This is a genomic window from Roseomonas acroporae (assembly GCF_023223525.1).
In the GTDB taxonomy this organism is placed as follows: Bacteria; Pseudomonadota; Alphaproteobacteria; order Acetobacterales; family Acetobacteraceae; genus Roseomonas_E; species Roseomonas_E acroporae.
The window spans coordinates 57,308-172,650 of the sequence record NZ_JALPRX010000029.1 but is presented as its reverse complement, the minus strand read 5'-3'; the positions used below and the strand labels follow the sequence as shown (position 1 = coordinate 172,650).

Here is a 115,343-nt window from a genome sequence, read left to right as displayed (position 1 = left end):
CGTCGAGGGGGCGCGGGTGGATGTAGCGCCATTCGCGCCGCCGCTGCGCCGCCTCGAAGGCCGGGATGTCGCGCGCGTGGCGGGTGACGGCGAAGACCACGTAGGAGGTCATCAGCCGCACCATGCCGGGGTCGTTCAACCGGCTGATCGGCACCGCCGGCAGGTCGTCGCGCCCGAGCAGCGCGTCCGCCCCCGCGCCGAGGTTGACCACGAGGCGCAGCCCCGGGAAGCGCGCGAAGTAGCCCGGCGGCGGCTTCCAGGCCAGCACCGCCTGCACCTCGGCCGGGTCGCCGGGCCGCTCGTCGGTGCGCCAGTCGAGGTCGGGCAGGTGCCGGCGCAGCGCCGGCTCCCAGTCCGCGGGCGAATCGAGGCTGCTGTGGAAGGCGACGACCGGCATCAGCCTTCCCCCGCCGGCAGCCGCGCCATGGCCTGGACGGCCGGCCCGCAGCCTGGCACGCCGGGGCCGGACACGCCGCCCGGCACGCCCCGGCTGGTGCGGCCGCGGGGCCGGAAGGGCGCGCGGCGGTGGATGTCGCTCATCCGCCCCTCCTTGAACGGAGCCGGGAAGCTCCCGGCGCTGCAGGCACCCCCGGCGCCGCCGCGCGGGTCGAGGCCGCAGGGGTTCACGGCGGGTCCGTTCGGGAAGCAGGCGGTGCGGACGGTCATGCGGCGGTCCCTGGCGACGCCGCCACGGCGACGTCGCGGCGGGCATGGGTTCGGCCCGCCCTCGGGGGCGGCGGCCGCGCCCGTCCTTGCACGGATCGGGCCGGCGCGCCGTGTCGGGCGGCGGCCGGTCCCCGGCGACGAACGCCACGGGGCCGCGCGCGCCCCGCCATGCGCCTTGCCACCCGCAAGGCGGCGCGGGCGGCCGGACGGTCCCTTCCGGGCGTGCCCCGGCGCGGAGGGAACCCCGCGGCAGGACCCGCCGCCGGGCGCCCGGAGACGAGGCCCTTCAGCCGCCGAAGCGGATGCCCGAGATCGGCGCGATCACCTGGTTGTAGATCTCGCCGCAGCGGGCGCCGCAGCGCTGCACGAAATTCGGCAGCACGGTGCGCTGGAAGGTCTCGCGCACCAGGGCCCGGTCGGCATCGGAGGCACGCACCTCGACGATGGGGCGCGCGGCGAGCGGGTGCAGGTGGCAGCCGGCGGCCTGCCCGGTGGCGCAGTCGAGCCCGTCGCGCGTCGCGGCGGCGCCGAGTTCCCACTGCCTGTCGACGATCTCGCGGAAGCTGGCCTCCAGGAAGTCGCGCACCGGCGGGTCCAGCCGGTTCCACCAGGCGAGGTTCACCAGATAGCCGGTCAGCGCCCAGGAGAGCGGCAGGTCGGAGATGTGCGAGGTCACCTCCGGCCAGCGCGCCGCGGCGCCGCTGCCGGTGCCGGTGACGGCGCAGTCGGCGACGCCGCGCTCCAATGCGCTGTACACCTCGGGAAAGCCGAGGCTGACGGGCTGGCCGCCGATCGCCGTGACGAAGTCGGTCAGCGAGCTGCCGAAGGTGCGTATCCGCCGCCCGCGCAGGTCGGCCAGCGAGCGGAAGGGCGCGCGGCACCAGATCACCTGCGCCGGGAAGGGATAGATGCCGAGCACCCGCACGCCGAAGCGCTGCAGGTCCTGGTTGGCCTGGGGCAGGATCGCCTCGGCGATGCGCTTGGCCATCGGCATGTCCGGGCTGAGGCCGGCGAGGTCGATGCCGTCGAGGAAGGGCACGTCGCCCGAGATGGTGGAGAGCGTGCCGCCGCCGATATCCGCCTGGCCGGAGCGCACGAGGCGCACGATCTCGCTGCCGCCGAGGTTGCGCTCGGCATGGGTGGAAAGCTGCACGGCGATGCGGCCGCCGCTGCGCTGCGGCAGCAATTCGCGCAGGTAGGGCACGTCGACGCGGGCGAATTGCGGCTGCGTCGGCAGCGGCTGCGTCACCGCGACGATGTTGACGCGCGGCCCGGCGACGAGGCTCTGCGGCACCTGCGCCAGGGCCGGCAGCGTTGCCGCGGCGAGCATGGCCAGCCCGCCGATCACGTGTCGCAGCATCCGCTTCTCCTCCGCCGCCGTGCGGCCCGGCCCCGGATTCAGCGCCGGGGGTTCAGCCCTGGATGTCGATGACGATGTTGCCGAAGCCGTCCAGCGACGCGGTGCAGCCCGGCGGCACCAGGCAGGTCGCGTCGTACTCCTCGACGATGCAGGGGCCGGGGCGCGGCGTGACGAGGTCGGCGCGGGCCAGCACCGGCGTCTCCAGCCAGCCGTGCCGCGCGCCGAAATAGGCCGGGCGCGGCGGCTGCGCCGGCACCGGGTTGGCCGCCTGCAACCGCTCGGGCATGCGCGCCGACTCCGGCAGGCCACGGCCGACCAGTTGCAGCCCGACGATCTCCACCGGCTCCTCCGGCCCGGCGCGGTGGCCGTAGGTGCGCTCGTGCTCGGCGCCGAAGCCCTCGGCCAGCGCGGCCAGGGTGTCGGGCCCCACCGGCCCGTCCGGCAGCTTCACGGCGAGGTCGAAGGACTGCCCCTGGTAGCGCAGCCGCGCGGTGCGGCGTATCTCGCGCCGCCCGGGCGGGAAGCCGTCGGCGGCGAGCCTGGACGCGGCCTCCTCCTCCAGCGCCGCGACGCCCGCGGCGAGCTCCGCCACGGGCAGGCCCAGCAGCAGCCGGCGCCAGCTCCGCGTCAGGTGGTATTCCACATCCGAGCAGAGCAGCCCGACGGCCGAGAACACGCCGGCCGAGGGCGGCACGATCACCCGCTTCAGCCCGAGCGTCATCGCCATGCCGGCGGCGAAGAGCGGGCCGTTGCCGCCGAAGGCCACCAGCGCGAAGCGGCGCGGGTCGCGGCCGCGCTCGGAGGAGACCGCCTTGATGGCGCGGATCATGTTGGAGGCGGCGATCAGGTGCGCGCCATGCGCCGCCTGCTCGACGGAGAGGCCCAGCGGCGCCGCCACGCGCTCGGCGATGGCGCGGCGGGCGCGTTCCGCGTCGATGCGCAGCTGCCCGCCGACGAGGTGGGTCGGGTTCAGGTAGCCGAGCGCGAGGTTGGCGTCGGTGACGGTGGGCTGCTCGTTGCCGAGGCCGTAGCAGACCGGCCCCGGCCGCGCCCCGGCGCTCTCCGGCCCCACCTGCGGCGCGCCGGCCGGGTCGATCCAGACCAGCGAGCCGCCGCCCGCCCCCACCTCGGCGAGGTCGATCGCCGGCACCTTGAGCTGGTAGCCGGCGCCGGTCAGCAGCCGCGATCCCACCATGATGCCGCCGCCCACCGAGTACTCGGCGGCGCGGCTGACCTCGTAATCCTCGATCAGCCCGGCCTTGGCGGTGGTGCCGCCCATGTCGAAGGAGATGACGCGCGGCTCGCCGATGCGCGCCGCCAGCGCCGCGGCGCCAACCACGCCGGCGGCCGGGCCGCTCTCGATGACGTGCATGGGCAGGCGCGCCGCCTCCTCGGCCGTCATCAGCCCGCCATTCGACTGCATCAGCATCAGCGGCGCGCCCACCGAGATGCCCGAGAGACTGCCGATCAGCTTCGTCAGGTACGCGCCCACCAGCGGGCGGACATAGGCGTTGATGACCGTGGTGGAGGTGCGCTCGTACTCCTTGATCTCCGGCAGCACCTCGGCGCTGAGGCAGAGCACCTTGCCGGGGGCGCGGCGCGCGACGATCTCGCCGATCCGCCGCTCGTGCGCCGGGTTGGCGTAGGCATGGATCAGGCAGACCGCGATGGCCTCGACGCCCTCCGCCAGCAGCGCGTCCACCGCCGCCTCGACCTCGGCCTCGTCGAGCGGCACCTCGACCTCGCCACGGACGTTGACGCGCTCGGTCACCTCGTGGCGCAGGTAGCGCTCCACCAGCGGCGGCGGCTTCTGCCAGTGCAGGTCGTAGAGGCGCGGCATGCGCAGCGTGCGGATCTCCAGCACGTCGCGGAAGCCGCGCGTGGTGATCAGGCCGGTGCGCGCGCCCTTCGCCTCCAGGATGGCGTTGGAGGCGACCGTGGTCGCGTGCAGCACCTCGGCCACCGAGCGGCCGTCGAAGCCGCCCCCGTCCTTGGCGCTATCGTCGAACACGGCGAGCAGCCCCTCGACGATGGCGCGGCCGTAGTCGCCCACCGAGGAGGAGACCTTGCGCGTGCGCACCTCGCCGTTGCGCGAGACGAAGACGATGTCGGTGAAGGTGCCGCCGATGTCGACGCCGACGCGCCAGGCGGGGGAGGCTTCCAGCATGCCGCGCTACTCCGCCGCCCGGGCTGCTTCCGGGGCCGCCGCCGGCGCCGGGCCGCGGTTCACCGCGGGCGGCGGCGCGCCGCCGCGGGCCCGGGCGAGCTCGCGGCGCAGCGCCGCCGTCGCCGGCTCGTCCACCGCCCATCGCCCCGTGTCCACCACCACCCCGTAGTCGTCGCGCGCCGCCCCGGGCGAGACCAGCCCGTTGCGCACGTCGCGCAGCACCGCGGCGGGGTCGCGTTCCAGCGGGTCGCCCCAGCCGCCGCCGCCCGCCACCTCATGCCGGAACACGTCGCCGCGCCGGATCGTGATGCAGAACTTGGAGGGCAGCACCTCGGTCGCGCCGTCGCGCGTCAGCGTGTTCATGGAAGGCTTGCCGGGCAGGCCGCCATACAGGCCGAAGGGCCGGAAGGTCCGCCGGTCGGAGCGCACCTGAAGCACGCCCTCCGTCTCCAGGAAGCGGTACTCGCGGCAGAAGGGCGCGCCGCCCCGGTACCGGCCGGGGCCCATCGTGTCCGGGATGAAGCCGTAGGAGAGGATCTGGATCGGGTGCTCGGCCTCGGTCACCTCGATGGGCTGGGAGGACATGTTGGCGAACATGTGCGAGTTGCCGTCCAGCCCGTCCGCCCAGGGGCGGCCGCCCCAGGCGCAGCAGGTGAAGTCGACGTAGATGAAGGGCCGGCGCTCGGCGTCGTAGCCGCCGATCGAGACGCCGGTGTTGCCGCCGTCGCCCGCGGCGCCGACGCGGTCGGGCAGCATCATCGCCAGCACGCCGAACATCGCGTCCACCATGCGGAAGCCCGTCAGGCCGCGCGCGGCGCAGGCGGCGGGCAGCACGGCGTTGGCGATGGTGCCGGGCGGCGCCACCACCTCGATGGCGCGGAAGTAGCCCTCGTTGTTCGGGATGTTGGCGGGCAGGATCGAGCGTATGCCGCAGTAGGAGGCGGAGCGCGTGAAGGACAGGGTGTTGTTGATCGCGCCCTTCACCTGCCGCGAGCTGCCGGTCCAGTCCACCACCAGCCGGTCGCCGGTCTTGCGCAGCGTCACCTGCAGCGGGATCGGGCGGCCCGGCTCGACGCCGTCGTCGTCGATGTGGTCGAGGAAGCGCCACTCGCCGTCCGGCAGGTCGCGGATCGCCGCGCGCGTCAGCCGCTCCGCGTAGTCGAGCAGCTCCGCCATGTAGGCGACCACCTTGCCGGCGCCGTACTGGCCGACCAGGTCGCGGAAGGCGCGCTCGGCGATGGTGCAGGCGGCCATCTGCGCCCGCAGGTCGCCGAACACCTTCACCGGCACGCGCACGTTGCGCTCGACGAAGGTGAAGAAGGTCTCGTTGGGGCGACCGCGGTCGTAGATGCGCATCGGCGCGATGCGCAGCCCCTCCTGGTAGATCTCGGTGCTGTCGGAGGCGTTGGAGCCGGCGACGCGGCCGCCGACATCGGTGTGGTGGCAGATGGTGGCGGCGATCGCCAGCCGCTCGCCATCGACGAAGATCGGGCGGAACAGGAAGATGTCGGGCAGGTGCATGCCGCCCTCGAACGGGTCGTTGAGGGCGAACACGTCGCCCTCGTGCATGTCGTCGCCGAAGCGGCGCAGCACCGCCGCCAGCGCCGCGGGGATCGAGCCGAGATGGCTCGGCAGCGTCAGCCCCTGCGCCACCAGCCGCCCCTGCGCGTCGCAGAAGGCGGTGGAGTAGTCCATGTTGTCCTTGAGCACGGAGGAGTAGGTCGTGCGGTGGATGGTCAGCGCCATCTCGTCCGCCACCGAGAAGATGGCGTTCTTGAACAGCTCGAACTCGATCGGATCGTGCGTCTGCCCCGACATGCGGCCATCCGTCCTGCCAGGGCCCGGAGAGTGGCACAGCGGCGGCGCTTTGCCAGCCCGAATCAACGGCGCCTTGCCGTCGATTCCGATGTTCTGCCCGAAGACCGTGCAGGCCGACGCCTGCCGATCGGGCAATGCCGCGGGCGCAGGCGCAAAGAGCGGGCGCGGCGGCGCGCGGCGCATCGGGAGCGGACGCGGCGGCGCGGCCGATCGGGTGCATGATCCGCGCGGCGCGACGTCGATCGCGTCATCCTCGGGCGAGGCGTCGCCGGCGGTCGGGATGCGGCCCGCCTTCTCGCCGGCGGAGGCGCCCGGATGTGCCGGGAGCATGGAGAGGTGCGTCGCATGCGAACGCAAGGATGCCGGATGCACCGCCACCGCGACGTCGACGGAGGCGGCCGCCACATCGACGTCCCGCGCTCGGCCGGCAGGGATGCCGGGGCCGGCCGCGCAACGTCACCGTCGGCGTGAACTCCGCCCGTCCGCAGGCGGTGGCCGGGCCGAAGCGTGACGGCGGCGCCCCGCGACCGCGTCCATCCGCGCATGCGCCGGCAATGCCGCGGCGCCGGCCGCCATCCCCCTGTCCGGCGCGGTTCCCGCGGGCCGCGAAGGCGCTCCTGCCGGGCGGCAGATCCGCCGGCAGGCCGGTCCGGGCTGTCGATCCGTGCATCCCGGTGACACGCTCGGATTTTCGGTCGCCCGTCCGATTCCCCGCCTTGGATCGTGTCCGGAATACTCGTATCTGTGGAAGCGGCTCCAGGCTGGATCAATCATGGGTTTGGGAAACGGAAAAGTTTCAGTCCGCGCGGCACGTCGCATCCCTCGGGAGGAGCCTGTATCGACCGGAGCCCCGCAGGGCATGCCTGCTCGGCGGCCCTCGCGGCGCGGCGCCGGCTCGGCCGGACATGCCAGTGCATGCCGACCCTGTTCCTGACCGTGAACGGTCCGGAAGGACCTGCCGGCGCGCCCGCCGCCTTCGGAACGGACGGAGGCTGGATCGGGCGCGCCGCGGATGGCGCGCTCGTCCTCGTCGATCCCAGCCGCACCGTTTCGTCACGGCACGCACGGGTGGACTGGGACGGAACCGCCTTCGGGCTGACCGATCAGAGCCTGAACGGCACGCGGCTGAACGGCCGCCGGCTGGCGAGAGCGGAGCGCGGCGCGCTGCGCCCCGGGGACGAGATCGGGATCGGCGCCTTCCGGCTGCTGGTGGAGCCGATCGTCACGGAGCAGGCGCAGGCGCCGGCTGGCCCGACGGCGCGCCCCGACGCCCCGCTCCCCGATCCGCCCGCGGACGCCCCGCCGCACCGGCCGGCGCCGCCACCGCTCCCGGTCTTCGGCCTGCCACCGGCCGGGGCATCGGCACTTCCGACCTTCGGCGCGGCGCCGGCAGCCGATCCGAGTGACGGCGCGGCACCGACGGAACGCTTCACCCTGACCCTCGACGATCTGGTGGGGCCGCTGACCCCGCCGGCGACCGGGCCCGTCCCGCCGCCGGCGGACCTCCCTCCACCCGCCTCGGCCTTCCCGCCCGCATCCTCGCCATCCGCGTCCCTGCCTGCCCCACCGGCCGCCCCGCCGGCCGCCCCGCCGGCCGCCGCCATCCCGACGCCGGCACCGCGCCGGGACCCGTCCGAGGCGGGAAGGCTCCCCGCCATGGGCGCGCCGCCGCCCGACCCCTTGCCGCCCCCCTCGTCCCCCCACGGCACGAACGACGCGGCGACGGCGCTCGACGCCTTCTGGAGGGGCTTCGGCGTCTCCCCGCCGGCCCGGGCCGAGCCGGCCCTGATGGAATCGCTCGGCCAGGCCTTGCAGGAAGCCTGCCTCAGCGCCGGCGCGCTGCTGCGCGAGGTCGGGAGCGCGCTGCCGCCCCGCGCCGAGATCACCGACAACCCGCTCGCGAAGGGGCTGCGCGGCATCGGCGACTACCTGCGCACGCCGCAGCCGCAGCTCGCCGCGCTGCTGCACGCCGCCTTCGCCCTCGCCGCCGCGCGGGAGCGGCAGACCTGGACGGCGGCCGAGCAGGCGGCCAGCAACCTCACCCTTTCCCTCTCCGCCCGGGAGATCGAGAAGCGGCTCGCCGGGACGCTGCGCAGCCGGCTGCCGCTGCTCCGCCGCGCCGAGCTCTGGCACCAGTTCCAGGCGCTGGAGGCCGAGATACGCGAGGCGGCCGAGAGCCGCTTCCGCAAGGACCTGGCCGAGCGGCTGCGCGCCGAGCCGCGCCGGCTGACCTGGGACCCCGCCGCGGAACACGCCGCCGGCCCGGCCGGCCCCGGCCAGCTGCGCATCCCGGCGCGGTCGGCCCCGGCGGAGCCGCGGTCGACGGATCAGCACTGACGATGCGGCGCGACCGGGAGCCCCAGCGGGAGCCCCAGCGGGAGCCCCAGCGGGACTTTCACCGCGGGAGCCTGCCGCGGTACCCGCGCCGGGCCGCCGGAACGGGCATGGCCCTGATCGTGCTGCTCGGCGCCTGCGGCGCGGACCCGACCCGCACCAGCCTGCAGGTCAACGCCTCCCCCGGCGTGAACCCGAATTCGGAGGAGCAGCCCTCCCCCATCGTGGTGCGCGTCTACGAGCTGAAGTCGGTGGACACCTTCAACCAGCTCTCCTTCTTCGACCTCTACAACGAGGACGCGGCGAAGCTCGGCGCCGACCTGCTGAACCGGCGCGAGCTGGAGATGCAGCCCGGCAAGAGCCAGGCCTGGGAGCGCGACGCCGATCCCGCCGCCCGCTTCATCGGCGTCGTCGCCGCCTACCGCTCGCTCAACGGCATCACCTGGCGCGCCTCGGTGCCGCTCGAGGTGGAAGGCCGCAACCGCGTGCTGATCCAGCTCGACCCGCTCTCGCTCGCCGTCACCAAGCCCCGCCGCTCCCGCTTCCTCGGGATCTTCTAGCGATGTCGCTCTACGGCCGCCCGCTCTGGCTCGAGGGCCAGCTCATCCGCCCCCAGCACCTGCAGCAGCTCAACCGCTGGGTCGAGGCGCTGGTCGAGCAGCGCGTCGCCGCCGCCGGCGGCGATTCCTGGGGCGTGCGCAGCCTGCGGCTGGACGTGACCCAGCTCGCCCTCGGCCGCGTCGCCGTCGAGAGCCTGCACGCCGTCCTGCCGGACGGCACGCCGGTCCTCGCCCCCGACCGCGACCCGCTGCCGCCGCCACGGCTCGTCACGCCGGACGCGGCGGGCCGGCTGGTCAAGCTCGCCGTCCCGGCGCGCGCCAGCGACGAGCCGGAGCTCGATCCCGCCCATGGCCGCTACCGGCGGCACATGCAGCCCGTGCGCGACGTCACCGGGCAGGCGCCGACGGCGGAGCTGCCGGTCGCGCTGCCGCGGCTCGGCCTGCTGCTCGAGGGCGAGCCGGAGGACGACCGGATCACCATGCCGCTCGCCCGCGTCGCGCGCATCGAGGCGAGCGGGGCGGCGGTGCTGGATGCCGCCTACGTGCCGCCATCCCTGCGCCTCGGCGCCCACCCGGTCTTCGCCGCCTTCGCGCGCGAGGTGCAGGGCATGCTCGCCACGCGCGCCGATTCGCTCGCCGCGCGGGTCGATCCGTCGCGCGCCGGCGCCGACGTGATCGGCATGCTCGACCTCGCCCTGCTGCAGCTCCTCAACACCCACGAGCCGGTCTTCGCGCAGTTCGCGCGCCAGGAGGAGGCGCGGCCGGCCGCGCTGCACGCCGAGGCGCTGCGGCTGGCCGGGGCGCTCGCCACCTTCTCGCGCGTCGAGCGCCGCCCCGGCCCGCTGCCGGACTGGCGCCACGCCGATCCCTGGCCCCCGCTCGCCGGCCTGCTCGGCGCGATCCGCGCGGCGCTCAGCCAGCTCACGGTGGAGAGCGCCATCGCGCTCGAGCTGATCAGCCGCGGTCCGGGGATCTGGGTCTCGCCCATCGTGGATCGCAGCCTGCTGGGCAGCGCCAGCTACGTGCTCGCCGCGCGCGCCGAGATGGACCCGGAGCGGCTGCGCGCCGCCTTCCCGCCGCAGGCCAAGGTCGGCCCCGCCGAGGCCATCCGCAGCCTCGTCAACCTCCAGCTTCCCGGCATCCCGCTGCGGCCGATGCCGGTGGCGCCGCGCGAGATCCCGTTCCGCACCGGCACGGTGTACCTGGAGCTGGACCGCTCGGCGGAGATCTGGCGGCAGCTCCAGAACTCGCCCGCCTTCGCCTTCCATGTCGGCAGCGAATTCCCGGGGCTCGCGCTCGAATTCTGGGCGATCCGGCAGGGCGGCTGAGGGATGGCGCCGCCGGAACGCCGACTGCCGCTGTTCGACGGCCGCGCCGGCACCCCGGGCGACGACGCCACCCTCCCCGTGGAGGCGCGCCCCGCCCCTCCGCCGCCGCCCGGCGACAACGCCCCCCTGCCCGCCGCGCCCGCCGGCTACGGCCCGCTGGTGCGGGCCGCCTGGCCGCTGCTGGCGCTGCTGGCGCGGTTGCGGGAAGGGGCCGCCTCGGGCAACGCCGAGGCGCTGAAGGAGGCCTGCGTGCGCGCGCTGGGGCGCTTTCTCGAGGAGGCGGGCGCCGCGCGCCTGCGGCCCGAGACGAGCCAGGCCACCCATTACGCGCTCTGCGTCGCGCTGGACGAGGCGGTGCTGTCGACGCCCTGGGGCGACCGCAGCGAATGGGCCCAGTCCAGCCTGCTGGCGCGGCTGCACGGCGAGACCTGGGGCGGCGAGACCTTCTTCACCCTGGTGGACCGCGCCCTGGCCGACCCCGCCGGACAGGCGGACCTCGCCGAGCTGCTGCACCTGCTGCTCTCCTTCGGCTTCCAGGGCCGCTACCACCTGCGGCGCGACGGCACCGCCGAGGTGGAGGCGCTGCGCGACCGGCTCTTCGCCGTGGTCCGCCGCCGCGTCCCCGCCCCGCCCGCGCTGCCGGCGCCGCAGCCGCGCCGCGCCCGCCGTCGGCGCATGATCGGCTTCGTGCCGATCTGGGCGGTGCTCTCGGTCTGCCTGCTGGCGGCGCTGCTGCTCTTCGCCTGGCTCGAGCGCGGGCTGTACCGCGAGGCGGACCGCATCGTGCCGCAATTCGACTCCCTCGTCCCCGCCCCCGCCGCCGACGGGCCGCGCTGATGGCCCGCGACGCGACGACGAGGAGGTGGGCGCCATGCGACCCGTGCTGACGCTGCGCCACCTCGCCATCGCCATCGGCCTGGTGGCGCTCTGCGCGCTGATCTGGCTGGGCGGCCCGTCGCTGCGCCTCGACGGCGCGGCGCCCTTCGCGCCCGCGCCGGTGCGCCTCGGCCTGATCGCCGCCCTGCTCGGCGCGGTGCTCCTCGCCTGGTGGTGGCGACGCCGGCGCCGTCGGCTGCTGCTGGCGCGGTTGCAGCAGCAGCAGCCGGCGCCGGTCGGCGCGCCGGTCGCCATCCCCCTGCCGGACGAGACGGCCCTCAACATCGCCGCGGCGGTGGACTGGACCCGTGCCCGGGAAGGCCGGCGCGACCGCACCGGGGACCGGGCCTACGCGCTGCCCTGGGTGCTGCTGCTGGGCATGCCGGGCAGCGGCCGCTCCACCCTGGTCGCGGCCTCGGGCCTCGAGGTGTCGCCCCCGGTCACCGCGGCGGGCGGCCCGATCTGGTGGCTCGCCGAGGAGGCGGTGCTGATCGAGACGCCGGGCGGGCTGCTCACCGGCACCGTCGACGACCTCGTCTGGCGCCAGCTCCTCTCCGCCCTCGCCGCGGCGCGGCCGCGGCGGCCGCTCGACGCGGTGCTGCTGGCGGTGCCGGCGGAATCCCTGCTCGCCGCCGAGGAAGCCCTGCCGCTCGCCGTCGCGGCGCGCATCCGCCTGCAGGAGGCGATGCGCGCGCTGGGCGTCAGCCTGCCCGTGCACGTCGTGGTCACGCGCTGCGACCGCGTGCCCGGCTTCGTGGCCGTGCTGGGGCAGGAACCCGGCCCGTCCGAGGCTTCCGGCATCCCGTCCGCGCTGTCTCCCGGCTTCTCCCTCGGCCCCGCGCCGGGCGTGCCGCCGGGCGTGCCGCTGGGAGCGCCGCTGGGTGCCTCGGCGGAGCCCGGCCGGGACGCGCCCGGCTCGCTGCGCGAGGGGCTGGAGCGGCTGGTGGCGGCCATCGGCCACCGCCTGCCGCACGTCCTCGCCGCCGAGCGCCAGCCCACGCGCCGCGCCGAGCAGTCCGAGCTGCCGGCCCAGCTCGCGCGGCTGACGGAGGCGTCGCTGCGCATGGCGCAGGAGCTGCTCCGCGCCGGCATCGCCGACCGGCGCATGGAGCTGCGCGGCGTGTTCCTGACCGCCGCCGGCGGCGACGCCACGACGGTGGCCGACGCCTGGGCCACGGGCTTCGCGCGGCGCTTCGTCCTGGAGCCGCTGCCGCTGCCGCCGGCCCAGGCGGCGCGCAGCTTCGTGCCGGAACTGATGCGTGGCCTCCTGCTGGCCGAGGCCGGCGCGGGCGGACGCAACCGCCGGGCGGAGCGGCGGACCGCCCTGGTGCATCTCGGCGGCTACGGCGCCGGCCTCGCGGGGCTCGCCGCCGTCGCCCTGATCTGGCTGACCGCCTACGAGTCCGACATGGGGCGCATGCGCCGGCTCGACCTGGATGCGCGCCAGGTCGCGGCGCTGGCGCCCCCGCCCGGCGCGGCGCCGACGCTCGACGGGGCGATGCCGCTGCTGCTGGTGGCGCGCCAGGCCGCCGATGCCGACAGCCGGCTCACCCTCGGCGAGCGCTGGATCGGCATCAGCCTGCCACGCTCGGATTCCGTGGACGCCGCCGCCGACGCCGCCTACGCGCGCGCCCTGACCGGACGCTTCCTGCCGGCGCTGCGCGAGCGCCTGGCGCGGCAGATGCGGATCACCACCGACCTCAACCAGCTGCGCGACCTGCTGCGCCTCTATCTCGTCTCCGCCAGCCCCGACCACTGGGACGCGACGCTGTTCGGCAACTGGGCCGACCTCTCGCTGCAGCAGGCCTTCCCCTTCTCGCCCGACCTGCTGGCGCAGGGGCGGGCGCACCTCGCCAGCCTGCTGCCGCTGATGCCCGTGCCGGGCGGGCTCGACGACGGGGCGATCGCCGATGCGCGGGCGCGGCTGCGCACCCGCTCCGACCCGCAGCTCATGTATGCGCGGCTGCGCGCCGAGGCGGGGCGCAGCGCCGACGCGCCGCCGCTCGACGTGGTCAGCAGCCTCGGCATCGCCGGGGCGCAATTGCTGATGCTGCGCCAGCAGGCCGGGCTGCCGGTGATCGTGCCCGGCTTCTACACGCGGGCGGGCTTCTACAACGTGTTCCTGCGGCGCCTGTCGGCCGTGGTGCATGGCGAGGGCGAGGATTCCTTCGTCATGGGCACGCAGGCGCAGGGGCCGACCAGCGCCGACGAGGCCCAGCAGGTCGCCAACCTCTACGTGCGCGACTACGTGCGGCAGTGGCGCGCGGTGCTGGACCAGACCGCGCTGCGCGCCCTGCCCGACCTGCCGAGCCTCGTCGCCGGCTTCCAGACCCTCTCGGGGCCGGAATCGCCGCTGCTCGCCTTCATCGAGCTGGTCCGCAGCAACACCGACCTCGGCCTGCCCGGCAGCGATGCCGAGGGGCTCATCGCGCGCGCGGCCGGGGCGATGGCCGGCCCCGCCGCGGGCGCGGCGGTGCAGGGCGTGGCCCAGGGGGTGGCCCAGGGGGTGGCAGGCGACGCGATGCAGGCGGCGCTGCCGGCGGGCCTGCGCGAATGGCCCGGCATCGCGATCCGCCTGCCTTTCCTCCCGGTCATCGGGCTCGCCGCGAACGCGGGCGGCGCCACGGGCGGCACCGCGGGTTCGCCGACGCTGCGCGTGCAGGGGGCGCTGGTGACCGGCTACGGCTTCGTCTCGGGCATCGCGGCCGCCCCGAACCCGAACGCGGCGGCGCACCAGGCGGCGGCGACCACGATCAGCGGCCAGGGGCCGGATGCGCTGGTGGCGCTGCGCACCCAGGCGCCGACCCTGCCGAGGCCGCTCGACGGCATCTTCCGCGAGCTCTACGCCAATTCCTGGAACGTGCTGCTGCAGATGGCGCTGGAGCGCGTCGTCGCCACCTGGAACACCGACGTGGCGCCGGGCTGCGCCCAGGCCATCTCCCGCCGCTATCCCTTCGCGCAGGGCGACGGCAGCAGCTCCGACCGCGACGTGCTGCCGCGCGACTTCGGCGCCTTCTTCGGCCCCGGCGGCACGCTCGACAAGTGGCTGACCACCTACCTGCAACCCTTCCTGCAGACCGGCCCGGACGGGCAGCTCGCGCTCGCCAGCCGCGGCTCGCTGCGCCTCGAGATCGCGCGCGACGGGCTGGCGCAGATCAACCGCGCCCGCGCCTTCCGCGACCTGTTCTTCGACGCCTCCGGCAACCTCTCGGTGCGCATGACGGTGCTGCCGCGCTACCTCGACCCGCGGGCGCTCGGCGCGGTGCTGCTGCTCGACCAGACCCGCGCCGGCTACCGCCACGGCCCGCCGCAGCCGACCGAGTTCCGCTGGCCCGGCAACGACGACAGCGCCGCCTCGCTCCAGCTCAACCTGACCAACGGCACCTCGCCGCAGATCGCCGCCTCCGGCCCCTGGGCCCTGTTCCGGCTGCTCGACATGGCGGTCGACCGCGCCGCCGATGCCGGCGGGCTGGTGCTGGGCTTCAGGCTGAACGATGTCGGCGTGCGCTACCAGATACGCGCCTCCAGCGTCACCAACCCGCTCGTCAACCGCGACTGGACGAACTTCCGATGCGTGCCGCGGCTCTGACCCCGCCCGTCCCGGCCCCGCCCACCCTGGCGGCCCCGACGGAGCCGCCGACGGCCGCGCTGGACCCGGCGGCCGATGGCACGCCCGGGGACGTTGCGGCCAGGAAGGGCGCGGCCAGGAGAGGCGCGGCCGGGGAGGCGGCAACCGGGGAGGAGGCGGCCGGCGCCGGCCGGGAATGGGCGGCCGGCGATTCGCTGCCGGGCGGCCTGGTGCTGGAGCGCCGGCTCGGCCACGGCGCCACGGCCGAGGTCTGGGCGGCGCGCTCGCCGGAGGGTCCGGTGGCGGTGAAGGCGCTGCTGCCGGCCCTGGCGGGACGTCCCGGCATGGTGGCGGCACTGGCGCGCGAGGGGCGCAAGGGGCGGCAATTCGCCCATCCCGGTCTGGTGCGGGTGCTCGGCGGCGGCGCGCATGCGGGCCGCGCCTTCCTCGTGATGGAATGCCTGCACGGCCGCACCCTGGCCGAGGCGGCGCCCGACGGCCTCTCGCGCCGCGCGGTGGCGCGGCTGCTGCGCCGGCCGGCCGCGGCGCTGGCGCGGCTGCACGCGGCGGGGCTGGTGCATGGCGACGTGAAGCCCGGCAACCTGTTCCTGGAGGAAGGCGGCGGCGTGCGCCTGCTCGATCTCGGCGCGGCGCGGATGGCGGCGGACAGCGCGCTGGACGCCTCCGCCTGGGTGCCGCCACGCGGCCTGCCGCTGGCGACGCCGCGCTGGTCGGCGCCCGAACGGCTGCACGGCCTGCCGCCCGACCCGCGCGACGACGTGTACTCCCTCGCCCTGGTGGCCGCGGCGCTGCTGGCCGGCCCGCCGCCCGAGGCGCTGCGGCGCGCGCTGGGGCCGCGCGCGGAACGGCCGCGCTGCCCGGTCTCGCTGGTGCGCGCCCTGCTGCCCTTCGGGCTGCGCGGCCTGGCGCGGCCCGTGGCATGGCACGGGGCATGGCCCGAGGCACGGCCCGAGGCACGGCATGGTGAGCGGGGGGCGGGATGACGCGGCCCGACGATCCGCGCATCGCCGCCGCCACCGGCCCGCTGCCTGCCGGGGCGCCGGCTGCATCCGAATTCCGCTACGCGCCGGAATTCGAGGCGGTGCAGGAGCAGATACGCCGGGGCGAGAAGGACGGGCCCGGCGCGGTGGACTGGCCGCTGGTCGCGCGCCAGTCGGTCGAGCTGCTGGGAAGCCGCAGCAAGGACCTGCTGCTGGCCGCCTGGTTCGCCGTGGCGGCGGGGCAGACGGAAGGGCTGAAGGGCCTCGCCGCCGGGCTCGCCGTGCTGGAGGACCTCGTCTCGCTGCGCTGGGACGAGCTGTTCCCGCCGAAGGCGCGCGAGCGGGCGCGGGTGCAGGTGCTGGAATGGCTGGCGGCCCGCGCCGCCCGGCTGGTGCCGGAGACGGCGCCGGCGGACCAGGGGGCGGCGGCGCTGGCCGCCTTCGAGTCGGCGGCGGCGCTGGACGAGGCGCTGCGCGGGAAGCTGGAGAAGGAGCGCGCCAGCCTCGACGACCTGCTGCGCGCGCTGCGCCCGCTGGCCGATGCGGAACGGCGAGCCGGGGAGGAGCGGCGCAGGGAGGCGGAGCGTGCCGCGGCGGCGCCCCCGCCCGCCGCCGCGCCGGCTCCGCCCGCGCCGGCGCCGACACCGGCACCCGCGCCGACACCGCCGCCCGCGCCGCCGGCGAAGCCGGCTGTCGTGCCGCCCGCCATCGCGGTCCCCGCCGGCGGCAGCGCGGACCAGGTGTTCAACGCGGTGCGCGAGGGGGTGCGGACCGCCGCCATCGCGGTGGTGGAGGCCGACCCGACGGAATTCCGTGCCTTCGCCACGCTGCGGGCCGTCACCTGGCTCGCCATCACCGAGCCGCCGCCGGCGACCGGTGGCCGCACCGCCCTGATGCCGCCGCCCGAGACGCGGCTCAGCGAGTTCGCCGCCATGCGCAACGCCGGCAGCCTGCCGGAGCTGATCGTGGCGCTGGAGCGCTATCTCTCGGGCTCCGGCCAGTTCTGGCTGGACGGGCAGCGCCTGGTGCACCAGGCGCTGCTGGAGCTGGGCCCGCGCCACGCCGCCTCGGCGCGCGCGGTGGCGCAAGGGGTCGGGCTGCTGCTGCTGCGCCTGCCGAGCCTGCCCGACCTCGCCTTCCAGGACGGCATGCCCTTCGCCGATCCGGCCACCCGCGCCTGGATCGAGCGCGAGGCGACGCTGGGCGGCGGCGAGGCGGCGGTGGCGGGCGGGGAGGCGGCACCCTGGGCCGAGGGGCTGGCGGCGGCGCGTGCCCTGGTCGGCGAGGGCAAGGCCGAACAGGGACTTGCCGCCCTGGCGGCCGGTGCCGCCGGGGCGCCTTCCGGCCGCGCGCGCTTCCGCTGGAATTTAGCAATTGCGCGGTTTTGCCTGGAAAACGATCATGTCCCGGTCGCCCTGCCCATCCTCCGGGTCGCGGCGTCGCGCGCCTCTGCGCTGGAGGAGTGGGAACCCGACATCGCGGCCGAGGCGGCGCTGCTGCTGCACCGCTGCCTTTCCGCCCCTGCCAGATCGCTCGGACTGACCGAGGAGGCCCGCGCCACGGAAGCGGCGCAGGCGCTCACCACCCTCGCACGGCTCGATCCCGTCAACGCGGTGCGCGCCTCCCGCGCGGCCGGCTGAACCACCCGTCATCACCCAACGGTCATCCCAAGGAGAAACAACCCATGGCGAGTGAAGCGTCGGTCGCCCCGAAGGAGCGGGTGAACATCCGCTACAAGCCCGCGACGGGCGATGCGCGGGAGGATGTCGAGCTGCCGCACAAGCTGCTGATGCTGGCGGACTTCACCGGCCGCGCGGACGACACGCCGCTGGCCGAGCGGCGGCGGATCGACGTCAACAAGGACAATTTCTCCGACGTCCTCCGCAACCAGAACCTCGCCCTCGACCTGAAGGTGAAGGACCGGCTGTCGGACGAGCCGGACGCGGGCGAGATGGCGGTGAGCCTGCGCATCACCTCGCTCAAGGACTTCGAGCCGGAGCAGGTGGCGCGGCAGGTGCCGGCGATGCAGCAGCTGCTGGAGCTGCGGCAGGCGCTGATGGCGCTGAAGGGCCCGGTCGGCAACATGCCGGCCTTCCGCAAGGCGATCGAGCGCATCCTGGCCGACGAGGCCCTGCGCCAGAAGGTCACCGCCGAGATCAGTGCCGCGGGCGAGGCCGCCAAGGGAGAGACGGCGTGAGCGAGACCCAATCCGGCGCGACCCCGGGCGCGGCCCCGGCCGCCACCGTCACCGAAGAGGAATCCCTGCTCGACCAGGTGCTGGCCGAGACCAGGATGAAGCCCAGGGACGAGGGCTACGACGCCGCGAAGAAAGGCGTCGCCGCCTTCCTGGCCGAGATGGTCAAGCCGGCCAATGCCGGCGAGAAGATCAACTCGGCCGCCGTCGACCGCATGATCGCGGCGATCGACCAGACGCTCTCGGCGCAGCTCAACGAGGTACTGCACGACAAGGAGTTCCAGCGCCTCGAATCCACCTGGCGGTCGCTGAAATTCGTCATCGACAAGGCCGACTTCCGCCAGAACGTGAAGATCGAGATCCTGCAGGCGCAGAAGGACGAGGTGCTGCAGGACTTCGAGGACAGCCCCGAGATCGTGCAGTCGGGCCTCTACAAGCAGGTCTACATCGACGAGTTCGGCCAGTTCGGCGGCCAGCCCTTCGCCAGCGTCATCACCGGCTACAGCTTCGGGCCGGGGGCGCAGGACATCAAGCTGATGCAGAACCTCTCGGCCGTGGGCGCCATGGCGCACGCGCCGGTGATCGGCTCGGTCAGCCCCGAATTCCTCGGCGTCGACAGGTTCGAGAGCCTGCCCAACCTCAAGGACCTCAAGGCGATCTTCGAGGGCCCGAAATACGCCAAGTGGAACAGCTTCCGCGAGAGCGAGGACAGCCGCTACATGGGCCTCGCCCTGCCGCGTTTCCTGCTCCGCCTGCCCTACGGGCAGGAGACGGTGCCGGTGAAGGCCTTCAACTTCGAGGAGAAGACCGACGCCGACACCGACAACTACCTCTGGGGCAACGCCGCCTACGCCGTCGCCACGCGCCTCAACGACAGCTTCGCCAAGTACCGCTGGGCGGCCAACATCATCGGCCCCAACAGCGGCGGCGCGGTCGAGGACCTGCCGCTGCACCACTTCGAGGCGATGGGCCAGACCGAGACCAAGATCCCGACCGAGGTGCTGATCTCCGACCGGCGCGAGTACGAGCTGGCCGAGCAGGGCTTCATCGCGCTCACCATGCGCAAGGGCAGCGACAACGCCGCCTTCTTCTCCGCCAACTCCGTGCAGAAGCCGAAGTACTTCGGCAACACGACCGAGGCCAAGCAGGCGGAGCTGAACTACAAGCTCGGCACCCAGCTTCCCTACATGTACGTGGTCAACCGCTTCGCGCACTACATCAAGGTGCTCCAGCGCGAGAACATCGGCTCCTGGAAGACCGCGACCGAGCTGCAGGGCGAGCTGAACACCTGGATCCGGCAGTACGTCTCCGACCAGGAGAACCCGAGCCCCGAGGTTCGCTCGCGCCGGCCGCTGCGCAAGGCGCAGATCGACGTCTCGGACATCGAGGGCGAGCCCGGCTGGTACCGCGTCAACATGGCGCTCCAGCCGCACTTCAAGTACATGGGCGCCGACTTCACCCTCTCGCTGGTCGGCAAGCTCGACAAGTCCTGAGCCACGCGCCGCCGGCCGCCCCCGCCAGGGCGGGCGGCCGGCTTCTCAGGGAGGACGAGGCCAGCGTGGACGCAAGCGCCGACACGGAAACCGCCGCCGCCGCGCGGCTGATGCTGCTCGTCAGCGAGATGGCGTCGGCGCGCGACCGCGGCCGCGCCATGCAGCTCTGCGTCGAGGCGGCGCGGCACGTGGCCGGCGCCGAGCACTGCCGCCTCTACGCCTTCGACGGCACCAACACGCATCTCCTCCCCGTCGCCGCCCTGCCGCCGGCGAAGGTGTCGGAGGCGCCGATCCCGCTCTACCCGGGCGGCGCGCCGGACATGGCCGATCCGCGCACCTGGTGCGCCTTCAGCGGCAGCATCGCCGTGGTGCCGGACGCGCAGCATGCCGGCACCTGGGACTGCTCGCGCATCCAGGCGCGCGACCTGCTGGAATGCGGCCGCACGCACGGGCTGCTCGCCTGCCCGCTGCGCGGCAACGACGAGACCACGGTGGGCGTGCTGGAGGTTTCCGGCCTGCACGACGCCGCGGGGCGCGAGCTGGGCGCGGAGGCGATGCGCGGCCGCGCCACGCTGCTGCACGCCTTCTCCTACCAGGCCGCCGTGATCCTCGCCAACCGGGCCCTGCTCGCGCGCAACGAGGAATTGCGGGCGCGGCTCGACCGCCTGAACCGCGACCTGCGCGAGGAGAACGAGAGGCTCCGGCGGGAACGGCTTTCGGCCGCCGCCGCGCCGGGCGGCCTGATCACCGGCAGCGCCCACATGGACGCGGTGCTCGATCTGATCGGCAAGGTGGCCGACAGCGCCGTGCCGGTGCTGATCCAGGGCGAGACCGGCACCGGCAAGGAGGTGGTGGCGCGCCTGGTCCACGCCACCAGCAACCGCCGCGCCGCGCCCTTCGTCGCCCAGAACTGCGCCGCCCTGCCGGCCGAGCTGCTGGAGAGCGAGCTGTTCGGCCACCGGCGCGGCGCCTTCACCGGCGCGCATGCCGACAAGCCCGGCCTGTTCGAGCTGGCCGATGGCGGCACGCTGTTCCTCGACGAGATCGGCGACATGCCGATCGGCCTGCAGGCCAAGCTGCTGCGCGTGCTGCAGGACGGCGAGGTGCGCGCGGTGGGCGCCACGAAGCCGCGCAAGCTCGACGTGCGCATCGTGGCGGCGACCAATGCCGAGCTGCACGGCGCCATCGCCGAGGGCCGTTTCCGCGAGGACCTCTACTATCGCCTCTCCGTCTTCCCGCTGCTGCTGCCGCCGCTGCGCGAGCGCGAGGGCGACGTGTCGCTGCTCGCCGCCAGCTTCGCCGCCGACTTCGCCCAGCGCCACGGCAAGGACGTGCGCGGCATCGCGCCGGAGGCGGAGCGCTGCCTGACGCTGCACCGCTGGCCGGGCAACGTGCGCGAGCTGCGCAACGTGATGGAGCGCGCGGTGATCCTCTGCCCCGATGGCGGCGAGATCCTGCCCGACCACCTGCCGCCCGCGCTCGCCGCGCCGCGCGCCGCCGCCGCGCCGCCGCCCGCCGGCCAGGCCGACGCGGATGCCGGCGAGCTGCGCCAGCGCATGGCGCGCACCGAGGTGCAGCAGATCCAGCGGGCGCTGCGCGAGACCGGCGGCAACGTCACCCACGCGGCGCGGGCGCTCGGACTCTCGCGCCGGACGCTGCACGAGAAGCTGGCGCGGCACGGTCTGGATCGGCACGGGCTGGAGCGGGCGGCGCCGGAACGGCCGGGGATTGAAGGGCCGGGGGGCGAAAGGTTGGGAGGCGCGGCGCGAGGGCCGGCCCATCCAGCCCGCCCAGCGCCCGGATCCGGCTGACGTAGCTCTCCGTCTCCGGGATGGGCGGCACGCAGCGGCAGGCCAGCACCGGTGCCTGCCCGGCATTGTAGGCGGCCAGCGCCAGCGCCGGGTCGCCGAACTGGCGCAGCAGCAGGGCGAGGTGGTCCATGCCGCCGCGCAGGTTCTGCTCGGGATCGAACGGATCGGCCACGCCGTGGTGGCGGGCCGTGGCGGGCATGAGCTGCATCAGCCCCTGCGCCCCGGCGCGCGAGACGGCGTCGGGCCGCCAGGCGCTCTCCACCGCGATCACCGCCTTGACCAGGAAGGGGCTGAGGCCGCGCTCCAGCGCGAGCTGCTCGACCAGCGCGGCGTAGGGCGCCGGGTTGCCGGGGGCGGTCATGTCGCCGGGGCAGCCGGGCGGGCGCAGCCGCGCGGCACTGCCGAGACGCTGGCGGGTCTGCAGGAAGCGCAGCCACTGCGCCGCCCGGGGCGGGTCGTAGCCGGGCAGGTCCGGCTCCAGCAGCGTGGCGGCGAGGTGCAGCACGGCGGGCGCGTGGCCGCCGGCGGCGGCGCGGCAGATCAGGGTGGCGGCGCGCGCCGGATCGGCCGCGACGCCGAGGCCGAGTTCGTAGCGCAGGCCGAGCTCCAGCGCGGCGTCGGGGTTCCAGGGGGCACGGGTGTCGGCGCGGGCGTCGGGGGCGGTCTGGGCGCGGGCCGGTGCGGCGAGGCAGAGCAGCAGCAGGAGCGGCAGTGCCGCGCGGCGCCGGGACGATGCCGGCCACACCCGTCGGAACCGCATGGACTGGCCCCCTTCCCCGCCCGCCTTCAGGCGCTGAGGTCGATCAGCGGCGAGGAGATCGAGGCGTCCGGCGACGTGATCATGAACATGGCCTGCCCGGTCATGCCGAGATTCGTCGCCGTGAGGTCGGTCTGCGCGGGGCCCATGGTCAGCACGCTGGCACCGGCCGTCATGATCGCCGTCGCCGGCGTCAGGACCAGGCTGACCGTCGGATCGGCCAGCAGCTTGATGCCGGTGGCATCCATCTCGATGCGCGGGAAGGCGGCGGCCTGCGCGCCCATGCCCAGCTTCAGCGCCACCGCGCCGAGCACCAGCCCCGCCGCCTGCACCGTGCTCATCACGCCGAGCGCCGCGTAGTAGGCGTCGCGCATGCTGGCGAGCTTGTCCTTCACCGGGTTGGTGTCCACCGTGGCGTAGTTGCCGGGCTCGATCGGATCGACGCTGGTGAGCTGGAGGGCGAAGCCGGCCTCGATGCCGGCGGCCGCCGTCGCGAACACCGCGAGCACGCCCTGGATGATGCCGACCAGCGTGGCGTTGCCGCCGAGCACCGTCTCGGTGACCGGGCTGATGCCGAGCAGCACCGAGGTGCTGCCGACCACCGCGTTCACCCGGCTCATCTTGACGTCGCCCACCACGGACTGGACGTCCACCTTGCCGAGATTGGCCGCCACCGACATCACCGAGGCGGCGGCGCTGACCGTGGCGCCGGTGCTGGCCACCAGCCCCGCCCCCGCCGTCATGGCCTGGCTGTTGCCGAGGGTGATGGTGGTGGTCTGGGTGGCGTTCAGCGCCTCCGTGTCGCCGGCGTTGAAGGCGCTGGCATGGCCGAGCGTGTAGGAGACGTTGCGGGCGGTCTTGTCGCCGATGCTCTGGTCCTTGTCCTCGGGGAAGGTGTAGCTGGCGCTGCGGACGAGGCCCGCCTTGTGCACCATGTTGAAGGTCTGCTCGCCGAACACCACCGTGTCCATGTGGCCGGCGTTGATCACCAGCCCGTCCGGGCTGAGCATCAGGATGCCGGCGCGGTCGGCCGCCGCCGTGCCGCTCGGCCAGAAGGCGGGCTCGCTGACGCTGGTGGTGTCCTGGGTGCCGAGGCGCAGATAGGCGCGCTTCGTGGCGCTGCCGGCGGCGTAGGGCACCTCCACCGACAGCACGGCGGCCTTGTCGTCGATGACGGGCGGCGTCGGGTCGCTCATGGCGGCCTCTCCCGGCTCAGGGAACGGAATCGGCGATGGGCTGCGCCGGCGCGACGGCCGAGACCACGCCGGCCCAGGCGCACAGCGCCCTGGCCTCGATCGAGACCAGCGGCTGGCCGTCCGACAGCGCGTTGACCACCGGCGGCTCCCACGGCATCAGCACCGGCACGCAGGGCATCGGCGTCAGCACGCCCATGGCGGCGGCGGTGGCCGCGATCACCTCCGGGTTGGCGGGGGAGCTGCACAGGCCGAAGGGCGGCACGTTCTCGATCTCGATGTCGAGGATGGTCGCGACGGGCAGGCCGTTCACCGTCGGCACGCCGGGCAGCGGCAGCGCGATCATCGCCGAGGGCGTCAGGCCGAAGCTGCATTCCAGCGGGCAGCCGGTCGTCATCAGGTAGGCCATCGCACCCTCCTCTCAGAACTCGGGCCTCTCAGAATTCGGGCCCCTCAGAATCCGGGCCTCTCAGAATCCAGGCGCGCCGAGGCGCTTCAGCTCGTCCTGCGCATGCCTGACCAGCGCGTCGAACACCAGCTGCGGGTCGGTCGCGCTCTCCACCACCGCGCGCACCTCGTCCGGCAGCGCGACCTTCTCCAGCAGCTTGCGCGCCTCGCCGAGCGCGGCGGCGATCGCCGCCTCCGTCTCGGCGGCGTTGTCCGCGGGCTGCATGGCGCGCCAGCGCGCGGCGGCGGCGGCCGTGACCGCCTCGGTCGGCGCGGGCTCCTCCGACAGCCGCTCCATCGTCGCGACCACCAGCGCCACATCCGGCAGGTGCCGCGCGCGGGCCGGCGCGTTGCCGCGCCAGAGCAGCACGAGCTGGTCCTCGTCGGGCAGCGCCACCACCGTGTCGAGCGGCATCGCGATCTCCTCGGCCTCGCCCGTCTCGCGCACCAGCGCGACGCGCGGGCGCAGGCCGGGCAGCCAGGTGGCCAGGTCCGGCACGGTCGGATGCAGGTTGACCAGGCGCAGCCCCTCGTCGCCGCGCGGGTGGTTGCCGGCGCGCTGGCCGCGCGGCGCGGTGTTGTGGAAGCTCGGGTCGTAGTCCTTCGGCGGGAACGGCGCCTCGAACAGGGCCCAGCGATGGTCGCGCGTGCCGGCGCGCGCCCGACGTTCGGCGAACTGCTCCGGCATGCCGGCGAAATTGGCGGGTTCCGGCCGGTCGGCGCGGCGCTGCACCGGCGCCGCCGGGTCCTCGATCTGCGGCAGCCGCACGATGCCGTCCGGCTCCGGTGCCAGGCCGCGCCCCCAAGGGTTGCGCGGGTCGCGCAGGCCGCCGAAAGCGAGCTCCCAGCGCAGCGGCACGCGGGCGGTCGGCACCGTCTCGCTGATGACGTCGCCGATCAGCCAGCACCGCTCGCCGAAGAACAGAAGCTCCTTGTGCATCGGCCCGAGATGGGCGGCGGCGCGGCCATGCGGGACGGGCACGCCGCCCGGCGCGTGGAAGTGGCCGTTGACGAGGAAATCCGTGTGCGGCTTGCAGGGGGCGAGGTCGCTCAGCCAGCGCGGCGTGCGGCCCAGATCGTCGAGATGCGGCTCGGTGCCGCAGAAGGGGCGTTGCGCCGCCTCGGGCAGCGGCGTGCAGGCGCCTCCCGGCACCAGCGCGAAGGTGCCCTTGAGGATGCAGACCGCCGAGATGTCCGGGCGCCGGACGTGGTCGCCTTGCACCATGAGGCGCAGGCCGGTCTCGTTGACGATCTCCATCCGGTCCTCCGCCGAGACGGGGCGGGGCCGTCCCGTCGCGGCCACGCCGGTGTCCCGCCGCCGGGATCCTGGATCCGGCGGCGGGACGGCTGACGGACGCTACGACTTCGGGGAGCGCCAGTCATCCGAGCCGGAGGTGCCGGCGACGACGTGGGTGACGTCGATCATGCGGTAGGTGAAGGCCAGCTCCTCCATGTCGCGGAAGGCGGCGTTGGCGGGGTCCAGCGGGTTCGGGGTGTGCTGCTTGTAGTGCACCAGGATCGCGTCGGTGAACTTCACCGTGTAGTACTTCTCCTGCTTGCCCGAGGTGGCGGTGCGGTAGAAGTCGGCCTCGATCTGCAGCAGCTCGCCGCTGGCCAGGGCCTGCATCAGCATGGGCGAGGCCTTGTCGACGTACTTCAGGATCTTCGCGGGCTGGTGGACGCGCTGGCCGGTGACCTGGCCGCTCTGCGGGTCGCGCGGCAGCGCCACCTCGTAGGAGACGGACTGGCAGAACAGCGTGTCCTCGTGGCCCTCCTGGTAGATGTTGCCGACGCTGTCGGCGGTGAAGGCGCCCTTGGAGATCTGGCCCTGGGTGGCGCCGCTGACGGTCACATAGCTCGGCTGGGACATGACACTGGTTCCGTTTCTTGCGATCCGGCGCGGGTTGCGTCGGCCTGACGGGGTAGCAGCAACCGCCGTGCCAGAGCCGGCCGGGCGCGAAAATTCCAGTCTGCGTCAGCAGAAGTCAGCAATCCGTCAGCTTCGGCGCCGCGTGCGCGGCATGCTGTGCGGCGGCCCGCACGGCACTGTGCGGAAGCCTGCTCACCGGGCCGCGCGGACGGCGCCGCCGCGGCGCGGCAAGGCCGCGCGCACTGCGCGGAGGCCCGCACAGTGCGCGGGCCGCGACACCACCGCGCGCTCACACCGGGCCGGTCGGGCAATGCCCGACCTCGCCCGGCCCGCCCGCCCCGCTCGGGCCGCCGCGCGGCCCGCCCCCCCCCCACGGGCCCCCGCGCTCGCCCCCCCCCCCCCACGCCCGGGCGCCGCCCCCGCCCCCCGGGCCGGGCGGGCCATGCCCGACCTCGCCCGGCCCGCCCGCCCAGCTCGTCCAGCCGAGCTGCCCGCCCCCCAGCACCAGGCCGGGCGACTGCCCCGGCGCCAGCAGCAGGTCCAGCTCCACCCGCAGCGGGTCGCGCAGGGCCAGGCGCAGCAGCGCCGCCAGGGTGCGGCGCAACGGACCGCCCGGCAGCAGGGCCTGGAAGGTCGCGGCCGGCAGCGGGCCGAGCGTCAGGCGCACCGTGCCCGACACGTCGCAGACGCTCTCGCCCAGCACCACCTCGCCCGGCGTCGCCGCCCTGTCGCCGAGGCGGAAAAGCTGATCGGCCGGGACCGGCACGCGCGACGGCACCCATTCCTCGAGGCGCGTCTCGACGCCGAGATAGGCGGCGACGATGCCGGCGACCGTGTCCGCGCCGCGGCTGTACCGCGCCAGCAGCCCGCAGAGCGGCAGCAGCCGCACCGGATCCAGCTCGCCCGCCCCGTCTTCCTGCCCGTCCCCCGGTCCGCCCCCCGGCCCCTCCCCCGGTCCGCCCCCCGGTCCGCCGCCGGGCACCAGCCCGCCGAGCGCCAGCGCCGCGACCGAGACGATGTCCCGCCCCGCCTCGCTGCCCCGTTCCATCCAGTGCAGATGCAGGCGGTTGCCGCGCCAGAGCCGCCAGGCCAGCCCAACCAGCGGGTGGGCGAACAGGTCGAGCACGTCGCGCAGGTTCCGCGCGCCGGGCTGGTCGGTGACGATCTGCTCGGTCCACTGGACCGGCAGCGGCGAGGCGGGGCCGTACAGCCCGAGGAAGGCCACCTCCATCTCGACCGGCCAGTCGTTGTCGCCCTCGCCGGCGCGCTCGGCGCAGCGCAGCGCGGCGATGTCGGCGGGGGGAAAGGCGAGGCTCGGGACGGAGCGGAACAGGATCGCCTCCTCCGCCGCCGTGCCGGTGGTGCCGGCCGGCCGCACCACCCGCCCGGTGCGCGCCACCGCCGCCTCGATCAGCGGCACCGCGGCGTTGAAGGCCGGGGCCGGCCCGAGCATGGCCAGCACCGCCGCCAGTCCCGCCTCCGGCGGCTCGCCGGTCTCCCGGCGACCGGCGGCCGGCGCGACCGCCGGAGCGGCGGTGGCGATCGGGCCCGCCGGCGCGGCATCGGCGTCCGGGCGCATGGCGGCCGCGGCCGCTACGGGATCGGCGCCTGCCCCATCCGGATCGGCCATCGCAACTCCGCCCTGGTCTCGCTACCCAGCACCACGAGGCGCCAGCATGTGTTCAGCCCGGCGTAGACGCCGAGGAAGGCCTCGAAGACCGCGCCGAACAGGAAGGTGCCGGCGATGCCGCCGAAGCCGCTCTCCGCCAGCGTCAGGCGTATCTCGCGCCCGCGCACCGGCACGCCCTTCACCAGCGTCTCCATCGGCACGGACTCGATCGCGAGCAGCGCCGCCAGCATCCGCTCCAGGCGCCGCTGCGCCTGCTCGTCGTGCGGGGCCCGCATGTCGTAGGCGGCGACCAGCGCGCGCAGCGCCGCGATGTCCCCGAGCGGCTGCAGGCTGCGCGCGAGCCCCGACACCAGGCGCCACATCAGGTCGCCGCCGAGCGGCGGCGGCACCTCGTCGGAGACGCGGGTGACGTTGCAGAAGGGCAGGTTGACCGGGCTGCCGATCCCTGGCCGGTCGAGCGCGCCCAGCGTCACCTGCCGGGCCAGTTCGCCATCGGTGCAGAGAAGGCCGATCACCACCGTGCTCACATGCGGCAGCACGGGGGCGGTGCGCGCATCGACGAAGCTGATCCACGTATCGGCGCCGCGCCCGAGCACCGAGGGCCGCAGCCGCGTGGCGTAGAAGGCGCCCGAGGCGCCGGGCAGGGCGTGGCGGTAGGAGACGAAGGGCTCGATCACGATCCGCTCGCCGCGCCCCTGCACCGTGCCCTCCACGGCGGCGATGGCGAAGACGCTGGCGGCGGCGTGCAGGCCCTGCGGCCGGACCTGGTGCTCCACCCGGCCGGGATCGGGCACGATGGGCCGCCCCGACGCCTCGAACAGGTTCACCGCCGGCACGCAGTTCAGCCGCACATGGCCCCGCTGCACCCGCCCCGGCAGCTCCGGGCGCCGCCGCAGGTGGAAGCGCCAGGTCAGGCGCGCCCCGACCAGGGACTCGGCGCCCGGCACGGCGGGCAGGTCGAGGAACAGGAAGCGCTCGGGAAAGACCAGGTATTCCTGCAGGACCCGGTAGCCGGGGAAGCTGTTGCCGGGCCAGGGCAGCGCCGCCTCGGCCAGGCCCGCCCCCGACAGCCCGGCATGGCCGAGCGCGCCGGGCGGCACCTCCAGGCGGCGCGCGCCGTCCGTGACCTCGATCGCCTCCGTCTCGCGCAGCAGGGCGTGCAGCAGCTGCGGCCCGGGCGCCATCTCGCCGATCCCGTGCAGGAACAGGCGGACCGGCCGGCCGGCGAGGGCCGCCGCCGCGCTGCCCTGCGTCGCCTCGAGGCGCACCGCCAGGGTGGCGGTGGTGGCGCGCTCCTCCAGCTCGACCGCGCCGATCGTGGCCGGCACCAGCGGCAGGTCGTGACAGGTGCGGAAGCGGCAGGCGGTGCCTTCCACCGGCCGCGAGGCGAGGCCGGAGCCCGCCGGCACCAGCGTCGCGCCCCCCGCCGGGGGCGCGTCGAATTCGACGATGGTGAGGGCCGGGGTCGGGCGCAGGTAGTGCGGCCAGAGCAGGTTCAGCAGCCCGTGCGCCAGCTCCGGCAATTCCTCGTCGATGCGCTGGCGCAGCCGGCCGGTGAGGAAGGCGAAGCCCTCCAGCAGCCGCTCCACGTCCGGGTCCATCGCGCGGGCGGAGAGCAGCCCGGCGACGTCCGGGTTGCGCCGGCTGAACGCCTCGCCCAGTTCGCGCAGATAGGCGAGCTCCTGCTCGTAGTAGCGCCGCGTGGTCACCGCCGCGTCAGCCGGCCAGGAACACGGCGCCGCTGTCCGCGACGGCGGTGGTGAAGCTCACGGCCTCGGCGCGCTCGTCCAGCACCAGCTCGGCGCTGATGGCGAAGACGAGTCGCAGGGGGTTCCGCTCGTCCGGGAGGTGGCGCGCCTGCACCCGCCGCAGCCGCGGCTCGAAGCGGTCGATCTGCTGGATGATGGCGCGGCGCAGCACGCCGACGGAGTTCGGGAACTGGTGGAGCAGGTCGTTGATGTCGGGCATGCCGTAGTCCGGGCGGGTCGGCACCGAGCCCTGCCGGGCGTTGAGCAGGCTGTGCAGGTGCGCGAGCACGTCGGCCAGCACGGCGGAGGGGTCGGGCGAGCGCGTCTCCGGCCGGGCATGGCCGGCCGCGATCCGCTCCATCAGTCGCCGCTCGAACATCCCACCCCCGATCCGCGCGGCGCCGGGAGGCCTTGCCGCCCCGCTCGCGCATCATGCGCCGGGCGGTCGTCGTGGCGGCCTTCCCGGAACCCATGCCGCCTGCATACCAGAATTGCGGTCCCGGAGAGAGGGGCGCCATCCGGCGCCGCGGCACCCCGGCGGCGCCGGCCATGGCACGACCGTTGCTAACCCCGCATCATCGCCGCATCGCATCGCCCGGCACGCGGTCCCGACCGATGGCCGCCGCACCGCCCCCGGCACCGGCAACGCGCCGCGGGCGGGAGACAGAGGAGGGGCCCCACATGGCCGCCACCACGATCACCCTGGACTGGATGAACGCGGCCGGCCGCGCCGCCGATCTGCGGATCGCCCGCGTGACGGTGACCGAGACGCTCTCCGACCTCTACCGGATGGAGGTGATCGGCCTCCTGGCGGAGACGGACTCGGACCTGCGCGGCACGGTCGGCGTCGGCGCCAACCTGCTGCTGGAGCTGTCCTCCGGACAGCGGCGCCAGTTCAGCGGGGTGCTCGCCGAGGCGCAGATGCTGGGCGCCGACGACCGGGCCGGCGGCTACTGGTACCGGCTGGTGTTCATGCCGCACCTGCATTTCCGGGGCCTGATCCGGCGCAGCCGGTCGCTCCTGAACACGACCGCCACCGCCTTCGACACCTCGCCCGTGCCGGCGCCGACCTTCCAGGTCTGGGACGTGCTGACGGCCATCCTGGTGAACCCGCCGGCCACGGTGCTGGGCTCGGCCAGGGAGCTGCCGCCATCGGTCAGCCTGCGGCGGGTGTTCTCGCAGGATGCGAGCTTCCCGCTGCTCGCCGCCGCCCTGCAGGTCGACGAGACGGACCTCGACTTCCTGCGCCGGACCGCCGAGCAGGCCGGGCTGGGCTGGTGGTTCGCGATCGAGGACAGCACCTGCGTCTGCTTCTCGAGCGAGAACACGGACTACCCGAACGTGCCGGACCCGATGAGCTACCCGCCGGCCGTGGGCGGCCCCACCCTGACCTTCGCCCTCGATCCCGGCCCGACGCCAGGGGACGGTTCCGGGGCGACCGACGCGCCGACGCTGCATGCCGTCGGCTACCGCAAGCGCGTCGTGAGCCAGGCGGGCCACGCCGCCTCCTGGGACCCGGAGAAGCCCGCCACGCCGCTGGTGGCGACCTACGCCGGGACGGGGGCGGGCGCCGCCGACTCGTTCCCCTACATGGGCGTGCAGGCGCAGTACGAGTGCGGCTACACCACGGCCGCCGTCGGCAACCGCCAGGCGATGGTGCGGGCGCAGGAGGCGGGCGCGATGCAGGAGACGCTTTCCGGCACCGGCAGCATCCTCGGCTTCAGCGCCGGCTACGTGTTCATGCTGGGCTCGGCGGAGCCGTCCTGGCTGGAGCAGAAATACCTCCTCACCGCCGTGACGCACGAGGCCTGGCAGAGCTTCAGCGGCTCGGAGGCGTTCCTTCCCACGGAGCGGCAGGGCCGGGAGTCCGGCTACCTCAACCGGTTCGAGGCGATCCCCTTCTCGGTCGCCTACCGGCCGCCGCGGCGAACCCCGGTGCCCGTCATGGCCGGCATGTGGCGCGCCACGATCCAGGGCGGCGGCAGGAGCGGCCCGCAGCAGAACGACACCAGCCAGCCCTACCTCGACCCGAACGGCCACTACCACGTGCTGCTGCCCTTCCCCGACAACAACGGCGATCCCGCCGCGCTCTGGGCGCCGCTGCGGCTGACGACGGCATTCGGCGGCACGACGGAGGGCCTGCACCAGCCGCTGCGCCCGGGCACCAACGTGCTGCTGGCATTCGAGCACGGCAATCCCGACCGGCCCTTCATCGTCGGCCTGTTGCCGGATGAGGGGCAGAAGAGCCCGGTGACCTCGAACAATCCCCGGCAGGGTATCCTGCGGAGCTTCTCCGGCATCGTCGTCAAGTTCACCGACCCGAAGCCGACCGGCTCCGCCTAGAGCATTTTCAAGCTGAGCGTCCTCGCTCAGCGGCTCGGAAAATGCGCCGGATCAAAGGCTGGAGCGGATCGCCGGCGGGCGGACACGCCCGGCGCCCCTACGGCGCCGTCACCCGCGCCGCCGCGCCGGGTGCCTTCCCCTCGGGCGCCTGCCGGGCGGGCCGCGCGCGGGGCAGGGCAAGGCGGCGGATCACGACGTAGAAGACCGGCGTGAACAGCAGCCCGAACAGCGTCACGCCGAGCATGCCGAAGAAGACCGCGGTGCCCACGGCGCGGCGCATCTCCGCGCCGGCGCCCGACGAGAACACCAGCGGCAGCACGCCGAGGATGAAGGCGAGCGAGGTCATCAGGATGGCGCGCAGCCGCAGCCGGCACGCCTCCACCACCGCCTCGACCGGGGTCAGCCCCTCATCCTCCCGCTGGCGGGCGAATTCCACGATCAGGATGGCGTTCTTGGCGGCGAGGCCCACCAGCACGACGAAGCCGATCTGCGTCAGCACCGTCACCTCCTGGCCCATCAGCCGCACGCCGGCGGTGGAGGTGAGCAGGCACATCGGCACGATCAGGATCACCGCGAAGGGCAGGCTCCAGGACTCGTACTGCGCGGCGAGCACGAGGTAGACGAACAGCACGCAGAGCGGGAAGACCAGCAGGCCGGCATCGCCGCTCTCGGTCTGCTCGAAGGAGAGGTCGGTCCATTCGTAGCCGATGCCGTCGGGCAGCATCCGGCGCGCCACGCGCTCCACGGCGGCGAGCGCGGCGCCCGAGCCGGTGCCGGGCGCCACGCCACCCGCCACCTCGGCCGCCGGGTAGAGGTTGTAGCGCGGCACCCGCCCCGGCCCGGCCGCGTCGCGCACCGTCAGCAGGTTGGCGAGCGGCACCATCTGCCCGCGGTCGTTCCGCGTGTACAGGCGCGCCAGGTCCTCCACGGTGCGCCGGTACTCCGGCGCCGCCTGCGCCAGCACGCGCCAGTTGCGGCCGAAGGCGGTGAAGTCGTTGACGTAGGAGGAACCGAGCAGCGTCTCGATCGCCTGGGAGAGCCGCGCCACCGGCACGCCCAGCATCTCGGCGCGGGAACGGTCGAGGGTCACCGCGACCTGCGGCGTGTCCACCCGGAAGGGCGTGTAGACGTCGACGAGGCCGGGGGTCGCGCGCAGCGCCGCCACCAGCGCCTCGGCCGCCTCCAGCAGCACGGCGGTGCCGCGCCCGGTGCGGTCCTCCAGCCGCAGCGCGAAGCCGGCGCCGCTGCCGAGGCCCGGCACGGCCGGGGGCGGGATCACCAGCACCGTGGCCTCGTCGAGCGCCGCCGCCAGACGCTGCCGCAATTCGCGTTCGATCCGGGCCGCCGAAAGGCCGCGCGGCTCGCGCTCGGACCAGGGCGCGAAGACCACGGTCAGCATCCCCGCGTCGCTGGCCGGCGTGTTCGTCACGCCCGAGATCCCGGACAACGCCGAGACGCTGGCGACGCCCGGCACGTCGCGCGCGACGGTCTCCGCGTGCTGCACCACGGCGGTGGTGCGGGCGAGCGAGGCGCCGCCGGGCAGGGCGATCGACACGGTCAGCGTGCCGCGGTCCTGCGCCGGCAGGAAGCCCTGCGGCGTGGTGGCCAGCAGCCAAGCGACGCCGCCGATCAGCAGCGCGTAGAAGGCCAGCATCGGCACGGCCAGGGCGGCGACCACCCCGGCGAGGGCGGCATAGGCGGAGGCGAGCCAGTCGAAGCCGGCGTTGAAGCGGTCGAGCAGGAGCCGCAGCAGGCGCATGGGCGCGCCGCCCCGGCGCGGCGCCCCCTCCGGCGTCCCCGCCGGCGCCTCGCGCCGCAGGATCAGCGTCGCCAGCGCCGGGCTGAGGGTGAGCGAGCAGAAGCAGGAGAGCGCGGTGGCGACCGCGATGGTGACGGCGAACTGCCGGAAGAAGCGGCCGGCGATCCCCTCCAGGAAGGCGGTCGGCACGAACACGGCGCAGAGCACCAGCGCGATCGAGACCAGCGCCCCGCCCACCTCGCGCATCGTCGCCTCGGCCGCCGCCGGCACGCTCTCGGCGTCGCGCAGGTGGCGGTCCACGTTCTCCACCACCACGATGGCGTCGTCCACCACGATGCCGACGGCGAGGACGAGGCCGAACAGGGTCAGCACGTTCAGCGTGAAGCCGAAGGCGATCATCACCCCGAAGGTGCCGATCAGCGAGACCGGGATGGCCAGGATCGGGATGATCGCGGCGCGCCAGTTCTGCAGGAACAGCAGCACCACCAGCACCACCAGCGCGACGGCCTCGGCGATGGTGTGGACCAGCTCGCGCACGCTCTCGGCCACGAAGCGGGTGGGGTCGTAGGCGATCTCGGCGGCGATGCCGGGCGGGAAGCCGCGCTCGATGCGCGCCAGCGTGTCGCGGATCTGCCGCGCCGTCGCCAGCGCGTTGGAGCCGGGGCGCTGGGTGACGGCCAGCGCCACCGCCGGGCGGCCCTGCAGCGTCGAGTTGGTGGTGTAGGAAGCCGCCCCCAGCTCCACCCGCCCCACGTCGCCGAGGCGCAGCAGGCGCCCGTCGGCCCCGGCGCGGATCACGATCGCCTCGAACTCGGCCGGGTCGTCGAGGCGGCCGCGGAAGGTCAGGCTGGGCTGGAAGGCCTGGTCGGCGACCGGCGGCTCGGCGAGCTGGCCGCCCGCCACCTGCGCGTTCTGCGCCTGCACCGCCGCCACCACGTCCTCGGCGGTGACGCCGGCCTGCGCCATGCGGCCGGGATCGAGCCAGAGGCGCATCGCGTAGTCGCGCGCGCCCTGCATGTCGATGTCGCCGATGCCGTCGATGCGCAGCAGCTCGTCGCGCACCTGGCGCAGCGCGTAGTTGGAGACGTAGAGCTGGTCCAGGCTCTGGTCGGGCGAGGAGACGAAGATCACCATCAGCCGGTCGGTGGCGATCTTGCGGGTGGTGACGCCGTAGCGCCGCACCTCCTCGGGCAGCCGGGGACCGGCACTGGCGACAGCGGCCTGCACCAGCACCTGCGCCCGGTCCGGGTCGGTGCCGAGGCGGAAGGTGACGGTCAGCGCCATGCGCCCGTCGCCGGTCGATTGCGAGGCCATGTAGAGCATGCCCTCGGTGCCGTTCACCTCCTGCTCGATCGGCGCCGCCACCGTGTCCGCCACCACCTGGGCGGAGGCGCCGGCGTACTGCGTCGCCACCACGACGGTGGGCGGCGCCACGTCCGGGTACTCCGAGATCGGCAGGCTGAGCATGGAAAGCCCGCCCACGATCAGCAGCACCAGCGACAGCACGCAGGCCAGCACCGGCTGGCGGACGGAGAGGACGCCGAGGCCGCTCATCGGCCGGCACCGTGCGGGGCCGGCCATGCCGGCGCGCCGCCCGGGCCGGCCTCCGCCGCCGCGGCCACCGCCCGCGGGATGCCGCCGGGAGCGGCCGCGCCGCCGGCCGCGCCGATGCGCGCGAGGGCGGCGTTCACGACCGGCCGTCCGGCAGCGGCGCCGCCGGCGGCAGCCGCCTCGGCGCCACCGCCTCGCCGACCCGCACGCGCGGCATGCCGCGCACCACCACCTCGTCCTCCGGCCGCAGCCCGTCGCGGACCACGCGCAGCCCGTCGTTCAGCGGGCCGAGCCGGACCTCGCGCATCGAGACCCTGTTCTCCGGGCCGAGCACGTAGACGACGCGCCGCGACTGGTCGGTGGCGATGGCCGCGTCCGGCAGCAGCAGCGCCCGGTAGGGGGCGCTGCCGAGCAGCCGCAGCCGGGCGAAGGCGCCGGGCACGAAGAGCTGGCCGCCCGGGTTGTCGAAGCGGGCGCGCAGGCGGATGGTGCCGGTGCCGGCATCGGCCTCGTTGTCCACGAACACCACGCGCCCGGCATGCGGGAAGTCGCGCTCGTCCTCCAGCCCGAGCTGCACCGGGTTGGCGAACTCGCGCGAGGAGCGGCGACTGCCCGCGGCGGCGAGGCGCGCGTAGCGCAGCGCCGCGGCCTGGTCGATGTCGAAGCTGATGTCGATCGGGTCCACCGTGACGATCACCGCCAGCAGCGTCGCCCCGCTCGCCTCGCCGCCGGAGACGAGGTTGCCGGGGCTGACCAGGTGACGGCCGATGCGCCCGTCCTGCGGCGCGCGCACGGTGGCGAATTCGAGGTCGAGCCGCGCCCGCTGCAGCTCGGCCGTGATGGTGGCGAGCTGGGCGCGGGCCCCCTCGGCACCCTGGGTGCGCTGCTCGGCGACGGCCTCGGAGCCGGCGCGCTCGCGCAGCAGCGCGGTGGCGCGCGCCTGCTCGCGCTCGGCGAGCGCGAGGCGGGAGCGGGCCTCGGCCACGCGCCCCTCGGCCTGTGCCAGGGCCGCCTCGAACGGGCGCGGGTCGATGCGGAACAGCACGTCGCCGCGCCGCACGAGCTGGCCGTCGGTGAAGGTCACGGCGTCGAGGTAGCCGCTCACCCGCGCCCGCAGCTCCACCCGCTCGACGGCGGCGAAGCGGCCGGTGAACTCGTCCCAGTCCGTCACCTCGCGCTGCGCCGGGCGCGCCACCGTCACCTCGGGCGGCGGCATGGCCGGCGCCGCCTCCTCGCGGCCGTCGCAGCCCGGGAGCGGCAGGAGCAGCGCCGGCAGGAGGCGGCGCAGGAAGCGGGGCACCGCTCCCGCGCCGCCACGGCGCGGCGGCGCGCGCCCCTCAGGCGACGGGGCGCCGCGCGCCACGCGCTCGGTCCGGGGCGGGGCGGGTGCCGACCCTGGTCGCCCGGTGGGCCGTCCCCCTGCGGAAGCCGTCCGGCATCGACGATTCCTGCCCCCTGCGAACACCGGCGCCATGGTGCCGGCATTTCGGCAGGCTGGCTACGCTGCCTGTGCCGTGGCCGCCGGCATCGGCACGGCGCATGGCCTCCCGCAGGCCTCCCACGGGCCGCCCGCCGGTCAGGTCGCCGCCGGGACGGATGCGCGCGCGGGAATGCCGGGGCAGGAGCGGCCGCCATGCGCGGGGGCGGCCGGGCCGGCGGCGCGGCGCCCGGCCCGGCCGCCGGACGATGACGGGGCAGGCTACGCGATGGCGGCCGCCCGGCGCAGGCCGGCGATCATCGAGCTCTGCAGCAGGTACTCCCGCAGGCGGCGCGGATCGTCGGCGATGGCCTGCAGCCCGGCCAGCAGCGCCAGCCGCCGTGCCGGGTCCCGCTCGCGCATGCGGGCGCGGGCACGGTCGGCCTGGAGCATGATCTCGTCGCGGGCGACCGGGCGGCGGCGGCGGTCGTAGCGGGCGAGCAGCGGCGCGTGGTCGGCGCCCGCCAGCGCCGGCAGCAGGGCCCGGACCAGCTCGTGCGCGTCGTGCAGCCCGCCGTTCAGCCCCATGCCGCCGACCGGGCTGTTGATGTGCGCGGCGTCGCCGGCCAGGGCGACGCGCCCGTCCACGTAGCGCTCCGCCGCCCGCATGTGGACGCGGTAGAGGCGCGGCTCCAGCCCCAGCTCGAAGTCCCGGCCGGGATCGGCGATCCGGCGCAGCGAGGCCTGCACCGCCGCTTGCGTCATCTGCGCCTCGATCGGCACGTCGTCGCGCGTGTAGATCGAGACGCGCCAGCAATCGGCCATGTGCAGCAGGCTGAAATTGCCGCCATCCTCCCACCAGCAGTAGGCGACGTCGCCGAGGCCCGGGATCGCCTCGTCGAAGGGGAAGCGCGTCGTGGTCAGGTAGGTCGTCTCGGGGTAGGTCACGCCCTCGAAGGCGAGGCCCATCGCCTGCCGCACCCGGCTGCGGGCGCCGTCGCAGCCGAGCAGGAATTTCGCGCGCAGCGAACGCGGCCCCTCCGGCCCCTCGACCGCGACCCGCACCCCGGCATCGTCCTGCGCGAAGCCGGTGACACGGTGGCCCGCCAGCACGGGGCACAGCCCCGCCAGCCGCTCGCGCAGCAGCGCCTGCAACTCCCACTGCTCGCATTGCAGCCGGTAGGGATGGGCGGTGGCGTCGGCGATCGGCGCCATGTCGAACACCGCCCGCCGGCCGGAGGGGTGCAGCCGGACCTCCCAGTCGCGGCAGATCCGCCCGCGCGCGACCAGCGCCGCGCCGACGCCGACCTCGTCCAGCATGTCGAGGGTCGGCGCGTGGAAGGTCGAGGCGCGGTGGTCGAGCATCGGCGCGGTCTCCGCCTCGACCAGGGTCACCGCGTGGCCGCGCAGGGCGAGCAGCAGGGCGGCGAACTGCCCCACCGGGCCGGCGCCGGCGATCACCACGTCGGCGTCCCCTGCGGCGCCCCCTGTAGCGTCCCCTGTGGCGTCCCCTGCGGCAGGCATTGCGTCGCTTCTCACGGCAGGGCCACCCGTCGCCGTGCCCGCGTTCCAGGCTGCCGCATCGCCCCGCTCAGTCCTCCACCGTGATCCGCGCGGCACTGACGACCTCGGCCCAGCGGCGCATGTCGGCGCGCCACATGGCGTCGAACCCGGCCGGGCCCGCCGGCGAGGGCCGTGCGCCGAGCGCTTCGAGGCGGGCCTGGCCAGTGGGCGAGCGCACCGTCTCCAGCACGGCGCCGGCGAGTTGCGACACCGTGGCCGGCGCCATGTGCGCCGGGCCGAACACGCCCACCCAGCTCGTCACCACGAAATCCGGCATGCCCGCCTCGGCCATGGTCGGCACGTCGGGCAGGGCCGGGACACGCCCGGGCGAGGTGACGGCGAGGGCGCGCAGCGTGCCGGCCTGGATCTGCCCGAGCACGTTGGGCATGTTGTCGAAGATCACCTGGATCCGTCCCGCCTGCAGGTCCAGCACCGCCGCGCCGCTGCCGCGATAGGGAACGTGCGTCATGGCGAGCCCGGTGCGAAGGCGGAACAGCTCCCCGGTCAGGTGGATCGAGGTGCCGGTGCCGGAGGAGCCGAAATTCACCCCTTCCGGCCGCCGCGCCCATTGGATGAACGCCTGCACGTCGCGCGGCGGCGCCGCGGCCGGAATCACCATCACGTTCGGGAACTCGCCGACGCGGGCGATCGCGGTGAAGTCGCGCGCCGCGTCGAAGGGCAGGTTGCGGCGCACGGCGGGCGTCACGCCATGCGTGCCGGCGCCGCCGATCAGGATCACCGAGCCGTCCGGCGGCGCCTTGGCGACGTAGTCGGAGGCGATCGAGCCGCCGGCGCCGGGCCGGTTCTCCACCAGCGCGCCGACGCCGAGCCGCTCGTGCAGCCCCTCGGCCAGCAGCCGGCCGGTGGCGTCGAAGCTGCCGCCGGCATAGCCGACCTGGATGCGGACGGGCCGGGTCGGGTCGAGCTGCGCCATGGCCCGGCGCGGCAGGGCCCAGGCCAGGGCGGCGGCCGGGAGGAGCAGGACGGCGCGGCGTGTCGTCATGCGGTCGGTGCCTCCGAGGGGTTCGCGGCCGGGTCCGCCGCCGTGTCGCCGGCCACCGGGCCCCAGCCGCCGGCGCCGGCGGTCGCCATCAGCAGCCGGTCGCCGGCATGCAGCACGGTGGTGAGCTTCGAGCGGATCGGCTCGCGCGCCCCGTCGGCACGCAGGATCCAGGCCTCGGAGGGCAGCCCGTCGCCGCCGCCCATCGCGCCGCGCGCCCGGTGGTCGTGCCGCTCGCCGCGGAAGGTCAGGGTGAGCGGGCCGCGCAGCACCTCGTACTCCCGCACCACCCCGTCGCCGCCCGGGTGCCGCCCTGCCCCGCCCGAGCCGCGCCGCAGCGCGAGCCGGTGCACCCGCACCGGCGCGTCGGTCTCCATCGCCTCCACCGGCTGGTTCATGGTGTTGCCGATGTCGGTGGAGACGGCCCCCACCCCCGGCCCCGACGCCGAGCCGCCGCTGCCGCCCTGCACCGCCTCGGTGAGCACGAAGGTGCTGCCGTCCGGGCGCCGGCCGCTCAGCGCCATGATGACGGAAAGGCCGCTGTTGGCGGCCGGCACGCGGTCCGGCACCGCCTGGGCCAGCGCGCCGAGGATGGCGTTGGTCAGGATCTTCACCGTCGCGGTGCGCGCGTTCACCGCCGCCGGCGGGCGCGGGTTCACCACCGAGCCCTCCGGCAGGCGCAGATGCAGCGGCCGGAAGCAGCCGCCATTGTTCGGGATGTCGGCACCCGTCACCGCGCGCAGGGCGAAGTAGGCGCCCGCCATCACCCCGGCCGGCACGGCGTTGATCGGGCCGCGCACCTGCGGCGCGCTGCCGGCGAAGTCGATCGTCATCCCGTCGCCCGCGATCGTCACCGCGACCGCGATCCGCACCGGGCGGTCGAGGTCGACGCCGTCATTGTCGAGCGCGTCGGCGTAGTGCCAGGTCCCGTCCGGCATGGCGCGGATCGCGGCGCGCGTCGCCTGCTCGGCGCGCCGCACCAGCGCCGCCAGCACCGCGCCGAGCCGGTCCGTGCCGAGCTTCCCGGCCAGCGCCGCCAGGCGCGCCGCGCCGGTGCGGCAGGCCGCGATCTGCGCGTCGAGGTCCCAGGCGAAGGCGTCCGGCGTGCGGGTGTTGCAGGCGATGATGCGCAGGATCTGGGCATCCGTCTCGCCGCCGCGCGCGAGCCGCAGCGGCGGCAGGCGCAGCCCCTCCTGGAAGATCTCGGTGGCGGCGGTGGGCACCGAGCCCGGCGTCAGCCCGCCCATGTCCTGGTGGTGCAGGATGGTGGCGGCGAGGCCGATCGGCCGCTCCTCCCCGTCCGGGGCGAAGACCGGCACCAGCAGCGACACGTCCGGGATGTGGGTGCCGCCGTCATAGGGGTCGTTCATCAGGTACACGTCGCCCGGCCGCATGGTGGCGACGGGGAAGGCGGCGGTCAGCCGCGCCACCGCCGGCACCAGGCAGCCCAGCAGCAGCGGCAGCGAGACGGACTGCGCCAGCACCGTGCCGTCCGGCAGGAACAGGCTGGCCGAGGCGTCGTTCGCCTCGCGCACGATCGGCGAGACGGCCGAGCGCAGCATGATGCCCTGCATCTCCTCGGCGATCGCCTCCAGCCGCCGGCGGACGATCTCGACGGTGCCAGGGTCGAGAGCCGGGTCGAGAGCCGGGTCGGGGGCGGGGTCGGGGCTGCTCATCGCCGTGGTCACTCCTGCCGCTCCATCCGCAGGGGCGAGAGATGCGAGTCCCGTGCCAGGACCCGCCAGCCCGGCGGCACCAGCAGCGTCGTGTCGGCCTGCTCGACGATGGCCGGGCCGTGCAGCGCCTCGCCCGGCGCCAGGCTGGCACGCTCCACCACCACGGCCGCCATCTCCACCCCGCCGAGCCGGATGCGGCGCTCCCCGCGCGGCCGGCGCGTGGCCGGCGCCGCCGGCGGGACCGGTGCCGGTGCGGGGTGGCGGCGCTGGATCACGCGCAGCGAGACCAGCCGCACCGGCGCGTCGCGCGTGTGCCCGTAGGCGCGGCGATGCGCCTCGCGGAAGCCCGCCGCGATGGCCTCGCCGGGGTCTTCCGCCCCGTCCGCCGCCCCGTCCGCCGCCCCGTCTGCCGCGTCGAGGGGCACCGGCACGTCGAGCGTGTGGCCCTGGCCGAGGAAGCTCGCGGCGGCGCGTATCTCCGTCTCCACCGCCTCCGGCGGCACGCCCTCGCGCGCCATCGCCTCGGCGCAGCGCGCGCGCAGCGCGGCGATCGCCTCGCGCAGCATCCCCGGCAGCAATTCGCCGATGGCGCGGAAGAAGCCCTGCGACACGTCGTGCTCCAGCGGCGCCGCCAGCAGGCCGGAGGCCGCCAGCACGCCAGGGGCGGCCGGCACCACGATCAGCCGCAGGCCCAGCTCCTCGGCGATCGCCGCCGCGTGCAGCCCGCCGCCGCCGCCCGCCGGCACCAGCGGCCAGCCGCGCGGGTCGCTGCCGCGCGCCACCGTCACCTGGCGCACCGCCTCGGCCATGGCGGCGTTGGCGATGCGGTGGATCGCCTCGGCCGCTTCCGCCACGCCGAGGCCGAGCGGTTCGGCCACCACGCGCCGGATCGCCGCTTCCGCCGCCGCCGGGTCGAGCGCCAGCGTGCCGCCGGCGAAGCTGGCCGGATCGACTAGGCCGAGCACCACCGAGGCGTCCAGCACCGTGGGCTGCTCGCCGCCGCGCCGGTAGCAGGCCGGGCCGGGCGCCGCCCCGGCCGATTGCGGCCCGACGCGCAGGCCGCCGGCCGTGTCGATCCAGGCGATGCTGCCGCCGCCCGCCGCGATGGCCAGCACGTCGGCCGTCGGCACGCGCACGGGAAAGCCGGCGACGCTGCCGTCGTCGCGCAGCACCGGCGCGCCGCCCGCGATCAGCGCCACGTCGGCGCTGGTGCCGCCGACGTCGATCGAGACGCCGTCCGGGCAGCCGGCCTCGCGCAGCACGGCGGCGGCGCCGATCGCGGCGGCGGAGGGACCGGAAAGGGTCAGCCGGATCGGCCGCGCCCGCGCCGCCGCCGCGCCGAGCAGCCCGCCGCGCGAGTGCATCACCTGCAAGGGCGCCGGCACGCCGTGGTCGCGCAGGATGTGCTCGATGCGGCCGAGATAGCGGTCCAGCACCGGCTTCAGCCCGGCGTCGAACACGGTGGCGCAGCTCCGCTCGTACTCGCGGATCGCCGGATCGACCTCCGAGGAGAGCGAGACCGCCATGCCCGGGCAGGCTTCCCGCACCACCGCCCGCGCGCGCCGCTCGTGCACCGGGTCGAGGAAGGCGAACAGGAAGACGATGGCGACGGCCTCGACGCCCTGCGCCGCGAGCTGCCGCGCCGCCGCGGCCACCGCCGCCTCGTCGAGCGGCAGCACCACGCGCCCCTCGGCGTCGAGCCGCTCCGGCACGCCGAGGCGCCGCTCGGCCGGCACGAAGGCGACCGGCGTCTGCGGCCCGAAGACGAGGTCGTAATTGCTCGCCCGCGTCATGCGGCCGATCGCCAGCACGTCCTCGAAGCCCGCCGTGGTGATCAGCCCGGTGCGCGCCGCCCTGCCCTCCAGGATGGCGTTGGTGGCGACGGTGGTGCCGTGCAGAAAGCGCGCGATCCCCGCCCCGCCCTCCGGCGCGAGCCGCGCCAGCGCGGTGGCCACGGCGCGGGCCGGGTCGTCCGGCGTGCTCGGCACCTTGAGCAGCCGCAGCGTGCCGTCCGGCGCGCGGCACACCGCGTCGGTGAAGGTGCCGCCGATGTCGATGCCGATCTCGATGCCCTGGTCCGGCGCGTGCGCCATCGGAACTCCATCCTGCCTGCTGGCCACGCCAAAGGGGGGCCGGAACGGTCGGCGCGCGCCTCGTCACCACGGCCTTTCCAAGGAGGGCGCCGCCCTCCTTGGGTATCCACCCGCCAGGAACCTCAGCTTCCTGGACCTCCGCCGGCTTTTCGGCCTCGCGGGTTGCAACCGTCGAGGCTTGAATCCGAACGGGGGTTCCAAGGGGGCTTCGCCCCTTGGCGGAAGGGGTCGCAGGGGAGGGCAGCGCCCTCCCCCGCCGTGCCCGGCGTGGCGCCCCGCCCCGCTCAGTCCGGCCGCACGTTCCCGGCGCGCACCACCTCGGCCCATTTCGTGTTCTCGGCCGCGACGAGGTCGCGGAATTCCGCCGGCGTGCTGCCGCCCACCGCGAAGCCCTGCGCGGCGAAGAAGCCGTTCACGTCGGGCGCGGTCATCGCGGCCCGCGTCTCCCGGCTCAGCCGCTCGACGATGGCGGGCGGCGTCCGCGCCGGGGCGAACAGGCCCTGCCAGGAAAGGGTCTGGAATCCCGGCAGCCCGCTCTCGTCCATGGTCGGCACCGCGGGCAGCAGCGCGTTGCGCGCCTTCGCGGTGACGGCGATGGCGCGGATGCCGCCGGCGCGCACCTGCGGCAGCACCGTCAGCAGGTCGCCGAACATGGTCTGGATCTGCCCGGAAACGAGGTCGTTCATCGCCCCCGCCGTGCCGCGATAGGGCACGTGGACGAGCTGCGTGCCCGCCTGCAGGTCGAACAGCACGCCGGTCAGGTGCATCGAGGTGCCGTTGCCCGGCGTGCCGTAGGTGACGGTCCCCGGCCGCGCCTTCGCCAGCGCGACGAACTCCGCCAGCGTCGTGGCGGGCAGCGAGGGATGGCAGACCAGCACCAGCGGCGCCGTGACCATCAGCGAGACCGGCGCGAAGTCGCGCAGCGGCTGGTAGGGCAGGTTGGGGAACAGGCTGGGCGCGATGCCGTGCGTGCCGGTGACGCCCATCAGCAGCGTGTTGCCGTCCGGCGCCGACTTCGCGACGTAGTCGGAGCCCGTGGTGCCGCCGGCGCCGGCGCGGTTCTCCACCAGCACGGTCTGGCCGAGCGCCACGTTGAGCTTCTCGGCGAGCTGGCGCGCCAGCAGGTCGGTGCTGCCGCCGGGCGGGAAGGGCACGACGATGCGGACCGGACGGTCCGGCCACCCCGGCTCCGGCGCGGCCGGCGGCTGGGCCGGCGCCTGGGCTGGCGGCTGGGCTGGCGGCTGGGCCCGAACCGGCCGGCCCGCCGCCGGCAGGCTGGCGGCGCCGAGGCCCGTGGCCAGAATCGTTCGTCGCGTCAGCATGAGATCCATCCCCTCCGCGCGGCCGTGCCGCACTGCCGATCCCCACCGGCCCGCCCCCTGCGGCCCGGCCTGCGACGTTCCTTCTCCCCGTATCCGCCCGTCCGGGCACCCGGCGTGGCACCGCGCCACGGCCGCATGAGCCCCGCCGCCCTGGGCAGGCGCCGACCGCGCGCGGTCCGCTCAGGCCGCGCGTCCTCCTGGCCATGCGCCCATCAGGCCGCGCGCCCGAAGCGGTCCGCCGCGAAGGGCGCGAGGTCGATCTCCGGCGCCCGCCCGGCGACGAGGTTGGCGATCTCCCGCCCCGTGCTCGCCGCGCCGCACATGCCGACATGGCCGTGCCCGAAGGCCAGCCAGGCGTTCTGCAGCCGTGGCGCGCGGCCGATCACCGGCAGGCTGTCCGGCAGGCAGGGCCGGTGGCCCATCCACTCCGTCGTGTCGCTGGTGTCGAGGTGCGGGAACATGTCGCGCCCGCGATGCAAGAGGCTTGCCGCGCGCCGGTGGTCGGGCGCCGCGCGCAGCCCCGCGAACTCCACCGTGCCGGCGAGGCGCAGCCCCATCCGCATCGGGTTCACCATCATGTTGTGCTCGACCGCCATCACCGTGTGCCGCAGCGCGAGGTTGTTGCTGCGGACGGTGACGTGGTAGCCGCGCTGCGTCTCCAGCGGCACCGCGGCGCCGAGCCGCCGCGCGAGGCCCTTCGACCAGGCGCCGCCGGCCAGCACCACCCCGTCGCAGTCCAGCGCCTCGCCGCCTTCCAGCGCGAGGCCGGTGACGCGGTCGCCAAGCAGCCGGACATCGGCGGCGCGGGCGCGGCGCACCGCCGCGCCGTCCGCCACGCACTGCGCGAACAGCGCCCTGGTCAGCGCCTCGGGGTCGAGGGTGGAGGCGTTCTCCGGCGCCAGGATGCCGAAGCGGAAGCGGCCCTTCAGGTCCGGCTCCAGCGCCTCCAGCTCCTCCTGCCCGACATCGCGCAGCTCGACCCCGAGCGAGCGGCGCAGGTCCATGCCCCATCGCCACTGCCGCGCCGCCTCGAGGCCGGAATAGACGTAGAGGCAGCCGCCATGCCGCACCAGGCCGGTGGCGTTGGCCCGCTGCAGCAGCGGCTCGTAGCAGGCGAAGATCGGCGCCAGCAGGCCGCGCAGGGCGCCGGCGATGCGCACCACCTCGGCGCGCTCCGAATGGCGCAGGAAGCGCAGCAGCCAGGGCATGGCGGCCGGCGCGTACCACCAGCGCACCACCAGCGGGCCGAGCGGGTCCAGCAGCCAGCGCGGCACCTTCCTCCACATCCCCGGCATGCCGACCGGCAGGCAGGCCGAGGGCGAGAGCGAGCCGGCATTGCCGAAGGAGGTGGCCTCGCCCGGCTCCAGCGGATCGACGAAGGTGACGCGGTGGCCGTCGCGTTGCAGCCAGGCGGCGCAACTGGTGCCGACGATCCCGTTGCCGATCACCGCGACATGCATCCGGTCACTCCTCCTGGCACGGCGACAGCCCCTGCCACGAACTGCACGCCTGCGCCGATCGCGCAAGTGCGGCGGCAAGGCCGGCGACGCCACGGATTTCACGGGTCGGCGCCGTGCCGGCGGAACCGGGACCCGTCGCGGGGCGGCGCGGCCGCTCGCGGATCGCCCGCATCGTGATGCCGATGCGGCCGGGGGGCGTTCCCGTTACCGTCGCGCCGCCATGCCGGCTACCTGTCGCCGGCCTGCCTGTCGGAAGCCCGGGCGGGCGATGGATCCGCCCGGTTCAGCAGGCCGGCCGCCGCCAGCGCCTCGGCCGCGGCGGCCACTGCCGCGAACGGCTTGCCGGACCGCTCGGCGATATCGAGCAGGGAGTGGGTTCCGTCAGCCTGGTTGATGACCCAGAGCAGGGTGAGCTGGTCGAAGCGGCTCGACGGATCGGCCCCGATAGGCTGGCCTCCGATCGCCTGGTACAGGCCGCGGCGGCCGAGCTGCGGCTCGCCGTGGAGGCAGGTGCCGAGCGGCACGTAGTCCGCCTCGATCATGTCCACCAGGCGGCACAGCAGCGCGAGCGAGTCGGCGAGCGCCTCGGGGCGGACCAGTTCCAGGTCGTCCGCCGAGGTGTGGTACTCCGGATACTCGCCGTTCGGGGTGCGGGTGAGGCAGCCGACGGGCAGGTCGAAGCCGGGCGAGCAGTACTGCCGCTCGTCGTAGCCGTAGGGCAGGAACGGCCGGACGCGGTCGCCGTGGCCGCCGGCCCGGAGCTGGTAGGCGACGTAGCGGTCGATGTCCGCGTTCTCGCGCCGTGACCGCTTGTAGGTCGGCGGCCCGCCATCCCCGAGGCAGCTCAGGACGAGACCGTGCCGGATGCGGGCCGTCACCTCGCGGTTGAGATGCAGCCAGGTGATGGCCCCGATGGTGCCCGGCGCGAACAGGAACCGGTAGGTGAAGCGCCGGCGGGCGCGGCGTTCCAGGCGCTGCGCCAGCTCGATCGCGATGGCGATGGAGGACAGGTTGTCGTTGGCCAGCGACGGGTGGCAGCAGTGGATGGAGAACAGGACCTCGTCCGGCCCCTCGCCTGGCAGCACCATCTCGCCGTAGTTCAGCACGCCCGGCGCCAGCTCGGTGTCGATCGAGACGTGGTAGGCGGGATCGGTGAGTGCCTGGCGCTGCCGCTCGGCGAGGCAGAATCCCCAGCTGTTCGCGTAGTAGGCCGTGCGGTACGGGACCAGATCCGGCTGCTTCGGCAGGCTGTGGAGGTGGGCCTGCAATTCCTCGATCGGCACCACGCGGTCGACCGGATGGCTGTAGTGCACGAGGTGGAGGTTGGTGTCGGCGATATCCAGGACGACGTCGCCATTCAGGCGGCGCAGCGTCGCGCCGCGCACGGTCCACTCTTGCGGAACCTCCCAGTCCAGCACGGGCGTGCCGGTGGGAACCTGCCGGATCTGCAAGGGGATGGATTCGCCGATATAGGCCAGCGTCTGCCGCATCCCCTCGCCGGTGATGCTGCGGAAGATCGGGAAAAGGGCCGACACGTGCCGGTGGAGTTTCTGGCCGATGCCGTTCGGATCGAAATTCATCGAGGCGAGTCTCCAGTCCCGGATGCGGGAGGCAATTCCGGCCGGCAGCGGCCGCGGGCGTGCAAGGTCGCCACGTCGGGCGACGCGCGGACGCGGCGTGGCGGGCCCGGCCGGAGCGGCCGCTGCTTGGCGCGCCCCGCGACGCTGCCCGGCCCGGAGCAACGGGAACCTTCACGCGACGTCATGGGCGCCCGCTTCATGGTGGTCGGCGGCATCATGCCCGCGTCATGGCGACGATGCGGGGCCGTCCGGATGCGCTGTCGCCGAACGGCGCGACGCGATGCCTCGCGCCTGGTCCGGCCCGCCTGCCAGACCCTGACCGGGCGACCTGCCGCCCCGTCCGGCATCCCGTCCGGTACCCCATCTGGCGCGGCCTGTCCGGCCGGGGCGGACCCGCGCCGGCGAAGCGTGCCTCCGGGCCGACGGCAGCGCGAACATCCGCGGCGGCAGGCGGAGGTGGGCGCGACGTCGCGTCGCCTTCCCGCACCGCCGCGGTTCCCGGATCGTGCCCCGGATCGTGCCATGACGGGAGCGTATCCGGGGTCCCGGAAGGGGCCGGGCAGCCGGCACGGGCTTCGGAGCGGCAGACGGATGATCGACCCGACGGGCACATGCCTTCCGCAACTCTCCACGGCCTTGGCGACCGGGACCGGAAGCCGGCGCCGTCGTCGCTCTTTAAGGGCAAGGAATCCGAATTAAAAGACCGTACGCGACAGGTCCGACAAGCGTGTGGCGGGAGAAGCAGGAACCTGATTGGATTCTTCGCGAGGATACATGATTCAGATCATGGCCAATGGAAAGGCGTTCATTCGATTGCAGTATTCTACTGTGACGGTTCGGTCTCGAGTTGTCGATCCGCCGTAAACTGTCTGAATTCTGAATTGAAGTTTATTTATTATGAACCCGTTTCGATGATATCGTTGACCGGGACTTGAGACAAGTATGCCGGCAGTCGGCAGGGCCGAAATTTCCTGCTGGATTCCACTCCGTAAACGAATCTATCATGCTTCATGCTGTCGTGAATTTACGACAATGTCATGGTGTTGGCGCGCCTCAAAGATTGGATGCGCCACGCCTTCGGCCTCGGGTTCCTGCGAGGGGCGACATGCGCGGATTTCGTTGCGCCCGGTCGGGCGTCCGGTTGGCCGGGCATCGGGGACACGCCCGATGGGAAGGCGCGTACCTCAGTTGATGCGCGGCAGGACGGGAAGTCGCGGTGGGAGCACGGGCCGTCACGCCGATCGGGATTCCGCCGGGACAGGCCATGATCCGGCATCGCCGCCCTGCGGCTCCCCCTGCCCCCCTGCGGCTGCACGACGCGCCTGACCGGGCGGCTCCGCACCGGGGCCGTCATCGGCCCGGAACAGAAAACAAGGCGGCCCCATAACCGCCGACTCCGCACAACAAAGGTCCGACATGCCGGGACCCAACATGCTGTGATGGAAGCCAACCATGTTCATAAGCGATGTGCCCGTTGCCCTGCAGGAGTCGTCGCCGGCCGCCACGAGCGCGTGTCGTTGCCGGCTGTGCGGCAGCACGCTGAGCGAGACCTTCGCCAACCTCGGCATGTCGCCGCTGGCGAATTCCTTCATCGACCCTCGGCGCGCCGACCGGATGGAGCCGTTCTATCCGCTGCATGCCTTCGTCTGCAGCCGGTGCTGGCTGGTGCAGCTCGGCGAGTTCGAGAGCCCCCAGGCGATCTTCGGTGACTACCTGTACTTCTCGTCATTCTCCGACAGCTGGCTCCGCCACGCCGAAGCCTACGCGGCGCACATGATCGGGCGCCTGGGCCTGGATGGCGGCGCGACGGTCGTGGAGATCGCCAGCAACGACGGCTATCTGCTGCAGTACTTCCAGCGCGCCGGCGTGCAGGTGCTGGGCGTCGACCCGGCGGCCAACGTCGCACGCGTCGCCGTCGACAAGGGCATCCCGACGGAGGTGGCCTTCTTCGGCGCGGAAACGGCGTCGCGGCTGCGGGCACGCGGCGTGTCGCCCCGGCTGATGACGGCCAACAACGTGCTCGCCCACGTTCCCGACATGCACGATTTCCTCGAAGGTTTCCGCGTGCTGCTCGCGCCGGACGGCGTCGTCACCTTCGAGTTCCCGCACCTGCTTCGCCTGATGCAGGAGAACCAGTTCGACACCATCTACCACGAGCACTTCTCCTACCTGTCCCTGCTGGCCGTGGAGCGGGCGCTGGGCGAGCACGGCCTGACCGTCTTCGACATCCAGGAATTGCCGACGCATGGCGGCTCGCTCCGGGTCTTCGCGCGGCATGCGGAAGCCGCCGCGCCGGCGGTGACGCCGGCGGTCGAAGCCATGCGCCGCCTCGAACTGGAATTCGGGCTCCGCGACATCCGCACCTATCGCGCGTTCGCGTCGCGTACCGTCGCCATCAAGTGCGATCTCCTGGAGTTCCTGGTGAACGCGCGCCGGCAGAACCGCAGCGTGGCCGCCTACGGCGCGCCGGCCAAGGGCAACACCCTGCTGAACTACTGCGGCGTCGGGCCGGAGCTGATCAGCTTCACGGTGGATCGTTCCCCGCACAAGCAGGGCCTGCTGCTGCCGGGAACCCGCATTCCCATCCTGTCGCCCGAGGCGATCACGGAGCGCAAGCCGGACATCCTGCTCATCCTCCCCTGGAACCTGTGCGACGAGATCGTGCAGCAGATGGGGGTGATCCGGGACTGGGGCGGGGAGTTCGCGGTGCCCATCCCGACCATACGCACCCTGTAGGCGTGCGGCATCCGCTCTCCTTCGCGCGACATGGCGTCGGGCGGCTCGTGGTGCATGATGGGGCGCATGCCGGGGCGCACGACGGGCATGCTTCTGCGGGTGACGGCCGGGGTCGGCGATACGCCGACCCGCGGCCGGCCATGAGGGCCCGCGGGCGGGCGGACCGGCGCCGCACGGTCCGGCGCCCCTCGACCGGCTCGAATCCAGGATGACCCGCGACGTGTCAGGCGACGAATGGGCCCTCGTAACCGGTGCGGGCAGCGGCATCGGCCTGGCGATCGCCCAGGCCCTGGCCGCGCGCGGCACGCGGCTGATCCTCGTCGGCCGGCGACCGGAGGTTCTGCATCGCGCGGCCGCCAGCCTGCCGGTCGAGGCGATGACGGTTGCCGCGGACGTGGCGACGGATGCGGGGATCGATGCCGTCTCCGCGGCGCTGCCGGCATCGCTCGGCATCCTGGTCCACAGCGCCGGGATGTTCCACCACGGGCCGGTCGCCGCCACCACGCCCGGAACCTGGGATCGACTGTTCGGCGTCAATGTCCGGGGGCCGCTGGCGCTCACCGCCGCCTGCCTGCCGCAGCTCCGGCGCGCGCGCGGACAGGTCGTGTTCGTCAACTCCACCGCCGGACTCGGCGGCAGTCCCGGCAACGGTGCCTACGCCGCGACGAAGCAGGCCCTGCGGGCGGCGGCCGACGTGCTCCGGCAGGAGATCGCCGCCGAGGGCATCCGGGTACTGAGCGTCTACCCCGGGCGTACCGACACGCCCATGCAGGTCCAGGTCCTGCAGGCGGAGAACAGGCCCGGCGGCGATGTCGCCCTGCTCCGGCCGGAATACGTGGCCGACGTGGTGATGGCGGCGCTCTCGCTGCCTGCCGATGCCGAACTCGGCGATCTGGTCATCCGGCCCAGGCGGCCGGGCCCGCCCTGAGGCGTGGGCAGGCCGGCCCGCGGCCCGGCGGGGAAGGAGGGTCTCTCTCCTCCCGGTCCATCCATGTCCTGGATGATGCGGATCGTGCCTTTCGATTGGCCAGGGCGGCCACCGGCCACGCATGCTGCGGCCGAGGCGGGGGCATCTGGCCGGGACAAGGCATCCGGCCCGCCCCTCCCGCCCCCGCCCTCCAGGGAAACCCGGCCATGCCCCCTGCCGCTCCGCTCGCCGCCTTCGACGACCGCCTCGGCTGGCGGGCGCGGATGTCCTGGGCGCTTCCCGCCGGCGACGCTCCGGACTGCCCGACGTCCCGCCCGGCGACCCGTCCGGTGCGGGCGGGCGTGCGGGCGGCGCGGCCGCCCGTGGAGTTGCGACTCCGGGACTGCGGCACGCCGGCCGTGTTCTGGCACTGCTGGAAGGAGCGGACCCTGTCGCCGCTGGGCGTCATGGATGCCTGAAACCGGGGGATGCCTGAAACCGGGCGCCCGCCCGCGACGCCGCTTCCGGACCGCGCCGTTCTTCCGACACGCTGCGGGAGGCGGGCCCGGCGGAGCGGAAACCCCCGCCATCCCCGGCCGGCGACGGGAAATGGCGGTGCCGGCGTCAGGAACCCCCAAAGCGATGGGAAAAGGGTTCCGTGGCAGGATAGGCTCGGTTCCGGAGACGCCCGGGGCCAGGCACGCCCTGCCCGCACGCCGACGGGCCCGCACGCCGACGGAAACGGGCGCCGGCGCCCGATTAACCTACTACCCAGGTCGGATTTTCTTGCATCCGGGGGACAGACGTCCTATAAGGATCCCCTGGCAATGCCCGACATGGGTGCCACTTCAAGGATGGCCACACCCCTCCTCGCCTCGACGTGACCGAGGCCAAGGCGGACATCCGGGCCCATAGGGCGTTTCAGACTGCCAGATCAGGTCGCGAGCCGATTGCCGCCGTCACGGGGCAGCCAGGTCCGCACAGGAGGCAGACGATACAATGGCTTCCACGTCGATGATCCCCATCGCTCCCGAAGGCAACCTCTCGCGTTACCTCCAGGAAATCCGGAAATTCCCCATGCTCTCCCCCGAGGAGGAGCTGGAACTCGCCAAACGTTGGCGCGACCAGGAGGATCATCAAGCCGCTCACAAACTCGTGACTTCGCACCTACGACTCGTCGCCAAGATCGCGATGGGCTACCGCGGCTACGGCCTGCCGGTGGGTGAGCTGATCTCCGAGGGCAATGTCGGCATGATGCAGGCGGTGAAGCGGTTCGACCCGGACCGCGGCTTCCGCCTCGCCACCTACGCCATGTGGTGGATCCGCGCCGCCATCCAGGAATACATCCTGCATTCCTGGTCGCTCGTGAAGATGGGCACCACGGCGGCGCAGAAGAAGCTGTTCTTCAACCTCCGCCGGCTCAAGGGCCAGATGGCGGCGCTGGAGGATGGCGACCTCAAGCCGGAGCAGGTCGAGAAGATCGCCCGCGTGCTGGCGGTGCCGGAGCAGGACGTGGTGGCGATGAACCGTCGCCTCGCCAGCCCCGACAACAGCCTGAACGCGCCCGTCCGCGCCGACAGCGAGGGCGAGTGGCAGGACTGGCTGGTGGACGACGCCGAGAGCCAGGAAACCGAGCTGGCCGAGCGCGAGGACATGTCCAACCGCCGCCAGCTCCTGGGCGAGGCGCTCAAGACCCTGAACGAGCGCGAGCGCCACATCCTGATCGAGCGCCGGCTGAAGGACGAGCCGACCACGCTGGAGGAGCTGAGCCAGCAGTACAACATCAGCCGCGAGCGCGTACGGCAGATCGAGGTCCGCGCCTTCGAGAAGCTGCAGAAGTCGATGAAGACGCAGATCGTCGAGCGCAGGCTCGCCGTGGCCTGAACCCGGGACGACCCGACGCGGCCCCGGCACGGGGGCCTGCGGCCGGGCGGAAGCGGGGCGCGCTGCCGCCGGCTGGCGCGCCTGGGTTGGCGGTCGGCGGCGGCATTACCGGCCCGGCGGCACGCGCGCCGCTGCCCTGGCCGTCCGTCGCGTCGCGGATGTTGATCCGAGCCTTCCCACGCCGCCGATCCTGACGGGTCGGCGGCTTTTCCGTCCGACGCTCCGCGGTGAACCCGTCCCAGACGGGGTCCCTGCCGCGGCCCGGGGCTTCCCGTCCCGATGCGGGCGGTGGGCTCGCCCGGCCCGTTCCGTCGTCGGAGATCGCCCGGGGGATCCCGGGGAAGCCTCGCTTCCCACGCTTTCTCGGCGTGGCTGACCCGGAAGAGGGCAGGCCGCCGAGACGCGGGAGACCCCGGTCGGGCCGGCCGGCAGCAGGGTCGCGGCCGGACGGCCGTCAGTAGTAGCCGGCCGGCCCGTAGGGCGCCTTCCGGTAGGGCACCGCCGGGCCGTACCACAGGACCGGGGGTCCGCCGGGCACCGCGCCATAGGGCGGGGCGACGTCCCAATCCACCACGTCGGGCGGCATGGGCGCCGCGTTGCCGGGGCGTTGCGCGTAGCGCGGGGTCCGCGTCGGGAGCGCACCCCGACCGCGAGGTGGCGTCGGCGGCACCGGCAGCGCCGCCTGCCGCCCCTCCCGCCGGGCCTGCGGGGGCCGCGGCGTGGAAAGGGCGGCGACGGTGCGGACACGCGCCGGGGGCGTGGGCGGCACCGGCAGCACCGCCACCGGCGGGGGCAGTGGCGCGGGCGCGGGCGGTGTGGCGGCGGCCGGGCGCAGCGCCTCGATGGGCGACGGGCCCTCGACCAGCCGCGTCGCCCCTGCGATCGCCGTCTCGGTCGGCAGCGTGAGACGCAGCGCCGTGGCCGCCGCGCAGACAACCGCCAGGCAGGCCGCGCCACAGAGAACGAAGGGTCGGAAGGTCATGATTCGGTTTGGCTCGGTTCCCGGAAACCTCGGGGGCCGGTCCGTGGTGCCGGACCGGCTCCCTGGCCGGGATCGTAGGCGGCCCGCCGCCGGGGCGGTAGCATCCGCGTCCCGCCCCGGCCCCGTTGCCGGCCGGCGTGCCCCTGGCGCCACAGCGTGGCGCCAGGGAAACGGAACCGGCGCCCGAGGCACCGGTTTACCTTGCCGATCCTGCCTTTCCCCCTTATGTTGCACTGCAACAAAACCGTGGTGCGTCGGCTTCCGCACCGCATCGATTCCTTCCAGGGAAGGCAAGGCAGAGAACGATGGGCCGAATAACGGTCGTGCAATTCCGCGAGTACCGGCAGCATCAGCTCGAGCTGCTGGACCACGGCAAGGCGGGATACCAGGTCATCATCCATCCGCCGGCACGCCTCGGTGGCCCGCGCGAGGTGCCGCGTGGACAGGAGCCACGCACCTTCGCCGAGATGATCCAGGCGGCGAAGGAGGAGATCGACGTCATCATGGGCCCCCGCCCGCCGCCGCGCATGGGCTGGTCGCGCGGCTGAGGCGAACCGCCCCGCCGCCGGGCAGCCCGCGCCGCCGCGCCGGCCTTCGCGGCCACCGGCGGGCCCCACGGCATCGCCCCTCCCCGGAAGGGCATCTCCTGCCGCGCGGCGGTTCCGCGCCGCGTCCGGCAACGGTCCTTGCGCCGGCCCGAGGCGCGGTTTGCCGACTTCGCCACGCGGCGCTATAGGCGCTCCTCCGAAGAGCGGCAGCACGCCGCCGGCAGGGGGGGGGACGCGCGCATGGACGCCAGCAACCGGGGCTTCAGCGTCGAGCCCCTGGCCGGCGCGCTCGGCGCCGAGATCCTCGGCGTGACCCTCTCGCCCGACATGCCGGATGCCGCCATCGACGCGATCCGCCGCGTCTGGCTCGACCACGCCGTGGTCTTCTTCCACGACCAGCAGCACCTCACCGCCCCGGATTTCGCCGCCTTCGCGCGCCGCTTCGGCGAGGTGGTGGAGTACCCCTTCGTCAGAGGGCTGCCGGAGGCGCCCGAGGTGATCCCGGTGGTGAAGCTGGAGCACGAGCGCACCAATTTCGGCGGCCTCTGGCACAGCGACACCGCCTATCTCGAACGCCCGCCCATGGCGACCATGCTGATCGCGCGCGAGATTCCGCCCTTCGGCGGCGACACGCTCTTCGCCAGCGGCCACGCCGCCTACGAGGCGCTGTCGGACGGCATGAAGCGGCTGCTCGACCCGCTGAAGGCCGTCAACAGCTCCGCCAAGGCCGACGTCACCCGCACGCGCGAGGACCGGGTGAACAGCCAGGAGCGCACGGTGTTCGAGGCCGAGCACCCGGTGGTCCGCACCCATCCCGAGACCGGCCGGCGCGCCCTCTACGTCAATTTCGGCCACACGCTGCGCTTCGCCGGCATGACCGAGGCGGAGAGCGAGCCGTTGCTGCGCTTCCTGTTCGAGCACCAGTCGCGCCCGGAATTCACCTGCCGCTTCCGCTGGCGCCCCGGTTCCATCGCCTTCTGGGACAACCGCGCCGCGCTGCACAACCCGATCAACGACTACCACGGCTACCGCCGCGTGATGCACCGCGTGACCCTGGCCGGCGACCGGCCGCGATGAGCCCGCCCCGGAATCCCGCCCTGCCCGCCTTCGCCACGCCGCGGCGCGCCCTGTTCGGCGGCCTCGCCGCCCTGCCCTTCCTGCCCCGCGCCGCGCGCGCCGCCGGCTGGAGCCCGAGCAAGCCGGTGACCCTGCTGGTCCCCTTCGCGGTCGGCGGCACCACGGACGTGATGGCGCGCCTGATCGCGCAGCCCATGGCGAAGCACTTCGGCCAGCCCGTGGTGGTGGAGAACGTCACCGGCGCCGGCGGCAACATCGGCGCCGGCCGCGCCGCCCGCGCGGCGCCGGACGGGCACACCGTGTTCCTCGCCCATGTCGGCGTGTTCAGCATCAACCAGCACCTCTACCGCAACATCCCCTTCGAGACGGCGCGCGACTTCGTGCCGGTCGGGCTGGTCGCCACCAACCCGATGCTGCTGGTGGTCTCCACCGCCTCGGGCATCGACAGCCTGGACAAGCTGAAGGCCCGCGCGCGCCAGGGCGACCTGCGCATCGCCACTTCCGGCACCGGCACCACGCTGCACATCGCGGCGCTGCAATTCCTCAGCGCCGTCGGCGGCCGCGCCGACCTGATCCCCTATCGCGGCGGCGGCCCGGCCACCAACGACCTGATGGCCGGCAACGTGGACATGCTGGTGGACCAGGCCCTGACCTCGATCCCGACGGCGCAGAGCGGCAAGGCCAAGGCGCTCTGCGTCACCGGCCCCGCGCGCCTCGCCGCCCTGCCGGACGTGCCCACCACCGCCGAGCTGGGCCTCGCGGGCTTCGACATCGAGATCTGGAACGGACTCGTGCTGCCGGCCCGCACCCCGCCCGCCATCGTCGCGGCGCACGAGGCGGCGCTGGCGGCGGCGCTCGACGACGCCAACGTGCGCGCGCGCTTCGCGGAATCCGCGGCCCGCGCCCCGGAGGGCGAGGAACGCTCCGCGCGCCATCTCGGCCAGCTCATCGCGCGCGACGCGGAGCGCTGGGGCAGGCTGCTGCGAGAGGCGGGCGTCGAGCGCGAGGGCTGACCACGCGCCCCGGGAGGGGGCATCGGACTTCCCCGCCCCCTGCCGGCACGCTCCACCCCGCCTTCCGGCTTCCCCGGCGCGAGCGACGGGGCATTCTGCCGGGCCCTGTCCTCGCCGGGCGGCGAGGGGACGGGGTGGGCGGGCGGCCGACATCGGCGGCACGCCCCGGCCCGGACGGGCATCGGCCCGAGAAGGACCGTCCTGACGCCTGGAGCCGCTCCGGCCTGACTGGATCAGGCCGGAACGGCTCCAGCCTTCGATTCGGCGCATTTTCCGAGGCGCCGGATGCGTACGCCCAGCTCGAAAATGCGCCATGGAGCGCGACCCGGGACCCTATGCCGGGAGGTCGTGGAGGGCGACGCCTGCCGTCGAGACCGCCGCTCCCGCCGGCAGGGGATGCACGATCCGGCGACCCGTATCAGGCGATGCCGTTGGGGAATTCGTGCCGTCCGTCCGCGCCGAGCGGCAGCCGGGTCACGGCCTGGACGGCGTCCAGCGGCAACGGGCCGTAGAGATGCGGGAACAGGCCCGGCCGGCTGCCGCCCGAGGCGGCCTCCCAGCGCAGCGCGGCTCCCAGCGCCGCGGCCTTCACCTCCACCAGCCACAGGTCCCGCACGCCGGCTCGGTGCTTCGCGGCGCTCTCGCGCACCTGGGAGGCGGTGGAGAAGTGCAGGAAGCCGTCGCGCCGGTCGTCGGCGCTGCCGGTATAGGCGCCGGCGGCCTCGGCCGCCTGCCAGTCGGTGCCGCGCACCAAGGTGTAGATCGTGCTCTCCATGCGGCCCGTGTAGGGCAGGACCGCCCCGGGCGGGAATCGACGGCTGCGAAGATCTGCTCTGCCGGGAAAGGGCGCGCCCGGCCCGCGGCCTTCCCCGGCGGTCCGGCGCGGCGCCCCGGCGGGTCTGCCCGACGGCGACGGGCCCGACGGCGCGCGGGCATGGCCGTCGGGCAGACGGCCACGGGAGCGTCGCGGGGCGGCGGCCGGGGCGCGTGAGGCTGCTCAGCCCTGGCCGATCATCGCCCGGATCCGCGCCGCCAGCGCGTCTACCGCGAAAGGCTTGGTCATCACCTGCAGCCACCGGTCGGACCCGCCCTGGCCAAGTCCTTCCTGGCCAAGTCCTTCCTGGCCGATCACCGCCGCCTCGGCATAGCCGGTGATGAGCAGCACCTTCAGGCCCGGCCGCTCGATCCTCGCCGCGTCGGCGAGCTGGCGCCCGTTCATGCCGCCGGGCAGGCCGACATCGGACACCAGCAGGTCGACGCGGGCGCCGGATTGCAGCACGCGCAGCCCCGCGGCGGCGTCCCCGGCCTCGATCGCGGCGTAGCCGAGATCCTCCAGCACCTCGACGACCAGCATGCGCACCGTGGGCTCGTCGTCCACCACCAGCACGGTGCCGCCCCGAGCCGCCCGCGCCGCCCGCGGCGCCGCGGGCGGCGCGGCGGCCACGGGCGGCGGGGCGACCGCGTGCCGGGGCAGGTCGAGCACGACCGTCGTCCCCTCCCCCGGCGCGGTGCGCAGGCGCACCTGCCCGCCCGACTGCCGGACGAAGCCGTAGATCATGGAAAGGCCGAGGCCGGTGCCCTGGCCGAGCGGCTTGGTGGTGAAGAACGGATCGAAGGCGCGGGCCGCGACCTCGGGCGCCATGCCGACGCCGGTGTCCGAGACCTCGATCGACACGTGGTCGCCCCGCGACAGCCCGCCCTCGGCCGCCGCCCCCTCGCCGAGCGGCACGTTGGCCGTCGCGATGCGCAGCCGGCCGCCCTCGGGCATGGCGTCACGGGCGTTGATGGCGAGGTTGAGCAGCGCGTTCTCGAGCTGGTTCGCGTCGCACAGCGTCGGCCACAGCCCGGGCGCCGGCGCCGTCTCCACCGCGATGGCGGGGCCGACGGTGCGCCGGATCAGCTCCTCCATGCCGGCGACCAGCCGGTTCACGTCGGTGGGGCGGGGGTCCAGGGTCTGGCGGCGGGAGAAGGCGAGCAGCCGGTGGGTCAGCGCGGCGGCGCGGTCGGCGGCGCCCTGGGCCGCCTCGATGTAGCGCTCCAGCCCCTCGGTGCGGCCGGCGGCGAGGCGGCGGCGCAGCAGGCTCAGGCTGCCGCCGATGCCGGTCAGCAGGTTGTTGAAGTCGTGCGCGATGCCACCGGTGAGCTGGCCCACCGCCTCCATCTTCTGCGCCTGGCGCAGCTCCGCCTCGGCCGCGCGCAGCGCCGCGGTGCGGGCCTCGACGCGCGCCTCCAGCGTCTCGTTCAGGCGGCGCAGCGCCTGCTCGCTGACGCGCAGCGCGTCCTCGGCGCGCTTGCCCTCGGAGACGTCGGTGCCCTGCACGAAGATGCCGCTCACCGCGCCGTCCGGCTCCACGATCGGCTGGTACACGAAGTCCACGTAGGAGAGTTCCGGCTCGGCGCCGGGGCGGCGCTGGAGTCGCACGGGAAGCTGGCGGCCGACGAAGGCGCGGCCGGAGTGGTACACGCCGTCGAGCAGGTCGGTGAAGCCCTGCTCGGCCACCTCCGGCAGCGCCTCGACGACGGGGCGGCCGGTCACGTCGCGGTCGCGGCCGACCAGCTCGGCATAGGCGGCGTTGACGAACTCGAAGACGTGGTCCGGGCCGCGCAGCACGGCGACGAAGCCCGGCGCCTGCTCGAAGAGCTGGCGCAGCCGGCCGCGCTCGGCGAGCAGCCGGCGCTCGGCCATCACCTTCTCGGTGGTCTCGGCGCAGGCGCAGAACATGCCGGCGACCCGGCCGCCCTCGTCGCGCACCGGCGTGTAGGAGAAGGAGAAGTGCGCCTCCTCCTTGTAGCCCCGGCGGTCCATGACGAAGGAGATGTCGTCCATGTGCGTGCCCTCGCCTGCGTAGGCACGGTCGAGGATCGGGCCGACATCCTGCATGATGTCGTGCCAGATCGCGGCGAAGCGGGCGCCGAGTGCCGCGGGGTGGCGGCGGCCGAGCAGCGCGACGTAGCCGTCGTTGTAGAGGACGATCCGCTCCGGCCCCCAGGCGATGAACATGGGCTGGCTGGAGCCGAGCATCACGGCGACCAGGGTGCGCAGCGGCTGCGGCCAGCGGTCGGCCGGGCCGAGCGGGTTGCCCGCCCAGGGAAAGGCGCGCATCGCGGCGCCCATCGTGCCGCCGCCGGCCAGGAAGTCGAGGCCGGCCACCGGCGCTCCGCCCGCCGGCGCGTCGGCGCGCGGGATCTCCCGGCTGGTCGTGCCGCTCATGCGGCCATCCGACGCGTGCCGCGCCGAGAGGACGCCCCTACGCCGTCGCGACCCAAACCCAGCCTCCCACGGCCTTCGCCGGCGATCCCGACTAGCCGGCCCGGCAGTGATATCGGTACCGGAAGGCCGTGCCAACAAGGGGGCCACGTCGCCCCCGGCCCGGCAGGCCTCGGAAGCGGAACATGCTCCGCGAAAGGCGCGGCGGACGAGGCCACCCGGGCGGGCGGTGGCCATGCGCCGGTCATGCGGGCCCGCCCTTGTGCGGACCCGCCTGATTCGCCGGCCCGGCGCGCGGCCCCGTCCCGCAGCCCCGCACGATACCGGCCGGGCACAAGCCATGGCCTGTGCCGGCCGGCATCGCGCCGCCCGTATCACACCACGGCGAGCCCCGGCCCGGGCCGTGCCGGCCGGCCGGCGCCGTCCCGGCCTTCCAGGCCGTAGAACACCATCCCGCCGCACTCGGCCAGCGGCACCTCGCCCACCGCCCAGCCCGGCAGGATGGCGGCATCGTGGTAGTGGGTGGCGCCACCGGTCGGATCGGGCAGCGCGCCGGCCACGGCGCGGGCGGCGATGCGGCGGCAGATCGCCAGCGCGCCGTCGCCTTCCGGCACCGCCAGCATGGCCCGGTGACGCGGATGGTTCGGGTTCCAGCAGGGGAACTGGAAGGGGGCGCGGCAGACGCCGGCGATGCCCTGCCCCCAGTGCCGCGCCCGCTGCTGCACCTCGCCCGGCGCCGCCGTGATGCGGGCCCGGTTCACGACCAGGGCCGCCAGCGCCTCGATGGCGCGCACCGGGCGCGTCCCTGCCTCGGCCCAGAGGGTGCGGGCGAGCACGGCGATCGTCTGCGCGGCATCGTGCCGGGCGGCGGCGGGCGGAAGGGCGGCGTTCGAGGCGGCGCTCATCGGGCGGGTTCCTGCTCGGGCGGGATGGAGGGTGCCGTGGCGTGCGGCGGGGTTGGCGGGAGAGGACGTCCGGGCGGCTCGGCGGCGGCCCGGGCGAGCCTCTCCAGCTTGTTCTCGATGCGCAGCAGGTGCTGCGTCAGGCGGGCATCGACGTCGCGGATCAGCGACAGCGGCACGTAGGTGCGGGCGACGTCGTGCTTGAACTCGGCCAGATCGTCGCGCGTGCGGCTGACGGCATCGGAATCGCGGCGGTCGCCGCGCTCGATGCGGCCGTCGAGGTCGCGTCGCAGGCCGTGGATCATGCGGAACAGCGCCGCCACGACCGGGATCTCGACGACGGTGATCCACCAGGACGGGTCGATGGGACCTGCCGGCATCGCGGGCTCCTTTGCGGGGGTTGGGGCCGGGGGAAAGGGGAAGGCCGACGGAAGCGGTCCCGGGGTTCGGGACGAAGGCGGCGATGGGCGACCGAAAGGGCCGGCGGGGGCTTGCGTGCCCCCTGCCGATGCGGTTCCTGGGCAGGCGCGGATCGGCGCCGGGCGGCATGCGGCCGTCCCGGTCGCGGCGACGAGCATCGAGGCGGGACCGTCCCGGCGTGGCGGGGCCAGCCCGGCCACGGACGGAGGACCGGCGTTGAACGAGCGGCTGTGGGACCAGCCTTATCTGGAGACCTGCTGCCGGGCGGCGCTGCATCGGCTGAGCCTCGCCGGCACCAGCGGCCGCCCCGCGGACCTGAAGGACGGGCCCTGCCTGGAGCGGCTGGAGACGATGGGCTTCTGCGCCCGCCGCCGTGACGGGCGCTTCGAACTCACCGCGGCCGGACGGGCCCGGCACGGCAGCGAGGTGCTGGGGCGGCCGGCGGCACGGCCCGCCGGCAACGCCGCCTGACGCGCGCGGCGGTGGCCGGTCCACCCCGCGCGGGCGGGCCGGGCGGACCACCCGCGCGGGGGGCAGACGGCCGGCGGCGCGAATCCGCCCTGAAAACAAGGACCTGCAGCAAACAGCAGTCCCAGCCGGGCCGAGGTTTGCTGTAGACCTGTCGCCGTAGACCTGGATCAATTCCGGCGACCGGCCGGCACGCTAAAGCGGTTTCCACCTGACCGTGTCAGGTGGAGGCCGGGTATTTCCCGCGGGATGCCGCGCGGCGCCCGCCGGGGCCGCGCCGTGCCCCATGCCACGGCCCCCGACCGTCGGACGGTCGGTGGACGCAACGAAAGGAGGAGCCGAGATGCAGGTTCGCGATGTCATGACCAAGGGTGCCCTGACGGTGCGCCCGGAAACCCCGGTGCGGGCCGTGGCCAGCCTGTTCGCCGAGCGTGGCATCTCCGGCGCGCCGGTGGTGGACGCGGACGGCACGGTGATCGGCGTGATCAGCGAGGGCGACCTGCTGCGCCAGATTGCCGCCCCCGAGGAGAAGCCGCGCTCCTGGCTGCACCGGCTGATCGACTCCGCGCCGAGCCAGGCGCTGAGCTACGCCCAGGCGCATGGCCGCACGGTGCGCGACGTGATGTCCGCCTCGCCCATGACCATCGGCGAGGAGGACAGCGTCGCCCATGCCGCGAAGCTGCTGGAGGAGCACCGCATCCGCCGCCTGCCCGTGGTGCGGGACGGCAAGCTGGTCGGCATCCTCTCGCGCGCCGACCTGATGAAGGCGCTGCTCTCGGCCCCGGAGCCGGGCGCCACGACCTCCACCGACGCCGAGATCGAGCGCCGCCTGAACGCCGAGATGCGCCGGCAGTCCTGGACCGGTGCCTACTACATCTTCCCGAGCGTGCAGGACGGCGTCGTCTCCTTCAACGGCTTCTGCGACTCCCGCGACGTGGAGCGGGGCCTGCGCGTGCTGGCGGAAGGCATCCCGGGCGTGAAGGAGGTGCGCTTCGACCTCGCCCCGGTGCCGCCGCCGATGATCGCCTGAACCGGGGTTCCGGTTCGGCTGCGGGGAAGTTCGGGGAAGGCGCCGCCTTCCCCGGCCCCCATCCGGCAGGAGGGCGAGGCCCTCCTGCACCTCTGTTCGTTCGGGGCCCGGGTGTTGCGACCGCCGGGACCTCTCTTCCGACATGGGGGATCCAAGGGGGCTTCGCCCCTTGGCGGGGATCGAAGGGGCAGCGCCCCTCGCCGGGGTCCCGGGGCGGAGCCCCGGTCCTAGCCCCGCCACCCCGGCCCCCGCACCGCCGGCGCCACGCGCGGCAGCCGCACCGGCTCCGCCAGCAGGCACCCCGCCACCGCGTCCAGCGCGTCGTCCCGCACGCTCGTCGCCTTCGGGTGCCATTCCGCCATCTCGCGCGGGAAGGGCGTGCGGAACACGCTTTCATGCGCATGCAGCCGGCGCGCCGCGAGGGCGGGATCGAGCGCCGCCAGGATGCGCTCGGCCTTGTTGCGGTGGCTGTGGTGCTCCAGCACGGCGCAGGCGGCGCCGGCCAGCGCCATCTCGCGCTTCAGCAGCCCGGGCAGGAAGCGGCCGAGACCGTTGGTCTCGACGCGCACCACGGGCAGGCGCAGCTCGCGCGCCAGGCGCGCCACGGCGCGGCACTGCTGCGTCGCGGCGTCGTCGGGCGCGTCGGGGTCGTGCGTCAGGTAGAGCAGACGGTGCAGGTGGTGGTTGCCCTCGCCGTCGTTGAACACCACGGCGAGCACCGAGGCGTCACCGCCCTCCGGACGCCCGTAGGCCGGGTCCCAGAAGCCGCCGCCCGCCAGCAGCCGGCGGCCGAGCAGGGTCAGCAGCCCCTGCCCGTTCGCCTCGCGGTACTCGGGCTCGGCGTCGTAGCGGACCAGGGCGGCCGGATCGAGCCGCGCCGCCTCCGACGCCACCGCCTCCAGCAGCATCTGCCGGCGGAAGTGCAGCGGCCCGACGCGGTCGCGCAGCGCGGCGACGGTGGCGCAGGGAAAGCGCTCCGGCCAGGCGCTGCGGCCGGCCGTGTCGAGCAGCGGCACGGTGAGGCGGCGATAGCCGGCGAGATACGCCTCACCCCGGTCAGGATGCAGGTACAGGCTCTCCGCCGTGTGCGGCGTGCCGACATAGAGGATGGTGCCGTCGGGCACGAGCACGAACTCCGTCTCGGTCAGCCGCTCGCGCAGCTCGGCGCGCTTGCCCGGCGTGTCGCAATTGCCGGGCACCTCGACATCGTCGCAGACGATCACCTCGGCGCGCGTGCCGGTGATGTTGCCGCCGATGCCCTGCGCCAGCATGGAGGGATCGCGCAGCGCGCCCTCCCGCGCCACGGTGAAGCGGTCCGAGGCCCAGGCCTCCGGCGCGTCGGGCAGCAGGTGGCGGCAGAGCAGGTGGCGCTCGATGATCCGGCGCACCGTCGCCACCATCTTGGTGGCGAGCGGCAGGTCGGCCGCCAGCACCAGGATGCGCGTCTCCGGCCTGAGCGCCAGCAGCCAGGCGCAGTACAGCCCGACCAGCGTGGACTTGCCGCAGCCGCGGAAGGCCTGGAGCAGCAGGCGCCGATGGCCGGCCGAGCGGGCATCCTGCAGCCAGCGGGCGATGCGCCGGTGCAGCGGCGGCGTCACCTGCCCCTGGGCGTTGTTCCAGAGCCAGAGGAACTCGACGAAGTCAGCCGGCGCCGTCGTCATCCATCTCCCCTTCGGCGTTGCCGTCATCCTCCGCCGCCATGCGGCGGCGCAGGTCGTCGAGCAGCGCGGCGGCCGGCGCCGCCGCCTCGCCGCCATCGGTCCGCCCGAGCTTGATGAGGTGCTCGACATGCGCGAGCGCCGCGCGGCAGGCGGCATGGTGCGCGGCGAACAGCTTGGCATCGCCGCCGCTGGCGGGTGCCTCCTCGATGAAGCGCTCGTAGTCCCGATAGACGCGCCGGATCGCCGGCCCGGTATCCGGCAGCAGCGGGGCCTTGCCGCGCCGGCTCATGCCTTCTGCACCCGCAGGCGCAGCGTGCCGGCGTCGAGCGTGATGCTGCCCCCGGCGCGGTTCCAGAGCGTCACCATGACGTAGTTGTTGCGGCTGACCTGGCCGAGCAGCACGATCGCCGAGTTGTTCTGGCTGTAGCCCACCTGCACGAAGTCGCCGACGCGGGCACCGGTGACGGCGATCTCCGTCTGCACGTTGGCGCCGCCGGCGATGGCGGGCGGGGTGTAGGCGGATTCCACGACGATCTCGCGCCGGCCGAGCGGCAGGCCCGGCAGCCCGTACAGCACGGCGGGCGAGAAGGCCGGGTCGCAGGCGAGGCGCATCGCCCGCACCTCGTAATCCGTGTCGATGCGGGCGAGACCGATGATGGCGTAGGCCACGCCGGCATCGAGGCGGACGGTCTGGAGGCGGGTCAGGCCGGCATCCGTCATGTCGGCCGAGGCCTGCCACCAGCGCGGACCGGCGGCGTAGGCGACCGACTGGCCCGAGAGGCGCACGAGGTTGCCGCTGGTCAGCAGGTTCATGCCGGCATCGAAGCACTGCACCACGAGGCGCGGGCTGTCGGCATCGACGGCGAGCGCGAATTCGCGGCAGTTGCGCGCATCGACGACGAAGCCGAGGCCGCGCCCGCCGGTCAGCACCACGCCGCGGTCGCTCAGCCCGTAGGCGTCGAGCGCCGGATAGGCGAGGCCGGCCAGGGTGGTCGGCGAGCCGGCGGGCGAGGTGGACAGGCAGGCCAGCTTCTCGAAGCCGTACTCGGTGGCGCTCCAGCGGATCGCCGCCGCGCGCAGGCTGGGCACGGAGGCCAGCTCGCGCACCGCCTCGCGGTGCCCCCCTGCCTGGTGCAGGCTGCGCACCACGGAGCCGACGCGCGTCGCGGTGGCGGTGTAGTCGATGTCGAGCAGGTAGCCCTGGCTGGCCCAGGCGATCTCGTACAGGTGATCCTGCGCGCCGCCGGTGTGGCGCGCGACATAGGCCGAGCACGCCTCCATGCGGATGTCGCGCGCGATCAGGCCGCGGCTGGTCACGTCGCTCAGGAACGGGATGCCGGCGAAGGGCTTGTCGCGCGCCTGGAGCGAGAAGGACGGCCCGTCGAAGATGTGCCGGTTGTGCGCCACGTAGGCCCCGGCTTCCGCCGAGAGGCGAACGCCGAAGCGGTCGATCACCCAGTCCCGCGTGGTGCTGGTGACGGCGAACTGGCCGCCGTAGTAGCGGTGCGAGTTGTTCCAGCCGCTCGCCGTGCCGGTGTGGATGTCGAGCCCGATCCGGTTGTCCACGAAGCGGCCGAGGAAGAAGGTGCATTCCTGCATGCCGGTGGCGTCGCCCAGCGTGCGCGCGCCGATGGTGAACTTCTCGACCTGCAGGATCTCGATCCGGCAGCCGTCGAGGTTGCGCAGCAGGATGCCGATGTCGGCCTCGCTGCTCCAGTCGGCCTGCGCGTTGCGCAGGACGCGCAGCCCCATGTAGACCTTCTGCCGGCCGCGCGACGTGCCGCCGTCGCCGATGATCAGCGCCGCCCGGCCGTCCGGCCCGGCGTAGAGGATGCTGCCGAGCATCACCAGGCCGGCCGCCGCCGTGGGCAGGCCGAGCGGCTGGGTGACGCGGAACGTCCCCTCGCCGATCTCCAGCAGCTTGCCCGAGGCGCCGGCGGCGTTCATCGCCGCCTGCAGCGCCGGCCAGTCGTCGGTGGCGCCGTCGCCCACCGCGCCGAAGTCGCGCGCGGTCAGCCGCTCGGCCATCTTGTCCTCGACGGTGCGCGGCACGCCGCCCGGATACGCCACGCCGAGCAGCCCGTCGCCGCGGTCGAACACCGCGACGTCGCCGCTGCCGTCGAAGCCGAGCAGACGGTTGGCGCGCGCCGCGCGCAGCGGCAGCGTGACCCGGCCGCCGACCTCGGCGGGGTCGAGCCGCAGCGCATTCCCGATGTCGTCCTGCACCTCCTGGAGCGCGGCGGTCTGGAAGTCCAGCTCGTCGTTCAGCGTCCTCGCGCGCAGCACGCCGTTGCTCTGGAAGTCGGTGATCCGCTCGACGGTCAGCCGGCGGCGCAGCGTCACCAGCGTGCCGGCGGCGGGCGCGCTGCCGAGCACGATGCTGCCGCCCTCGGACTGGCCGGCGCCGAGCACGGTGAAATTTCCGTTCGGCACGCCGTCCAGGCGCAGCTCGATGTCCCCCGCCTCGAAGATCGGGAAGGGATAGGTGAAGGCGGTCTGGACGCCGTCTGCCGCGTACTGGACGCGCGGCGCGACGTCGCCGATCCGGATGTGCTCGGCCATGCGGGTCTCTCGGATTCGGGGGCGGGGACGGCGCGGCGGCTCAGCCGATCAGCGACTGCAAGACCGAGCCGAAGGAGCGGCCGGCATTGAGGAAGTCGCCGAAGGAGCTGTCCGGGGCGAGCAGCGAGCGCGGCTGCGCCGCGAGCTGCGTGTTGAACTCCTGGTCCGCGGCATCCTGCGTCGCCGCGGCGCGCTGGCGGATGCCGGACGCCACCGCGCCGGCCGAGCCGTCGCCCGGCTGCAACCCGGCGCCGCCGGCCTCGGCCGCGGCGCCGGCGAGGTTCTGCGCGAGCTGCGTCGCGCGCGCCTGCCGCCCGGTGTCGTAGTCCGCGGCCAGCGCCTGGGTGCGCGCGAGGTTCTGCGTCTGCGCCAGCCCGCGCTGCGCCTGCGCCATCTCGCGCTCCTCCAGGCCCTGGCGGACCTGGCCGTAGATCTGCGCGCCCGCATTGGCGAGCGAGGCATAGGAGGAGAGCTGGGACATCAGTCGTTCATCCTCGCATCCGTCGTGACGGAGAGCAGGGTCAGCGGCAGCGGCGCGTCGTCCTCGATGCGCCAGAGCGGCCTCATGGCGTCGCGCCGCCAGCCGAGGCCGCGCAGCATCACGTCGCCGCTGTAGGCGGGCGGCGCCGCGTCGAGCAGCGCCGTGTCGAGCCGGCGGAACGGCACGGGCTGCGCGCCCTGGCCGAGATCGACCGCGAGCGCCGCCGTCTCCAGCAGGCGGAAGGTCACGGAGACCAGCCGCAGCGGCGCCGCGCTGACGCCCGCGCCGAGGGTGAGCGCGGGCGGCAGCGGCTCGATCACGTGGCTGAAGGGCAGCCCGGCCTGCACCGTGCCGGCCTCCTCGTCGAGCGTGATCGCGCCGCCCGCCACCGTCTCGTCGTCGCGCGGCGCGCCGTCGGCCAGCACGCCGACGGTGCGCCCTTCGAGATGGTCGAGCCCGGTCCACCTCACCTTCGCCGGGCTCGCCGTGCCGGAGAGCGCCGCGTCGAGGGAGAGCGCCGCGTCGAACCGCTCCAGCCGGAAGCCGCCGGCGCGCTCCACCACGGCCCAGACCGTGCCCTCGATCTCGGCGAGGTCGCGGAAGGCACCGTCCGTCTGCTGCGCGGTCCAGGCCGTCACCTCCTCGGTGCGGTAGAGCGTCAGCGTCGCCAGCGTGCCGTCCGCCATCGCCGCGTGCAGCAGCCGCCCGACCTGGTCGTAGCAGAGCGCCACCGGCGTCTCGATCAGGTGCTTGACCAGCAGCGTCAGGTCGTTGACCTGCCAGGCGCCGATCGTGGTGGTCGCGTAGGCCAGCTCCTGCACCGCGCGCCCGTTGCGGGCGACGAACAGGGTGGAGCCGTCCACCTCCACCGGCGGCACCATCCGCGCGACCGGCGAGCCGATCCGGGTCTGCCGGTTGAGCTGGATCGAGGCGGGCGTCAGCGGCTCGCCGCTCACCGTCCACTCGCTGCCCGAGGTGAAGACCTGCAGCGCGCGGCCCGAGAACAGGCCGCGCACCGCGTTCACCTGGTCGGAGACGATGCCGAACTCGATCGCCTCGTCGTCGAGCCCGGTGCCGAGGTCGAAGTCGAACAGGTCGCCCGAGCGCGACAGCCACAGCCGGTTCGGCAGGTCGCGCGAGCCACCGATCACGAGGCGCCCCTGGTGGAAGCCCATCGTCACCGGCCAGCCATGCACGGCGGAGAAGGCGGCCTCGTCCCAGTCCCGCGTCGCGGCGGTGGGCACCGGCGTCTCCTCCACGTTCGCCGTGGCCTGGGTCGCGGAGGCCACCGCCGTGACCAGCACGCGCTTGCCGCCGATCCGGAACTGCGTGCCGACATGCGCCGCCGCGAACGCTGCGCCCGAGGCCGTCAGCGTCACGCTGCCGCTCGCCGCCGAGGCGGTCAGCGTCACGGCGGGATCGACGAAGCGGTGGAAGGGCTGGCGGGTGAAGACCAGGCCCTGCACCGTCCAGCTCGCATCCGCGGTGCGGGTGATGCGCTGCGTCTGCATCGCCGGATGGCAGAGCAGCAGCGTGTCGGCGCTCTGCGTCCAGGCGAGCTGCGGCAGCATCGCCGCCGTCCACGGCCCGGCCACGGCGGCCAGCAGCGCGTCGTCGCGATAGACCGAGAGCAGGCCGTCCGTCAGCACCAGCAGGTAGGTCTGCTCGGTGTTGAACTCGAAGGCGATCAGCCGCGCCGCACCCGGCAGCGTCGCGACGTGCCGCAGCCCGGGCCGGCGCGTCACGCCACCCGTCGGCTGGATGAACACGTTGCGCAGCGTCGCGGCGCCGTTGGCGTAGGCGCGCAGGTCGACGCGCCCGAGCAGCGCCGGCGAGACCTCGCCGGCGGTGAAATTGGTCTGGACCGAGCGGATCGCGGCCATGCGCTCAGCCCCGGACCGCGATCAGCGGGAAGTCGGTGATGGCGCGCGGCGTGTCCTGCTGGCTGTCCACCAGCCTCGCCGCCTCCAGCTCGGCATCGGCGCGCCGGTACAGCATGTCGGTGCGGCTGCTGTTCTCGGTCAGCGGCAGGCAGAATTCGGCCGCGAGGCGCGCCACCAGCGCCGCGGCGAAGTGCGGCGGGAAGCGGCTCTCGTCGGGGCGGAACAGGTAGCTCAGCACCACCGTCGGCGAATCGCAGAGCAGCCGCTGCTCGTCCAGCCGGTAGGCCAGCCCGCTGCCGCGCCCGCAGGCGCCCGCCGAGAGCACGCGCATCAGGTCGGCCGGCACCTGGAAGGCGTAGGCGTAGTCGGCCACCGGCGAGGCGGCGAGACGCGGCAGCGTCGCCTGCGCGCTGGCGAAGCCCCAGGGGTGGGCCGAGAGCAGCGCGTCGCGCGTCGCGGGATAGAGGTTGGCCGCCACCTCCGCCTCGGCCGTGCCTTCCTCCAGCGAGGCGATGGGCTGGGCACCGATCTTCAGCAGGGCGCGCGAGCAGAGGGCGAGCGCGTTGAGCGCCATGATGGCCTCCAGCTATGGGACGGGCAGCGATGGGACGGGCAGCGATGGGGCGGGCGGATGGAACGGGAACCGGGAGAAGCGGCCCCGGCGGCGACGCGCCGCCGGGGCCCGTCTCAGCCCGCGCCGGTCACTCGCGGCAGCGCATGCGCACCACGCCGGTGCCGTCGATCAGCGCCGCGCCCTGCGACATCATGTTGTTGACGAAGTGCGCCGCGCGGTCGCCGTGCCAGGTGATGTCGGTCACCACCTCGGAAGCCACGGCATGGCCCACCGCGTTCCGGTGGAAGAAGTAGCAGTAGCGCGTGGTGCCGTTCTTGGTCAGGCCCGAGTGCGGCAGCCACAGCGCGCCCAGCCACTGCTTCGCCTGCGTGCCCTTCCAGGGCAGCGCGTCGTCGCCGACATACATCGCGTTGGCGAATTCCTGGATCTGCAGCAGGTCGCTCCACTGCTTCCAGCCCACCACCGCGAAGCGGTTGCCGTCATCCGGCACGTCGGCCGCGCCGAGCATCTGGAAGGCCAGCAGCACCTTGGCCTTGGTCAGCCCGTCGCCGTCCGTCGTGCCGGCATCGGTGCCGATCGCCTCGCTCGTCGCCGTGTCGAGCGCCGCGATGATCAGCTCGTCGGTCTTGCGGCCCAGCGCGTAGGCGCCGGCATGCGCCACCACCGCGCGCTCGTCCACGTTGGTCTTCAGCTCGTCGAGCTTGTCGATCCAGTCGCCCGCGTAATAGTCCTGCAGGAAGCACTCGACCGTGCTGTGGTCGAGGTTCATCACCGGCACCGAGCCGTTGCGCGCCTTGGCGGCCGCCGTGCCCTTGCCGACGCGCGGGAAGATGGTGGAAGCGCCGCGCACGCCGGTCTTGGAGCGCACCGTGCCGCGCAGCTTGGAGCCCTGGCGCTGGAAGGCCTCGTGCACCTCGGCCTGGAACTGCTTGATGAAGGCCTGGTCGATGGAAGCGGACATGCGTCGCCTCTTGAGTGGGGTTGCGGCCGGAATCGACGCCCACGGCTTGCCCGCTCGCGCGGGGCCGGAGACGGCGCAGCACGCCGCGCGCCCGCGCGGAGCGCGGGTTGGGCGCGGCGGAATCTCGTTCTGGAACAGGGTCGCCGGGGCCAGGGGCTCCGCCCCCGGCCCCCTTCAGGGAAGGCGCCGCCCTCCCTGGAACCCATCCGCCAGGGTCGGACGCATCGCGTCCGACCAGCTTCCTGGACCTCTGCCGGCGTTGGACCCCGGCGGCTCAGCCACACGAGCCCATGACCGAACGGGGGGGGGCCGGGGGGCTTCGCCCCCGGCGGGGATCGCCAAGGGAGATTGGGGGGCGGCGCCCCTCGCCGGAGGGGTTCGGGGAGGGCGGTGCCCTCCCCGATCATGGAACGGGGGTTCGGGGAGGGCGGTGCCCTCCCCGATGATGGAACGGGGGTCTGGGGAGGGCGGTGCCCTCCCCCCGCCTCAGCCGCCCACCAGGCGCCGGAACCCTTCCGTCACCCGGTTCACGAAGGCCGGCTCACGCGCGCGCCAGTAGCGCGGGTCGCGCATCATCGCCCGCAGCTCCGCCTCGTCGGCCGCGGCCGGCGCCTCGGTGCTGCGCGGCATGGCGGGCTCGTCGCTGCCCATCATCTGGTGCAGCGCCACCACGCCCTCGTAGGTGGTGCTGAGCGCCTGGAACACCGGCGCCGGCAGGCTGGCGCGCCCCCAGGCGGCCATCTGCGCGGCAATCCGGCGGAAGCGGTCGTCGCCGCCGAAATGCGCGCGCAGCCGGTCGAGCTGCCGCTCCGCCTCGAACTGCGCGGTCGCCTCGGCGATCAGCGGCCCCATGCGCTCGGCCGCGAGGTCGTAGACGAGCTGCGCTTGCGGCGGCGTGAAGCCCGCCTCGTGCAGCCGCGCATTCACCACCGGGCACGGCCCGGCGAGCGGGTGCTTCGCCTCGATGCCGTAATCCTCCGGCGCATCCGGCACGCCGAGCGCCCGGCGGAAGCGCAGCCGCTCCTCCTCCGGCGCGTCGTCGCCGGGCGGCTGGAAGCGCTGCGACAGGCGCCGCTCCAGCTCGCGATAGGACTTCAGCAGCGCATCGACGCGCAGCTCGCCCAGCACCGGGTCCCAGAACTTCTCCGGCACGTAGGAAGGCCGTCCGGAGGACGGCGTCTCGGCGGGCGCCTCGGCCGTGTCGTCGTCGAGCGCGGTCTGCAACAGGTCCTCGGACATGCGGGCGTTCACTCCTGAGGGGCGGAAGGGTTGGCGGCGGGCGTGGGGCGCGCCGCCGGTTCGGGGCTCGCGGGCACGGCACCCACCAGCAGTTCGACCGGCACGCCCAGCGTGCGCGCCAGCCAGCGCGTCGTGCCCGCCGGGTCGATCTGCGCCGTCGCCGCCGGGCCGATCCCGGCCACGGCCTTGAGGAAGAGCAGCGCGTTGGCGGCGTCCTCGCGCCCCTGCACCCGCGCCAGCGGGCTGGCGAAGCGCACGGCCGCGCGTTGCCCGTCGAGCAGGTAGGCGGGCACCTCGCCGCGCCGGCGCAGCACCGAGAGGCAGCGCAGCAGCAGCGGCGTCAGGAGTTCCGCCTGCAGGCGGCCGTAGGTGGCGCCGAGCAGCCGCGCCGTCTCGGCCGAGCGCTCCAGCACCTCGGTCGCGGTCATGCGCGCGTCGAGCGTCGGGCCCAGCCGGTCGGCCAGCAGCGCGTGCCGGATCCGCCCGCGCAGGTCCTCCAGCACGATCTGCGAGACGTTGAAGTTGCCGGGCGCGGCCAGCGGCGTCAGCCCGGCGCTGCCCGGCGCCTTGGGGATGATCGCCCCCGGCACCAGCCGCACCGTCGCCGGGTTCAGCACGCCGTCATCGTCGGCCTGCCAGATGCCGGTCGCCGCGATCGAGGCGTTCTTCAGCACCAGCTCCACCACCTTGTTGGCGGTGCGGATGTCCGGCAGCGCCTTGGCCACCGGGCCGCGGCCGTAGGATTCGCCCGGCGCCTTCAGCCAGCGGAAGCCGACGAACGGGTTCTCGGCGAAGCGTCCCTCGGCCAGCAGCACCGGGCCGGCGCCCGCATCGTCCAGCACGGCGGCATAGCGGTAGCCGCTGCCCGGCGCCCGCATCCCCGGCGGGGCCGCATCCGGCCACACCGCTTCCACCACCTCGAGGAAGGCGGCCTCGCCCTCGGTCGCCCGGTCGCGCACGGCGCGCGGCAGCACGGCGCGCGGGAAGCGCGAGAGGAGCGTCGCCGGCGAGAGTCGCGCCGTGCGGTACACCGTGTCGAGCCGGCCGGAAACGCCTTCCTCCAGCACCGCCTCGCGCAGCGGCACGGCGGTGAAGCGCAGCGCCGAGGCCTCGCCCGGCGGCGCCTCCTCCACCAGCAGCACGCCGGTGCCGGCGATCACCAGGTCCAGGAAGGCCTGGTGCATCTCCATCGCGAAGTTGGAGCGGTCGATATGGCCTTGCAGCGTCTCCGCCGCCGTCTCGACGGCGCGCGCCTCGGCGATCGCCGCCGGGCTGTCGAGATCAGGCTCGGCGCGCGTCGCCCGCAGGCCGACCCAGCGCGACCAGGGCGGCGTCAGCTCCGCCAGCAGCGAGGCGGCGAGCTGCTCCACCGCGTCCGCCGCCGTTCCGTCGTAGAGCGCCGGCCCGCCGCTGCCCGGCAGGCGCGCCATCACGTGGTCGTAGCATTCCTGCCAGACGCCCTCGCAGGGCAGCCGCCGGTCGCGGGCGCGCCGGTAGCGTCCGAGGATCTCCTCGGGAGAAATGCCGGCGGCGGCAGGGACGGGCGCGACATCGGCCATGCGCGTCACTCGCCCAGCAGCGTCTTGCGGGTGGCGATCGGCATCGCCTGGCTCAGCACGCCGCCCGGCGCCGTGGCGATCAGCCCGGTCATGCCGCGCTGCACCTGGTCCATGGCGTCCACCCGACCCTGTGACGCGACCTGCGCCGGACCCGGCCCGGCCGCGACCGGCGTCACCACGGTCTGGTTCGGCTGCGCGGCCGGCCCGACCACGGTCGGCTTCGGGCTGCTGAAGATGCCCCCCATGGCGTCCCAACTCCTCTCGCGATGCCTGCCTGCTCCCGGGAGCCGCCCCAAAAAGCCGCGGGCCCGATCCTGGAGAGGATCGGGCCCGCGCAGTTCGGTAGGACCGGGAGGAGAGCAACGGGCGCACCTCGCCCGTTGACAGGAGTGGTTCTAGCCCGGGACGAAACCACCCGTCAAGATTTTTTTCCTATCACCTGCGATTTTGTTCAGGGCCCGGAAGAGCCCCCACGGCGTCACGGCGAACGGCGCCTCGGCGCCCAGCAGCGACCGGCAGAGCGAGACGCAGGAGAAGGGCAGCAACGGCGGCAGCCGCCGCGGCCGTGCCTGCCCCGGCCGGTAGGGGCCGAGCACCGCCATCCCCGCGCGGCGGTAGAAGCCCGGCAGGTCGAACCCCACCGGCACCGGCAGGCGCGCCACCAGCAGCCGGCCGGAAAGCGGGTCGAGCACCGTCCAGCCCTCCGCGTCGCGCAGCGCCGCGAAGCAGTGGCGGAAGCCCGGCCGCAGCGGCCGCAGCCAGGTCTGGTCCGCCTGCCCGCCGAAGGCGATCCAGAGCAGCTGCGACTGGTCCTCGGGCAGCCGGCGATGCGTGGGGCGCGCCGCCCCGCCCGCCCGCCGGGCCGCGTCCGCAGGCTCCTCCCCGCCGACCGCCACGGTCTCCAGCCCGCTCACGCCACGATTCCCTTCACGCGCAGCGGCCACTCCAGCCGGTCCAGCGCCTCCTTCCACAGCGTCCAGTCGCCGCGCTCGATCGGATAGCGCGGATCGGGCGCCTGCTGGCGCTCGCCCCAGAGCCGCAGCACCCGCGCATGCGCGAGCTGGACGCGCCGCTGCCGGTACAGGCGGTCCAGGCAGCGCACCACGTCATCGGGCTCGCAGGGGCGCGCCTTGCGGCCGAGGCCGGCGACCACGCGCGCGCCGTCGCGGCGCGCTACCAGCGCCGCCATGGTCCACATCCAGGCCTCCTCGGCCGAGTGGAAGGGCTCGGTCTTCGCCAGGGTGGCGAAGACCGGGGCACGGCTGGCGAGGGAAGCGGTTGCCATTGCGTTGTCTCCTGCGCGCAATGCGCGATGAACACTTAGTGAACATAAACCAGGGATAGATGTGTTGCGCAAGCGTTAAAAGGATCACGTTCCTATTGCATTCGGACTCAGGACCTAGGATATCTTGCCCATGCGTCACGAGGACATCTGGCGGGCGATCGATGCGCTCGCCGCCGAGCACGGGCTTTCGCCCTCCGGGCTGGCGCGCCGTGCCGGGCTCGACCCCACCGCCTTCAACCCCTCGAAGCGGTCCAGCAGCGATGGCCGTTCGCGCTGGCCCTCCACCGAATCGATCGCCAAGGTGCTCGGCGCCACCGGCACCGGGATCGACGCCTTCGCCTCCCTGGTCACCGGAATCCCGGCCATGCCGCGCGGCCGTCCGAACGGCCCCCGGCGAATCCCGCTGATCGGCCTCGCCCAGGCCGGCGGCGACGGCTACTTCGACGATGGCGGCTTCCCCGTCGGCGGCGGCTGGGACGAGATCGCGCTGCCCGAGATCGGCGACCCCAACGCCTATGCGCTGGAGATCTCGGGCGATTCGATGGAGCCGGTGTTCCGCGACGGCGACGTGGTGGTGGTCTCGCCCTCCGCCCCGGTGCGGCGCGGCGACCGCGTGGTGGTGCGCACCCAGCGCGGCGAGGTGATGGCCAAGGAGCTGCTGCGCCAGTCCGCCAAGCGGGTCGAGCTGGCCAGCCTCAACCCGCTGCACCCGAACTACGGCTTCGACCTGCCGGAGCTCGCCTGGATGCACCGGATCATCTGGGCCAGCCAGTAGGGCCGGGGCCGGACGGACGGCGGTTCCCGGAGGGCCCGCCCGCCATCGCCGGCACCCGCGATCGGACAGGTCACGGCACCTTGACGCCGGGAAGCGCCGATGCATGCCACGACATTAACCTTCCGTGGAGCGTGGGCGGCTACAAGGGTTGGCAGATCCGATGCCCACCCGCCGCCACCTGCTGCGCGCCGCCGCGCTCCTCCCGCTGCCCGCCGGCCCGCTTCAGGCCGGGGAGCGGCGCGCCGATCCGGACGAGGGCCGCGCCGACTGGCATCGCTTCCGCGACCGCTTCCTGGCGCCGGAGGGACGGATCGTCGACACCGGCAACGGCGGCATCTCGCATTCCGAGGGCCAGGGGCTGGGGCTGCTGCTCGCGGCGCATGGCGACGACCGGGAAGGCTTCGACCGGATCCGGGAATGGACCCGACGCACCCTGCGCCTGCCCTCCGGCCTGCACGCCTGGCGCTTCCGGCCCGGCGCGGCCAATCCCGTCAGCGACCGCAACAACGCCACCGACGGGGATCTCTACATCGCCTGGGGCCTGCTGACCGGCGCCAGGCGCTGGCGACGTGCCGAGGCGCAGGCCGAGGCGGTCGCCACCGCGCAGGCGGTACTCCGGCTCAACGTGCGCCGCGCCGGCCGCCTGGCGGTGCTGCTGCCGGGCCGCCAGGGTTTCGAGCGCGGCGGCACGCTGGTCGTCAACCCGTCCTACTACGTCTTTCCGGCGTTGCGCGCCCTGGCCGGCGCCGCGCCCGATCCCGGCTGGCTGACGCTGACCGCCGATGGCCTCACCCTGTTGCGGCGTGCCCGATTCGGACGCTGGGGCCTGCCGCCGGACTGGCTGGCCCTGGCGCCAGACGGCACCGTCCGCCCGGCGGAGGGCTGGCCGGCGCGCTTCTCCTACGACGCCGTGCGCGTGCCGCTCTTCCTGACCTGGGCCGGGCTGCGCCAGGAACCTCCCGCCATCGCCGCCGCCGCCTTCTGGCAGGCCATGCCGCAGGCCGCGCCGCCGGCCTGGGCATCATTGACCGACGACTCGATTTCGCATTATTCAGCTACACCCGGAATAATGGCGGTGTCGCGCCTTGTACGCGCGCAAATGGAGCAGGTGGAAACCGCGTTGCAACTGCCGCCCGTATCTATTCAGGAAGACTACTACTCGGCTTCGCTGACCTGTTTGGCCCGTCTTGCGCGCCGGGAAGGCAGTACGGGGCAGCCCGTGCCGTGAGCAGCACCGCAGACCCCGATGGACGCTGCGGAGAAAGACCTTCCCGCTCCTGGAAAGACGGATCCCGGCATGGGCAACGACTCTGATATCGTACATGTCGCCAGGGTGCTTCGCATGCCCGGCATGCGTTACCGGAGTTTCGGCAATGACCCGGTCAGGGCGGATGCGATCCCGCCGCCGGCGGCACCGGGCGCAGCACCGGGCGCGGCATCGGGCGCCGCTCCGCCACCACCCGCCATGCCCTCCCCTGCCGCCCCCTCCGACCCGACGGCCACGCCGGACCGGCTGACTTCCCCATCCTCCCCTTCCCTGCCGCCATCGCTGCCCATCCTGGCGGCCTGGCCACCCCCCGCGCCCGCCGCCACCGCGCCACGCTACCGACTGCTCGACGATCTGCTGCGGAGCGAGCCCGAGATGCGTGCCGCGGCGGAGCTCCAGCCGCCGGCGCCGGTCCGCATGCCGTCCCCATGGGCAGGCCACGGCGCCCCGTTCCCGCCGCCGCGCCGGCCGCGCCCCGTCCCCGCGCCCGCCCCGCATGCCGCGAGCCAGTCATCCGATCCCTCCTGGGCCCGGGCATTGCGCGACCCCTCGGCCCGCCCCGACCTGACGCCGACGCCGCTGGCGTCGCTGCTGCGCCGGATTGCCGACGGGGAGGCGCAACCGACGACGCCCTTGGACGCCCTCCGCGACACGCTGCGCACGACCAGGTGACGGGGCAAGCATGCCACTGATCAGCTTCGCCTCGCCCAAGGGCGGGGTCGGCAAGACCACCCTCGCCGCCAACGTCGCCGATGCGCTGCATCGCCAGGGGCGCCGCGTCGTGCTCATCGACCTCGACCCGCAGAACACCCTGCGGCTCCACTTCGGCGTGTCGCTGACCGACGGCATCGGCTTCATGACGGACCTGCCGCGCCGGGCCGGCTGGCGGCATGCCCTGCGCACCACCCCGTCGGGCCTTCTGCTGCTGCCGCACGGCGGCACGGACCTGCCCGGCGCGCTCGCGCTGGCCCGCCTGCTGGAGCGCGAGCCGGAACTGCTGCTGACACCGCTGCGCGAGATGCTCGCCGATCCCGACCTGCTGGTGATCGCCGACACCGCGCCGGGGGCCACGCCGGCCCTGGCCCTGCTCGCGCCGATGTCGACGCTGCTGATCGCCGTGATGCTGGCCGACGCCACCAGCGCCGCGCTGGTGCCGGAGATCAGCTCCGGCCGCTTCCTGGGCACGGGCGCTGCCGCCACGGCGCTCGATGTCAGACTGCGCGTGGTGCTGAATCAGGTGGACATGGAACAGAGACTGAGCCGCGCCGCCGCCGAGGCGGTCATCCGCCTGATGGGGCCGCGCGTGATCGGCGCCGTCGCGCGCGACCAGGCGATCGCCGAGGCGGTGGCCTGCCAGTGCCTCCTGCTCGACTTCGCCCCGACCAGCCTCGCGGCCGAGGACCTGCGCGAGATCGCCCGCGGCATCGACGCCGCCCTGCCGACCGCCACGGGACGGAACGAGCCGCTGCGTGGCCTGGCATGAGCGCCGCCGGCATCCGGCGCTGGCGCGGCTCGCGGCTGCTGCGCTCGCCGCTGGAGAGCACGCTGCTCTCCCTGCTCGCCCTGCCGCTGGTCTACGTCTTCGCCACCACGCCGCTCGACGCCGTGCAGCAGGCCGTGCTCGCCGTGGTCGGCTTCGTGATGCTGTTCATCGCGACCCGCATCCCCGGACGCGGCGTCACCATCTTCCTGGCGCTGTTCTCGATCATGGTGTCGGTCCGCTACATCTTCTGGCGCGTGACTGACACGCTGGAATTCGACGGCTTCTGGCAGACCTTCTTCGGCACCGGCCTGGTGCTGGCCGAGGTCTATGCCGTCACCGTGCTGGCGCTCTCCTACTTCCAGACCATCTGGCCGCTGGACCGCAAGCCGGTGCCGATGCCGGCGGACATCGCCGACTGGCCGGTCGTGGACGTCTACATCCCGACCTACAACGAGGCGCTGGAGATCGTGAAGCCCTCGGTCTACGCCGCGCTCGCGCTCGACTACCCGCCCGATAAGCTCAACGTCTACATCCTCGACGACGGCAGGCGCGAGGAATTCCGCCTCTTCGCCGAGGCATGCGGCGCCAACTACATGATCCGCCCGGACAACAAGGGCGCCAAGGCCGGCAACATCAACCACGCGCTCGGCAAGACGAAGGGCGAGTTCATCACCATCTTCGACTGCGACCACGTGCCGACGCGCGCCTTCCTCCAGCTCACCCTGGGCTGGATGCTGCGCGACCGGCGCCTGGCCATGATCCAGACGCCGCACCATTTCTACTCACCCGACCCGTTCGAGCGGAACCTGCACACCGGCAAGCGCACCCCGAACGAGGGGCTGCTCTTCTACGGGCTGGTGCAGCAGGGCAACGACCTCTGGAACGCGACCTTCTTCTGCGGTTCCTGCGCCGTGATCCGGCGCACCGCGCTGGAGGAGGTGGGCGGCGTGCCGCACGCCACCGTCACCGAGGACTGCCACTGCTCGCTGAAGATGCAGCGGCGCGGCTGGAACACCGCCTACCTCCGCCTGCCGCTTGCCGCCGGCCTCGCCACCGAGCGCCTGATGCTGCACATCGGCCAGCGTTCCCGCTGGGCACGCGGCATGGTGCAGATCCTGCGCATCGAGAACCCGCTCTTCGCCGACGGGCTCAGCCTGCCGCAGCGCCTCTGCTACTTCATGGCGATGTTCTCGTTCCTGTTCCCGCTGCCGCGGCTCGTCTTCCTCACCTCGCCGCTCGCCTACCTGCTGTTCGGCCAGAGCGTGATCGCCGCCTCGCCCCTCGCCATCGTCGCCTACGCGGCGCCGCATATCGTCCACTCCGTCGCCACGGCGAGCCGCATGCAGAGCAAGGTCCGGCACTCCTTCTGGAGCGAGATCTACGAGGCGGTGCTGGCGCTCTGGCTCGTTCCCGTCACCCTCGCCACGCTGGTCGACCCCACGCGCGGCAAGTTCAACGTGACCGACAAGGGCGGCATGCTGCAGGAAGGCTTCCTCGACCTGCGCGCGGTCGGCCCCAACGCGGTGCTCGGCCTGGTGCTGCTGGTCGGCATCCTGATCGGCATCCACGGCGCCATCGTCCACCCGGTCGGCAGCATCGAGTTCCAGGCCTACCTGCTCAACGCCATCTGGGCCACCTTCTGCCTCGTCACCGTGGGGGCCGGCATCGCGGTCGGCCGCGAGCGGCGCCAGGTGCGCGAGCGCGCCCGCGTCGCCGCCGTGCTGCCCGCCGTGGTGCACCTGCCCGATGGCCGCCTGATCGAGGGCCGGACCCACGACCTGTCGCTGGGCGGTGCCGCGCTGACGGCGGAGCGCCCGGCCACGCTGGAGGACGAGACGCCCATCCGGATCGAACTGGACCTCGGCCCGGACCGGGTGCTGATCCCCGGCCAGGTGCTGCGCTGGCATGACGGCCGGCTGCAGATCCGCTTCACCCCGCAGGACATACGCGACGAGGGCCAGATCGTCCGCGCGGTGCTCTGCCGCGCCGATGCCTGGGTGAACTGGGACGACAACCGCCCCGACCGCCCCTTCCGCTCCTTCCTGGAGGTGATGCTGAACATCGCCGCCCTGTTCACCGGCGGCGCGCAATTCTCCCCGCGCGGCCGCCGGGCGCGCGACCGGCGGCCGCCGACCGGCGGCGCCAGGGCCGAGACGCCGTCGCGCGTGCCGGCCGCGGGCCGCGCCGCCGTGCTGCTGCTCGGCCTGCTCGCCTCCGCCGTGCCGCGCCCCGCCCAGGCGCAGGGGCCGCAACAGCTCCCGCCGGCACCGCCGGCCCGCGCCGTCCCCACCGCGCCGGCCCCGGCTCCCGTGCCGGCCTCCCCGGCGCCGCCTGCCGTGGCGCCCGCGCCCGATGCCGGGGGCAGCCGCCGCGTCACCCGCACGCTGCGCCAGCTCGGCCTCGGCGGCCCGATGCAACTGCGCGGCACCTCGGACCTGCAGGGCGTGCTGTTCGGCGTGCGCGGCGACGAGGTGGTGACCGATGCGCGCCTGACCGTGCAGGGCGCCACCTCGCCCGCGCTGATCCCCGAGCTGTCGCAGCTCGCCATCACGCTGAACGACCAGTTCGTCGGCGCGATCCAGCCCGACCGCGCGCGGCCGACCTTCGGCCCCACCGAGTTCCCGCTCAATCCGGTCTTCTTCACCGACGCCAACCGGCTGAACTTCCGCTTCTCCGGCCGCTACGCGGTGGAGTGCAACGACCCGCTCTCCGGCCTGCTCTGGACCACGGTGTCGGAGCTCTCCACGGTGCAGCTCACCCTGCAGCACCTGCCGATCCAGCCCGACCTCTCCCGGCTCCCCGAGCCCTTCTTCGACCCGCGCGTGCTGCGCACCCCGCTGCGCCTGCCCGTGGTGCTGCCGGAAACCGCCGGCAACGACCTCCTCCGCGCCGCGGCGATCGCGACCTCCTGGTTCGCCGTTCAGGCCGATTACCGCGGCGCCGACTTCCCGGTGCAGCCGAGCGTGCCCCCCCAGGGCAACGCCGTGGTCCTTGCGACCGGTCCGGATTCGGTGCCGGGCGTCGCCCTGCCGCGCGTCGAGGGGCCGACCCTCGCCCTCGTGCCCAACCCCAACGACCCCGAGGGGCTGCTGCTGGTGATCGCGGGCCGCTCCGCCGCCGAGGCGGCCACCGCTGCCGCCGCCCTGGTCGCCGGCAACCAGGCGCTGGCCGGCGAGACGGCGGCGGTGCAGGTGGCCAACCTGCCGCCGCGCCAGCCCTACGACGCGCCACGCTGGATCCGCACCGACCGCCCCGTGCGCTTCGCCGAGATCATGGACCCGTCGGAGCTGCAGGCGGGTGGCTACTCGCCTGGCGCCATCGCGGTCCCGTTCCGCACCGCGCCGGACCTCTACACCTGGCGCAACCGCTCGATGCAGGCCGAGATCCGCTACCGCTCGCCCCCCGGCCCGGTGCTGGACCTCGCCGTCTCCCGCCTCGACGCCTCGGTGAACGGCATCTACCTGCGCTCCTTCCCGCTGATCGGCCCGGAGCCGAGCTGGCCCTGGAGCTGGCTGCAGCGCCAGCTCGGCTACAGCGAGCGGCGGACGGGCACGGTGCAGATGCCGCCCTACCTGCTGTTCGGCCAGAACGAGCTGCAGCTCCGCTTCGACATGCGGCCGCTCAACCGCGGCGACTGCGTCGCGGTGCCCGGCGACATCCGCGCCGCGGTCGACCCCGACAGCACCATCGACCTCTCGCGCGGCTATCGCTTCGCCGTGCTGCCCAACCTCGCCATGTTCGCGAGCTCCGGCTTCCCCTACACCCGCATGGCCGACCTCTCCGAGACGGCCTTCGTGCTGCCCGATCGTCCCAACACGGCCGAGCTGACCGCCTTCCTCGGCCTCGTCGGCCGCCTCGCCGCGACGGTGGGCCTGCCCGCCACCGGCCTGACCATCACCCGCCCCGGCGGGCTGGAGACGCAGGCCGACAAGGATCTGGTGGTGATCGGCGCGCTCAACCGCCAGCCCGCGCTGACCCAGCTCCTGCGCGACGCCCCGATCCAGGCGGAGGGCAACCGGATCAGCGTCAACCTGCCCGACGCGATGGCGAACTTCCGGCATCTGTTCTGGGATGGCGACGTCGCCGAGGAGCGGGCGCGCGCCTCGGCCCTGCTGGCGGTCCCGGCGGACGGGCTCGGCGCCCTGATCGGCTTCGAATCCCCGCTTCGCTCGGGCCGCTCGGTCCTCGCCCTCACCGGCGCCACGCCGCAGGCGGTGGAGCAGATGCTGGCGGTGCTGCGCGACCCCAACCAGCTCTCCCGGATCCAGGGCGACCTCGCCATCCTCTCCGGCGGACAGGTCTCCAGCTTCCGCGTCGGCGGCACCTACGCCGTGGGCTCACTGCCGTTCTGGCTGTGGCCGCAATACTGGCTGGGCGGCCGGCCCGAACTGCTGCTCGCCAGCGCCATGCTGGCCGCGATGCTGATCTCGATCCCCATCTACTGGGCGATGCGGCGACGTGCCGCCCGCCGCCTGCGGGCCCGCACGGTATGAGCCACCCCAGCACGCCCGGCCGCCCCCTGTCCCGGCCCATGGCATCACCGCAGGGGCCGGCCGCGACGCGCCAGGGCCGTGGCGGAGAGCGCCCCGGCCGGGCGCCGACTGCCGCCGCACCCTGCCGGCACGCCGCGCTGCTTGCCCTCCTCGCCGCCCTGCCGCTCACCGGAGGGCCGGCCGCCCTGGCGCAAGGCGTCCCGCCCGTCCAGCGGCAACCCCCTCCGCCACCCGTTGGCGGAACGCCGTCGGCCCAGGCGCCGGCCCAGGCACAGATAACGGCACCAGCACCGGCACAGGCCGCCAACGCGCCCCCGGCGCAGACGCCGGCACCGGCCGAACCGGCGCCGCCATCCGCGCCGGCCGCCGGCAGCGCCATCGCCATCCTGCTGGAGCAGGCGAATTACTGGCGGCTGCAGAGCCGGCCGGAACAGGTGCTGCGCATCATGGAGCGCGTCCTGGCCGCCGATCCGCGCAACGCCGAGGCGCTGTCCGGCGCCGCCGAGGCCGCCGCGCAGATGGGCAACCGCCGCGCCGCCGATGCCTATCTCGCCCGGCTGCGCCAGGCCGCCCCGGGCACCCCGCGCCTCGGCCAGACGGACATCACGGTCCGCGCCCTGACCTCCGACCAGAACGAGATCGCCGAGGCACGCCGGCTGGCGCAGGCCGGCCGCACCGCCGAGGCGATCCAGCGCTACCGCGCCGTGTTCCGCGGCAGCGCGCCGCCCGATGCCTACGCGCTGGAATTCTACCAGACCCTCGCCGGCACGCCGGACGGCTTCGACGAGGCGCGCGCGGCGCTCGGCCGCCTCGCCGCCCGCTCGCCGGCCGATACGCGGCTTCGCCTCGCCTATGCCCAGGTTCTGTCCTACCGGGACGCCACCCGTGCCGAGGGCATCGCCCAGTTGCGCGAGCTGTCGCGCAGCCCGGACAACGCCGTCGCCACCGCCGCCCTCAACGCCTGGCGCCAGGCCACCCTGTTCGCGGGCGCCAACCAGGCCGCGATCCCCGGGCTGGAAGCCTTCCTGCAGGCGCACCCGGACGACACCGCCGTGCGCCAGCGTCTCCAGGAGGCGCGCAACCAGCCGGCCAATGCGGGCGACGCCGCCGGCGATGGCCGCGTCCGCGGCTTCGAGCAGCTCAACCGCGGCCGCCTCGCCGACGCCGCGCGCGAGTTCGAGTCGGTGCTGGCCCTCGATGCCGACGATTCCGACGCGCTCGGCGGCCTCGGCATCGTGCGCCTGCGCCAGGGCCGCAACGCCGAGGCGCGGCGGCTGCTGGAGCAGGCCATCGCCGCCAACCCGGCCAGCCGCTCCCGCTGGCAACAGGCGCTCGAAGGCGCCTCCTACGTCGACCAGCTCGCCGTCGCGCGCGGACAGATCGCGCGCGGCCAGTTCGACGCCGCCGACGCGACTCTGCGCAACGCCATCCGCCGCAACGGTCCCGACCGCGCCGACGCCGAGGCGCTGCTCGGCGACATCGCGCTCCGGCGCGGCGATGTCGCCGGCGCCGAGGAACGCTACCGCGCCGCCCTCGCCCGCCGCCCCGACCTGACGGCGGCGCTGGCCGGCCTCGGCAACGCGCTGCAGCAGCAGGGCCGCTTCGCCGAGGCCGAGGAGATCCTGCGCCGCGCCGGCCCCGCCGCCGCCGCCGGCGCCGCCCGCACCCGCGCCGACACGCTGCGTGCCGAGGCCGGCCGCACCCAGGACCCGGCGGCAGCCCAGCAATTGCTGCGCGAGGCCATCCAGGCCGACCCGTCCTCGCCCTGGGCCCGTCTCGATCTCGCCCGCGCCCTGCTGCGCGACGGCCGTGCCGCCGAGGCGCGCGCGGTGATGGATACGAGCGGCCTCGCCCGGCCGGGCGCCGACGCGCTCTACGCCGCCGCCCTGTTCGCGCAGGAGGACAACCGCGCCGCCGAGGCCGCCGAACTGCTGGAGCGCATCCCGCCGCGCCTGCGCACCGCCGACATGAGCCGGCTGCTGGCCCAGACCCGACAGGCCGGCGAGGTGCGCGCCGCCTTCGCCCTCGCCGCGCAGGGCCTGCCGGAGGGCCGCGCCCGCCTGCTCGCCATCGCCGCCCGCCCCGACCCCACCGCCGCCGGCGTCTCGCAGGTGGTGCGCGCCTTCGGCGACCTCGGCGACCGCAACGGCCTGGCGGCGGCGGTGCGGGCCTACCAGTCCGCCAACCCCGCCACGCCGACGGCGCGCCTCGCCCTCGCCGACGCGCTGCTCGCCGCCGGCATGCCGAACGTGGCCCTGGCGCTGACCGCCGGCCTCGACGCCGCGCCGGACCTCACCGGCGACCAGCGGCGCTCCCTGGCCAGCCTGCGCAGCGGCCTCGCCATCCGCGAATCGGACCAGCTGAACGATTCGGGCAACCAGGCCGCGGCCTTCGACCGGCTTGCCCCGGCCCTCGCCGCCAACCCGGAAAGCCCCGCCGCCAACCTCGCCCTGGCGCGGCTCTACCAAGGGGCAGGCCAGCCGCGCCAGGCGCAGCGCGTCGCCGAGTCGGTGCTGGCGCGCGATCCGCGCTCGCTCGAGGCCCGCCTGGGCGCCGCCGATGCCGCCATCGCCGCCGGCGACACGCGCCGCGCCGAGGTGCTGCTGGCCGAGGCCCGCTCCCTGGAGCCGGACGAGCCGCGCGTCTCGCTGGCCGAGGCGCGCCTCGCCCGCAGCACCGGCGACTACCGCCGCGCCCTGAACGCCGCCGAGCGCGCCGCGGCGCAGCACCGGCAGCAGGCCGGCGGGGTTGTGCCGATGGACGGGCCGATGGTGGCCACGCCTTTCGGCGCCGCCTCGCCGCCCATGGCGCCATCCGGCAACCCGTTCCGCCGCGACGGCGCGCCGGCCGCGTCGCCCGGCCCGGATGCCCCGCTCGGCGCGGCGCAGATGGCGGTCGCGGGCGATCCGCTCGCGGCCGACATCGCGCGCGAGCTGGCGCAGGCGCGCGAGGATGCCGGCACGCGCCTTTCCGCCTCGGCCACCATACGCGCCCGCTCCGGCAGCGCCGGTCTCGACCGGCTCACCGAATTCTCGGCACCGCTGGAAGCCTCCTTCGCGCCCGGCGGCGGCATCGGCGGCCGCATCGCCCTGCGGGCGACGCCGACCACCATCGACAGCGAGGAGATCGGCACCAGCCTCAACACGCTGCGCGGCTTCGGCATCTATCCCACCCTGCCGCAGGGAATCACGGCCGCGCAGCGCAGCGCCCTCGCCTCCTGGGTCGACAGCTCGGCGAGCGGCGTGGCCCTCGCCCTCGCCTATGCCCGCCCCAATTTCAGCCTCGATATCGGCACCACCCCGCTCGGCTTCCGGCGCGACGACATGGGCGGCGGCCGCAACATCGTGGGCGGCATCGAGGCCGCCCCCGCCCTGACCAGCAACCTGCGCCTGCGCCTGACCGGCGAGCGCCGCGCCGTCACCGACAGCCTGCTCTCCTGGGCCGGCCAGCGGGAGCCGGTGAGCGGCCTCAACTGGGGCGCCGTCTCGCGCAACGGCGGGCGCGCGCAGCTCGAGCTGACCACCGGCCCCGTCACCACCTACATCGGCGGCGGCTACTCGGCCATCGACGGCGAGAACGTGCGCGACAACGCCGTGATCCAGGCCGGCGCCGGCGCCGCCTGGACGGTGTTCAGGCGCCGGAACGACGAGCTGACCGCGGGCGCCGATCTCGTCTACTTCGCCTACGACAACAACCAGCGCGCCTTCACCTTCGGCAACGGCGGCTACTTCAGCCCGCAGCAGTACGTCGCCGCCAGCCTGCCGGTGGACTATCGCGGCCGCACCGAGAACCTCGCCTACCGGATCGGCGGCACGATCGGCTACCAGCACTACCGGGAGCGCAGCGAGCGGATCTTTCCCACCAACGCCGCCGCGCAGAACCTGCTGGAGGCCCTCGCCGCGGCCGATCCCACCATCCCCACCCGCTCGGCGAGCCAGCGCCAGTCCGGCCTCATCGGCGGCGTGCGCGGCAACATCGAGTACGCGGTGACGCCGAATTTCCGTCTCGGCGCGCTGGTCCGCTTCGACAGCACCGGAAACTGGAACGAGACCAGGGGCCTGCTCTTCGCCCGCTACCGCTTCGACCGTTGACGGATCGGCCGCCGGCGCCGGCCATGGCGGCGCGCACGCCGCCCCGAATGCCGCGCGCGCGCCGCCGCTGGACCGGCACGCGCACGGGCCCCTCCGAACAGGACCGCTCCCGGACAGGATGGCCATGACCGCAGCCGACCCCGACATGCTCGCCTACCTCCGCCGGCGCGACGTGTCCCCGCAATGGCGCGGCTTCGTGCGGGCGCTGGTGGAGACGCTGGACGGGCATCTCGACGCGGCCTCGCGCAACGCGCTGATGCGGGCGGTGGGTGCGCGCCTCGGTGCCGCGCTGCCGCTGCCGCCCTGCGCCGAGCTGCCCGAGATGGAAGCGCGCATGAACGATGCACTGGCCCTGATCGACTGGGGTTGCGTCCGCATCGAGGCCGAGGTGGACGCGCCGGGCCTGCGCATCACGCACAATGCCGCCCCGCTGGTTCCCGCCGGCGAGGATCCGGCCGGCAACTGGGTGATCGGCGCGCTGGAAGGGCTGTACGGCGTCTGGCTCGGCGGACAGCCCGGCGCCGACGCCGCCCTGGTGCCGCGCTACGCCGAGGGCGATCCGCGCGGCGCGGTGGTGCTGCGCTACGGCCGGGGCTGAGCGGCCGCCGGACGCCTCCGCGCCGGCCACGCGCCCCCCTGGCGGGGCGCCGGCCACCCGCCTCCTGTCCCCGCATCCCGCCATGGCGCCCTCCATGGTGCCACTCCGTGGCACCCCGTCATGGCGTCGCGGCGCGGGCGGCATCCCGGTCCCGTGTTGCGTCCGCTGCCCGGCCTCGCCATGGTCCGCCGCGCCATGCCCAGCCCCATCGCCCCCGACGCCCGTCCGGTCCTGCGCCTGCTCCCCGGCCACCACCGCCGGGTCCGCACCGGCTATCCCTGGGCCTTCTCCAACGAGATCGCCATGACCCCGGCCGCCCGCGCCCTGCCGCCCGGCAGCGTGGTGCGGCTGGAAGGGGATGACGGCGTCGCGCAGGGCGCCTGGCACTTCAACCCGCACAGCCTGATCGCCGCCCGCCGGCTCGACGCCGACCCGGACGCCGCCATCGACGCCGGCTGGTGCGCCGCCCGCCTCGCCGCCGCGCTGCGCCTGCGCGAACGCCTGTTCCCCGGCTCCGCCCATTACCGCCTCGTGCATGCCGAGGCGGACGGGCTGCCCGGCCTCGTGATCGACCGCTACGGCGACGCCCTCGCGCTCCAGGCCAACACGGCCGGCATGGAGGCGCTGACCCCGGCGCTGGTCGAGGCGCTCGCCGGCCTGCTCGCCCCGCGCGTCGTCGTCGCGCGCAACGACGCCGGCGTGCGCACGCTGGAGGGGCTGCCCGACGAGAAGCGCCTGCTGCTCGGCACCGATCCCGTGGCCGAGGTCGAGGAGGGGCCGCTGCGCATCCCGGTGGACCTGCTGGCCGGCCAGAAGACCGGCTGGTTCTTCGACCAGCGCGAGAACCGCGCGCGCGTGGCGCAGCTCGCCCCCGGCGCGCGGGTGCTCGACGCCTACTGCCACCTCGGCGGCTTCGGCCTGCGCTGCGCCGCCAACGGGGCGGAGTCCGTCACCCTGCTCGACCGCTCCGAGCCCGCCCTCGCCCTCGCCCTGGAGGCCGCCGCGCGCAACGGCCTCGCCCCGCGCGTGCGCGCCGAGCGCGGCGAGGCCTTCGCCGTGCTGGAGCGCCTCGGCGCCGCCGGCGAGCGCTTCGACGTGGTGGTGTGCGACCCGCCGGCCTTCGTGAAGTCGCGCAAGGACCACGCGGCCGGGCTGCGCGGCTACGGCAAGATGGTGCGGCTCGCCGCGCCGCTGGTCGCGCCCGGCGGCTTCCTCTTCGTCGCCTCCTGCTCGCACCACGTCTCGCCCGGGGAATTCGCCGAGCAGGTGCTGTGGGGCCTCGGCCGCGCCGGCCGCGATTCCCGCGTGCTGTTCCAGGGCGGCGCCGCCCCCGACCACCCGCTGCACCCGCTGCTGCCGGAAAGCGCCTATCTCAAGGCCGTGCTGCTGCACCTGCCGTGATGCCGCCCGCCGCCGGCCGCGCCGCGCCGTCCCCGGCGCTGCGGGCCGCCTACCGGCGCACCGCCTACGAGGCGGCGGGGCTGATCGCCCGGGTGGGCCGGCGCAGCCCGGCCCTGGACGCGCTGCTGCGCCGCGCCGGCACCCGGCAGGCAGCCTTCGTCGGCGCCTCGAATCCGCGCAGCCGGCGCATGCCGGACGGGTGGAACCGGCGCCTGCACGACCGGCTGCGCCGCATGGCCCGCCGCCTGTCGCTGGCCGAGGGCAGCGGCCGCGACCGCCGCTGGGCCGAGCGGCACCTGCTGCTCGCCGCCGACCCGCGCCGCGCCGCCGTGCTGGCGCGCCGCTTCCGGCAGAACGCCATCGTGGTGCTGCGCACCGGGCAGCCGGCCCGGCTGCTGGTCCTCCGATAGGGCGGATCGCCGTCGGGCGGACACGCCCGGCGGCGTGAATCCGCGCCGGGAACAACGAGCTACGGCGAACCGCGGTCCCAACCAGATTGCGGTTCGCCGTAGGGCGCCGCGGCCGGCGGCAGCCGGCCACCCCGGCCCCGTGCGTTCATCGGCTCTGCGGGGCGCAGGGCGCCGCCGTCCCGGCCGGGACGGGCGCCGCGTCCGAGGACTGCCCCGTCAGGAAAGCGGGGATCGCGTCCGCGGGCATCGGCCGGCCGAACAGGTAGCCCTGCGCCTCGTCGCAGCCTTCCGCGCGCAGCCAGTCGCGCTGCGCCGGCGTCTCCACCCCTTCCGCCGTGGCGGTGATCTGCAGCGTCCGCGCCAGCCCGATCACCGCGCGCAGGATCGCCCGGTCGCCCGCCGCCACCGGCAGCCCGGCGACGAAGGAGCGGTCGATCTTGATCTTGTTCACCGGAAAGCGCTGGAGGTAGCTCAGCGAGGAGTGGCCGGTGCCGAAATCGTCCAGCGCGATCCGCACCCCGAGCTCCCGCAGCGCCCGCAGCGTCGCGAGATTGGCCTCGCTGTCGTGCAGCAGCACCGCCTCGGTGATCTCGAGCTCCAGCCGCCCCGGCGCGAGGCCCGTCTCGGCCAGGCTGCGGCGCACCGCGCCGAGCAGGTTCTGGCTGCGGAACTGGCGCGGCGACAGGTTCACCGCGACGTGCAGCGGATCGGGCCAGCGCACGGCCTCCCGGCAGGCCTCGCGCAGCACCCACTCGCCGAACGGCACGATCAGGCCGCTTTCCTCGGCCACCGGGATGAATTCGGCCGGCGGCACCTCCCTGCCTTCCGGCCCCCGCCAGCGCAGCAGCGCCTCGAAGCAGTGGATGCGGTTCCGCGCCAGCGAGACCAGCGGCTGGAAGGCGAGGGTCAGCGCATGCTGCTCCAGCGCCTCGCCCAGGTGCTGGCGGATGTGCTGCCGCTGCTGGGTGCGCCGGCGCATCGGCTCGGAGAACAGCTTCCAGGTGCCGCGCCCCTCGGCCTTGGCGCTGTAGAGCGCCGTGTCGGCGGCCCGCAGCAGCGCCTCCGGCGCCATGCTGCCCGCCGCGTCCCGCGCCATGCCGCCCGCCGCGTCCTGCTCCACCCGGCTCGCCGCCCCTTCCGCCGCCTCCGGCCCGTAGCCCGGATCGATCGCGATCCCCACGCTCGCGCCGATGTTCACGGTCAGGTCGCCGATCGTGAAGGCCTCGTCGCCGATCGCCCGGATCAGCCGCTCGGCGAGCGCGGTCGCGTCGGCGGCCCGGCCGATGCCGCGCCGGAGCACCACGAACTCGTCGCCGCCCACCCGCGCCAGCACGTCGCCGGCGCACACGCAGGCGGCCATGCGCGTCGCCACCTGCCGCAGCAGGCTGTCGCCGACGGCGTGGCCCAGCGTGTCGTTCACCGGCTTGAAGCCGTCGAGGTCGAGGTAGAGCAGCGCCTGCGGGCCACCCTCGCCATGCGCCGCCAGCGCCTCCTGCAGCAGCACGCGGTTGCCGAGGCCGGTGAGCGGGTCGTGCCGGGCGAGATGGGCGATGTGATCCTGCGCCCGCCGGCGCTCCTGCTCCATCTTGCGCTGCCGGGTGATGTCCTGCGCGAAGATGGACAGGCCGTCGGCGCTCGGGAAGACGCGGATGTCCATCCAGGCCGAGGCATGCCGCAGGAAGATCTCGAAATGCGCCGGCACGCGCTCCTGCATGGCGCGCCGCAGCAGCACCTCCGCCTCGGTGCCGGCAAGCTCCGGGTGGTGCTGCCACAGGGTCAGGCCGAGCAGCGCCTCGTCCGGCGCGCTCCGCGCCAGGGTGCGGTTGAGGTAGGTGACGCGCCACTCCCGGTCGATGAAGCGGACATAGTCGGCGGTGCTGCTCAGCACCGCCTTGAGCCGTTCCTCGCTCTCGCGCAGCCGCTCCTCCGCCATCCGCCGGTCGTGCACGTCCTCGGTGCTGCCGTACCAGCGCAGGATGCGCCCGGTGGCATCGCGGTGCGGCGCTGCCTTGGAGCGGACCCAGCGATAGCCCTCGCCCGGGCGCATGTAGCGCGATTCGTAGTCGAAGGGCTCGCCGCTGGCGAGCGAGCCGAGCCAGAGGCGCAGCACCTCGGGCGCGTCGTCGGGGTGCATGTACTGCCGCCATGCCTCGCCCGCCGTTTCCGCCTGGGTGACGCGCATGTTGCGCTGCCAGCCCGCGCCCATCACGGTGACCTGCCCGTCCGGCTCGGCGATCCAGAGATGCTGCGGATTCAGCTCCATCGACAGGCGGTGGTTGCGCTCGCTCTCGCTCACCGCCTCGAACGCCTCGCGGCGCGCCTGCACCATCTCGGCCATGCCGTGCCAGCACCATACCCGGCCCGTCCTGTCGCGCAGCGGCGCGCCGCAGACCCGGACCCAGCGATGCCCGCCCGCCGCCTGCCGCACCCGCGCCTCGATGTCGAAGGGCTCGCCGGCGCCGAGGGCGCGCGACAACGCCTCGCGCACCGCGCCGGCATCGGCCGGATGCACGCGGCGCAGCCAGGCCGCCGGCGCCCCGCGCAGGCCGATCGCCGCCAGCCGGTCGGCCGCGCCGTCGAGCAGCAGCCGGCCCGCCGCGTCGGCCCGCCACGGCAGCAGCGGCAGGCCGTCGCCTCCGGCCGTCCGCCCCGCCATGGCGGCCAGGGCCTCGCAGAGATCGCGCAGCGCCTCCCGCTCCGGTTCCGCGAAGCGGCGCGGCCGCGCGTCGGCGAGGCAGAGGACCAGCGGATCGCCCGTCGGCGTGGCGGATGCGCAGGCCCCCAGGAAGCGTGCCCCCGACGCGCCGACCTGGCCGGCCAGGCGCTCGTCCTGCCGGACATCCTCGACCAGCAGCGGCTGGCCCGGCTGCCGCAGGGCCAGATCCACCAGCGCCCGCTCCAGCGCCGGTCCGACGAGGCCGGCAGCGTCCGGCCCGCTCCCCTCGGCATGCAGCCAGGCGGCCGGCACGTCCAGGAGCCGCCGTGCCAGCCGGTCGAGCGCCATGGCGCTCTGGCGCCGCCCTGTCCGGCCGGTCCCCGCGAGCGGCTCTGCAACACGTTCCAGCAATACGAACCCCATACGGAAGACGACCGTGACATTCCCTGTCGGCCGCTCGTCCGGGCCATCATAGACGCATGTCATGGCAGGAACGAGCGGAAGCCTGAACGAACGGCAATCTATCCCGTGCCGCGGGAGGCGCCGGCATGGCTCGCGGCCGGTCAGGCCCCGCGACCGCGGCTTCCGCCCGCTCCGGCGTGCCTATCGCCCGACGATGCCTCGCGATGCGCCGGGGCGACGGGTGCCGATCGGCGGCCTCGCAGCGCCGCCTGGACGGCACCCGCGCGGCGACGCCGCCCGGGCGCCACGGCCCGGCCCGGAAACGGGCGGGCGCCGCCGCCCCCCTATCGCGCCAGCTCCGGGGCCATGGCGGCCCGCAGCGCCGCGATCCCGGCCCGGATGGCCGGCGGGTCCTGGTTCGCATAGCCCAGGATCACCCCCGCGCACGGCGCCTGCCCCAGATAGTAGCGCGACAGCGAGGAAAGCCCGACGCCGCGCCGCGCGGCCTGCGCCACCAGCGCGTCGGCCCGGTCCGCCGCCAGCCCCCGGAACCAGGCGACGAGGTGCAGCCCCGCCTCGGCGCCCTGGATCGTCACCGCCTCGCCGAATTCCGTCCGCAGCGCCCCGAGCAGCGCGTCGCGCCGCGCCGCCGAGAGCAGGCGCGCGCGCCGGAGATGCCGGTCGAACTGGCCGGAGCGGATGAACTCGGCCAGCACGCTCTGCGGCGCGGTCGGGGTGTGGCGGTCGGCGAGGTATTTCGCCTGCGCCAGCAGCCGCGCCAGCGGCGGCGCCGCGGCCACGTAGCCCAGGCGCAGCGCCGGGTAGAGCGTCTTGGAGAGGGTGCCGACATAGATCACCCGCCCGTCGCGATCGAGCGCCTGCAGCGCCTCGATCGGCCGGCCGGCGTAGCGGAACTCGCTGTTGTAGTCGTCCTCGACGATCAGCGCCCCGGTGCGCGCCGCCCAGTCCAGCAGGGCCAGCCGGCGCGACACCGGCATCACCACGCCGAGCGGAAGCTGGTGCGACGGCGTGACGAAGACGAGCTTCGGCGGCCGCGCCAACGCCGCCAGCCGGCCGACCTCGATGCCCTCCGCGTCCACCGGGATCGCCACCAGGCTCGCTCCCAGCACCTGGAAGCCCTCCCGCGCCCCCGGATAGTGCGGCTCCTCCAGCGCCACCAGGTCGCCCGGGTCGATCAGCGCCCGGCCGATCAGGTCCAGCGCCTGGCGCGCGCCGTTGACGACGATCAGGCTCTCCGGCCCGCAGGAGACGGCGCGCAGCCGCTTGAGGTAGGCGACGAGGCCCTGGCGCAGCGCCGGCAGCCCCTCGGGCGGCCCATAGCCCAGGCTGCCGAGATCGTGCCGCGCCGCGACGCGGTTCCAGGCGCGGGTCCATGTCTTGCGCGGCAGGTCCGAGAGCGCGGGCAGGCCGTAGCGGAAGTCGTGGCGGAAGCTCTCGGCCGGATCCGCCGGCCGCTCGACCGCGAGCAGCCGGCGGCCATAGGCCGAGAGGGAAGGTGGCGGGGCATCGCCCGGCGGCACCGGCCCGACCGGTCCGGCGGGCGACCGGACCGGCGACCGGGCCGCAGATCCGGCCACGGATCGGGCCGAAGCCGCGGCGGGGCGCCGCTGCGGCAGGAAATCCGCCACGAAGGTGCCCCGCCCCGTGCGCGGCACGACGTAACCCTCGGCGACGAGCTGCTCGTAGGCCATCAGCACGGTGTTGCGCGACACGCCGGCCTCGGCCGCGACGTGCCGCGTCGAGGGCAGGCGCGCTCCCGCCGGCAGCTCGCCGCCCAGGATCGAGGCGCGGAAGCGTTCGTACAATGCGCGATAGAGGCGCTGCTCCGCCTCCGCCGATGCCATCGCCCCGCGACTCCCCGCACCCTGACCACGTCATGCAACCACCCCGCGCCGCGCGAGGGAACCTGGGCCCCGGGAAGGCCGGGCGCGCGAGGGGACCGGACGGGAGCGGCCCGGCCGGTCATGTCCCCTTGGCCGCCGCCCGCGCGCCGCGTGATAGTGCGGCAAGGACAGGGGAAGCACCGGGAATGAGCCAGCCGCCAACGCCGCCCTCGCAGCGCCGTGCCGCGCCGTCACGCCGCGTGGCGCCGGGCACCGCCCGGCCCGTCGCGCATCCCGGCCCGCGGGCGCGCCGCCCCCGATGAGCGGCACCGCCCTGCCGCCCGAGATCGCGCCCGGCGCGCTCGACGAGGCCACCGCCGCGCGCGTCGAGCGGCTGATCGAGGAGGAGGAGGGTGCCGCCAACCGCTTCGGCGGCTGGCTCGGCACCGCCGGCACCGCGCTGGCGCTGGCGATGAGCCTGTTCCACCTCTGGGCCGCCTGGGACATCGTGCCGACCACGACGCTGCGCTTCGTGCATGTCGGCTTCGCGATGGCGCTCGGCTTCCTGCTCTTCCCGGTGTCGCGCCGCTTCCGCCACCGCTTCATGCCGTGGGACTGGCTGCTGATCGCCGCCAGCCTCTACGTCACCTACTACCTGATCGCCGGCGGCGACGACCTGCTCGACCGCTACGTCTTCCCCGAGCCGATGGACATCGTCGTCGGCTGGACGCTGATCGTGCTGGTGCTGGAGGCGACGCGCCGCACCACGGGCTGGGTGATGCCCGCCGTCGCCATCGCCTTCATGCTCTACGCCTTCCTCGGCAGCCACCTGCCGCCGCCCTGGGGCCACCAGGGCTACGATTCCGACCGGCTGATCCCGCACCTGACCATCACGCTGGACGGCATCTTCGGCACCGCCGTCGACGTCTCGGCCAGCCTCATCATCCTGTTCACCATCTACGGCGCCATCCTGCAATCGACGGGCGCGGGGAAGTTCTTCGTGGACTTCTCCTTCTCGCTCACCGGCGGGAAGCCCAGCTCAGCCGGGCGCACCGTGGTGCTCTCCTCCTTCCTGCTCGGCGGCCCCTCGGGCTCGGGCGTCGCCACCACCGTCACGCTCGGCACGGTGGCCTGGCCGATGATGAAGCGCGTCGGCTACCGGCCGGACGACGCGGGCGGGCTGCTCGCCGCCGGCGGCCTCGGCGCCATCATCTCGCCGCCCGTGCTCGGCGCCGCCGCCTTCCTGATCGCCGAGTACCTGAAGATCGGCTACCTCGACGTGCTGAGGATGGCGGCGGTGCCGACCATCCTCTACTACGCCTCGCTGCTCTTCATGGTGGAGCTGGACCAGCGACGCATCGGCGCCAAGGCGGGCGCGGAGGCGCCCGTCATCGAGGTGGAGCGACCGGGCGCGCTGGCGCGCCGCTACTGGTTCCACTTCTCCTCGCTGGTCGCGATCATCGTCTTCATGGCGCTGGGCTACTCCTCGACGCTCGCCGTGCTCTACGCCATGGCCGTCGCGGTCGCGCTCTCCTTCCTGCGGCGCGAGAGCGCGCTCTGGCCGAAGCGGCTGGTCGAGGCACTCGCCGCCGGCGCGGTGCAGGCGGTCGGCATCGCCGCCACCTGCGCCTCGGCCGGCATCATCGTCGGCGTCATCACCCTCACCGGGCTCGGGCTGAAATTCTCGGAGATCGCGATCCAGGCGGCGGGCGGCAGCCTCGTCGTCACCGCGCTCTACACGGCGCTGATCGTCTGGGTGGTCGGCCTCGCCGTGCCGGTGACGGCGAGCTACATCATCTCGGCCGTCGTCGCCGCCCCCGCGCTGATGAAGCTCGGCGTGCCGGACTACGCCGCGCACATGTTCGTCTTCTACTACGCGGTGCTCTCCGAGGTCTCGCCGCCCACCGCGCTCTCGCCCTTCGCCGCGGCCGCGATCACCGGCGCCGGGCCCTACCGCACCACCCTCGCGGCCTGGAAGTACACGCTGCCGGCCTTCGTGCTGCCCTTCGTCTTCGTCACGGACCCGGAAGGCGTCGGCCTGCTGCTGAACCTCAAGCCGGGCATGGGCTGGCCCGACGTCGGCTGGCAGATCCTGCTCGCCGCCTGCGGCCTCGCGGCGCTGGCCGCCGCCTGCCAGGGCCATGCAAGGCGGGCCCTGGCGGGCTGGGAGCGCGCCGGCTTCGCGCTGGCCGGGCTGCTGCTGATCTTCCCGGCCCTGCTGCAATGGCTGGTGCCGGCCTGGCTCGGCCTGCACTGGGTCGGGATGGCGCTGGCGGTGGCGCTGCTGCTGCTGCAACGCCCGTCCGGGCCCGGCACGGCGATGGCGCGCGGGGACTGACGAGGCGGGGCGGCGCGGGCGCGGTGGCCGCCTGGCCACGCCCCCGGAGAGGCCGCCCTTCCCGGATCGTCCGGCCCGGCGCGAGGCATCTCCCGGCCTCCCGCCTCCTGCCCCCGGGCGCCTCCGGCTCCGGCGCGCCCGGCCGGCCCGACGCGACGCACGGCGTCGATCCGCGGATCAGGGCCGCCCCGCGATTCCGGCCCGGCGACCGCGGCACACAACTCGCTCAGCGGCATCGCTTTCCGGTTGAAGCCCCGGCGACCGGCGCGCTTCGATGGTGTCCCCACCCGCCGTCACCGTGCGGCGCCAGCGGAGACCGTTCATGCGTCGTCGCTCCCTGCTCGCCGGCTCCCTGGTCCTTGGCGGTGCATCCTGGCGCCGGCGCGCACGCGCGGACAGCGATCCCGTGGACGTCCTGCTGGTGCTCGCGGTGGACGTGTCGCGCTCGGTGGACGACGAGGAGGCACGGCTGCAGCGCCAGGGCTACCGCGCCGCCCTGACCGATCCGCGCGTGCTGGAGGTGATCCGCGGCGGCATGATGGGGGCGATCGGCCTCGCCTATGTCGAATGGGCCGGCTTCGACTACCAGCGCCTCGCCATTCCCTGGACCCGCATCGCCGACGTGCAGGACGCGGACGCCTGGGGCGGGACGCTGGAGGCGCTGCCGCGCAATTCGCTGTCCTGGACCTCGATCTCCGGCGGCATCGAATTCTCGCGCCGCGTGCTGGGCGAGTCGCCCTGGGAGGGGATGCGTCGCGTCATCGACGTCTCTGGCGACGGCGTGAACAACAGCGGCCCGCCCGCCGAGGTGGCGCGCGACCGCGCGGTGGCCGAAGGCATCACCATCAACGGCCTGCCGATCGTCAACGACCGGCCGACCTTCGGCCGCATGACGCCCGTGCCGCTCGACCAGTACTACCGCGATTCGGTGATCGGCGGTCCCGGCGCCTTCCTGGTGGTGGCCGAGGATTTCGACGCCTTCGGGCAGGCGGTGCGACGCAAGCTGATCCGCGAGATCGCCGGCGTTCCGACGGAAAACGACCCGCCGGCCTGAACGGCCCGAGGGCCTGCCAGAGCGGCCCGCGGCGGCGGGACGGCGAGGGATATTCTCCGGCTGGGCAGCAAGGTCGCCGGCGCGATGCGGCGTCCCGACGCTGCCCCAGACGCTGCCCCTCTGGCTTCGGGTGCGAAAAGGGCCCGCCGGACCGACCCGCAGGCCACCTGGTCAGCCTCAGAGCGCCGTCGCCCCGCCCATTCCGCCCTGATACGGTCAGATCGGAACGACTCCACAGCGAACCGCAGCCGTTGGGCGTGCGGTTCGCCGCAGTTCGTCGTTTCCAGCGCTGATTCATGCCTCCGGGCGTAGTCGCCCGGCGGCGATCCGCTCTGGAGCCGTTCCGGCCCGACCGTATCCGGCCGGAACGACTCCAGACCTTCTGGTTTTTCGCATTCTCCGAGCCGCTGGGTGAGTACGCCCAGCTTGAAAATGCTCTAGCGCTCCACATCCTCGATCGACAGGCCGAAGGCCGCCACGCCCTCGGCGATCAGGTCGCCGACCAGTTCCATCCCGACCAGATACTCGCCGGCCCCGCCGCCCGCGTTGCGCTCATGCGCAAGCCGCAGCGCCTCGGCCCACTCCGACGCGTCGTAGTCGCCGCGCCCGGTCCAGGCGAGGGCGATCAGCGACGCCTGCTCGTCCTCGTTCAGCCCGTTGACGAAGTCGACGAGGGATTCCTCGGTCATGTCGTCGTCGGTGTCCTGCAGCAGCGCCGCCTCGCTGTCGGGATCCTCGTCCTCCTGCTCGGGGTCGGTCTCCTCCTTGCCCTGCACGACGCGGGCATGGTCGACCACGGTCGCCACGGTCTCCAGGCTGATGCCGAGATCCACGTCGTCATCGTCGGGGATGTTGGCCATGTGATTCCTCCGGTCTGCGCTCGCGCCGTCTTACGGCCTGGGTGGTTGCGGGTTCCCTGCGGGCCGGCGCCGCCGGCGCCGCTCCTGATTCGGTGAAGGCGCGGCCGCTCATTCTGGGGAACGGCGCGGCCGAAGGGGGCGTTTGTCAGGGCAGTTCAGAGATCACGCGAAGATCGGGAGACAACTGTGTCATTCTTCCCGAACCGGCTGTTCCGCTCACGTCTCGCGCTGCTCGGTGCCGCCTGCCTCGTCGCCGCCGCCGCGCCACGTCCGATCGAGGCCACGGCACTGCCCGATCCCGTCGCGGCCCCGGTCGAGGCCGCCATGGGTGAGCCGGATTTCGACTGCGGCAGCAGCCACCTCCCTCTCGGCGTGGCGATGATCCGCGCCGCGCGCGCCGATCGCCGGGATGGACCACGCGCCGCCGCGCCACGCGCGAACCGCCAGGAAGCCGGCCGCGCCACCCGTCGGGATGGTGCCCCCGCCCGCGCCGGACGGCAAGCGGAACGCCGCGCCACGCCGGCGGTGCCCGAGGCGCTGCCCGAGGAGGAGCCCAGCGCCCGTCTGATGAACGCCATCTACGCCTGCGTCGCCGCGCCGATGCCGAGCCCCGCCAGCCAGGGCGGCACCACCCCGCACGGTGTCGGGCCGATCCGGGCGACCTGAGCCGGCACGCGACGCGGCGGGCCACGCCCCTATCGCCGGCACGACGGCCCACCCGCCAGAGCGGATCGCCGGAGGGCGGCTACGCCCGGAGGCGTGAATCCGCCCGGAAAACAATGGGATGAGGCAGCGCGCAGTCGCAACCGGTCTGAGTCCCGCTCTAGCGGCCGACCGGAAAGCCACCCCATCGGGGCCCTTACCTCCCATCAGTCACGCCTCCGGCACGTAGCCGTCCAGCAGCGCGTCCGGCAGCCGCATCAGCCGCGCCCCGTAGGTCCAGACCAGCGCGCACTCCACGGCCCGGCCCGGAAAGGCCTGCCGCAGCACGGCGCGGTAGAGCGCCATCTGCCGCAGATAGACCGGCGGCACCTCCGCCACCGTCCCCGGCGGCGGCCGGTTGGTCTTGTAGTCGAGCACCAGCACGCGCCCGGCCGAGACCGCCAGCCGGTCCACCTGGCCGGCGACCGGCACCCCGCCCACGCGCCCCGCCACCGGCGCCTCCGCCAGGCTGCCCGGGGCGAAGGCGGCGGCGATGGCGGGCGCCTCCAGCAGCGCCATCACCTCGGCCAGGATCTCCTGCTGCTCCGCCGCCGGGAGTCCATGGCCGGGGCGGCGGAGGAAGCGCCGCGCCGCCGCCTCGCGCTCGGCCGGGGCGCGTTCCGGCAGGTGCTGCAGCAGCGCGTGCACCACGCGGCCGCGCCGGAAGCGCTGGCCGGTCGGGTCCGCCCCGCCATGCGGCGCCGCCGCCGGCGGCTCGGCCTCGCCCAGCAGCGGGTCGGCCAGGGAGACGGCGATGGGCCCGCTCGGGAGGAGCGAGGCGTCGGCCGTCTCGGCCGGGGCGGGCCGTGCGACCCAGTCGGGCAGGCTGGCCGCCGCGCGGGCCGGGGCCGCGCGGTCCGGGCGCGGCGGCACCGATTGCGCGCCCTCCAGCCGGCGCAGCAGGCCGCCGCCGAAATCGCATCCCGCGGGCGCGCCGAACGCGGCCGGCTCGAATGGCACCGACTCCGCCGCCTCCAGCCGACCGAAGCCGGCCGCCACCAGGCCGTACCAGCTCCCCGGCTCCGGCTCGCCCCGGCCGCAGACCAGCAGCCGGTCCTCGGCCCGGGTCAGCGCCACGTAGAGCAGCCGGTTCTCCTCCTCCGCCCGGCTCGCCTCGTCGGCGGCGAGCAGCGCCTTGTAGGCGGGGGCATGGAATTCGCGCCGGTTGCGCGGCGCCCAGAAGGGCAGCTCGATCCCCTCGTGCGTGCCCCAGCGCACGGCGCGATCGCCGCGGCCGCTGCCCACGTCCGGCAGCACCACGATGGGCGCCTGCAGGCCCTTGGCGCCGTGCACGGTCATGATGCGCACCGCGTCCGCCGACGCCTCCGGCTCCCGCTTCACCTCGGCGCCGCCGCGCCGCAGCCAGTGGAGGAAGCCCTGCAGCCCGGGCGGATGCGTCGCCTCGTAGGCCAGCGCCGCGTTCAGCACCTCGTCGAGCGGGTCGGCCGCGTCCGGCCCGAGCCGCGCCAGCAGCCGCGCGCGGCCGACGCCGTGCAACAGTCTCGGGGACCCGGACCGGGCGGCCGGGGCCTCGTCGGGGTGCATCCCGGCCCAGGGCTCGACCAGGATCTCGGCCAGCAGCCCGTGCGGGGTGACGAGGTCGGCGCGCGCCATCAGCGTCGCGATCCAGTCCGCCGCCTCGCCGAGCCGCGTGGCGGCGCCGCGGTGCCGCGCCAGCGCGCCCCAGAGCGAGCCGGCGCGGCCATGCGCCAGCGCGAACAGCTCCTCGTCCGAGAGGCCGAGCAGCGGCGAGCGCAGCGCCGCCGCGAGCTGCAGGTCGTCCTCGGGCAGCAGCAACACGTCGCAGAGGGCGAGCACGTCCTGCACCGCGATCTGCTCGATCAGCGCCAGCCGGTCCACGCCGCCCACCGGCACGTCGCGCTGCTTCAGGGCGCGCACGAGGAGCTGCACGAAGCGGGTGCGCCGCCGCACCAGCACCAGGATGTCGCCGGGGCGGATCGGGCGGCCGCCGGTCGCGCACCCGGCTCCCCCCGGGGGCGCGCAGCGCGCGGGCAGGCGCTCGCGCGCCACCATGGCGGCGATGCGGGCGGCGACCGCCTCGGCCAGCAGCGCCTCGGCGCCGGCGACGCCCTGCGCCACTTCCGGCACCACCCAGGGCTCGGGCGGCGCCGGCTTCGCGGCGGCGAGCGGCGGCCACAGCTCCACCACGCCGGCATGCCCCAGCCGGTCCGGCAGGTGGTGCAGCACCTGCCCCTCCGCGACCACGCCGGCCCGCGCCGGCCCGTCCGCGAACACCGCGTCCACCAGCGCCAGCACCGGGGCGGTGGAGCGGAAGGAGACGTTCAGCTCCACCGTCTCGAATTCGCCGCCCGCGCCGCGCACCGCCTGCGCGAAGTGCCGGCGCCAGGAGCCGAAGCCCAGCGGGTCGGCTCCCTGGAAGCCGTAGATGGCCTGCTTGACGTCGCCCACCGCGAAGATGCTGCGCAGCGGGGAGGGATCGGCATCGCCGTCACCCGGCGCCAGGGGGATGGCAGCCAGGGGCAAGGCGGGTGGGGAGATGGGCGAAAGGAGCGGCAGTTCCGCCTGCGCGTCGCCCGGCATCCAGCGCGCCGCCGCGCCGAGCGAGCGCGGGCGGGGCTCCCCCCCGGCGCCCGGCACCCCGTCCGGCCGCCCCCGGCCGCCCAGGCGGCGCCGCTCCTCGCGCGCGCCGCGGCCGGCGAAGAACTCCTCGGCCAGCGCGGCGGCGATGCCCCATTGCGCCGGGTTGCTGTCCTGCGCCTCGTCGAGAAGGATGTGGTCCAGCCCCTCGTCCAGCTTGTAGAGCACCCAGGCGGTGCCGGGATCGCGCAGCACGGCGCGGGTGCGGTCGATCAGGTCCTGGTAGTCGAGCCGCCCGGTATGCGCCTTGCGCGCCTCGTAGGCCTCCAGCACCGGGTGGGCGAGGCCGAGCAGCGCGCCGGTGGCCGCGTGCAGCCGGCAGGCGGCGCGTCGCTGCTCCAGCGCGGCCAGCCGGTCGGCCTCCCGGCGCATGACCTCCAGCACCTCCGGCTGGCGCGTCTTCAGCCCGGCCTTGGTGGCGAGGTTGCGGTCGGCGTAGGGGGAGCGGTCCTCCTTGAGGAACACGCCGCACCATTCCTCGAAGCGCGCGGCGCGCTCCGGCCCGGACAGGGCGAGCCAGGCGGCCATGCGCTCGCCGCGGCCGCGGTCGCTCTCGTTGCCGCTCGCCGCCAGCAGCCGCGCCGCCGCGACCAGCGGCGCGTCCACCGCGCAGGCGCCGGCGATCAGCGAGGCTTCCGTCTCGTCCTCGGCGAGCCCCAGCGCCCGTCCCAGCGCCGCGCGCAGGGCGCCCAGCCCGCCGGCCGCGTGCAGGCAGTCGGTCAGGCGCTGCCGGTCGGTGGCCAGCGCCGCCACCACGGCGGAGAAATCCTCGGGCGGCACCAGCCCGGCCAGCGCCACCAGCCCCTCGCTCCCGCTGGCTGTCCCGCTGGCTGTCCCGCCGGACCCCGCCTCGCCGAGCACCGTTTCGCGCGCCTCGGCCAGCAGCGTGGCGGCGTCGGCGCCCTCGATGATGCCGAATTGCGGCGGCAGCCCGGCCTCCAGCGGGAAGGATCGCAGCAGCGACTGGCAGAAGGCGTGGATGGTGGAGATGCGCATGCCGCCGGGCAGCTCCAGCACCTCGGCGAACAGGGCGCGGGCGCGGGCCAGGGTGGCGGCGTCGGGCGCCTCGCCGGTCAGGCGCGCGACCGAGTCCTTGAGCGCCTCGGGCGCGGCGGTGGCCCAGCCGCCCAGCTCGCGGGCGAGACGCGTCGCCATCTCGGCGGCGGCGGCCTTGGTGAAGGTGAGGCAGAGGATGCGCGAGGGCTGCCCGCCCGCCAGCAGCAGGCGCAGCACCCGGTCGGTCAGCACCTTGGTCTTGCCCGACCCGGCCGAGGCCTCCACCCAGGCGGAGCGGGCGGGGTCGGAGGCGAGGGACTGGCGGGCGGCGGCCTGGGCGCGCGGCTCCAGGGGAGCGGTCTCCAGGGAAGCGGTCCCCAGGGAAGCGGTCATTGAGTGATCCGGCGGCCTCGTGGGGCGGCCGCCCTACCCGGATTCGGAGGGGCAGAGCATAGGGCCCCGGCGCGCCGTGTGGAAATGCGCCGCGCGGCCAGCGGGTGCGCACGGGCCGGGGGTGGGGCGCCGGGGCCGGGATGCGGGGTCCGGCTCGCCTCGGCCGTCGCACCGGGGTTGTCGCTCCGAGGAAGGGTGCACCGGGGACCGTCGCACCGGAAAAGGCCGGGGATCGCTCCGGCCCCCTGCCCCGGCCCCCTGCCCCGGCACCCCTGCCCTGGGACAAGGACGCCGCGGCGCGGCAGCAACACCATCGGCGAAGATGTCACACCCACCCTGGCGCCCCGGCTCATGTTGATAATAAGAAGCAATATCGACTGGATCCGAATGGTCACGGGAATGAACCACCGACCCTCTCCGCCGCAAGGCCATCGCCGCGCCGACCAGCGCGCCCTGTTTCCCGCCTCCCTCCTGCTCGGCGCGCTGGCCTGCGGCACGGCGAGCGCCCAACCGGCCATCACCGCGCCCGAGACTCCGGCCGGCACCGCGGCCCCGGACGCCACGGCGCTGCCCACCGTGACCACCCAGGAGCGGGCCGAGACCGCCACCGGCCGCGTGCAGGGCTTCGTCGCCGGCCGCACCGCCACCGCCACCAAGACCGACACGCCGACGATCGAGACGCCGCAATCGGTCACCACGATCACGCGCGACCAGATGGACGCGCAGAACGTCCAGTCGGTCAGCGCCGCGCTGCGCTACGCGGCGGGCGTGGTGCCGGAGCTGCGCCCGGGGCGCTACGACAGCATCGCGCTGCGCGGCTTCGGCGGCTTCGGCAACGCCGCCTACTACCCGTCCTTCCTCGACGGGCTGCGGCTGCAACGCGGCCAGGGCTACGCGATCCCGACCATCGACCCCTACCTGCTGGAGCGCATCGACATCCTGCGCGGCCCGGCGGCGGTGATCTACGGCCAGGTCTCCCCGGGCGGCGTGGTCAACATGGTCAGCCGGCGCCCGACCGCCACGCCCTACAACGAGGTGCGGCTGGAGGCGGGCACCTACGGCCGGGTGCAGGCCGGCTTCAATTCCAGCGGCCCGCTCGACCGCGAGGGGCAGCTCTCCTACAGCCTCACCGGCATCGGCCGCACCGCCGGCACCGCCTATGACGGCGTGCGCGACGACCGCGTCGCGATCGCCCCCGCCATCACCTGGCGTCCCTCCGCCGACACCACCGTCACCCTGCTGGCCAGCTACCAGAACGACCCGGAAGCCGGCCTCTACAGCCAGGGCTACCGCCCCGGCGGCATCCCGGCCGCCTACCGCCGCTACTTCGACTCCCGCTTCAACGTCGGCGATCCGGGCTACGAGCACTTCCGCCGCACGCTCTACACCGCCGGCTACCAGGTCGAGCACCGGGTGAACGACGCGCTGACGCTGCGGCAGAACTTCCGCTACAGCCACATGGACACCGACTTCCAGGCGATCGCCGTCACCGCCGTGAGCAATGCCGGCGTGCTGACCCGGCGCGCCACGGCCGCCAACGAGAATTTCGACGGCATCGCGCTCGACAACCAGGCGCAGCTCCGCTTCGCCACGGGACCGTTGCAGCACACCGTGCTGGCCGGCCTCGACTGGCAGCGCACCACCAGCTACTACGCGCTCGGCCAGGGGACGGCGCCGACGCTGAGCCTGTCCAACCCGCTCTACTACGTGACCATCAACCGCCCCGCCTACACGCAGCGGACCGACCAGTCCCTCAGCCAGATCGGCCTCTACGCGCAGGACCAGATCCAGTGGGGCGGGCTGCGCATGACGCTCGGCGTGCGGCACGACTGGCTGGACCAGGACACGACGCAGCGCCTGGCCGGCGCCAGCGGCAGCCAGAACCCGGGCCACACCAGCGGCCGCGTCGGCCTGCTCTACCTGTTCGACAGCGGCATCGCGCCCTACTTCAGCTGGGCGACCTCCTTCGAGCCGGTGAGCGGCACCTACGCCCCCGCGCGCGGCGGCGCCGCCTTCCAGCCGACCACGGGCGAGCAGTACGAGGTGGGCGTGAAGTACCAGCCGACCGGGGTGAACGCGCTGCTCACCGTCTCGGCCTTCACCATCCGCCAGCAGAACGTGCTGACCACGGACCCGAGCAACACCAGCTACAGCATCCAGACCGGCGAGGTGCGCTCGCGCGGCGTCGAGGTGGAAGGGCGCGCCAGCCTGAACCGCAACCTCGACCTGATCGCCGCCTACACCTATCTCGACGCGGCGGTGACGCGCTCCACCTCGGTCGCGATCGACAACCGCCCGGCGGGCGTGCCCAGCCACATCGTCTCCGGCTGGGCCAACTACAATTTCCGCGAGGGGACGCCGCTGAACGGCCTCTCCCTCGGCGGCGGCGTGCGCTTCATCGGCTCGACCTACGGCGACGCCGCCAACACCTTCAAGGTGAAGTCGGTGACGCTGGCCGACCTCGCCGTCTCCTACGACCTCGGCGGCATCAGCCCGCGGGCGGCCGGCGCGGCGCTCACGCTCAACGTCAGCAACCTGTTCGACCGCGAGTACCTCGCCGCCTGCGGCGCCACGACCTCCTGCTACTGGGGCACGCGCCGCACCGTGATCGGCGGGCTGCGCTATAGGTGGTGACGCGACCACCCACCGCCGAGGACGCCACCCCATGCCCCTGCACGCGACCCGACGCGCCTGGCTCGGCGCCCTGCCGCTCGTCGTGGCGCTGCCCGGCGCCGGAATGCTGTCCGCCGCCCGGGCGCAGCCGGCCGTGCCGGTGCCGCGCACGGAACAGCGCACCCTGAGGGGCCCGAGCGGCGAGTACCGCATCCTGATCGGCCGGCCGACGGGCGAGCCGCCCGCCACCGGCTGGCCGGTGCTGTACCTGCTGGACGGCAACGCGTTCTTCGCCACCGCCTACGACGCCGTGCTCTCGCAGGGCCAGCACAGCGACGTCACCGGCGTCGCGCCGGCGCTGGTGGTGGGCATCGGCTATCCGACGGACGGGCTGCTGGACCTGCGCCGTCGCGCCCTCGACTACACGCCCGCCCTGCCCCGCGGAGCGGCGGCCGGCGGCGCGGCCGCCTCGCCGGACGGGTCGCGCACCGGCGGCGCCGACGCCTTCCTCGACTTCGTCGAGGGGACGCTGAAGCCCGCCATCAACCGCGACTTCCCGGCGGATCCGGCGCGGCAGGCGCTGTTCGGGCATTCCTACGGCGGGCTGTGCGCGCTGCACGCCCTGTTCACCCGCCCCGCCGCCTTCCGCGACTTCCTGGCCGTCAGCCCCTCCATCTGGTTCGGCGACCTCGCCGTGCTGGCCGGCGAGGGGGAGCTGCCCGCGCGCCTCGCCGGGCTCGCCCCGCCGCGGGGCGTGTTCATCGCCGTGGGCGGGGCGGAGCAGGCGCCGCCGGAAGCCGGCCAGGACCAGCCGGGCGCCGACACGCGCGCGGCGCGGCGCGACCGCCGCGCCATGGTCGACAATGCCCGCGCCCTGGCGGGGCGGCTGGCCACCGTCCCGGGCCTGCGGGCGGCCTTCGTGCTGGCCGAAGGCGAGAACCACGCCTCCGTGGTGCCGACGGTGCTGAGCCGGGCGCTGCGCTTCGCCCTCGCGCCGCCGGGGTGAAGGCGCGGCGCCGGGGCTGCCGGCCTACCGCCGCCTCGCCCGCCGCGTCGGCGCGTGGAAGCCGGGCGGCCGGCGGGCGACCCAGCGGAGGAATTCCGCCAGCGCCGGCTCCGCCCGCAGCGCCGGCACGTCGGCGAGGCGGCGCGCCAGCTCGGCCTCGCCGAAGCGGGCGTGGATGGCGCTGTGGCAGATCTGGTGCAGCAGCACCGTGCCGCGATGCGTCCCGCCCTTCAGCCTTGGCGTCAGGTGGTGGCGGCTGGCCCGCGCCCCGGCCGGGATCGGGCGCAGGCAGAGGGCGCAGGCGGAGGCCGGGGAAGGCGGCGCGGTGGGATCGGCCGGCGCGGTGTCCGGCGCATCGCGGCGCTGCCGGGCGGCGCGTCGTTCATGGCGGCGGGACATCGGCGCTCGGGAGGCCGGCGGGAATTCCATGGCGCCCGCCGGGGCCGGCCCCGGCGGGCGGGGCTTCGGCCGATACGCCGGGCGGAAGGCCGGGAGCGGCCCGCCCGATCGCCGCGGGCGGGCCGCTCCAGGTCGGCATCGCCGCCGGTGCCGTGCCGGGAGGACGGGCGAGGCGGCCGGCGCCCATCCCGCCTCAGCGGGCGAGCTTGGCGCCGTTGCGCACCATCGCCTGCGGCAGCGTCTCCACGAAGTACTCGTAGCTGTCGGCGTTCAGCACGGCGAGCTGCGGGTTCTCCTGCGCCAGGCGGCGCACGTTGGCGGGCTGGTAGGCGTGGTCGTCGGTGCCGGCGGCGAGGTGGCTCATCTCGTGGATCACGACGCCGAAGCGCGCATCCTGCCCCTCCTCGGGCGAGCGGAAGAAGCGGGCGCAGAAGCCGAGATGCGGCCGGCCGCGCTCGGAATAGGCGAAGATGTCGCGGTTGCAGCCGCGCGGGTCGTTGCAGCTCGTGCCGAAGGTGCCGGGCTGGTCGAGGCGGAGCGCGATGCGCTCCAGCGTCCAGCGCACCTGCTTGACGGAGGCGGTGCCGAAGTAGCGCACCACGTGCGGGTCCTGCGGCCGCTCGGCGACGAACCGGATGGCCTGCCGCATCCGGGTGCGCGCCTCGGCGAAGGCCTCGTCCAGCACCGCTTGCTCGGCCGGGGTGCAGACGCCACCCTGCGCGACGCGGGGGGCACCGGCCTCCGGCGGCAGCGCCTCGGGCTTGCCGCCCGGCGCGGTGACGCCCGGCAGCAGCGCCTCCGGCTTGGTGCCGGCGAGGGCCACGCCCGCGGTGCCGGCAGTCACGGCGCCGGCCAGGGCCAGGGCGATCGGGAGGAAGCGGGTAGCGGCCATGTCAGCTCTCCTGAAGCACCCTGGGGGGGGTCGGATGGGCCGGAGGGGCGCCGGCTGATGGGCACAAGGTGCCGTCAGCCTGGGTCGGCCGCGCTGAATCGCTTCACAATGGCGATGAAGATGGGAGGCCCGCCACGCCGGGCAAGCGGCCGGGCGTCACGCTGCTGGGCAGGCGGGGGCGGGACAGGTGGGGCGGGAACGAGGCGAGGCGGATGGACACGTCGCCGAAGCCGGGGCCGACCCTGGAGGGGTGCGTGCCGGTCGTCGCCATGCATCGCTGGCCCGTCCCTGCCGCGCCGGCGGCAACCAGGCCCCACCGCGTCGCCGCCGGATCCGGACCGGGGGCCGAGCGGCGCCGGCCCGGGCCGTTCAATCCACCCGCAGCGTGCCGTCGGCCAGCATGGTGATGGAATTGATCGCGCAGACATCCTCGCGCCAGGCCACGGCCGGCGACCCGTCCACGGGGATCATCAGCACGTCGTAGCTGCCCGGGGCGGGCTCCAGCGGCAGCGCCTCGCCCGGCGCCAGCACGCGCTGGCCCAGCAGGTCCTCGCCCCAGCCGGTGCCGCGGCCGGCCGGGCGCATGTAGATCTCATAGATCGTGGTCCGGGTCTCGTTGCGGATGCTGATGCGGCTGTCGCAACGGGGGGGCGCGTCCTGCGGGCGCCGCGCCTGCCCGGCGGGCGGCGCGGGTGGCAGCGCCGGCGGCTTGACGCCGGGCTGCGCCACGGGCGGCGCCGCCGGCTCGGACGTCAGGGCAGGTGGCTTCACCCCGGCCTGCGCCGGCGGCGGCGTCCCCGGTTGCTCTCCCCGGGGCCGGCCTTGACCCTGCCCCTGCCCCTGCCCCTGCCCCTGCCCCTGGTCCTGCCCCTGGCCCGATCCCGACCTGCCCGCCGATCCGGGCGCCGGCACCGTCGAGGCCGCGTCGGCCACCGCCGGCAGCAGGAGGGACAGGGCGAGAAGGACGGCGCGGACGGGTCGTGCGCTCCGGAAAAAGGACATGCTCGGATCCGTGTCGCTCGCCGGCGTGGAGCGGTTGCGGCCGCATGCCGCCGGCCCCGGGCCCTCCACGCCGTTCGTGTCGCATTCCTCGCCGGCCGAGGGGCACCGGGGCGGCGGGGCCGGCCGTAGCGGGGCCAGCCGTGGCGGGGCGGCCATAGCACGTCGGCCCGCAAGCCGCGAGCCGGGCGCGGCCGCCCTCACCCGGGCCGCCCCCGGGCGATCCCGACCGGCCGGCCGCCACCGGATGGACCGATGGCCGCCGGTCGGGATAAAGCTCGCCGCTTGCCCCCCGCCCCCCGGACCCGCTACCGGCAACGCATGAACGCCATTCCCAGGCCGCGCTCCCTGTTCGGCACCGACGGCATCCGCGGCACCGCCAACCGCGCGCCCATGGACGCGGCCACGGCCCTTCGGCTCGGCCAGGCCGCCGGGCGGTTCTTCAACCGCGGCACCCACCGCCACCGCGTGGTGATCGGCAAGGACACGCGCCTCTCGGGCTACATGCTGGAGCCGGCGCTGACGGCGGGCTTCATCGGCGCGGGGATGGACGTGGTGCTGGTCGGGCCGCTGCCGACCCCGGCCATCGCCCTGCTGACGCGCAGCCTGCGCGCCGATCTCGGCGTGATGGTCTCGGCCAGCCACAACCCCTACGAGGACAACGGCATCAAGCTGTTCGGGCCGGACGGGCTGAAGCTCTCGGACGCGCAGGAGGCGGCCATCGAGTCGCTGATGGACGGGCCGCTGGAGGGCACGCTCGTCGCCCCCGCCCGACTCGGCCGCGCCAGCCGGCTGGAGGACGCGCCGGGGCGCTACATCGAGGCGGCCAAGGCGAGCTTCCCGAAGCGGCTGAGCCTGGAGGGGCTGCGCATCGTGGTCGACTGCGCCCACGGCGCCGCCTACCGGGTGGCCCCCACCGTGCTGTGGGAGCTGGGGGCCGAGGTGGTCCCGATCGGCGTCGCGCCGGACGGGTTCAACATCAACAAGGGCTGCGGCTCCACCGCGCCGGCGCAGCTTGCCGAGCTGGTGCGCGAGCGGCGCGCCGATCTCGGCATCGCGCTCGACGGCGACGCCGACCGGCTGGTGCTGGTGGACGAGGCCGGCGCCATCGTCGACGGCGACCAGATCCTGGCGACGATCGCCGCCTCCTGGCAGGCCAAGGAGCAGCTCCGCGGCGGCGCCGTGGTGGCCACGGTGATGAGCAACCTCGGCCTGGAGCGGCACCTGCGCGACCGCGGCCTCGGCCTGCTGCGTACCCAGGTGGGCGACCGCTACGTCGGCGAGCGGATGCGCGAGGCGGGCTGCAACCTCGGCGGCGAGCAGTCCGGCCACGTCATCATGAGCGACTTCGCGACGACCGGGGACGGGCTGATCGCGGCGCTGCAGGTGCTCGCCGTGCTGGTGGAGGAGCAGCGCCCCGCCAGCGCCGTCTGCCGCCGCTTCACGCCGCTGCCGCAGCGCCTGGTGAACGTGCGCTACGCCGGCGCCTCGCCGCTGCAGGACCCGGCCGTCGAGGCCGAGATCACCGCGGCCGAGCAGCGCCTCGGCACGCGCGGACGGGTGCTGATCCGCGCGAGCGGCACGGAGCCGGTGATCCGCGTCATGGTCGAGGCCGAGGACGAGTCGCTGGTGTCGCGGATGGCGGCGGAGCTCGCCGATGCGATCCGCCTGAAGGCCAGGGCGGCGTGAGGCGGGACATGACGCGAGGGGCGAGCGGGCGTGGGATGCGCGGGCGGATGACGGGCCGAAGGGCAGGCCGGAGGACGGACGCTTGAAGGGCCGCGTCCTCGTCGTCGCCGGCTCGGATTCCGGCGGCGGCGCCGGCATCCAGGCCGACATCAAGACGGTGACGGCGCTCGGCGCCTTCGCCATGACCGCGATCACCGCGCTGACGGCGCAGGACACGCGCGGCGTGCACGGCGTGCTGCCGGTGCCGCCGCCCTTCATCCGCCAGCAGATGGAGCTGGTGCTCGACGACCTCGGCGCGGACGCGGTCAAGACCGGCATGCTGCACGACACGCCGACCATCGAGGCGGTGTGCGCGGTGCTGGCGGCGCGCGCGCCCGGCGTGCCGCTGGTGGCCGACCCGGTGATGGTGGCCAAGGGCGGCTCCCGCCTGCTCGACACCGACGCGGTGGAGACGCTGAAGCGCCGACTGCTGCCGCTGGCCACGCTGCTGACGCCCAACCTGCCGGAGGCCGAGGTGCTGTCCGGCTTCGCTATCCCCGACCTCGACGCCATGCGCCACGCGGCCGGGATGCTGCTGACCCTCGGCGTGCCGGCGGTGCTGCTGAAGGGCGGTCACCTGCCGGGCGACACCGTCACCGACCTGCTCGCCACCGAGGACGGGATCGAGGTCTTCGCCGCGCCGCGCATCGACACGCGCCACACCCACGGCACCGGCTGCACCCTGGCCAGCGCGATCGCGGCCGGGCTGGCGCAGGGGATGGCGCTGCGCGACGCGGTGGCACGGGCGCGCGCCTATGTGCGTGCGGCGATCGCGTCGGCGCCGGGGTACGGGCACGGGCACGGGCCGCTGGATCATGCGGTGACGGTGGATCCGGGAAGGCTGGAGGGGTTGGGCGGCTGAACGCGGCCGGGACCGGGGTCGAGGCATGCTGCCGATGCCGCGATGCGCGCGGACACAGGCTGACTCCGTGCTACGGATCGCAGAGGCAGGAGCTTCCGTGGATCGGCAGCGTCCGCAACCCGGGCGTGAGAGGCACTGCAAAGCGAGAAAATATTCGATATTTCTTGCAATGATTGCATAGATGACGAGATAGCCTGTGGATGTCGGTCAGAATCATTATCTCATTATTAAATGAATCACATCTTGTGAAGATTTAGCCTACTTCCTTCGCGATCGACTTAATTTCGTATTAGCATCGGACCAAAGGCCACTCTATTAAGGACGCGATGGATGGCAACCTACATAGGTACCGCCGGCAATGACACGCTGACGGGCACAGCCGGGGCTGATATTTTCGTCGGTAGTCTCGGAAGCGACACCATTGTCACCGGCGGCGGGTACGATCTGCTGGACTACTCAGCTCTGACGTATAATGGTGTTCCAGTCACCATTGTCTTCAACACCAACGCGAACACGATTGCCAAGTACTACAATGGTACGCTCATCGGTACCGACACAGCACCAAGCATCGACACCATCCGCGCTGGGTCGGGCAACGACTACCTGACGGGCCGTGATAGCACGCTCTATACCGGCAATGGCAGCAGCACCGCTGGCATCAACCTGGATGCCGGCCTCGGCACCAATACGATCGACGGCCGTGGCCTGGGTACGAATGTCGCTGACTTCCGCAGTATTGCAGGATCGATCACGATCAACCTGACAGCCGGCACGGCGACCGCCGCCGGCATGAGCGATACGCTGATCAATGTTCGCAAGGTTTGGGGCAACAATGCTGGAGACACAGTCTTAGGCAGCGCGGGCAACGACAGCTTCGTCCTCGGTTCCGGCGCAAATATTGTGGATGGAGCAGGCGGCACAAACCTCGTCGTCTACTCCTATGTCGGGGCTGCGATCAGTGTCGACATGAGTCAAGCATCAAATCAAGTCAGCCATAACGGCGTCTATGACACGCTGAGCAACATCCAGACTTTTGTCGCGACCAGCTACAATGATGTCTTGAGGGGTTCAGCCGTAAACGAATCGTTCTTTGGCCTCGCCGGCAACAACACAATCATAGGAGGCGGCGGATCGGATTGGGTGAAGTACGATAATTTCTTTGATGGCACTTATGGAGCCGGCACGCATGGGGCGACCGTAAACCTCACCACCGGCACCGCGACCAACCCCTGGGACGGCACCGACACGCTGACGGCGATCCAGCATGTCGAAGGCTCCCAGTTCGCCGACGACCTGACCGGCCGGTCCGGAAGCAACTACAGCTACCTGCGAGGCATGCAGGGCAACGACACGCTGCGTGCCCCCTCCGCCAGCAACTACGCCACCGCCGACTACATCTCCGATCCGGCCGGCGTCACCGTCAACCTTACCACCGGCTCTGCCACCGATGGCTGGGGCTACACCGATACGCTGGTGAACATCCACGTCGTCCGCGGCTCGGCCTACAACGACATCCTGGTCGGCTCGGCCACCGGCGACACCTTCATCGGCTCCCTCGGCAGCGACAGCGTCGACGGCGGCGACACCACCAACCGCAACACGATGGATTACCGCAACACCCAGTACTCCGGTACCAGCGTCTCCGTCACCTTCACCGCCCCCGGCACCGCGACGGTGACCAAGGCCGAGGGCGGCACCGACACGCTGACCAACATCAACCAGGTCCTCGGCACCAACGGCAACGACACGCTGATCGGCTACGCTGGCAGCAGCTTCCTTTCCCTGCGCCTGCGGGGCGAGGCCGGCAACGACACCATCAACGGCCAGAACAGCACCAACATCACCGTCGACTACCAGGACAGCCCCAACGCCGTCACGGTGGACCTCGCCGCCGGCACCGCCAGCGACGGCTGGGGCACCACCGACACGCTGATCGGCGTGGTGCGGGTGCAGGGCACCTCCTACAACGACACGCTGCTCGGCAGCGCCGGCAACGACGTGTTCCAGGTGGTCTCCTCCGGCGCCCACACCATCGACGGGCGCGGCGGCCTCAACACCGTGGTGTACCAGAGCAGCGACAACATCACGATCGACCTCGCCGCCGGCACCATCGTCAAGACCGGCGGCGTGACCGACACGCTGGCCAACATCACCCGCGCCTATGCCAGCGGCGGCAACGACACGGTGTATGGCTCGGCCGGCGACGACATCCTGGGCGGCGGCGCCGGCAACAACACCATCGACGGCCGCGGCGGCTACAACTACGTCGGCTACGTCTATTTCGCCGGTGGCGAGGACACGCCGACGCACGGCGTCACGGTCGATCTCTCGCACCAGACCGCCACCAACATGTGGGGCGGCACCGACGCGCTCGCCAACATCCAGGGCGTCGCCGGCTCCACCTTCGCCGACGACATGACCGGAATCGACCTCGGCGCCACGCGCTCCATGCTCCAGGGCCGGCAGGGCAACGACATCCTGCGCGCGCCCGACGACCATTCGCTGGTCACGGCCGACTACGTCAACGACCCCGCCGGCGTCGCGGTGAACCTGCCCAACGGCCAGGCGATCGACGGCTGGGGCGGGCTCGACACGCTGGTCAGCATCCACTCCGTGCGCGGCTCGGGCTATGCCGACATCATCGTCGGCGACGGCAAGCCGGACCTGATCGAGGGCGGAGCCGGCAACGACTATATCGACGGCGGCGCCGGCCTCGACACGGCGATCATCAACGCCACGCGCGCCAGCGCGACCCTCACCCACAACGCCGACAATTCCTGGACCGTGTCGAGCAGCGACGGCACCGACACGCTCGCCCATGTCGAGCGGCTGCGCTTCAGCGACGCCACGGTGGCGATCGGCCAGGCGGCGCCGGGCGACAGCGACGCCAACGGCACCTCCGACCTGCTGCTGCGCAACGATGCCGGCCCGATCGTGCTCTGGCAGATGGCCGGCAACGCCGTCACCGGCGGCGGGCTGGTGGCCAGCCTGGACGCGAGCTGGAGCCTGCGCGGCACCGGCGACTTCAACGGCAGCGGCCAGGCCAGCATCCTGCTGCAGAACGCCAACGGCACGCTGGGCCTGTGGGACCTGAACGGCAGCCAGCTCACCGGCGGCGGCGCGATCGGCACGGTCGGCAGCGACTGGAGCATCAGGGGGCTCTACGACTTCGACGGCGATGGCCGCACCGACATCCTCTTGCAGAACACCGCTGGCGCCGCGGTGGTCTGGGACATGAACGGCAGCCAGATCGCCGGCGGCGGCCTGGTCGGCACGGTCGGCAGCGACTGGAGCGTGCGCGGCGTCGGCGATTTCGACGGCGACGGCAAGGGCGGCATCCTCTGGCAGAACACCGCCGGCGCCGTGGTGGTGTGGGACCTGAACGGCAGCCAGCTCACCGGCGGCGGCCTGGTCGGCACGGTCGGCAGCGACTGGAGCGTGCGCGGCGTCGGCGATTTCGACGGCGACGGCAAGGGCGGCATCCTCTGGCAGAACACCGCCGGCGCCGTGGTGGTGTGGGACCTGAACGGCAGCCAGCTCACCGGCGGCGGCCTGGTCGGCACGGTCGGCAGCGACTGGAGCGTGCGCGGCGTCGGCGATTTCGACGGCGACGGCAAGGGCGGCATCCTCTGGCAGAACACCGCCGGCGCCGTGGTGGTGTGGGACCTGAACGGCAGCCAGCTCACCGGCGGCGGCCTGGTCGGCACGGTCGGCAGCGACTGGAGCGTGCGCGGCGTCGGCGATTTCGACGGCGATGGCCGCTCCGACATCCTCTGGCGGAACAACGACGGCACGCTGCTGATCTGGGAGATGCAGGACACGCAGGTGGCCGGCGGCGGCCTGGTGGCCACCCTCGACAGCTCCTGGGATGTCGAGAAGATCGGCGACTACAACGGCGATGGCCGTTCCGACATCGAGTTGCGCAACAGCAACGGCGCCCTGGTGGTCTGGGAGATGAACGGCACGCAGGTCATCGGCGGCGGGCAGGTCGCCTCGCTCGACACGAGCTGGCACCTCGTCTGATGCAAGCGGCGCGCCGTCACCGCCACGCGGCGCGCCGCTGGTGAACCGCCCCGGGTCTTCCGGAGGCTGTTTGCCGGCGGCTCCTAGGCCGGCTCCGCCATCCGCAGCGGCTCCGCGAACACGTCGTGCGCGAACACCCAGGCCGGGTCCTCCTGGGTCCGCAGCCAGGTGTTGGCGTTCGATACCGCCTGTACGCGCGAGGCGCGCTCGCGCCGCGTGCCCTCGTACAGCCGGAAGGCCGTGGCATGGTCGTCGAGGCCGGTCTCGGCCAGCGCACGGGCCAGGATGGCGCCGTCCTCGATCGCCATGGCGGCGCCCTGCGCCATGTGCGGCTTCATCGGGTGGCAGGCATCGCCCAGCAGCACCAGCCGGCCGCGGCTCCACAGCGGCAGCGGGCTGCGGTTCAGCAGCGGCCACTTCGAGACCTCGTCGCTGCTCTCGATCAGCGCCTGCACGGTGGGGCAGTAGCCGGCG

At 74.3% G+C, this 115,343-nt stretch carries 83 protein-coding genes and 1 pseudogene (2 of these 84 running past the window's edge); 37 read left to right on the top strand and 47 right to left on the bottom strand.

The window, feature by feature from the left end; translation table 11 throughout:
• The 5 genes from M0638_RS08320 to M0638_RS08300 all read right to left on the bottom strand — a co-directional run.
• Positions 1 to 397 carry the 5' end (the start) of a 2-hydroxyacid dehydrogenase gene (locus M0638_RS08320; RefSeq protein WP_248666505.1) on the bottom strand. 533 nt of this gene lie to the left of the window's left edge, so only the first 397 of its 930 coding nucleotides appear in the window; the start codon lies at positions 395 to 397; the stop codon falls past the left edge of the window.
• Positions 397 to 666: a hypothetical protein gene (locus M0638_RS08315; RefSeq protein WP_248666504.1), complete on the bottom strand. Its 270-nt coding sequence runs from the start codon at positions 664 to 666 to the stop codon at positions 397 to 399. Before M0638_RS08315 ends, M0638_RS08320 begins: the two co-directional genes overlap by 1 nt.
• A 286-nt stretch (positions 667 to 952) precedes the next feature.
• Positions 953 to 2,026, bottom strand: coding sequence for a TRAP transporter substrate-binding protein (locus M0638_RS08310; protein WP_248666503.1), 1,074 nt, complete (start codon positions 2,024 to 2,026; stop codon positions 953 to 955).
• Between the two features lie 52 nt (positions 2,027 to 2,078).
• Positions 2,079 to 4,193, bottom strand: coding sequence for a hydantoinase/oxoprolinase family protein (locus M0638_RS08305; RefSeq protein WP_248666502.1), 2,115 nt, complete (start codon positions 4,191 to 4,193; stop codon positions 2,079 to 2,081).
• A 6-nt stretch (positions 4,194 to 4,199) separates the two neighbouring features.
• Positions 4,200 to 6,011, bottom strand: a complete 1,812-nt coding sequence (locus tag M0638_RS08300) for a hydantoinase B/oxoprolinase family protein (protein WP_248666501.1) — start codon at positions 6,009 to 6,011, stop codon at positions 4,200 to 4,202.
• Between the two features lie 915 nt (positions 6,012 to 6,926).
• Here M0638_RS08300 and M0638_RS08295 point away from each other — a divergent pair.
• From M0638_RS08295 to M0638_RS29235, 10 genes are all read left to right on the top strand, one after another.
• Positions 6,927 to 8,348, top strand: coding sequence for an FHA domain-containing protein (locus M0638_RS08295; RefSeq protein WP_248666500.1), 1,422 nt, complete (start codon positions 6,927 to 6,929; stop codon positions 8,346 to 8,348).
• A gap of 107 nt (positions 8,349 to 8,455) precedes the next feature.
• The gene (tssJ, locus tag M0638_RS08290) at positions 8,456 to 8,905 is read left to right on the top strand and encodes a type VI secretion system lipoprotein TssJ (RefSeq protein ID WP_248666499.1); all 450 of its coding nucleotides are present in this window, start codon (positions 8,456 to 8,458) and stop codon (positions 8,903 to 8,905) included.
• 2 nt (positions 8,906 to 8,907) lie between these two features.
• Complete coding sequence (gene tssK / locus M0638_RS08285; RefSeq protein ID WP_248666498.1) at positions 8,908 to 10,233, top strand: type VI secretion system baseplate subunit TssK; 1,326 nt, start codon at positions 8,908 to 8,910, stop codon at positions 10,231 to 10,233.
• Positions 10,234 to 10,236: 3 nt separating this feature from the next.
• Positions 10,237 to 11,070: a type IVB secretion system protein IcmH/DotU gene (icmH, locus tag M0638_RS08280; RefSeq protein ID WP_248666497.1), complete on the top strand. Its 834-nt coding sequence runs from the start codon at positions 10,237 to 10,239 to the stop codon at positions 11,068 to 11,070.
• A 34-nt stretch (positions 11,071 to 11,104) separates the two neighbouring features.
• The gene (gene tssM, locus M0638_RS08275; protein WP_248666496.1) at positions 11,105 to 14,698 is read left to right on the top strand and encodes a type VI secretion system membrane subunit TssM; all 3,594 of its coding nucleotides are present in this window, start codon (positions 11,105 to 11,107) and stop codon (positions 14,696 to 14,698) included.
• Positions 14,680 to 15,681 (top strand): protein kinase domain-containing protein, encoded by a 1,002-nt coding sequence (locus M0638_RS08270; protein WP_248666495.1) that lies wholly within the window; start codon positions 14,680 to 14,682, stop codon positions 15,679 to 15,681. Before tssM ends, M0638_RS08270 begins: the two co-directional genes overlap by 19 nt.
• Positions 15,678 to 17,318 carry a type VI secretion system protein TssA gene (tssA, locus tag M0638_RS08265; RefSeq protein WP_248666494.1) on the top strand — a complete coding sequence of 547 codons (1,641 nt, stop codon included), beginning with the start codon at positions 15,678 to 15,680 and terminating at the stop codon, positions 17,316 to 17,318. Before M0638_RS08270 ends, tssA begins: the two co-directional genes overlap by 4 nt.
• 44 nt (positions 17,319 to 17,362) lie before the next feature.
• Complete coding sequence (gene tssB, locus M0638_RS08260; protein ID WP_248666493.1) at positions 17,363 to 17,875, top strand: type VI secretion system contractile sheath small subunit; 513 nt, start codon at positions 17,363 to 17,365, stop codon at positions 17,873 to 17,875.
• Positions 17,872 to 19,365 carry a type VI secretion system contractile sheath large subunit gene (gene tssC, locus M0638_RS08255; RefSeq protein ID WP_248666492.1) on the top strand — a complete coding sequence of 498 codons (1,494 nt, stop codon included), beginning with the start codon at positions 17,872 to 17,874 and terminating at the stop codon, positions 19,363 to 19,365. Before tssB ends, tssC begins: the two co-directional genes overlap by 4 nt.
• A gap of 65 nt (positions 19,366 to 19,430) precedes the next feature.
• Positions 19,431 to 21,176 carry a sigma 54-interacting transcriptional regulator gene (locus M0638_RS29235; RefSeq protein ID WP_248666491.1) on the top strand — a complete coding sequence of 582 codons (1,746 nt, stop codon included), beginning with the start codon at positions 19,431 to 19,433 and terminating at the stop codon, positions 21,174 to 21,176.
• 58 nt (positions 21,177 to 21,234) lie between these two features.
• Here the strand turns inward: M0638_RS29235 and M0638_RS29230 are convergent.
• The 8 genes and pseudogenes from M0638_RS29230 to tssE form a co-directional block, all read right to left on the bottom strand.
• Positions 21,235 to 21,537 (bottom strand): annotated as a pseudogene (locus M0638_RS29230) (lytic transglycosylase domain-containing protein); the annotation flags it as partial.
• A 425-nt stretch (positions 21,538 to 21,962) separates the two neighbouring features.
• Complete coding sequence (locus tag M0638_RS08240; protein WP_248666490.1) at positions 21,963 to 23,129, bottom strand: hypothetical protein; 1,167 nt, start codon at positions 23,127 to 23,129, stop codon at positions 21,963 to 21,965.
• Positions 23,130 to 23,145: 16 nt separating this feature from the next.
• Complete coding sequence (locus M0638_RS08235; RefSeq protein ID WP_248666489.1) at positions 23,146 to 23,535, bottom strand: DUF4280 domain-containing protein; 390 nt, start codon at positions 23,533 to 23,535, stop codon at positions 23,146 to 23,148.
• A 60-nt stretch (positions 23,536 to 23,595) separates the two neighbouring features.
• Positions 23,596 to 24,831 (bottom strand): DUF2169 family type VI secretion system accessory protein, encoded by a 1,236-nt coding sequence (locus tag M0638_RS08230; protein WP_248666488.1) that lies wholly within the window; start codon positions 24,829 to 24,831, stop codon positions 23,596 to 23,598.
• Between the two features lie 99 nt (positions 24,832 to 24,930).
• A complete protein-coding gene (locus M0638_RS08225; protein ID WP_248666487.1) occupies positions 24,931 to 25,443 on the bottom strand; it encodes an Hcp family type VI secretion system effector in 513 nt (170 codons plus the stop codon).
• A 289-nt stretch (positions 25,444 to 25,732) separates the two neighbouring features.
• Positions 25,733 to 27,073, bottom strand: a complete 1,341-nt coding sequence (gene tssG / locus M0638_RS08220) for a type VI secretion system baseplate subunit TssG (RefSeq protein WP_248666486.1) — start codon at positions 27,071 to 27,073, stop codon at positions 25,733 to 25,735.
• Entirely contained in the window at positions 27,037 to 28,782 is a 1,746-nt protein-coding gene (gene tssF, locus M0638_RS08215) for a type VI secretion system baseplate subunit TssF (RefSeq protein ID WP_248666485.1), read from the bottom strand. The genes tssG and tssF overlap by 37 nt, the downstream gene beginning before the upstream one ends.
• Positions 28,783 to 28,789: 7 nt before the next feature.
• Positions 28,790 to 29,200: a type VI secretion system baseplate subunit TssE gene (gene tssE / locus M0638_RS08210; RefSeq protein ID WP_248666484.1), complete on the bottom strand. Its 411-nt coding sequence runs from the start codon at positions 29,198 to 29,200 to the stop codon at positions 28,790 to 28,792.
• A gap of 302 nt (positions 29,201 to 29,502) precedes the next feature.
• Between tssE and M0638_RS08205 the strand changes: the two genes are divergently transcribed.
• Positions 29,503 to 31,164 carry a type VI secretion system Vgr family protein gene (locus M0638_RS08205; RefSeq protein WP_248666483.1) on the top strand — a complete coding sequence of 554 codons (1,662 nt, stop codon included), beginning with the start codon at positions 29,503 to 29,505 and terminating at the stop codon, positions 31,162 to 31,164.
• A gap of 97 nt (positions 31,165 to 31,261) precedes the next feature.
• Here M0638_RS08205 and M0638_RS08200 read toward each other — a convergent pair whose 3' ends face one another.
• The 9 genes from M0638_RS08200 to M0638_RS08160 all read right to left on the bottom strand — a co-directional run bounded on the left by M0638_RS08200 (position 31,262) and on the right by M0638_RS08160 (position 46,585).
• Positions 31,262 to 34,477, bottom strand: coding sequence for an efflux RND transporter permease subunit (locus M0638_RS08200; RefSeq protein WP_248666482.1), 3,216 nt, complete (start codon positions 34,475 to 34,477; stop codon positions 31,262 to 31,264).
• A 133-nt stretch (positions 34,478 to 34,610) separates the two neighbouring features.
• Positions 34,611 to 35,774 carry an efflux RND transporter periplasmic adaptor subunit gene (locus tag M0638_RS08195; RefSeq protein WP_248666481.1) on the bottom strand — a complete coding sequence of 388 codons (1,164 nt, stop codon included), beginning with the start codon at positions 35,772 to 35,774 and terminating at the stop codon, positions 34,611 to 34,613.
• Between the two features lie 399 nt (positions 35,775 to 36,173).
• Positions 36,174 to 37,355 carry an FAD-dependent oxidoreductase gene (locus M0638_RS08190; protein ID WP_248666480.1) on the bottom strand — a complete coding sequence of 394 codons (1,182 nt, stop codon included), beginning with the start codon at positions 37,353 to 37,355 and terminating at the stop codon, positions 36,174 to 36,176.
• 127 nt (positions 37,356 to 37,482) lie between these two features.
• The gene (locus tag M0638_RS08185) at positions 37,483 to 38,457 is read right to left on the bottom strand and encodes a Bug family tripartite tricarboxylate transporter substrate binding protein (RefSeq protein ID WP_248666479.1); all 975 of its coding nucleotides are present in this window, start codon (positions 38,455 to 38,457) and stop codon (positions 37,483 to 37,485) included.
• The gene (locus M0638_RS08180; protein ID WP_248666478.1) at positions 38,454 to 40,130 is read right to left on the bottom strand and encodes a hydantoinase B/oxoprolinase family protein; all 1,677 of its coding nucleotides are present in this window, start codon (positions 40,128 to 40,130) and stop codon (positions 38,454 to 38,456) included. Before M0638_RS08180 ends, M0638_RS08185 begins: the two co-directional genes overlap by 4 nt.
• A gap of 8 nt (positions 40,131 to 40,138) precedes the next feature.
• Complete coding sequence (locus tag M0638_RS08175) at positions 40,139 to 42,223, bottom strand: hydantoinase/oxoprolinase family protein (RefSeq protein WP_248666477.1); 2,085 nt, start codon at positions 42,221 to 42,223, stop codon at positions 40,139 to 40,141.
• A 284-nt stretch (positions 42,224 to 42,507) separates the two neighbouring features.
• The gene (locus tag M0638_RS08170; RefSeq protein WP_248666476.1) at positions 42,508 to 43,545 is read right to left on the bottom strand and encodes a tripartite tricarboxylate transporter substrate binding protein; all 1,038 of its coding nucleotides are present in this window, start codon (positions 43,543 to 43,545) and stop codon (positions 42,508 to 42,510) included.
• Positions 43,546 to 43,757: 212 nt separating this feature from the next.
• Positions 43,758 to 45,005, bottom strand: a complete 1,248-nt coding sequence (locus tag M0638_RS08165; protein ID WP_248666475.1) for an NAD(P)/FAD-dependent oxidoreductase — start codon at positions 45,003 to 45,005, stop codon at positions 43,758 to 43,760.
• A gap of 227 nt (positions 45,006 to 45,232) precedes the next feature.
• Entirely contained in the window at positions 45,233 to 46,585 is a 1,353-nt protein-coding gene (locus M0638_RS08160; RefSeq protein WP_248666474.1) for a DUF4910 domain-containing protein, read from the bottom strand.
• Between the two features lie 1,452 nt (positions 46,586 to 48,037).
• Here M0638_RS08160 and M0638_RS08155 point away from each other — a divergent pair.
• The 4 genes from M0638_RS08155 to rpoH all read left to right on the top strand — a co-directional run bounded on the left by M0638_RS08155 (position 48,038) and on the right by rpoH (position 52,112).
• Positions 48,038 to 49,321, top strand: a complete 1,284-nt coding sequence (locus M0638_RS08155) for a class I SAM-dependent methyltransferase (RefSeq protein WP_248666473.1) — start codon at positions 48,038 to 48,040, stop codon at positions 49,319 to 49,321.
• 220 nt (positions 49,322 to 49,541) lie between these two features.
• On the top strand, positions 49,542 to 50,249 hold the full coding sequence (locus M0638_RS08150; RefSeq protein WP_248666472.1) for an SDR family NAD(P)-dependent oxidoreductase: 708 nt from the start codon (positions 49,542 to 49,544) through the stop codon (positions 50,247 to 50,249).
• A gap of 206 nt (positions 50,250 to 50,455) precedes the next feature.
• Complete coding sequence (locus tag M0638_RS08145) at positions 50,456 to 50,707, top strand: hypothetical protein (protein ID WP_248666471.1); 252 nt, start codon at positions 50,456 to 50,458, stop codon at positions 50,705 to 50,707.
• A gap of 520 nt (positions 50,708 to 51,227) precedes the next feature.
• Positions 51,228 to 52,112, top strand: coding sequence for an RNA polymerase sigma factor RpoH (gene rpoH, locus M0638_RS08140; RefSeq protein ID WP_248666470.1), 885 nt, complete (start codon positions 51,228 to 51,230; stop codon positions 52,110 to 52,112).
• A gap of 454 nt (positions 52,113 to 52,566) precedes the next feature.
• Here the strand turns inward: rpoH and M0638_RS08135 are convergent, their stop codons facing one another.
• On the bottom strand, positions 52,567 to 53,094 hold the full coding sequence (locus M0638_RS08135) for a hypothetical protein (RefSeq protein ID WP_248666469.1): 528 nt from the start codon (positions 53,092 to 53,094) through the stop codon (positions 52,567 to 52,569).
• 305 nt (positions 53,095 to 53,399) lie between these two features.
• Here M0638_RS08135 and M0638_RS08130 point away from each other — a divergent pair, with 305 nt between their 5' ends.
• The 3 genes from M0638_RS08130 (at position 53,400) to M0638_RS08120 (ending at position 55,732) form a co-directional block, all read left to right on the top strand.
• Positions 53,400 to 53,642 (top strand): hypothetical protein, encoded by a 243-nt coding sequence (locus tag M0638_RS08130; RefSeq protein ID WP_248666468.1) that lies wholly within the window; start codon positions 53,400 to 53,402, stop codon positions 53,640 to 53,642.
• A gap of 240 nt (positions 53,643 to 53,882) precedes the next feature.
• The gene (locus M0638_RS08125) at positions 53,883 to 54,719 is read left to right on the top strand and encodes a TauD/TfdA dioxygenase family protein (RefSeq protein ID WP_248666467.1); all 837 of its coding nucleotides are present in this window, start codon (positions 53,883 to 53,885) and stop codon (positions 54,717 to 54,719) included.
• Positions 54,716 to 55,732, top strand: coding sequence for a Bug family tripartite tricarboxylate transporter substrate binding protein (locus tag M0638_RS08120; RefSeq protein WP_248666466.1), 1,017 nt, complete (start codon positions 54,716 to 54,718; stop codon positions 55,730 to 55,732). Before M0638_RS08125 ends, M0638_RS08120 begins: the two co-directional genes overlap by 4 nt.
• Positions 55,733 to 56,150: 418 nt before the next feature.
• Here the strand turns inward: M0638_RS08120 and M0638_RS08115 are convergent, their stop codons facing one another.
• From M0638_RS08115 to M0638_RS08100, 4 genes are all read right to left on the bottom strand, one after another.
• The gene (locus tag M0638_RS08115) at positions 56,151 to 56,507 is read right to left on the bottom strand and encodes a DUF952 domain-containing protein (RefSeq protein WP_248666465.1); all 357 of its coding nucleotides are present in this window, start codon (positions 56,505 to 56,507) and stop codon (positions 56,151 to 56,153) included.
• A 222-nt stretch (positions 56,508 to 56,729) separates the two neighbouring features.
• Positions 56,730 to 58,943, bottom strand: a complete 2,214-nt coding sequence (locus M0638_RS08110) for a hybrid sensor histidine kinase/response regulator (protein ID WP_248666464.1) — start codon at positions 58,941 to 58,943, stop codon at positions 56,730 to 56,732.
• Positions 58,944 to 59,314: 371 nt separating this feature from the next.
• Positions 59,315 to 59,845, bottom strand: a complete 531-nt coding sequence (locus M0638_RS08105) for a cell wall hydrolase (RefSeq protein WP_248666463.1) — start codon at positions 59,843 to 59,845, stop codon at positions 59,315 to 59,317.
• The gene (locus M0638_RS08100; protein ID WP_248666462.1) at positions 59,842 to 60,222 is read right to left on the bottom strand and encodes a hypothetical protein; all 381 of its coding nucleotides are present in this window, start codon (positions 60,220 to 60,222) and stop codon (positions 59,842 to 59,844) included. The genes M0638_RS08105 and M0638_RS08100 overlap by 4 nt, the downstream gene beginning before the upstream one ends.
• Positions 60,223 to 60,490: 268 nt before the next feature.
• Between M0638_RS08100 and M0638_RS08095 the strand changes: the two genes are divergently transcribed.
• Both M0638_RS08095 and M0638_RS08090 read left to right on the top strand, forming a co-directional pair.
• Entirely contained in the window at positions 60,491 to 60,733 is a 243-nt protein-coding gene (locus M0638_RS08095) for a hypothetical protein (RefSeq protein ID WP_248666517.1), read from the top strand.
• Between the two features lie 340 nt (positions 60,734 to 61,073).
• Entirely contained in the window at positions 61,074 to 61,760 is a 687-nt protein-coding gene (locus M0638_RS08090) for a CBS domain-containing protein (protein ID WP_248666461.1), read from the top strand.
• Between the two features lie 227 nt (positions 61,761 to 61,987).
• Here the strand turns inward: M0638_RS08090 and terL are convergent, their stop codons facing one another.
• The 12 genes from terL to M0638_RS08030 form a co-directional block, all read right to left on the bottom strand.
• Positions 61,988 to 63,421 carry a phage terminase large subunit gene (terL, locus tag M0638_RS08085; protein WP_248666460.1) on the bottom strand — a complete coding sequence of 478 codons (1,434 nt, stop codon included), beginning with the start codon at positions 63,419 to 63,421 and terminating at the stop codon, positions 61,988 to 61,990.
• Positions 63,402 to 63,710, bottom strand: coding sequence for a hypothetical protein (locus tag M0638_RS08080; protein WP_248666459.1), 309 nt, complete (start codon positions 63,708 to 63,710; stop codon positions 63,402 to 63,404). Before M0638_RS08080 ends, terL begins: the two co-directional genes overlap by 20 nt.
• Positions 63,707 to 65,983: a glycosyl hydrolase family 28-related protein gene (locus tag M0638_RS08075; protein WP_248666458.1), complete on the bottom strand. Its 2,277-nt coding sequence runs from the start codon at positions 65,981 to 65,983 to the stop codon at positions 63,707 to 63,709. Before M0638_RS08075 ends, M0638_RS08080 begins: the two co-directional genes overlap by 4 nt.
• Before the next feature lie 40 nt (positions 65,984 to 66,023).
• Positions 66,024 to 66,464 carry a hypothetical protein gene (locus M0638_RS08070; RefSeq protein WP_248666457.1) on the bottom strand — a complete coding sequence of 147 codons (441 nt, stop codon included), beginning with the start codon at positions 66,462 to 66,464 and terminating at the stop codon, positions 66,024 to 66,026.
• The gene (locus M0638_RS08065; protein WP_248666456.1) at positions 66,464 to 68,347 is read right to left on the bottom strand and encodes a hypothetical protein; all 1,884 of its coding nucleotides are present in this window, start codon (positions 68,345 to 68,347) and stop codon (positions 66,464 to 66,466) included. Before M0638_RS08065 ends, M0638_RS08070 begins: the two co-directional genes overlap by 1 nt.
• A 4-nt stretch (positions 68,348 to 68,351) precedes the next feature.
• Positions 68,352 to 68,921, bottom strand: a complete 570-nt coding sequence (locus tag M0638_RS08060) for a hypothetical protein (RefSeq protein WP_248666455.1) — start codon at positions 68,919 to 68,921, stop codon at positions 68,352 to 68,354.
• A gap of 127 nt (positions 68,922 to 69,048) precedes the next feature.
• Positions 69,049 to 69,882 (bottom strand): phage capsid protein, encoded by an 834-nt coding sequence (locus M0638_RS08055; RefSeq protein ID WP_248666454.1) that lies wholly within the window; start codon positions 69,880 to 69,882, stop codon positions 69,049 to 69,051.
• Between the two features lie 486 nt (positions 69,883 to 70,368).
• On the bottom strand, positions 70,369 to 71,121 hold the full coding sequence (locus M0638_RS08050; RefSeq protein WP_248666453.1) for a capsid assembly protein: 753 nt from the start codon (positions 71,119 to 71,121) through the stop codon (positions 70,369 to 70,371).
• An 8-nt stretch (positions 71,122 to 71,129) separates the two neighbouring features.
• Complete coding sequence (locus M0638_RS08045; RefSeq protein ID WP_248666452.1) at positions 71,130 to 72,680, bottom strand: portal protein; 1,551 nt, start codon at positions 72,678 to 72,680, stop codon at positions 71,130 to 71,132.
• Positions 72,681 to 72,685: 5 nt separating this feature from the next.
• Positions 72,686 to 72,925 carry a hypothetical protein gene (locus M0638_RS08040; RefSeq protein ID WP_248666451.1) on the bottom strand — a complete coding sequence of 80 codons (240 nt, stop codon included), beginning with the start codon at positions 72,923 to 72,925 and terminating at the stop codon, positions 72,686 to 72,688.
• Between the two features lie 150 nt (positions 72,926 to 73,075).
• Positions 73,076 to 73,594, bottom strand: a complete 519-nt coding sequence (locus tag M0638_RS08035; RefSeq protein ID WP_248666450.1) for a hypothetical protein — start codon at positions 73,592 to 73,594, stop codon at positions 73,076 to 73,078.
• Entirely contained in the window at positions 73,591 to 73,965 is a 375-nt protein-coding gene (locus M0638_RS08030; protein ID WP_248666449.1) for a hypothetical protein, read from the bottom strand. Before M0638_RS08030 ends, M0638_RS08035 begins: the two co-directional genes overlap by 4 nt.
• Positions 73,966 to 74,095: 130 nt before the next feature.
• On the opposite strand from M0638_RS08030, the gene M0638_RS08025 reads away from it, so the two are divergent.
• From M0638_RS08025 to M0638_RS07985, 9 genes are all read left to right on the top strand, one after another.
• Positions 74,096 to 74,740, top strand: a complete 645-nt coding sequence (locus M0638_RS08025) for a S24 family peptidase (RefSeq protein WP_248666448.1) — start codon at positions 74,096 to 74,098, stop codon at positions 74,738 to 74,740.
• 160 nt (positions 74,741 to 74,900) lie between these two features.
• Positions 74,901 to 75,968 carry a glycosyl hydrolase family 8 gene (locus M0638_RS08020; protein WP_248666447.1) on the top strand — a complete coding sequence of 356 codons (1,068 nt, stop codon included), beginning with the start codon at positions 74,901 to 74,903 and terminating at the stop codon, positions 75,966 to 75,968.
• Positions 75,969 to 76,205: 237 nt separating this feature from the next.
• Entirely contained in the window at positions 76,206 to 76,679 is a 474-nt protein-coding gene (locus M0638_RS08015) for a hypothetical protein (RefSeq protein WP_248666446.1), read from the top strand.
• 10 nt (positions 76,680 to 76,689) lie between these two features.
• On the top strand, positions 76,690 to 77,490 hold the full coding sequence (locus M0638_RS08010; RefSeq protein WP_248666445.1) for a cellulose synthase operon protein YhjQ/BcsQ: 801 nt from the start codon (positions 76,690 to 76,692) through the stop codon (positions 77,488 to 77,490).
• A complete protein-coding gene (bcsA, locus tag M0638_RS08005; protein WP_248666444.1) occupies positions 77,487 to 81,983 on the top strand; it encodes a UDP-forming cellulose synthase catalytic subunit in 4,497 nt (1,498 codons plus the stop codon). The genes M0638_RS08010 and bcsA overlap by 4 nt, the downstream gene beginning before the upstream one ends.
• Positions 81,980 to 86,074: a cellulose biosynthesis protein BcsC gene (locus M0638_RS08000; protein WP_345893009.1), complete on the top strand. Its 4,095-nt coding sequence runs from the start codon at positions 81,980 to 81,982 to the stop codon at positions 86,072 to 86,074. The genes bcsA and M0638_RS08000 overlap by 4 nt, the downstream gene beginning before the upstream one ends.
• A gap of 124 nt (positions 86,075 to 86,198) precedes the next feature.
• On the top strand, positions 86,199 to 86,672 hold the full coding sequence (gene bcsD, locus M0638_RS07995) for a cellulose biosynthesis protein BcsD (protein ID WP_248666442.1): 474 nt from the start codon (positions 86,199 to 86,201) through the stop codon (positions 86,670 to 86,672).
• A 153-nt stretch (positions 86,673 to 86,825) separates the two neighbouring features.
• The gene (locus M0638_RS07990) at positions 86,826 to 88,073 is read left to right on the top strand and encodes a class I SAM-dependent rRNA methyltransferase (protein WP_345893008.1); all 1,248 of its coding nucleotides are present in this window, start codon (positions 86,826 to 86,828) and stop codon (positions 88,071 to 88,073) included.
• On the top strand, positions 88,073 to 88,483 hold the full coding sequence (locus tag M0638_RS07985; protein WP_248666441.1) for a DUF3293 domain-containing protein: 411 nt from the start codon (positions 88,073 to 88,075) through the stop codon (positions 88,481 to 88,483). The genes M0638_RS07990 and M0638_RS07985 overlap by 1 nt, the downstream gene beginning before the upstream one ends.
• A gap of 145 nt (positions 88,484 to 88,628) precedes the next feature.
• Here M0638_RS07985 and M0638_RS07980 read toward each other — a convergent pair whose 3' ends face one another.
• Entirely contained in the window at positions 88,629 to 91,487 is a 2,859-nt protein-coding gene (locus tag M0638_RS07980) for a bifunctional diguanylate cyclase/phosphodiesterase (protein WP_282571904.1), read from the bottom strand.
• A 398-nt stretch (positions 91,488 to 91,885) separates the two neighbouring features.
• Positions 91,886 to 93,406 (bottom strand): MocR-like pyridoxine biosynthesis transcription factor PdxR, encoded by a 1,521-nt coding sequence (pdxR, locus tag M0638_RS07975; RefSeq protein WP_248666440.1) that lies wholly within the window; start codon positions 93,404 to 93,406, stop codon positions 91,886 to 91,888.
• 298 nt (positions 93,407 to 93,704) lie between these two features.
• Here pdxR and M0638_RS07970 point away from each other — a divergent pair, with 298 nt between their 5' ends.
• Both M0638_RS07970 and M0638_RS07965 read left to right on the top strand, forming a co-directional pair.
• Positions 93,705 to 95,723 (top strand): TRAP transporter permease, encoded by a 2,019-nt coding sequence (locus M0638_RS07970; protein ID WP_248666439.1) that lies wholly within the window; start codon positions 93,705 to 93,707, stop codon positions 95,721 to 95,723.
• 322 nt (positions 95,724 to 96,045) lie between these two features.
• Positions 96,046 to 96,777: a DUF1194 domain-containing protein gene (locus M0638_RS07965; RefSeq protein WP_248666438.1), complete on the top strand. Its 732-nt coding sequence runs from the start codon at positions 96,046 to 96,048 to the stop codon at positions 96,775 to 96,777.
• 437 nt (positions 96,778 to 97,214) lie between these two features.
• Here the strand turns inward: M0638_RS07965 and M0638_RS07960 are convergent, their stop codons facing one another.
• Positions 97,215 to 97,637 (bottom strand): DUF3775 domain-containing protein, encoded by a 423-nt coding sequence (locus M0638_RS07960; protein ID WP_248666437.1) that lies wholly within the window; start codon positions 97,635 to 97,637, stop codon positions 97,215 to 97,217.
• A 186-nt stretch (positions 97,638 to 97,823) separates the two neighbouring features.
• Between M0638_RS07960 and M0638_RS07955 the strand changes: the two genes are divergently transcribed.
• On the top strand, positions 97,824 to 98,303 hold the full coding sequence (locus M0638_RS07955; protein ID WP_248666436.1) for a hypothetical protein: 480 nt from the start codon (positions 97,824 to 97,826) through the stop codon (positions 98,301 to 98,303).
• A 207-nt stretch (positions 98,304 to 98,510) separates the two neighbouring features.
• Here M0638_RS07955 and M0638_RS07950 read toward each other — a convergent pair whose 3' ends face one another.
• Positions 98,511 to 102,347, bottom strand: coding sequence for a UvrD-helicase domain-containing protein (locus M0638_RS07950; protein ID WP_248666435.1), 3,837 nt, complete (start codon positions 102,345 to 102,347; stop codon positions 98,511 to 98,513).
• Between the two features lie 399 nt (positions 102,348 to 102,746).
• Here M0638_RS07950 and M0638_RS07945 point away from each other — a divergent pair, with 399 nt between their 5' ends.
• Positions 102,747 to 104,981: a TonB-dependent siderophore receptor gene (locus tag M0638_RS07945; RefSeq protein WP_248666434.1), complete on the top strand. Its 2,235-nt coding sequence runs from the start codon at positions 102,747 to 102,749 to the stop codon at positions 104,979 to 104,981.
• Positions 104,982 to 105,012: 31 nt separating this feature from the next.
• Complete coding sequence (locus M0638_RS07940) at positions 105,013 to 105,966, top strand: alpha/beta hydrolase (RefSeq protein ID WP_248666433.1); 954 nt, start codon at positions 105,013 to 105,015, stop codon at positions 105,964 to 105,966.
• Positions 105,967 to 105,990: 24 nt separating this feature from the next.
• Here the strand turns inward: M0638_RS07940 and M0638_RS07935 are convergent, their stop codons facing one another.
• The 3 genes from M0638_RS07935 to M0638_RS07925 all read right to left on the bottom strand — a co-directional run bounded on the left by M0638_RS07935 (position 105,991) and on the right by M0638_RS07925 (position 108,028).
• Positions 105,991 to 106,365 carry an HNH endonuclease gene (locus M0638_RS07935; RefSeq protein WP_248666432.1) on the bottom strand — a complete coding sequence of 125 codons (375 nt, stop codon included), beginning with the start codon at positions 106,363 to 106,365 and terminating at the stop codon, positions 105,991 to 105,993.
• 193 nt (positions 106,366 to 106,558) lie between these two features.
• On the bottom strand, positions 106,559 to 107,257 hold the full coding sequence (locus M0638_RS07930; protein WP_248666431.1) for a M35 family metallopeptidase: 699 nt from the start codon (positions 107,255 to 107,257) through the stop codon (positions 106,559 to 106,561).
• A gap of 369 nt (positions 107,258 to 107,626) precedes the next feature.
• Positions 107,627 to 108,028 carry a hypothetical protein gene (locus M0638_RS07925; protein ID WP_248666430.1) on the bottom strand — a complete coding sequence of 134 codons (402 nt, stop codon included), beginning with the start codon at positions 108,026 to 108,028 and terminating at the stop codon, positions 107,627 to 107,629.
• Positions 108,029 to 108,577: 549 nt separating this feature from the next.
• On the opposite strand from M0638_RS07925, the gene glmM reads away from it, so the two are divergent.
• The 3 genes from glmM to M0638_RS07910 all read left to right on the top strand — a co-directional run bounded on the left by glmM (position 108,578) and on the right by M0638_RS07910 (position 114,869).
• Positions 108,578 to 109,945: a phosphoglucosamine mutase gene (glmM, locus tag M0638_RS07920; protein WP_248666429.1), complete on the top strand. Its 1,368-nt coding sequence runs from the start codon at positions 108,578 to 108,580 to the stop codon at positions 109,943 to 109,945.
• 82 nt (positions 109,946 to 110,027) lie between these two features.
• Positions 110,028 to 110,846, top strand: a complete 819-nt coding sequence (gene thiD, locus M0638_RS07915) for a bifunctional hydroxymethylpyrimidine kinase/phosphomethylpyrimidine kinase (protein ID WP_248666428.1) — start codon at positions 110,028 to 110,030, stop codon at positions 110,844 to 110,846.
• 330 nt (positions 110,847 to 111,176) lie between these two features.
• Positions 111,177 to 114,869 carry a beta strand repeat-containing protein gene (locus tag M0638_RS07910; RefSeq protein ID WP_248666427.1) on the top strand — a complete coding sequence of 1,231 codons (3,693 nt, stop codon included), beginning with the start codon at positions 111,177 to 111,179 and terminating at the stop codon, positions 114,867 to 114,869.
• A gap of 83 nt (positions 114,870 to 114,952) precedes the next feature.
• Here M0638_RS07910 and M0638_RS07905 read toward each other — a convergent pair whose 3' ends face one another.
• A protein-coding gene (locus M0638_RS07905; protein ID WP_248666426.1) for an FAD-dependent monooxygenase crosses the window boundary here: on the bottom strand, positions 114,953 to 115,343 show its final stretch. 758 nt of this gene lie beyond the right edge of the window; the window shows 391 of its 1,149 coding nt (coding positions 759-1,149); its start codon lies beyond the right edge, outside the window; it ends in the stop codon at positions 114,953 to 114,955.

Bases quoted from the DNA above. Each gene is read 5' to 3' on its own strand.
- M0638_RS08315 (WP_248666504.1), bottom strand. From the start codon at position 666: ATGACCGTCCGCACCGCCTGCTTCCCGAACGGACCCGCCGTGAACCCC.
- M0638_RS08310 (WP_248666503.1), bottom strand. From the start codon at position 2,026: ATGCTGCGACACGTGATCGGCGGGCTGGCCATGCTCGCCGCGGCAACG.
- M0638_RS08305 (WP_248666502.1), bottom strand. From the start codon at position 4,193: ATGCTGGAAGCCTCCCCCGCCTGGCGCGTCGGCGTCGACATCGGCGGC.
- M0638_RS08300 (WP_248666501.1), bottom strand. From the start codon at position 6,011: ATGTCGGGGCAGACGCACGATCCGATCGAGTTCGAGCTGTTCAAGAAC.
- M0638_RS08295 (WP_248666500.1), top strand. From the start codon at position 6,927: ATGCCGACCCTGTTCCTGACCGTGAACGGTCCGGAAGGACCTGCCGGC.
- tssJ (WP_248666499.1), top strand. From the start codon at position 8,456: ATGGCCCTGATCGTGCTGCTCGGCGCCTGCGGCGCGGACCCGACCCGC.
- tssK (WP_248666498.1), top strand. From the start codon at position 8,908: ATGTCGCTCTACGGCCGCCCGCTCTGGCTCGAGGGCCAGCTCATCCGC.
- icmH (WP_248666497.1), top strand. From the start codon at position 10,237: ATGGCGCCGCCGGAACGCCGACTGCCGCTGTTCGACGGCCGCGCCGGC.
- tssM (WP_248666496.1), top strand. From the start codon at position 11,105: ATGCGACCCGTGCTGACGCTGCGCCACCTCGCCATCGCCATCGGCCTG.
- M0638_RS08270 (WP_248666495.1), top strand. From the start codon at position 14,680: ATGCGTGCCGCGGCTCTGACCCCGCCCGTCCCGGCCCCGCCCACCCTG.
- tssA (WP_248666494.1), top strand. From the start codon at position 15,678: ATGACGCGGCCCGACGATCCGCGCATCGCCGCCGCCACCGGCCCGCTG.
- tssB (WP_248666493.1), top strand. From the start codon at position 17,363: ATGGCGAGTGAAGCGTCGGTCGCCCCGAAGGAGCGGGTGAACATCCGC.
- M0638_RS08240 (WP_248666490.1), bottom strand. From the start codon at position 23,129: ATGAGCGACCCGACGCCGCCCGTCATCGACGACAAGGCCGCCGTGCTG.
- M0638_RS08235 (WP_248666489.1), bottom strand. From the start codon at position 23,535: ATGGCCTACCTGATGACGACCGGCTGCCCGCTGGAATGCAGCTTCGGC.
- M0638_RS08230 (WP_248666488.1), bottom strand. From the start codon at position 24,831: ATGGAGATCGTCAACGAGACCGGCCTGCGCCTCATGGTGCAAGGCGAC.
- M0638_RS08225 (WP_248666487.1), bottom strand. From the start codon at position 25,443: ATGTCCCAGCCGAGCTATGTGACCGTCAGCGGCGCCACCCAGGGCCAG.
- tssG (WP_248666486.1), bottom strand. From the start codon at position 27,073: ATGGCCGATCCGGATGGGGCAGGCGCCGATCCCGTAGCGGCCGCGGCC.
- tssE (WP_248666484.1), bottom strand. From the start codon at position 29,200: ATGTTCGAGCGGCGACTGATGGAGCGGATCGCGGCCGGCCATGCCCGG.
- M0638_RS08205 (WP_248666483.1), top strand. From the start codon at position 29,503: ATGGCCGCCACCACGATCACCCTGGACTGGATGAACGCGGCCGGCCGC.
- M0638_RS08200 (WP_248666482.1), bottom strand. From the start codon at position 34,477: ATGAGCGGCCTCGGCGTCCTCTCCGTCCGCCAGCCGGTGCTGGCCTGC.
- M0638_RS08185 (WP_248666479.1), bottom strand. From the start codon at position 38,457: ATGACGACACGCCGCGCCGTCCTGCTCCTCCCGGCCGCCGCCCTGGCC.
- M0638_RS08180 (WP_248666478.1), bottom strand. From the start codon at position 40,130: ATGAGCAGCCCCGACCCCGCCCCCGACCCGGCTCTCGACCCGGCTCTC.
- M0638_RS08175 (WP_248666477.1), bottom strand. From the start codon at position 42,223: ATGGCGCACGCGCCGGACCAGGGCATCGAGATCGGCATCGACATCGGC.
- M0638_RS08170 (WP_248666476.1), bottom strand. From the start codon at position 43,545: ATGCTGACGCGACGAACGATTCTGGCCACGGGCCTCGGCGCCGCCAGC.
- M0638_RS08165 (WP_248666475.1), bottom strand. From the start codon at position 45,005: ATGCATGTCGCGGTGATCGGCAACGGGATCGTCGGCACCAGTTGCGCC.
- M0638_RS08160 (WP_248666474.1), bottom strand. From the start codon at position 46,585: ATGAATTTCGATCCGAACGGCATCGGCCAGAAACTCCACCGGCACGTG.
- M0638_RS08155 (WP_248666473.1), top strand. From the start codon at position 48,038: ATGTTCATAAGCGATGTGCCCGTTGCCCTGCAGGAGTCGTCGCCGGCC.
- M0638_RS08145 (WP_248666471.1), top strand. From the start codon at position 50,456: ATGCCCCCTGCCGCTCCGCTCGCCGCCTTCGACGACCGCCTCGGCTGG.
- rpoH (WP_248666470.1), top strand. From the start codon at position 51,228: ATGGCTTCCACGTCGATGATCCCCATCGCTCCCGAAGGCAACCTCTCG.
- M0638_RS08135 (WP_248666469.1), bottom strand. From the start codon at position 53,094: ATGACCTTCCGACCCTTCGTTCTCTGTGGCGCGGCCTGCCTGGCGGTT.
- M0638_RS08130 (WP_248666468.1), top strand. From the start codon at position 53,400: ATGGGCCGAATAACGGTCGTGCAATTCCGCGAGTACCGGCAGCATCAG.
- M0638_RS08125 (WP_248666467.1), top strand. From the start codon at position 53,883: ATGGACGCCAGCAACCGGGGCTTCAGCGTCGAGCCCCTGGCCGGCGCG.
- M0638_RS08120 (WP_248666466.1), top strand. From the start codon at position 54,716: ATGAGCCCGCCCCGGAATCCCGCCCTGCCCGCCTTCGCCACGCCGCGG.
- M0638_RS08115 (WP_248666465.1), bottom strand. From the start codon at position 56,507: ATGGAGAGCACGATCTACACCTTGGTGCGCGGCACCGACTGGCAGGCG.
- M0638_RS08110 (WP_248666464.1), bottom strand. From the start codon at position 58,943: ATGAGCGGCACGACCAGCCGGGAGATCCCGCGCGCCGACGCGCCGGCG.
- M0638_RS08105 (WP_248666463.1), bottom strand. From the start codon at position 59,845: ATGAGCGCCGCCTCGAACGCCGCCCTTCCGCCCGCCGCCGCCCGGCAC.
- M0638_RS08100 (WP_248666462.1), bottom strand. From the start codon at position 60,222: ATGCCGGCAGGTCCCATCGACCCGTCCTGGTGGATCACCGTCGTCGAG.
- M0638_RS08090 (WP_248666461.1), top strand. From the start codon at position 61,074: ATGCAGGTTCGCGATGTCATGACCAAGGGTGCCCTGACGGTGCGCCCG.
- terL (WP_248666460.1), bottom strand. From the start codon at position 63,421: ATGACGACGGCGCCGGCTGACTTCGTCGAGTTCCTCTGGCTCTGGAAC.
- M0638_RS08080 (WP_248666459.1), bottom strand. From the start codon at position 63,710: ATGAGCCGGCGCGGCAAGGCCCCGCTGCTGCCGGATACCGGGCCGGCG.
- M0638_RS08075 (WP_248666458.1), bottom strand. From the start codon at position 65,983: ATGGCCGAGCACATCCGGATCGGCGACGTCGCGCCGCGCGTCCAGTAC.
- M0638_RS08070 (WP_248666457.1), bottom strand. From the start codon at position 66,464: ATGTCCCAGCTCTCCTCCTATGCCTCGCTCGCCAATGCGGGCGCGCAG.
- M0638_RS08065 (WP_248666456.1), bottom strand. From the start codon at position 68,347: ATGGCCGCGATCCGCTCGGTCCAGACCAATTTCACCGCCGGCGAGGTC.
- M0638_RS08060 (WP_248666455.1), bottom strand. From the start codon at position 68,921: ATGGCGCTCAACGCGCTCGCCCTCTGCTCGCGCGCCCTGCTGAAGATC.
- M0638_RS08055 (WP_248666454.1), bottom strand. From the start codon at position 69,882: ATGTCCGCTTCCATCGACCAGGCCTTCATCAAGCAGTTCCAGGCCGAG.
- M0638_RS08050 (WP_248666453.1), bottom strand. From the start codon at position 71,121: ATGTCCGAGGACCTGTTGCAGACCGCGCTCGACGACGACACGGCCGAG.
- M0638_RS08045 (WP_248666452.1), bottom strand. From the start codon at position 72,680: ATGGCCGATGTCGCGCCCGTCCCTGCCGCCGCCGGCATTTCTCCCGAG.
- M0638_RS08040 (WP_248666451.1), bottom strand. From the start codon at position 72,925: ATGGGGGGCATCTTCAGCAGCCCGAAGCCGACCGTGGTCGGGCCGGCC.
- M0638_RS08030 (WP_248666449.1), bottom strand. From the start codon at position 73,965: ATGGCAACCGCTTCCCTCGCCAGCCGTGCCCCGGTCTTCGCCACCCTG.
- M0638_RS08025 (WP_248666448.1), top strand. From the start codon at position 74,096: ATGCGTCACGAGGACATCTGGCGGGCGATCGATGCGCTCGCCGCCGAG.
- M0638_RS08020 (WP_248666447.1), top strand. From the start codon at position 74,901: ATGCCCACCCGCCGCCACCTGCTGCGCGCCGCCGCGCTCCTCCCGCTG.
- M0638_RS08015 (WP_248666446.1), top strand. From the start codon at position 76,206: ATGCCCTCCCCTGCCGCCCCCTCCGACCCGACGGCCACGCCGGACCGG.
- M0638_RS08010 (WP_248666445.1), top strand. From the start codon at position 76,690: ATGCCACTGATCAGCTTCGCCTCGCCCAAGGGCGGGGTCGGCAAGACC.
- bcsA (WP_248666444.1), top strand. From the start codon at position 77,487: ATGAGCGCCGCCGGCATCCGGCGCTGGCGCGGCTCGCGGCTGCTGCGC.
- M0638_RS08000 (WP_345893009.1), top strand. From the start codon at position 81,980: ATGAGCCACCCCAGCACGCCCGGCCGCCCCCTGTCCCGGCCCATGGCA.
- bcsD (WP_248666442.1), top strand. From the start codon at position 86,199: ATGACCGCAGCCGACCCCGACATGCTCGCCTACCTCCGCCGGCGCGAC.
- M0638_RS07985 (WP_248666441.1), top strand. From the start codon at position 88,073: ATGCCGCCCGCCGCCGGCCGCGCCGCGCCGTCCCCGGCGCTGCGGGCC.
- M0638_RS07980 (WP_282571904.1), bottom strand. From the start codon at position 91,487: ATGGCGCTCGACCGGCTGGCACGGCGGCTCCTGGACGTGCCGGCCGCC.
- pdxR (WP_248666440.1), bottom strand. From the start codon at position 93,406: ATGGCATCGGCGGAGGCGGAGCAGCGCCTCTATCGCGCATTGTACGAA.
- M0638_RS07970 (WP_248666439.1), top strand. From the start codon at position 93,705: ATGAGCGGCACCGCCCTGCCGCCCGAGATCGCGCCCGGCGCGCTCGAC.
- M0638_RS07965 (WP_248666438.1), top strand. From the start codon at position 96,046: ATGCGTCGTCGCTCCCTGCTCGCCGGCTCCCTGGTCCTTGGCGGTGCA.
- M0638_RS07960 (WP_248666437.1), bottom strand. From the start codon at position 97,637: ATGGCCAACATCCCCGACGATGACGACGTGGATCTCGGCATCAGCCTG.
- M0638_RS07950 (WP_248666435.1), bottom strand. From the start codon at position 102,347: ATGACCGCTTCCCTGGGGACCGCTTCCCTGGAGACCGCTCCCCTGGAG.
- M0638_RS07945 (WP_248666434.1), top strand. From the start codon at position 102,747: ATGAACCACCGACCCTCTCCGCCGCAAGGCCATCGCCGCGCCGACCAG.
- M0638_RS07940 (WP_248666433.1), top strand. From the start codon at position 105,013: ATGCCCCTGCACGCGACCCGACGCGCCTGGCTCGGCGCCCTGCCGCTC.
- M0638_RS07935 (WP_248666432.1), bottom strand. From the start codon at position 106,365: ATGTCCCGCCGCCATGAACGACGCGCCGCCCGGCAGCGCCGCGATGCG.
- M0638_RS07930 (WP_248666431.1), bottom strand. From the start codon at position 107,257: ATGGCCGCTACCCGCTTCCTCCCGATCGCCCTGGCCCTGGCCGGCGCC.
- glmM (WP_248666429.1), top strand. From the start codon at position 108,578: ATGAACGCCATTCCCAGGCCGCGCTCCCTGTTCGGCACCGACGGCATC.
- M0638_RS07910 (WP_248666427.1), top strand. From the start codon at position 111,177: ATGGCAACCTACATAGGTACCGCCGGCAATGACACGCTGACGGGCACA.